Genomic DNA, 115,343 nt, shown 5'->3' on the forward strand with positions numbered 1-115,343 from the left:
TCCTTGTCCTCGCCGGCCATAAGGCCCTTCCCCTGTGTGACCCGGGAGGCCCCTCGTGCCGGGGACGACTCCGTAGCCATGGCCGGGTCCCCTGCACAGCGCTTCGCCCCCGTCCGGGCCGACCCCTGCTGCCGGGAAGGGCCGGCTTGGCAGGGGACGGCCCGGGATTCGTGATCCGTTATTTACCGCTCGGCGAGGACATGGCCTGTGTGGGCTCCAGCTTCACCCACTTCGCAGTGCTCGGCACGCCTCGCTCGTCCAGCAGGAACAGCATGTACCACCCGGGTGGGGCGTCAGCGGCCGTTGCCGGGGTCTGCAGGCTGAGCCTGTTGCCGTCACGGTTGTTGATCTTCACCTGGAGGTGGCGCTGGTTGGAGTTCGTCGAGTGCGTGACGGTCGACGGCGCCACAAGGACGGCGCGGTCGACGCGACCCGGCGTGGAGGTCTGCACCGAGAAGGTGGAGTCGTAGTTCAGCGCATCGGCCGGGACCCTGTTGAGCTGGGGTCGGTTACCGACGTGCATGTACCACGGCTCGAACATCTCGACGCTGCCGTGCATGCCGTCCTTGATGTCCGGGTCATTGGCGATCTGCTGGGCCTCGTCCCCGGTGACCAGGATCCGCCCGTCGGGCATGAGCACCGCGTTGGAGTGGTAGCCGCGCGGAAGCCGCTGGACGGGGCCGAGCCTCCAGTTGCCGTCCGCGTCGCGCGCCTCGGTGTGGCGGTACTTCGGCAGGGCGTTCGGGTTGTACATGCCGTTGCCGTAGTTGCGGATGTGGAAGGAGCCGTTGACCGTGAACAGTTTGCCGTCCGGCAGGATGACGGTGTTGTCGTTCGACCGGCCGAAGGCCCGGGGCTCGCGTTTGACCCAGTCCGCCCCCTTGGACAACTCGTAGGTGTTCGCGTCGTCCCGGTTGCCGCCGAGGATCAGCACCGAGTCCGGGCCCTGGTAGCCGTTGGGCAGCGGCACCGCGGAGCCGTTGATGCGCTCCGGATTGCAGCCCTCGCCGTTGCCGTCCCTCGCGTCCTTGCAGGGGATGTTGGGTCGATCCGGCAGCTTCGCCCGCGACTCCGTCTCCAGGTCGAAGACGTACTGCTCGTTGAGCATCCGGCCCAGGCCGTAGATCTTGCCGTCGCGCAGCGAGAACAGGTGCGGGTAGTCCCTGGTGAAGGGCGCCTGGGCACGGAACTTGTCGACCGGCGCGTTCACCGGCACGTTGTCCTTCTGCCACGGCACCGGGTGCGTCTTGGCGGGGAAGCGCTCGACGATGGGTGTGGGGGTGCCCCAGCCGATCTCCGACTGGCCCGACATGATGAGCAGTCGGCCGTCCGGCCCCTCCACGACACCGGGATACCACCGGCCGACCGACATGTCCTGGTTGCGGTGCCAGGTCTCGGTCCAGGGGTCGAAGACGAGTGACAGCTTGGCGCCACTGCCACCGTTGCCGCCGAGGTTTCCGCCGAACACGCCCACCATGCCGTTGGGCAGGAACGCGTGGCCCGAACAGAAGAACGGTGCCGGGCGCGCCTCGTTCTTGCCGTCCGGCATCACCACCATCGGCGGGGGAACGCTCTTGAACGCGTCGGGTCCCGTGCCCTTGTCCGGGTCCCACAGATACGCGCGGCCGGCGTTCTCCTTACCGATGACGTCGGTGGGGGCGGTCTCCTTCTGGGGGTTGTCCTCGATCGGCTCGAAGGAGAAGAGCAGCACCTTGCCGGTGGGCAGCATGGCGATGTGATCGCCGTAGTCCGGCGAGGGGAAGTACTCCGCGAACCGGCCGAATTGGTCGGGCGCGTACTGCTTGTTGGTCTCCGCCTGGGACTCCGTCAGCTTCTTCAGCCGCTCGGTACGGGTCGTCTGCGGGTACTCGCCCATGGCCTTGGCCGTCACCCGGAGTCGGGCATGGTCCCGGGCGTGAGCCTCGCCCAGGACAGCGGACTCGTCGGCTCTCGTCTCCTTCTTGATCTGCCGCTCGGACACAGGGACCTTGTCGGCCTCGCCCGCGCCCGGCCCATCGTGATGGGCACCGTCATGCGCGTACGCGGAAGGCGCGGCCAGCCCTGCCGTGACGGCCAGCGCGGATACCAGCGCGCACGCCGAAAAGGCAGCAGAAATCTTTCTTGGGGGCATAACTCTCCAGCCACTTGAGGAAATCAGGGATCGAAATTTGGAGAAAGGAAATTCAAGACGGTACCCGCGACGAACACATGCCCCGAGGCGCCCACATCCTTTCCGTCAAATCTGCCGCTGCAACAACAAAAATGAATACCAGGAATCACCCACTTCATGCACGTCAGAACCGGCATCAGTGGCACTTGGCGTACATCACCGGCGCACAATCAGGAAATGTGCGCCCCTCATGCGCTCCACCACCTGGGTGAACATCCATGCCATTTGGATGTTCGGCTCCAGCTCACCTCTCACCTCCATTCCTGCGGGGTACGGGAGACCCGAAAACATGTCGCCGAATTCCCCGGAGGAAGCGCACGTATGTACACGTCCACAGCGCCGACCGACCCCAAAAACCTGTTCCTGCGCGAGGACACCGAGATCCAGGGCGATGTACTCGCCGGGTTCAAGAAAGACCACATGCAGCTGGTGTTCCTGCGGTTCGAGGACCAGCAGATGACGCGCACATGGCTAAAGCAGTTGCGGCCGCTCATCGCCACCACCAGTCAGGTGGCGAAGTTCAACAGGGAGTTCTCCCGGGCCCGCTCGTACTCCGGTGGCGACGATCCGAAGAACCTCAACGCGCTGTGGTACGGCATCAGCTTCACCTTCGAGGGGCTGAAGTTCCTCACCGGCGACAACCCGCTGCCCGGCGTCGACAACAACAGCACCGACGGCCCGCTGAAGGCTTTCGTGGAGGGCCCGGCCAAGCGTGCGGCGGCTCTCGGTGACGCGGGGCAGAACGCCCCCCAGAACTGGCTCTTCGGCAACTTCGGCGAAGGACGCGTCCACGCGGTGCTCACCGTCGCTGCCGACCAGCCGCACGTGCTGCGAGCCACCCTGGGAGACGTCCGCCAGGACCTCGCCCGCGCCGAGATCGTCACCGTCTTCGAGCAGGACGGTGCCACCCTCGAAGGACCCCGCCGAGGGAGGGAGCACTTCGGCTTCAAGGACGGTGTCAGCGAGCCGGCGATCAAGTACCTCGACGAGCCCGAAGAGCCCGGAAAGGGCGAGAAGCCGGTCTACGAGAAGGGCCACCCCGGCACCATCCTCATCAACCCCGGCGAGTTCGTCGTCGGGCTCGAGCGGGAGCGCCCGCATCCCCTGCCATACCCGGAGTGGGCGCAGAAGGGCTCCTTCCAGGTGGTGCGCCGACTGGCCCAGGACGTCCCCGGCTGGTGGGCCGGTGTGGCCGCACAGCTGAAGGTGCTGAAGGAGGCGAAGGCCGTGCCCCCGGAGGCGACCACCGAGTGGCTGGCGGCCCGGCTCGTCGGACGCTGGCGCACCGGGACCCCCGTGGCGAAGTGTCCGCACGCCGACATGTCGTACAACGCGGAGTCGTCGGGCGACAACCTGATCTCGTTCAGGGACGACCCCGACGGAAAGGTCACCCCGCTCTGGTCCCACCTGCGCAAGACCAACCCCAGGGACGGCTTCAAGGACCCGAAGACCGGCCAGTTCGTCGAGGACACGAAGTTCAACCACCGCCGGATCATGCGCCGCGGCATTCCGTACGGTCTGCCGTTCGACCCGGCCGCCTCTGCGCTCAACGGCCCGGACGCGCCCCGCGGCCTGGTCTTCGTCTCCTACCAGGCCGACCTCTACCGGCAGTTCGAGTTCATCCAGCGGGACTGGATGAACGACGAGACGTTCCCCAGGCCCAACCCCAACACCCACCACGAGCAGATCGACCCAGGCCCACACCCCACGGGCGCCGACCCCTTGGCGGGCGAGGAGACCGTGGTCTCCTGGGAGCGCTCGGAAGGTGGCGGCGAGCCGGTCCCGCTGCAGTTCTCCCAGTTCGTACGGACCGAGGGGGCGGTGTACGCCTTCATGCCGTCGATCTCTGTCATCGACCAGCTGGCAGAAGGCCGGATGAACACCAACATGGTCGTCCACGGGAACACGGTCTTCACCTCCGACAGCTTCGACAACACCGAGCGGGACACCGTCGACTCGGGCACGGTGCGGCTCTTCCTGACGGAGGACGGCAACCTTCAGGTCATCGACAGCAAGAACAACAAGGTCCGCTGGTCGGCGAAGACCGCCGCCGGTCCGAAGGCGCAGGCGTGGTTCAAGGACGGGGAACTCTTCGTCATCGACCCGAAGGCCAAGGACAAGAAGCTCTTCAGCTCCGGCACCGAGGGCAACCCGGAGGCCGAACTCGTCGTCCAGGCTGACGGGAACGTGGTGATCTACAACAAGGGCAAGGCGATCTGGCACACCGACACCGCCGGTCGCTGACGTCTTCCGGCACGCCGGTCCCCTGACGTCGCCCGCCCCACGAAGGCGGGCGACGTCAGGCCCTGGGACCGATCAGACAGCAGTGCTGCCGCTCCGGCGCCGCAGGGGGGCGTACCTCGGCGAACGGGAACAGTGACCTTGCGTGGTCCGGGCTCCAGAGCACGTCGTACCGTCCGCACGGGCCGACCGAGGCGCGGGCGTCGAACAGCAGGCTCTGGTCCACGACCGCGCACCAGGGCGCCTCGCGCGCCCGCTCGACGAGGACGTCCAGGTGCGCCGGAACCGGGGGCGGCGCCGCCACGTTCCCCAAGGAGCGGCTGCTGAGCCGCCACCGCACGTTGGGCTGCTGCCCCTCGCCCGGTGGCATCCAGCCCGGGTCGATGAAGGTGAAGGCGAGCATGCCGTCGTCGGTCAGCATCGACCGCAGCGCGTCCACCAGTTCCACGGTCTCGTCGTCCGGGGTGTGGGTGAAGACGGAGTACGCGAGGACGTAGTCGAAGCGCGTTCCCAGGTCGGGCAGCGTGAGCTCGCGGACGCCGCCAGGGTTGAACTGCGGGTTGTACCGGTCGTAGAAGACCCAGTGGGCCTCCGGTTCGCGCCGTTGGCCCTCCTCGATCGCGGGCCGCGACACGTCAAGGCACCAGTAGAGCGACGGCTTGACCCGTCCCGCGGCCCCCTCCAGGAATGCGCCGATGTTCCCGCCGAAGTCCAGCACCCTGCGCCCGGACCAGTCCGGGCGGCCGAGTTGGGTGTCGAAGTAGGCGAACTGGCCCTTCTTGGTGGAATGGAGGCCAAGTGCGCTCACCAGCTGACGGGGAGGGCGGCGAGCGCCTGCAGGCGCTGATGGTCCTTCCAGTCCGCCGACGCCTCGGCGGCGGCCGGGCGCAGTCGGGGAAAGCGGGCCAGGAGCGAGGTGAGGCCGATGCGCAACTCCGCCCGCGCCATATGGGACGCCAGACAGCGGTGGATGCCGTGGCCGAAGGCCACATGTGGATTGGGGTGACGGCCCAGATCGAGGACTTCGGGGTCGGAAAAGACATCCGAGTCGTGGTTGGCGGAGTTGAGGGAGGCCACCACGGACTCTCCGGCGCGGACGGTGACCCCGGCGATGTCCACGTCCTCGGTGGCCACTCGGATCTGACCGTCCCTCAGCACCAGGTGGTAGCGCAGCAGTTCCTCCACCGCGCTCTCCGTCAGCGTGGGGTCGTGCCGCAGCCGGGCGAGGTCGGCGGGCCGGTGCAGCAATGTGCGCAAGGCAGCCGCCAGGGCGGTCGTCACCACCGTGTGGCCCGCGAACAGCAGGCTGACGCCCATCCCGGTCAGCTCGGCGTCGGAGAGCGCGCCCTGTTCGTCGTGTGCCGTGACCAGGGCGCTGAACAGATCGGCGCCGGGCGCCGTGCGCCGGGAGTCCATGAGGGCCGCCAGATAGTCGCACATCTCCCGCTGGGCCGCGGTGATCCGCTCCAGAGGGCCCTTACTGCTCATGGTGTCCGACAGGGCCAGGATCCGGTCGCTCTCCTCGACCGGGATGCCCAGCCACGCGCAGATCACGGCCATGGGCAGGGGCCGTGCGAAGTCCGCGACGACATCGGCGGGCGGCCCGGCGTCGGCCATGGCGTCGAGCAGCCCGTCAGTGATCTTCTGGATCAGCGACAGCGACCGCTCGACCTGCCGCGCTCTGAACTCCGGCATGACCAGCCGACGCAGCCGGGCGTGGTCCGGCGGCTCTGTGTCCCGCAGGATGGAGACGCCGGACGGGAACGGAGTCGTGAACAACCTGGGCGCGTCGGGCGCGGTGTTGGCCGTCACACTGAACCGCCGGTCGCGGAGCACCTGACGTACGTCCTCGTACCGGGTCACCAGCCACACCTCGTGTCCGCTGGCGATGACCACACGGGTCGCGGGCTCGTTCTCGCGCAGCCAGGCCAGCCTCTCGAACACCTCGGAGTGGACACGGGTGTCGAAGGGGAAGGCGACGGGCCGGCGGTTCGGGACGGGCATCGCGGTCCCTCCTCACTCGACTCAGGGTTTGTGGAAGGACGGGTCGTGGTCCTCACCGAGCGCCGCGCGACCGATGGTGGCGAGGATGTGGTCGTCGTTGTCGTGGCGCTGGTAGAAGGTCAGGTCACGCAGGATCCGTTCCACCGGGCTGGGGCGGACCAGACTGCGGGCCCCGCAGGCGCGGATGCAGTGATGCACGGTCTCCTCCGCCAGGTGCTCGACGACGTGCCGGGCCTTGCTGCCGGCGAGCCGGGCCTCGCCCGCCCTGCCCTCGTCCCACAACGCGGCGACATGACGCAGCCAGAGGCGGGCGGTATCCACGTTGACCGCCATGCTGCCGGCCCGCTGCCGTACGTACGGGTCGGCCCCCTTGCCCTGCTTCTTGAGGTACGCCAGCCCGTAGTCGTGCGCTGCCTGGGCGGCGCCCAGGAAGCTGGAGGCGTAGTGGGGGACGAACGCGGCCTGCCAATGCCCGGTGAGATAGGTACCGGGTGCGCCGATGAGATGGTCCCGGGGAATGAACGTGTCGTCGAAGCGCACCAGGTGGCTGACCGTCGCGCGCATGCCCACCGGATCCCACCACGAGCTGTCGACACTCACGGTCGGGTCCGACAGATCGCAGGCGAGCATGAGCAGTCCGCTGCCCGCCGCCCGGCCGTTCCGGGCGGCCGTCGCGTGCCGTGCTCCGCCGGGTCCGGCGGGGTCGACGAACAGGATGGCCCACTGGGCGCCTGTGGCACTGGTGGCGAACGCCTTGGTTCCGCGCACGGTCCAGCCCCCCTCGACAGGGGTGAGCGTCGTGCCGAAGCGGCCGGCCTCCCCGGGCTTGGGTGCCCGGGGCTCGCCGCTCCAGGCCACCCACTTCTCCCCGCGCTCGACCACGCCCGCGAACCAGCACCGCTTCTGCTCGGGCGTTCCCAGGGCGTCGATGAGCACCAGAGAGTTGGCGTGTCCCTCCCAGCAGCGCGCCAGCGAGAGATTCGCCGAGGCCAGGATGGTCGTCAGCTCCCACAGGGGCAGCGTGTTGCGCTGCTGCGGGCCGAAGCCCAGTCCGCCGTACTCGCGTGGCACGGCAGCGGCCAGCAGACCGGCCGCGAAGAGGTCGTCGAAGTCCTCGGCGGGGAAGGCGGCCCTGCGGTCGTAGTCGTCCGCGCGGGCGGAAAACGTCTCCGCGGCCATCTTCTGTGCGCTGTCGAGGGCGGCACGGTGCCCGGGAATGGGGCCGTGCGGCTCCTGAGAGCCGTGCACCAGGTCGGCGGTCATGGGAGAAGAGCCCCTTCCGGGGGTCCGGACGGCTGGGCGAGTCCCGGACGGTAGTAATGGGCGCGGTACATCGTGTTCGGCACCCGCTGGTCGTCGGGGTGGACCGTGTGGACGTCGATGGTCAGCAGTCCGCGGTTGAGATAGCCGCAGAGGATGACGTCCCGGGTTCCGAGCCGCGCTTCGGCGAGGAAGCCCACGGCCGGACCGTCGCCGCCCGCGTCCCCCAGTGGCGTGGCGGTGAGTGCGTTGTGGGCCTCGAGGGCACCGGGGGCGCTCTCCGCGACACTCAGCGCGAGTTGGTCCGCGTCCTCCCGGACGTCGATGGACCGGATGCCGGTGGCGGTGGTGTCGAAGTTGACCCACCCGCCCATGAGCCCGGCCAGGTCGATGTGCGGTGTCGTCATGAGCCCTCCTCCACCCGGTGGAAAAAGGACCGGGTCCACTCACCGGGGCACCCGCTGCCGTCGAGGGAGATCGTGGAGGCAGTGGCCACCAGGATTCCCGTCTTGTGGTAGGCGGAGAGAACCGTACGGAGCCCGCCGAGTTCGTAGACGGCGGAGAACGACCAGGCCACAGATGGCGCGCCGGGCGCGGTATAAACGGCCGCCGGTACCTCACCCCAGTCGTACGGATGCCGGCTCGCCGCGAAGCGCCCGTCCGGTGTGGTGCCGCCCAGGGTCCGGACTGCGAGGCCCGTTCCGCGCGGGGCGACGGTCAGCCGGAGAGGGCCCTTGGACACCACTCCCCGGTCGGTGTTGAGCCAGTCGCCCAACAGGGCCGAGACGTCGGGGCTGTCCGGTGGGGACGGCTCGGCCGATGGTGCCGCACCGGCCACCGAGCGCATGGTCATGAAGTGCTCTCCCTCCCACAGAGGTTCACTGTGATGTCCGGACGGGGTTCATGGATCCCGAAGAAGCTCAACGCCGGCAACCCGGGAAGCCTGATCGGTCACCGGTTGCTCGATGATCGACATACCGTCCGGGCACGGCGTCGGCATGCGTCCGAACACCGTTGGCTCACCCAGCCAGGAGGCCAGGAAGCAGGTCCAGCGACGGCGAGTACCGGCCTCGAACACGGTCACGTCCTCGCGCCGGAGGCCGGTCGGCAGCGATGCCGCCGCCATGACGCCGTGCGCCTGCTGCGGGCCCCCAGCAGCTCCGGCCGGGCCGGACCGTCTGGCCGCTCCAGAGCGATGATGTCGTAGCGGCCCGCCACGCGAAGGAGCCTCGTCAACCGCTGAACCTGCCCCAGGTCGGCTGCTGTGGTCACAGCCAACAACCAGCCCGGCGCGCGGCGCACGGCATCCGGGTGACCGTCGCTTCGTGGGGTCAGCACCACTGAACGAACTCCTCCATGCGGGCCCGCGGTGGGACAAACCGGTTGACCGGTGCCGCTTCGTCGGGGTAGCCGACGGCCAGGGTGCAGACGATGATCCGATGAGTCTCGATGTCCAGCTTCCGACGCAGCGCGTCCGCGTAGCCCGCGACGCTGAACTGCGGGCAGCTGCCCAAGCCCCGGGCGACCAGCCCGAGCATGATGTTCTGCAGGAAGAAGCCCGTCTCCAGGAAGGTTCCGGGCACCGCGTCGCCAGGGATGTGGCAGACAAGGGCTGCCGGAGCGTCGAAGAAGCGCAGATTGTCGCGGAGGTGGGCGCGGGCGGCCGCGGCGTCGTCGGGGGCATGGCCCTTGGCGCGCAGTACGCCCGAGAGGGCCGCGCGGGCACGCTCCGCTGCGGTGTTGTCGAGCGCCGGCGGCCGGTTGGCACAGTCCGGCCGTGGAGGCTCTCCGCGCTCGAAGGCTTCGCGAAGGGTGCGGGTCAGCGCGTCCAGGGTGGGGCCGGTCACCACGGTCACCCGCCACGGCTGGATATTGCGGCTGGAGGGTGCCTGCCCTGCGGCGAGGAGCACCTCCGCGAGGACGTTCCGGGGCACCGGCCGGTCGAGGAAGGCGCGCTTGCAGTGACGGGACGCGATCAGGGACAGGCCGTCGTACACCAGGTCGGTGTGTTCCGTCATGGGCGCCTCACTCCTTCCGACATCTCAACCCACGCCGGCCGGGCGGACGTCGGGGCCGGGGCCGCCGCCGAGGAACTCGTGCAGACGGGTGCGGACCAATTCCTCGATGCGGTGGGCGCACTGGCGGTAGACCTCGGTCGACTGCCCTTCGGGGTTGGGGACGTCGCCATGCGGGTCCAGGCAGAGGGTGCGGTTCTCCGCGTCGGGCGCCAGAGCGACCACGGCGTCGCGGTGCGCGCGCGTCATGCAGTAGATGACGGAGCTGTCCTGGCACAGTTGGGGGGTGACCGGCCTCGCCCGGTGGCGGCGGGGGTGTACGCGGCCCGGCACCCGCCGTACGCCAAGGTCGGCGAGCGCGGTCCGGGCGGCGGGAGCCAGCGGCGCTCCGCTCCGGGCGGGGGAGACTCCCGCGCTGGCGAAGCGCACACGCCGCGCGGAACCCCCTGCCTGCGCCGCGTGGGTCCTGGCGATGACCTCGGCCATGGGCGAACGGGAGGTGTTGCCGCCGCAGACGAACAGCACCCGCCGCGCACGCGTGCCGCGTTCCCGCCACCAGGAGGCCGTCGCGGGGTAGGACAAGGACACGATGGCGACGCCGATGAAGACGAGCGCGAGAAGCTGTGCGTCCCCCGGGACCGGCAGCCCGGCCAGCCCGGCGAGGGCGTACGAGGCGACCAGGCCGGACAGCAGGCTGGCGCACCGGTTGGCCGGTACGCACCAGGTGTACACACGGTGGTCGAGGTAGATCAGCGTGCCGAAGACGAACAGCACCTCGTAGGCCACGCCGATACCGATGGCCCCCCAGGCGGCAGGGGTGCCGAGGAAGGTGGTGAACCCGGAGCGCAACTCCGGCTGTCCCGCCAGGGCCACAGCCGCCAGGATCCCGACCAGGAAAACCGGGGCGGCGGCGTGCTCCTCCACGAAGTAACGGCGATCGATTTCCTTCACTCCGGTCTTGGCCACGCGGCTCATGATCTCGAATCGCCCCACGTACCCGATGAGATAGGTGAGAACGCTCAAAACCGTCGCCAGGGTGAGGTGATAACTGTCCACATCGCCGAGAGCCACCGAAACCGCCAGCAGGCTGAAAGCGAGAGCGGACCAGGCGGAACGAGAGACCTTTCGCTTACGCGCCGAGTCGACCAGCGGAGAAATGATCAGCACGCCCCCACGCATCAGAAGCAACACGAGAAGGATGGAGACACCGGTGAAGGCGAAATTCAGAGTGGTGGTGCCGATGATGAGCGCGGTGAAGAACCCCGCCAGGAGCGTTTCTCTTCCCGGCGCGCGGACGCGCCCCACCCCGGGTATCTCATGTCGCCGGCCGTAACGCCACCACCCGCTGGCCGCCAGGAAAAGCGGCATGACGGCGAGTTGTCCGAGGGCGGCCGCCGGTAGCAGCACCAGACCGTCGACCGGGCTCCCGGCCAGCGGGGAAACCCCACTGGACATCGCTTTCACGAGCATGGCGTAGGGGATGTAGGCGAGAAAGTATCCGAGCGCGAGCCAAGCCATGCGCATGGTCCTCCGGAGTGCCCTGAAGTAAGGGTTCGTCAATTCGCAGCGGAACGTACGGAGTGAACCGTTTCGACGCTCTGCGACACTCGGCCGCCCCATACGTAGATCAATGCACCGACTCATTCGAGTGTGCAGGGATCCAGTGCACCGCGCAAGTGTCTCAAGTCCTCGAATTTCAGCGGGGATTTCATTCCGGATGCCAGTGCGGGACACATTATCGCAGTGTCGCACAGGCGCGCGATTAACGTAATGACGACGTGCGCCCCACGTGCGCCGGGCGAATGCACTTGCCCTCCGCCCATGCGAACTTGCGGGTTCGCGACAGATCCCGTAGCCCGTGAAATTAGAAAACGGTACTCGGGTTGAGATTGTGGTTCCCGATGATCTGATTGGATGGTGATATCCCAGCCTGCAACGCAGACCGCCGTTCGGCGTAGTGACACGCCGTCGGGAGAGTGACCGCAGGGTTCGCCCCACTGCGCGAGAGCCAGATCGTGGGTGATCCGAGCGAGCGCTTTCAGAAGGCGGTGGCAATGGGCCCACGAGTGCGGCAACGACCGAACGCGGTGGGGCCCTTGCTCATCTACTGCGCACTGTCGACCACGATGGTGAGCTCGCTCGGCGCGCTGCTGATCCCCTCCATCGCCCGGGCGCATCACGTGCCGGTGAGTTCGGCCCAGTGGATGCTGACCGTGACCCTGCTCGTGGGGGCGGTGAGCACCCCGGTGCTCGGCCGACTGGCCGACGGGCACCGCAGCCGGCGGGCGCTGCTGGGAGTGCTCGTCCTGACGCTGTCGGGTTCCTTGCTGGCTGCGATCGCCGATACTTTTTCGCAGTTGCTGATCGGACGGGCGCTCCAGGGCCCGGCCTGCGGAATGCTGCCGATGACGATCGCTCTGGCGCACCGTCACCTTGCCCCGGCAAAGGTGACGGACGGCATTACCGCCCTCACCGTCACCGCCGCCACCGGGGCCGGGCTCAGCTTCCCGCTGACCGGCCTGATCGCCGAGTACCTCGACCACCGCTGGGGGTTCTGGTGTGCGGCCGGCTTCGCCGCACCGGCCATCGTGGGGGTCCTGCTGATTCTGCCCAAGGATGAGCGCCCGGCTGCCGGCCCGGGCACCGGCCCGGGCGCGCTGTCCGCCTGCGCACGCGCCGACCTGGCGGGCACCGTTCTCCTGGTGGCCGGGCTGGCGAGTCTGCTCCTCTTACTGAGCCAGGGGTCGCGTTGGGGTTGGACGTCCGCCATCGTGCTGAGCGTGCTGGTGGATGCCGCGCTGCTGCTCACCGCCTGGGCATGGTGGGAGCGGCGCGTCGCTCAGCCGTTGGTCCGGCCCGAGTTGCTCGTCCATCCCGACGTGCTGCTGGCCAATTTCGCCACGGTCGTACTCGGCGCCGCGACGTTCATCGGCGTCTCTGCTCTCGCCACTCTCGTGCAAGCACCCGTGGGCACGGGTTACGGGCTCGGGCTCTCGGTCTTCGCGGCCGGGTGTGTGATGCTCCCGTTCTCGGCCGGGAGCCAGCTCGCGGGTCGGCTGGCACGTCGTCCGGCCGTCCGCACGGAGCTGCGTGCGCTGCTCTCACTCGGCGGAGTTCTGCTCACCGGTACCCATATCGCTCTGGCCGCCCACCACGACGAGCTGTGGCACCTGCTCCTCGCCATACTGACCTTCGGCCTGGGCAGCAGCATCGTCTGGGCCGTCGTGGCCGCCCTGATCCACACCGCGGTTCCGGGCAGCGATCTCGGGTCCACAACCAGCTTCAATCATGTGCTCCGTGTCGTCGGCAGCGCGATCGGCAGCGCCGCGACCGGCGTGATCCTTGCCGCCCACACCGCCCCCGACGGCTTCCCGACGGATGACGGTTATGCGGCTGTCTTCACTGTCTGCGCAATCGGTTGCACCGCCGTTCTGCTCGGCCTGCTGGGGCGGGCGCTCACCGAGCGACGCCGGGCCACAGGTTCGGAAACGTCGGAATGAACCGGCGCGGCAACCCCACCAGTTACCGGTGGCGCGATGAGCGACGTCAACCGGGCGGCACAGTTGATCAATGCTTTTGAGGGATGTCTGCCCACGTAGCCCTCCACTGCGAGCGAGCCTCCTTGATCATGTCGTCCCGTGCGGTCTACTGGCAGGCGTTCGTCTGCCGACCGCTGGCCAATTCACGAGGGTCCGCCTGGAGGAGCACATCCAGTGGCACGCATGAGACAGGGTGGGAGACGGGCACAACTGGTGGCCGTCCTGACCTCTCCCGATGACCTCGACCACGACCGGCTGAGCGGTGTCGATTCCCTCGCCGATGGACTGGAGGTCCGTGCCGACCTGGTGGGTGATCCAGAACCGAGGTGGCTGCGGCGGAACTTCACCGGCTCGCTGACGCACTGCCTGCGCAGCCACCGACACGGCGGTCGTTACCAAGGACGGACCGGCGAGCGGCAGGCCAGGCTGGTGCACGCCGCCGACCAGTACGACGTGGTCGATCTGGAGTGGCCCGACGACCTGACGCCCGACGTGCTGGCCCGCATCCCGCCCCACCGACGACGGATCTCCTGGCACGGCGGGGAGACCGGGCTCGACGGGTTGCTCCGGCTCTTCGACACGATGGCGACCGTCCCCGCGGCGCTGTACCTGCTGTCGGTGAGTCCCAGCGCCGAGGGCAGCACGTCGGCGCCGATGTTCCTCAGCACCCTGGATCGGCCCGACGTAACGGCTTTCGCCTCCGGCCCGGCCGGAATCTGGACCCGGATCCTGGCCCCCTGGCTCGGTGCGCCCGTGGTCTTCGGTCACGTCGGCGCCGAAGGACCGGACGGGATGCCGAGCCTGCGTCAGCTCGTCGCGGACTACGGTCTGCCCGCGTTGCCTCAACTGGACCATCTCTACGGCATCGCCGGTGTCTCTCCCGGCCGCTCGCTCTCTCCCCGCCTGCACAACACAGCCCTGCGCACGCTGGGCCTGCGTGCGCTCTACCTCCCGTTTCCCAGCCGCTCACTGTCCCGCCTCCTGCACACGACGGCTTCCCTGGGGACACACGCGGGGCTCCCGCTGCGCGGCCTCACGGTGACCGCTCCGCACAAGGAGGACGCTCTGGACCTGGCCGGCACGGCCTCCCGGGCCGCGCGTGGCTCCGGCGCGGCGAACGTGCTGTCGCTGGAGAACGGTCGCTGGCACGCCGACACCACCGATCCGGCAGGCGTGCTCGACTCGCTGGCCGCAGCCGGCGTCGATCCGGCCGGGTGCAGTGCAGCCGTCGTGGGATGCGGGGGAGCCGGACGGGCCGTCGCCCTGGCGCTGCGTGAGGCCGGTGCCCGAGTGACCTTGGTGAACCGGAGCCGGGACCGCGGTCTGCGGGCCGCCTCGCTGATGGGGCTGCCGTTCATTCCCCTCCTCGTGTTCTCCGCCCGAGGGCACTCGCTGCTGGTGCATGCCACCCCGCTGGCCGACTGCCCCCCGTTCCAGCTCACGACCGCCGACCCCGGAGCCGTCGTGCTGGAACTCGTCTACCGGGAAGAGCCCACCGCGCTGATGACCGCGGCCCACGCCCACGGGCTGCCCGCCATCGACGGCCGGTCGGTGCTGCTCATAGAGGTACGAGAGCAATTCAGGCTGCTGACCGGGCACACGATGCCGGCAGACACCGTCCGCGCCCTCCCGCAGGACGCCTCGCAGCACAGCACCACGCTCTGCCCCGCGAAGGCGATCCGGTCCTAGGCGTCGTGGCGGTACGTCCGAGGCCGCCACACGCGAACCGCGCCGGGCGGCCTCCCGCACCCCTGGAGTCGTATTGCCCTCCACCAGCATTGGCGTGAAAGGCCGGACCGCCTCCCTCGACCCGTCCCGCAGGGCGATCAGGGCAGGGGCGATCGGCAACCTCATCGAGTACTACGACGCGACGATCTACTCCCTGCTCGCCCCTGTCTTCGCCCAGCAGTTCTTCCCCGCGGAGAACAAGGCGTTCGCGCTGCTCTACACCTACGGTCTCGTAGTGGGCGTCGCCTTCGTCGTGCGCCCTGCGGCCGCGATGCTGCTGTCGCCCTACGGGGACCGGCGGGGCCGCCGCAAACTGCTCTCGCTCAGCCTGTTCCTCATGGGATCGGGTCTGCTGATCATCGGCCTGTCGCCCACCTACCGCAGTATCGGTGTGCTCGCTCCCGTCTGTCTGGTCCTCGGCCGGGCGGTGCAGAACGTCTCCAACTCCGGCGAATTCCAAGCGGCCTGCACATTCATCGTCGAGCACTCCCCGGCCGACCGCCGGGCGACGACCGGCGCCGTCCAGTACATGACCGCCGGTCTCGGAATCCTGTCTGCCACGCTGGTGGCAACCACCCTCACCGCCGTCTTCCCGAAGGAGGTGGTGGCCGACTGGGCATGGCGCATCCCGTTCCTGCTCGGGGCGGCACTCTGTCTCTACGGCTTCCGCCTGCGGCGCACGGTTCCGGAGAGCCCGCTCTTCACCACACTGCAGTCCACAGGCAAGGTCGAGCGAAAGCCGCTGCGGACGGCCGCGAAACGGTACCCGCGAAGCCTCTTTCTGGTGATGGTGATTCAGTTCAGCCAGGTCACGTACTTCACCTGGCAGGTCTTCCTGCCCACGTACGCACACCTGGTGGGGAAGTTCCCGCTGACGACCGGTCTGGCCCTGAACTGCGTCGCTCTGGCGGCCTTCGTGCTCGTGCTACCACTGGTCGGCATGGTCTCGGACCGGAAGACCGGGCGACGTCCGCTGATCATCGCCGAAGCCCTGGGCTTCGCGATCCTCGCGTACCCGATGCTGCGCCTGTTGCAGCATCCGACCCCGCTCACCTACCTGCTGGTGGCGGTGGCCGGCAATGCGCTGCTCGCCCTCACCTACGGCAACGTCGCCGCGGTGTTCTGCGAGCTTTTCCCCACAGGTGTACGAACCTCCGGCGTCGGCCTGGCCTACAACGTCGCCGTCACGGTCTTCGGCGGAAGCGCGCCCATCCTCGCCACCTGGACCATCGCCAACGACCATCCACTCGCTCTCGCCTACTACATCGTCGCACTGGAAATGACGGCTGCGATCATCTTTCTCGCCCTGCTGCCGGAGACCCGTGGGACGAGACTCGAGACCAAGTGACCCTCGCACACGGACCGGCGCGATACAGGTCCGCCGTGGATCCGCGTAGTCAGAGTTGAGGGAGCGACTCCAGGCCCGTGGCCGGGCCGACCACCGGCCTTTCGGTGTGGAGCAACACGTCTGACATCCCATCACAGGGATGGCAACGCACTCCACATGATGAGTCATCGAGAACAAGTCGATCAGAGCCCAGACGATCAATCTGTGACGGCTGTGACGGCCTCGCATTCGCGGCCGTCACGGAAGACGACAGCGAACGGTCGGCGCCGGGCTGAACCGACCCGGCATCCCCGACCACTTCGGCGCACCGCCCGGCCGCCGCGGGGCCCGCCGTTCGTCTCCGTTTCGGAACGCGTCGTCATGTACAGCGCGCTCGACGTTGAGGAATGGCTGCTCGGCCGCCGGACCGTCCCTGGCCGAGAAGCCTGATGGCCGAGAAGGTCATTGTTCCGGTCGGTGTCCGGCTCTCCACCGACATCGAGTATCGGCCCGATCGCCCCGATCCTTACCGAGCGCGGGTCCGCTGGTTCGATCCGGCTACGAAGCGGCGCCTGCCCCTGTCGGAGGGAAAGGCGGATGAGGACGAGGAGACGGTACGGCGCCAGACCACGCCTGCGCCCGGCGGACTCACCGACAAGGGCACCAAGGGCACCAAGGGCAAACGTGCCCGGAAGGTTCCCATCATCGAGGAGATCCGCCCGCTCGTGGCCCAGCGCATCCTCTCGGCCGGCCCCGCCCCTGACGCGCGTCTGTTCACCGGCCCACGCGGAGGACGCATCTCCACCGCGGTCCTGCGCGACGCGACCCACTGGGACGAGGTGGTCACCCAACTCGGCTACGAGCACCCACGCCGGCACGATCTCCGCCACACGGGACTGACCTGGCTCGCGGACGCCGGAGTCCGCATCCACGTCCTGCGCAGGATCGCGGGCCACGGTTCGCCGACGACCACTCAGCGCTACCTGCACCCGGATGTCCACAAGATCACGGCCGCCGGTACGGCACTCTCCGCACACCTCAGCGTGCTGCGCGCTCCGCGTTCCCTTCCCGCGACGGCTGTGCTCACCCGCTGACGCCGGTCAAGGCAGGCTGGTCCCCATCTGGTCCCCAGAAATGATCAAGGGGCGGTTTCGGATTGCTCCGAAACCGCCCCTCACCAGCGACTCTGTCGAGTCGGGACGACAGGATTTGAACCTGTGACCCCTTGACCCCCAGTCAAGTGCGCTACCAAGCTGCGCCACGTCCCGATGCGCTTCGTCGCGGTGAACCGCGTGATCGCGCGAACAGAACCTTACCTCACCACCCGTGGTCGCTTCGAAGGGGATGTGAGGCCAAGGGCAGGTGAGGCGAGGGACAATCGGTGCATGGGCAGCACTTCTGACGGCAGGCGGGACCGGGACTCCGAGGGGCGGGCGCGCAACGCGCGGCCCCGGGACGGGCTCGGGCGGCCCCTGCCGTACGGGGCTGACGGGGTGGAGCGGCAACCCGAAGGGGTGGTGCGTACGCCCGAGGAGACGGTCGTCGAGGCGCAGGCACTGCTGGCGGCGGGCAGGCCGTTCCACGCGCACGAGGTCTTCGAGGACGCGTGGAAGTCGGGTCCCGCGGAGGAACGGGCCCTGTGGCGGGGCCTGGCCCAGCTCGCGGTGGGGCTCACGCATGCGGCTCGGGGGAACGTGACGGGCGGGGCGCGGTTGCTGCGGCGGGGAGCCGGGGCGGTCGAGGAGTGGGCGGCGGGTGCCGACCGGTCGCGGCCGTACGGGCTGGAGTCGGCCGGACTGGCCGCGTGGGCGCGGGAGTTGGCGGACACCGTGGAGAAGGACGGGGCGGCTGTGGACGCGCGGGCGTGGGCGCCGCGGCTGCGTGGCGGCGGGGCCTGAGAGCGGGGAGGAAGACCGGGCCCCGGGCACCTCCCTCGGACGAGCCCGGAGCTCCTCCCCTGGACGCGGTGGCCGGGCTGTCAGTGGCGTGGGGCAGACTCGGGGTGTGCGAAAGATTCATGTCATCGGCATCGGGGCGGGCGATCCCGACCAACTGACCCTGCAGGCGGTCAAGGCGCTGAGGAGCACGGACGTGTTCTTCGTCCTCGACAAGGGCGAGGTGAAGTCGGACCTCGTCCAGCTGCGCCGTGACATTCTCGACGCGCATCTGCCGGAGGGGACGTACCGCCTGGTTGAAGCCCGCGACCCGGAGCGGGATCGGAAAGCGGGCGGTGCCGGCTACTCCCCCGCGGTCGGGGACTGGCGCAGTGCCCGCGCCGACATCTACGAGCGGCTGATCGCCGAGGAGTTGGGCGAGGACGAGAGCGGCGCGTTCCTCGTCTGGGGCGACCCCTCGTTGTACGACAGCACGCTGGGGATTCTGGAGGAGATCCTCGACCGGGGCTCGGTCTCCTTCGAACACGACGTGGTGCCGGGCATCAGCAGCGTCTCGGCGCTCGTCGCCCGCCACCGCACGGGGCTCAACCGCGTGGCCCGTCCCGTCCAGATCACCACGGGCCGCCGGCTCACCGAGGGCTTCCCAGAGGGTGTCGACGACGTGGTGGTCATGCTCGACGCCCACCAGGCGTTCCGGCGGTACGCCGACCAGGACATCGACATCTACTGGGGCGCGTACATAGGCACGCCCGATGAGATCCTCGCCTCCGGCCCCCTCGCGGAGACGGCCCCGCGCATCGCGGAACTGCGTGCGGAGGCGCGCGACCGCAAGGGCTGGATCATGGACACGTACCTGCTGCGCAGGCATCCCCGGGAGTAGGGCCTCGCCGGGGTGCCGGCCGCTGCCCAAACCCCTGCGGCGAGCGGCCCGCACCCATGCGGACAGCCCCGCATGCACACGCCACCACGCAGTGTGAAGCTGACCGGTGTGACGACCACCGACACCGCCGAACCGCCGTTCGCCGCTGAGCCGTCCGCCGCACAGCCTCCCGTGCTGGACAAGCGCCGCCGCAATGTCGTATTCGTGACGATCATGCTCGGCATGCTGCTGGCCGCGCTGGACCAGACGATCGTGGGCACGGCCCTGCCGACGATCGCGTCGGACCTCGGCGGTGCGGAGCACATGTCGTGGGTGGTGACCAGCTATCTGCTGGCGGAGACCGTCGCAACGGTGCTGGTCGGCAAGTTCGGTGACCTGTTCGGCCGCAAGGTGGTCTTCCAGGCGTCGGCGATCATCTTCATCACCGGCTCGTTCCTGTGCGGCCTCGCCTCGAACATGACGCTGCTGATCGTCTGGCGGGGCATGCAGGGCATCGGCGCGGGCGGTCTGATGGTCACCGCGATGGCCCTGATCGCCGACGTGATCCCACTGCGCGAGCGCGGCAAGTACCAGGGCGCCATCGGCGCCGTCTTCGGCGTCGCCACCGTCATCGGCCCGCTGCTCGGCGGCCTCTTCACCGACCACCTCACCTGGCGCTGGGCCTTCTACGTCAACGTCCCGATCGCGATCCTCGTCGTCGTGGCCGCCGCCCGCACGATCCTGGTCGAGGACCTGACCCAGGACGTCCCGACGGAGGCCCGCCCCAAGGCCCTGGCGGCGGCCCCGACGGGAAGCTGACGAGCACTCCGAGCGAGCGGTCCTGTCCCGCCTTCTACCCCGCCCCGAAGCCCAGCCGAGCCAGCGCCGACGCCACGTCCGGTTCGGCTCGTACCCCCTCCGGAAGTGGAGGGCGGTGTACGACCACGACCGGCAGTCCCCGTGCGCGGGCGGCCGTCAGTTTGGCCGAGGTTGCCGAGCCGCCGCTGTCCTTGGTGACCAGCACGTCGATGCGGTGGTCGCGCAGGAGAGCCGTTTCGGACGCCACCGTGAACGGGCCGCGCGCCAGCAGGACTTCCGTGTGGCGCGGCATCGGCGGTTCTGGTGGTTCCACCGAGCGGACGAGGTAGTGCAGTTCGGGCTCCCGTACGAAGGCCGCGAGGCCCAGGCGCCCCGTCGTGAGGAAGACGCGCCGGCCCAGGGGCGGGAGGAGGGCGGCGGCTTCGGTGAGGGATGAGGCCGGGTGCCAGCGGTCTCCGGGGACGGGGGTCCAGCCCGGGCGGCGCAGGACGACGGCCGGGACGCCGGTGACCGAAGCGGCCTGTACGGCGTTCTCGGTGATGCCCGTCGCGAAGGGGTGCGTGGCGTCGACCAGGGCGTCGACGTGCTCGGCGCGCAGCCACTCGGCGAGACCCTCCGCCCCGCCGAACCCCCCGATGCGTACGTCCCCGTCCAGGGCCCCCGGCCGGGACACGCGTCCCGCGAGCGACGTGGTCACCCGCACGCCGGGGCGTACCGCGAGCGACGCGGCCAGCTCACGCGCCTCGGTGGTCCCGCCGAGGACCAGGACATGCGGGGACATGGCACCGAGCGTACGGGGCTGGACGCCATCGCCAGTGCGCCGGTCTGCGCGTCCGCCGCTCTGCCCGCTTGCCCTTCTGTCCGCCCGCCGGGGTGGCCCCGGTCAGCCCAGGGCCCGGTCGAGGTTGAACGCCGCGCTGATCAGGGCGAGATGGGTGAAGGCCTGCGGGAAGTTGCCCTGCTGTTCGCCGGTGTGGCTGATCTCCTCGGCGTACAGGCCGAGGTGGTTCGCGTAGGTGAGCATCTTCTCGAAGGCCAGCCGCGCCTCGTCGAGTCGTCCGGCCCGGGTCAGCGCCTCGACGTACCAGAAGGAGCAGATCGAGAAGGTGCCCTCCTCGCCGCGCAGGCCGTCGGGGCTCGCGTTCGGGTCGTAGCGGTAGACCAGCGAGTCGGAGACCAGGTCCTCGGTGAGCGCGTCGAGCGTGGAGAGCCACTTCGGGTCGGTGGGCGAGATGAACTTGGTCAGCGGCATCATGAGCACCGCGGCGTCGAGGACGTCGTCGTCCTCGTGCTGGACGAACGCCTGCCTCGTCGGTGACCAGCAGCGTTTCATGATCCGTCGGTAGATCGTGTCTCGGGCGCCGCGCCAGCGCACGATGTCGGCGGGCAGGCCCCGGCGGGTGGCCAGCCTCATGGCCCGCTCGATCGCCACCCAGCACATGAGCCTGGAGTAGAGGAAGTTCTTGCGGCCGCCGCGCGTCTCCCAGACGCCCTCGTCGGGCTGGTCCCAGTGGTCGCAGACCCAGTCCACCAGCGCGCAGATGTCGTCCCACTGGTCGCTGGAGATCGGCTGGGCCCACTTGTCGTAGAGGTAGACCGAGTCGATGAGCGCTCCGTAGATGTCGAGCTGGAGCTGGTCGGCTGCCGCGTTGCCGACCCGGACGGGGGCGGAGCCCTGGTATCCCTCCAGGTGGGGCAGTTCCCGCTCGGGCAGGTCGGTGCGCCCGTCGATGCCGTACATGATCTGCAACGGGCCCGCGAGATGGCCGTCACCCGGGCTGATGTGCTTGGCCGCGAAGGCCATGAAGGACTGGGCCTCGCTCGTGAAGCCGAGCCTCAGCAGCGCGTACACGCAGAAGGCGGCGTCGCGCACCCACACATACCGGTAGTCCCAGTTGCGCTCACCGCCGAGCTGTTCGGGCAGGCTGGTCGTGGCCGCGGCCACGATCGCGCCGGTCGGCGCGTAGGTGAGCAGTTTGAGGGTCAGCGCGGAGCGGTGCACCATCTCCCGCCACCGGCCGCGGTATTGGGAGGCGGTCAGCCAGTGCCGCCAGAAGGCCACCGTGGCGGCGAACAGCTCCTGGGCCTCGGCGCGCGGACAGCGGCGGGGCGCGATGTCGCCGCTGACCTGGTCGAGGGCGAACACCGCCGACTCGCCCTCGTGGAGTTTGAAGTCCACCTTCGCGTCGAGCCCGTCGCATTCGAGCGGCTCCGTGGCGGTCAGCGCGAGGTTCAGGTTCGCGGACTCGAAGACCACCATGCCGTCGTACGGCCGTGCCGTGTGCGGCTGGGCCCCGTACTCGAACCGGGGGGCCACGCGCGCGCGGAAGGGGATCGAGCCGCGTACGCAGAGCACGCGGCGGATCAGCCGGTGTCGGTCCGCCTCGATCTCGTCGCCGTCCACCGGCATGAAGTCCTGGATCTCGCCCACGCCGTCCTCGGTGAAGAAGCGGGTGACCAGGACGTTCGTGTCGGGGAAGTAGAACTGCTTGGTCCGGGCCGGTACGGTGGCCGCCAGCTCGAAGGAGCCGCCCCGGTCCGCGTCGAGGATCGACGCGAAGACGCTGGGGGCGTCGAAGGACGGACAGCAGTACCAGTCGATCGTGCCGTTGGTGCCCACCAGGGCCACGCTGCGCAGATCGCCGATCAGGCCGTGCTCGGCGATCGGCAGATAGCGGGCGGATGCCGGTGGATCCTCGTGACCGGATACCGGTGGATCCTCGTGACCGGGCGCCTCGGACATGGCCGCAGCCTCCCTGCCCCGGGAACACACTGTTGACGCTTCCCAGCGTAGGCGCTCCGCTGGATCCGCGGTTGGTTTTGATCTGCGGTTCGTTTGGCGCGAGCCCGGTGGGGGCTGGTCGCGCCCCTCGGCGGAGCCGCGGATTGATACAGCCCCGCGCCCCTTACGGGGCTCGGGGATGCGGCGTCAGCGCAGGAGCAGCTGTGCTCCGCCCACCACCGTCGCCGCGATCACCAGCTGTTCGAACAGTCGCTGGTTGATCCGGTTCACCGCCCATTTCCCGATGAGCGCCCCCGGTACGACGAAGGCGGCGAGGGCGGCGTCCAGCAGCAGCGAGTTGCCGTCGATCAGGCCGAGGCCGACGCTGAAGGGGACCTTGGAGATGTTGACGATCAGGAAGAAGAAGGCCGAGGTCCCAAGGAAGCCGAGCTTCCGGAAACCCGCGGAGAGGAGGTACATCGACATCACCGGGCCGCCCGCGTTGGCGACCATCGTGGTGAAGCCGCCCAGTACGCCGTACGAGCGGGCCTTGATCCGGCCGGCTCGCGTGGCCACCGAGTCGGGTTCCTCCTCCGCCTCGGCCTTGCGGCGGCGCCAGATCGTGACCCCGGCCATCAGCAGCAGGATCGCGCCGATCGACGTCCGTACGACCTGGTCGTCGGCCCACATCAGGAACACCGTGCCGACGATCACTCCCGCCGCGACCGCCGGGAACAGTTTCCACAGTGTCGGCCAGTGCGCGTGCCGCCGGTAGGTGAGCACGGCGAGCACGTCACCGACGATCAGGATCGGCAGCAGGACGCCGGTCGACGCCCGGGCGGGCAGGACGGCCGCGAAGATGGCGAGGCTGACCGTGTTGGCTCCGCTCACGGCTGTCTTGGAGAAGCCGACGAGCAGGGCCGCGGCGGCGAGGGCGGCGAACTCCCACAGGGATATGTGCCAGAGCGTCATCGTGTTCATGCGGGGACCGATGCTATGCGCACGTATCCGATCGCGTCAGGACCGTCTCGACAGGTGGCCCCTGCCGCCACCACAGGCACGCGCCGGCCGCCGCCGCGGGCACGCGCTATGGACCGCTTCCGCGCCCGCTGGAAAGATCGCTCTCGAACCTGCGCCGACGCCGATGGAGGACCCATGGCCGACTCCCGCGAGCACACCCTCACGGGCACCCGGGACACCGTCACCGCACGCGAGTGGCCGCGGGAGCGGCCACGGTACGTGGCGTTGCTGGTGCACGGCTACGGGGAGCACATCGGCCGGTACGAGTACGTGGCCGACGTCCTGCACGCGCACGGCGCGGCCGTGTTCGGCCCCGACCACATGGGGCACGGGAAGTCGGCGGGCGAGCGTGTGCTGATCGAGGACTTCGAGGACGTGGTGAGCGACGTCCACGCGGTGGAGCGGCTGGCCCGGGCCGCCCATCCCGGGGTGCCGGTCGTGCTGATCGGCCACTCCATGGGTGGACTCATCGCCGCGCGTTACGCCCAGCGGTACGGAGTCGGCCTGGCCGCGCTCGTGCTCTCCGGGCCGGTCATCGGCAGCTGGGACCCGCTGCCTCAGCTGCTCGCGCTCGATCCGCTGCCCGACACCCCCATCGACCCGGCCACGCTCTCCCGCGACCCGGCGGTCGGTGCGGCGTACGCGGCGGATCCGCTGGTCTGGCACGGGCCGTTCAAGCGCCCCACCCTGGAGGCCTTCGCGCACACCCTGGAGGACATCTCCAAGAGCGGTGACGTGGGCGCGCTTCCGCTGCTGTGGCTGCACGGGGACGACGACCGGATCGTGCCGCTGCCCGCCAGCCGCGCGGGTATCGAGGAGCTGCGCGGCGCCGAGTGGACCGAGCGCGTGTACGCGGGCGCGCGGCACGAGGTGTTCAACGAGACGAACAAGGACACGGTCCTCGCGGACGTGACGTCCTTCGTGGACAGGGTGCTGGCGGACTGAGTACGCACTGGCACGGAAGCGGGCCCCAGGGCCTCGAAATCGGGTGTTTTCGCTGATCCGCGCTGGGCACTCGGGCCCGCATGGAGTGGTTGTGGAGCGCGGCCTGCGCGGAGGAGGACCCTGAGCTGTTCTTCCCCGTGGGTACGACAGGCCCGGCGCAGCGGGACATCGCCGCCGCCAAGCGCGTCTGTGCCCGTTGCCCGGTGGCGGGCCAGTGCCTGGCGTGGGCACTCGCCACCGAACAGACCTCCGGTGTGTGGGGCGGTACGGCCGAGGAGGAGCGCGCCGCGCTGCTCCGTACGGTCCGTCGTCATCGAACGAGAAGAAGAAGTGCGCCCTGACCGTGGTGAGGAGGTTCTTCGGCCCGAGGGGTCCCGCCAGTTGCTGCGTAAACAGAGACGACGCTGCTGACGACACCTGAGGACCAAGGAGCAGGAGACGACACATGAGATTCCTGGAGCGCGAGCGCGCGGCCCTCACCAAGTTGCTGCCCGGCCTCGACGACGGTCTGCGGGCCGTCCCGCTGATGACGCTGGAAGGGCCGAAGAGCCCGGGGATCCGGTTGTTCCGGGAGAGCGGAGGGCCCGGGCTCCTGGCGCCGGCCTCCCTCCAGGGCAGAGGAGCCACGGCACTTGAGGCCCTGCGGGTGCAGCGCGCGCTGGGCAGCCGTTCGCCCTCACTGGCGGTGGCGACGACCATGCACCACTTCTCGATGGCCACACTGGTGGGGCTGAGCGACTCCGGCGAGGGACTGGAGTGGATGCTCGTCCAGGGCGTGGCGTCCGACAACCGTCTTTTGGCGTCCGGCTTCGCCGAGGGCCGCAGCGGCTCCGGCATCCTGTCGCCGTCGATGTCCGCGACGGTGACCGCGGAGGGCGTACGGATCAGTGGGGTGAAGCGGCCGTGCAGCCTGGCCCGTTCCATGGATCTGCTCACCGCCAGTGTGATGGTGCCGTGCGAGGACGGCGAGGGCCACGAGCTGGCCGTGGCCCTGGTGCCTGCCGACAGCGCGGGGCTGAGCGTCAGCGGCTTCTGGTCGAGCACATTCCTCGCGGGTGCCGAGAGCGATCAGGTCACCCTGGATGACGTCCTCGTACCGCCGGAACTGCTCGTACGGACCGCTTCGCCGGCCGGAGCCCGCCTCGACGAGGTGCAGACCGTCGGGCTGGTCTGGTTCGAGCTGCTGATGACCGGCAGTTATCTCGGCGCGGCGAGCGCGCTGGTGGAGCGGGTGCTGCTCAACGACCGTGTGCCCGAGGCCGAGCGGGTCCGTCTCCTGGTGGAGATCGAGGGCGCGGCGGGGGCGGTCGAGGGGCTCGCCCGGCGGCTGGACGAGTCCGCACCCGACGAGTCGGCGCTCGCCGACTCGCTGTACGCGCGCTACAGCGTGCAGGACGCTCTCGCGCGGATCGTGCCGCGGGCCGTCGAGCTGCTCGGGGGGCTCAACTTCATGACGTCGGACGAGGTGGGGTATCTCGCCGCGTGTTCCAACGGGCTGTCGTTGCATCCGCCTGCGCGGGTGCGGATGTCGGCGGCCTTGGCCGCCTATGTGGCGGATGGGCCGCTGACTGTCGCGTAGCGGTCCGCCAGGGCCTGTTCCTTTCCCCAACCCCGCCCCTTCCCGAAACTGGGGGGCTGCGCCCCCAGGTCCCCCTCCGCCCGGTTCGTCCGGTGCGGGTGAGTGGGGGCTGGGCGCGCAGTTCCCCGCGCCCCTGAAGGGCGGGCTGCGCCGCCCGATCCCGCGCAGCCACACAGCCGCACCCAACACACACCGCTCGCCCTACCGAGGGGAACTTCGCCATGCCTCAGAAACGTTCTGTTCTGCTTCTCACCGGGGGTGCCGGTGTGCTCGGGAGAGCGCTCGTCGACGAGTTGTCGCGGGACTTCGAGATCGTCTGTCTACGGCACCGCACACCGATGAACGACCCCCGGGTACGGGAGATCGGCGCCGACCTGTTGCAGCCCGAACTCGGCCTGCCGCAGGGGGACTTCGAACGGCTGGCGGCCGAGGTCGACCTGGTCGTGCACTGCGCCGCCGCCACCAACTGGAAGACCGAGCCCGACTCGATCCGGCGGGCCAACCTCGGCGGCACCGCCGGGATGCTCGACCTCTGTGTCCGGGCCGGCGCGCCGATGTACCACATGAGCACGGCGTTCGTCGCCAACCCGCTGGCCCCGGAGGAGCGGGAACGCTTCCCCGGTGCCGCCGCGTACCTCGCCTCCAAGACCGAGGCGGAGCAGTTGGTGCGCGACGCACCCGTGCCGGGTGTGATCCTGCGGCCTTCGGTGGTGATGGGCGACTCGGTGACCGGCCGTATCGCCGGGGTGCAGGGACTGACCCGGGTGCTCGCCGCCATCGTCAAGGGTCAGGTGCCGGTCGTACCGGGCTCGCCCGACGTGCGGATCGACATGGTGCCCCAGGACGTCATCGCCGGTGCCGTGGGGGATCTGGTGCGCGGCGGGGTCACGGACGGCGAGTACTGGCTGACGGCCGGAGCGCACTCCCTGTTGCAGCGCGAAGTGGTGGACGCCTGCCTGGAGTTCGCGGAACTGTACGGGCCCAGGCCACATCCGCCCCGGCTCGTTCCGCTGGAGTCCGTGCACCGACTGCTGCTGCCGCTCATCGAGGGACCCACCTTCCCGGAGTCGCTGCGCCGCCGCTTCCACACGTACGCGGAACTGCTGCTGGTCTTCCAGCGTGCCCTCCCCTTCGAGTCCTCCCTGGGGTCCCCGCACTGCGGCTCGGCCCCGTCGAAGGACGCCCTCAGGCAGGCGCTGGTCCGCAACCTGGCCGCCTGGTCCACCGGTCCCGGCGGCATGCGCGGCCGTCACCGCGCGCAGCCGTCCCGGGCCGCGGTCCCGATGCGGTCCGAGACAACGGGGACAACGGAGACAGAGGAGCTGGCCTCGTGACCGCTGCCCCGGCCGATGTCACGGCCAACACCCCGTCCCACGTCGCGGCCGACGTCCCGGTCACCGCGTCCGCCGCCGAGTCCACCGCCGACAGCGGCACCCATCGTGCGGACATCGCCCGGCTCTACCGCGAGCACCTCTCGGTCGGGCGGTCCGTGCTCGGGACCGTGCTCGGCGGCATGCTGGAGACGGCGGCCGACGGTGCCTGGATCTTCACCGACGACGGCCGCCGCTACCTCGACTTCGGCGGGTACGGCGTCTTCATCCTGGGGCACCGGCATCCCGCCGTCACCGCTGCCGTGCACCGCCAGCTGGACAAGCATCCACTGGCAAGCCGGGTCTTCCTGGAGCCGGTCGCCGCCCGCGCGGCACAGGCCCTGGCCGCGCGAACCCCGTACGGCCTCGACCACGTGCACTTCGTCAACTCCGGGGCGGAGGCGACCGAAACGGGTCTGAAGCTGGCCCGGGCCCATGGGCACACCGCGCTCGTCAGCACGGCCGGCGGCTATCACGGCAAGACCCTGGGGGCGCTGAGCGCCACCGCCAACCCGAAGTACCAGTTGCCCTTCCGGCCGCTGCTGCCGGACAGCACGGTGGTTCCCTACGGGGACGCGGACGCCATGGCACCCGTGCTGGCCCGGCTCGGCGACCGGGCCTGCGTGATCGTCGAGCCGGTACAGGGCGAGGGCGGCGTACGCGTTCCGCCGCCCGGCTATCTGGCCGAGGTGGGGCGGCTGTGCCGGACGTACGGGGCCTTCCTGATCGTCGACGAGATCCAGACGGGCCTCGGGCGGCTGGGCACGTGGTGGGGCATGGACGGCGAGCGGGTCTCCCCCGATGTGCTCCTCGTCGGGAAGGGCCTCAGCGGCGGCGTGGTCCCGGTCGCCGCTGCGGTCGCCACCGCGGCCGCCTACCGTCCGTTCTCCCGCGACCCCTACCTGCACACCTCCACCTTCGCCGCCTCCCCGATCGCGTGCGCCGCCGCGCTGGCCGCGGTCGAGACCCTCGACCGGGAGGACATCGTCGGCCGTGCCGCCGCGCTGGGAGACCGGCTGCTCGCGGATGTGCGGGCCGTCTGCGCCCCGTACGCGGGCGGTCTGGTGCGCGAGGTGCGCGGGCGCGGGCTGCTGATCGGCCTGGAGTTCACGGCGGACCAGGCCGTCGGCGAGCTGATCCTCGAACTCGTCGCGCGAGGCGTCCTGGTGAACCACTCCCTCAACGCCACCCGCGTTCTGCGTCTGACACCCCCGGCGATCGCCGGGGAGGAGGAGGTGCGGCTGTTCCTGGCTGCCCTGGCCGAGGCACTGCGCGTCGTGGCGGCGCGTGTCGGCCCAGCACCCGAGTAACCACGGCAGACCACCGAAAGGACCCCTCACATGCGTCGCGTGACCGTACGACTGACCGCCCACGACGTCGACCCCGAGACCGCGTACCAGCGGATCCGTGACTTCCGGCGCTACCCGGACGTCACCGAGACCGTGCGCGAGGTCGTGGTCCATCCGCCTCATGACGACGGCACGGTGGTGTCGGACTGGACCGTCCGCTTCCGGAACGGTCTGATGCGGTGGACCGAGCGCGACGCCTTCTTCCCGGAGAGCCGAAGCATCGGTTTCACCCAGCTCAGCGGCGACTTCGAGGTGTTCGAGGGCACCTGGCGGTGCGAGCCGGGCGAGGCGGACGGCACGACCGTGACCTTCGAGGCCCTGTTCGACCTGGGCATCCCGACGCTCGCCGAGCTCCTCGATCCGGTGGCCGACTCGACCCTGCGCACCAACATCGAGCGGATCCTGCGCGGGCTGCTCGGCAGGGTCACGCCCGCCCCGGCGGAACTCGTCGACACGGCCGCCGCCGCACATGGCTGACCTCGCGGTCGTACCCCAGCAGCCGTCCACCACGACGACGGGATGGGACGCCCTCCGGGACGAGCCCGGACCGGACACCGTCCGCTGTCTCGGGCTCTACGCCAAGCTCTCGGCCGGCGTCTGCGTCGTCACCGCCCTGGACGCCACCGGCCGCCCGACCGGAATGACGGTCTCGGCCCTGACGTCCCTGTCGGCCCGGCCGCCGCTCGTCCTCGCCTGTCTGCGCGGCGGTTCACGCACCCTGACCGCACTGCGTGCCCAAGGTGCCTTCGCCGTCAGCCTGTTGACGGTGGATCAGGAGGCGGTGGCCGAGCGCTTCGCCGACTCCGCGGTACCGCCCGCGCTGCGGTTCGCCGACATCCCCGTACGCCACGTACTCGGGCTGCCGGTGCTCTCCGACGCGCTCGCCTGGTCGGTGTGCCTGGTCGAGGACATCCGCCGGTACGGGGATCATCACGCCGTCGTCGGACGCGTGATGGCGGTCGACGTGAACGGCGGGCGGCCGCTGCTCTGGCACGACCGCGCGTTCCACACCCTCACCGGACCGCACGAGGGCTGACCCTCAAGCGGACCTGCAGCCGACGCCCGGCCGGGACTTCCCGGCCGGGCGTTTTACTCATCATCCGCACTCCCCAGCACGGGAGTTCGCATGAGGGTTCGCATGAGAAGAGGGGGTGGTGCGAGCCCCGAAGGGCCCGCACCACCCCCTCCGTCACGTTCACGCCGTGGCGGTGCTCCCGCGGAGGACCTCGCTCGCGGAACCGAGATGGCGTGCGAGGTCGCGGTACGACTCCAGGACCCCGGTCTCGACGTACGGGATGTCCCGCTCGGCGCAGAACGCCTTGACGAGGGGGTACGCGTGCCGCAGGGCCGAGCGCGGCATGCCGGGGAACAGGTGGTGCTCGATCTGGTAGTTGAGGCCGCCGAAGAAGAAGTCGCCGACCAGGGAGGTGGGCAGGGTGCGGGCGGTGAGGACCTGCCTCTCCAGCCAGCTCCACTCCTTGCCGGCCCGGGTGGGCAGCCCCTTGTGGTTGACGGCGAAGCCCAGCCCGAGCAGATAGCCGAGGAGGATCTGGTGGACCGCCAGGAACAGCAGCGCGCTCGGCCAGGGCAGGAGCAGGAAGAGGGCGCCGAGGAAGAGCACCAGGTGCAGGGCCAGCAGTCCGCCCTCCAGGAGGGGCCGGCGCACGGCCCGCCTGCGCAGCGCGATGACCCCGGCGACGCGCAGGACCACGGCCTCAAGGCCCAGCAGCGGGAAGAACAGATAGCGCTGGTTGGTGGCGAGGAAGCGGGCGAATCCCGTACGGTCCTGCGCCTGTTCGGGCGCGAAGATGGCCTGGCGGCGCAGGATGTCCGGGTCGAGTTCCAGGTGGTTGGGGTGGTTGTGGTGCCGGTTGTGGTGCTGCTCCCACCAGCCGAAGCACACTCCGAGCATGAGGTTGCCGTGGATCAGGCCGAGGGCCCGGATGTACCGTCGGGAGCGGGTGATCTGCCGGTGTCCGGCGTCGTGCAGGAGGAAGGCGAGCTGTTCGTGCCAGACCGCGAGCCAGACCGCGGCCAGGACCATCTGCCACCAGGAGCCGTCGCCGAGCGCGAGAGCCGCCCAGCCGACGGCGTTCATCAGCCAGACCACCGCGATCCCGGTCACGTACTGGCCCTTGCGGGCCCGCATCAGCCCGGCGTCCGTGACGCGCCGGGTCAGTTCACGGAAGTCCTCCTCCATCGAACCGGGTTCGTACGGTGAGGAGTTGACCGCCGGGCTGTCGGACATCGGTGTACCACCGAACCTTTCGTACGGGTAAGTGCTGCGAGCCTTCTCCGCCTTGTGCTGCTGTCGGGGCGTCGGGCGTCACGGGGTCAGGCCCATGTCGGCGAGCCGGGCCTGCTGGGTGGTGCGCGCCCATTCGGCGGCGGTCAGCATCCGCTCCTCGGGGGTGGTGTCGACGAGGCGGCGGCCCGGCCACAGTTCGTAGTCGCCGGCGAGGTCGCGGTGCTGTTCCAGGCCCTGCTGGTAGAGCAGCTCCCGGCGGAAGGTCAACTGCTGCACGGGCAGCCGGGACCACAACTCCATGCCGCGCGCGATCAGTTCGCGGATGCGGTCCGCTTCCTCGGGGTGGCGCCGCAGATGGCGCCGGACGATGGTGCTGCCCACCGACAGATGCCGGATCTCGTCGATGCCGGCCGCGCGCTCGATCTCGGCGGCCGGGGGGTCGAAGGGCCGCCATTTGCGCTCGCTCAGCTCGGCGGTGGGCGCGAGGACGCCTTCGACGAGGACGGTCAGGGTGATCACGCCGCCGATGTAGTCCCGGTCGTTCTCCAGGACGGACAGCCCGAACTCCTCCAGCGGGACCAGGACCGCGTCCCGGTCGGCGCCGGCGAGCGACTCCATCGTGGCTTCCAACTGGTCGTACGGTACGCCCAGTTCGAGCAGGTGCCCGCGGAAGGCGTAGGCGTGCCGGGCCTCGTCCGCCAGCTGGGTGGTGTAGAAGTCCATCCCGGCGAGGTCGGGGGCGTACGCGACGAGGAAGGAGATGGCCCGGGTCGCCTTCTCCTCGGCCATCGAGCGGAAGGCGAGTTCCGCCATGACGGCCTGCCGCAGCGGGCCCTCCGCCAGCATGTGGTCCGGCACGGGTACGTCCGGCGAGCGACCCATCGGATCACCGCCGAGGGTGCCTTCGGGCACGGCCCGGAACCAGTAGCCGAGGTCGCAGTACTCGGGAGTGAGCTCGGTGTGCAGCGCGCCTTCCAGGAGGTTGGGGGCGCGATGGCGGTCGGCTTCCGCCGGGATCTTCGAAGCGAACGTGGTCATGTCGGCCTTTCCGGGGCAGGGGCTTTCGCCCGTCGGGGGGTTGGGTTTCGAATCGGCGTGAACTTTGAGGTCTCGAATGGGCGTGGACCATGGGGTCTCGCATCGGCGTGGACCGCGGATCGGCGTGCTGTCAGACCGACTTGGTGAGGCGCATCAGCCGCCAGACGGCGGCGGGGCTCACGCCGCCCTGGAACGCCAGGTACTCCGGTTCGATGAGCTGCGGCCGCCATTTGAGCTTGAAGGACTCCTGGGCGGCGGCCGGATAGACCGCCTGTCCCTTGGCCGCCAGCAGTTCCACGCAGCGGCGCAGTACGCGGCTGGCCGGACCGGGCTCGGCCGCGTCGGGGCGGAGGTGGACGAACGGGGTGAACCCGAGGTGGAGCCAGCCGCAGCCCTCGTCCTGGAACTGCCGCAGGGCGGTGGCGAACATCAGCTCCACCGTGCCGGGCGGGGCGTCCGGCAAGCGCCGGGTCAGGTCGTAGAGCCGGCCCGCCCGCTCACCGAACACCGGCGAGTACGACACGTACCCGACGGTCCGTCCCTCGTGGAGGGCGGTGAACAGGCGCCGGTGCGGTGCGCCCGGGCCGCCGCGTTCGCCGATGAGGAAGTCGAGCTCCTTGACGTGGCGGCCCTTGGCTCGCAACCATGCGGCGTCCACCGCGTCGAGGGCGGCGCCGACCTCCTCGCCGTCCCGCTCGCCCCCGGGCACCTCGGTGACGGTCACGCCTTCTCTGCGGGCCCGGTTGACCATGTTGCGGACCTTCACCATGCGCTGGCCGCCGAGACTGTAGCCGTCCAGCGCGATACTGAAGGAGGCGCCGAACCGGTTGACGACGAAGCCGTGCCGGGCGTGCAACTCGGCATCGGCGCGGGAGAGTTGGACGGCGGTGACCCGGCGGCCCTCGTCGTCGGCCCGCGCCAGCAGCGCGCCCAGCAGCCGCTCCTGGTCCGGGGCCGCGCAGACGGGACCGCCCAGCTGGAACAGATGCCGCCGCCCGCCCTCCCGGTAGGGAACGAACCCGTCGACGCCGTCCGCGTGGAAGCGCTGATTGCCGCGGTTCATCGCGAGGAACGCGCTGCTGTGGCTGCCGTGCCGACGCAGCATCTCGTAGGCCTCCGTGTCCGCGAGTGCCCGTACGGGGCTCACCGGGCCGCCGCCGTGCGTGCTTCGTGCGTCTCACGCGCTTCGTGCCACGGAACGGTCGCGAAGTCCCGTAACGCGCTCTGGACGGAGGGATGGGGCACGGGCTCGAAGGACACGGTGAACGACTTGGCGAAGTTGCCGAACAGCGCGCGGTCCCCGAAGAGATGGATGGGCAGGACCAGCAGCGCCCACTCCCAGCCGGACACCAGCACCCAGACGCCGAGGACCGCGCCCTGCACGCTCAGGCTGTGCATGGTGTTGTAGAGGACGTAGTAGACGCGGGAGACGCGCAGATCGGGGCTGCGGTGGTAGGCGATCGCCCCGGGGACGTAGCCGATGACGTCGACGTACGCGAAGAGGACGACGGCGACCCACCAGCGCACGTCGTCCAGGTGCGCGAGGAAGAAGCCGGTGGCGACCAGCAGCCCGAGCAGGTACTCCAGGCGCAGCAGCCGGTAGGTGGTGGGGGTCTGGCAGAGGTTGTGTCCGTCCACGGTCACCGCCCGAGGGGCGGGATCGGGGCACCCGGCGCATCGACTGCCGGGCGGGTCGCGGTCACCAGGATCATGCTCTCCTTCTCAAGACCCGGGAACGCCGCCAGATGCGGGGTGAACCGCTCGACCGCGTACGGCAGTGTCAGCAGGTCGGCGACCCGGGCCCGCCAGCCGTGGTCGCCCCACCAGTACTCGGCGTCGGCGAGGTGCCAGACCCAGGGGGTGCCGGAGCCGGACAGGGCCTCCAGCCAGGGCTTGACGAAGGGCGAGTCGGCGGCGTCGGCGTTCAGGCACTCGGCGCCGAGGGTGCTGCCCGGCGCGGACAGCTCGCCGACCGTGCCGACCAGGCGTTCCACGGCTTCCGGGTCGAGGTAGTAGAGCAGTCCCTCGCACAGCCAGGCGGTGGGGCGGCTCGGGTCGAAACCGGCGGTGAGCAGCGCCTCCCGCCAGGCACCGAGCAGGTCGGCGGTGACGGCGGTGCGGCGGGCGGTGCCGGGGGTGCGGCCCGCGAGGACCCGCGCCTTGAAGGCGTGTACGGCCGGCAGGTCGACCTCGAAGACGTGGGTTCCGGCGGGCCAGTCGAGCCGGTACGCGCGGGTGTCCAACCCGGCTCCCAACATGACCACTTGACGGCATCCGGCCCGGGCGGCGGCGAGCAGGTGGTCGTCGAAGAAGCGGGTGCGGACGGCCAGCCAGTCGGGCAGCAGCTTCTGCAGGGCGCCTGATCCGGGAGGCGCGCCGGCCGGTCCGGCGGAGGCCAGGAACTCGGCCGCCAGGGGGTCCTGGAAGAGCGCGTCGGCCCGGCCGGTTTCGTGGGCCCGCATACGGACGGTCCACAGGGCGGTCTCCGAGACTCCGCCCAGCGGTGTGCCGGCGGTGGCGCAGGCCGCGGCGGCGGCACGCGGGGTCGCGTCCTGCGAGGGGTCGTGATGCGGCACGGGCAAGGACGTGGGCACAGGTGTGTCCTTCGTTCGGTGAAGCTGACGGTGACGGTGACGGTGACGGTGACGGTGAATGGCAACGGGCAGTGGTCGGTGCGGAGTTGGGGCGGGCGGGGCGATCTCAGCGGCATGCGCCGAAGTGTCGGCGGGATGCGCGGCGGGGTCGGAGGGATCGGAGGGATACGCGGGGAGGGGCGGCGGGACACGCGGGGACGTCAGCCGGGTGCGCGGCGTCGGGCGTGGTGAGCGGGGGCGTCAGCGGCGTGCGTGGCGTCGGGCGCGGTGCGCTGCGGCATCAGCGAGGTGCGCGGCGGCGTCAGCGGGTGGCGCGGCGGCGGTCGAGCAGCAGGGCTGCCGCGCCCAGTGCCATCAGGCCGCGCGAGGGCGACCAGGATCGGTGCCCGCCCATGGCGGCGGGCGTATGCGGCTCATGGAGCTGGAGCGCGAACTGGCGGTTGGCGGCGTCGGAGAGCAGTCCGCGCCACTGCTCGGGGGCCGACGCGGCGGCGGACAGCAGGTCCATCGTGTTGCGGGCGACCTGGTCCAGGGAGAAGTACTCGCGGATGAGGGCCATGATGATGCCGCGCGCCTCCGCCTTGAACACCTCCGCGAGGGCGATGTCCGGTGCGAGGCAGCGCACCGAACCCTCCAGGTTCGCGAAGGACTTGCCGAGCAGGGAGATGGCGGGCGCCGAGCCGATGCCTCGCCGGGTCGCCTTCTCCAGGACGGTGGTCAGGGACACCCCGAAGTTGATGTCCTCCAGGGAGGCCGTGGCGACCTTCGGGACCAGCGCGGCCATGTCGGCGGCGAACGCCGGCAGGTTCGACCAGGCGGTGACCCGGCCCATGTCGGCCCAGGCATGGGCGAGGCCGTGGCCGTCGTTCTGGGCGATGGCCATGAGGAGCGGCAGCAGTTGCAGGCTCGTGCGGCGGTCGAGGCGGCCGGTCATCCCCCAGTCGATGAGCGTGGCCGGGCCGCCGGGCTGCGCGAAGACGTTGCCCGCGTGCGGGTCGGCGTGGAACATCCGGTCGACGAAGTAGCCCCGGTACATGAACCGCAGCAGGTCCTTGCCGATGTCCGTGCGCTCGCGGTCGCTGAACCGGGCGCGGTCGAGGTGGCGTACGGACGCGCCGGGGGCCAGCGACTGGACGAGTACCTTCGGGGTGGCGTGGAGGACGCGGGGCACGTCCAGGGTCGGGTAGCGGCGGATGTTCTCGCGGGCCTCGTCCATGTTGCGGGCCTCGCCGGTGAAGTCGAGTTCGGGTTCCATCGCGTCGAAGATGGAGCCGAGCATCGCCTCCACGTCGATGACCTCGTTGAAGCGGGGTGCCGTCCGGGCGACGATCCTGGACGCCTTGCGCATCAGGGCCATGTCCGCGTGGACCGTGTCCCGGATGCCGGGCCGCTGGACCTTCACCACGGCGGGCCGACCGCCGGGCAGGGTGACCCGGTACACCTGTGCCAGGGAGGCCGCCCCGAGCGGGCGGGTCGTGTCGATGTCGTCGAAGCGCAGCTTCCAGTCCGCGCCGAGCTCGTCCCGGAGTACGGGTTCGAAGACGGAGAACGGCTGGACGTCGACCTGGTCGTGGAGGTTCTGCAGCTCGGCGATCATGGATGCGGGCACCATGTCGGGCCGGGTCGAGAGGATCTGACCGAGCTTCACATAGAACGGGCCGAGGCTTTCGAGAGCGTGCCGCACCGCCTTGGCGCGGCGCGACCCGTCCCCGGCGGAGGTCTCGCCGTCCACCGGGGACGGGTCGCGCCTGGCCCGCCGACGCTCCCGCGCCACCTGTCCGACCTCGTCGGCGACGAGGCTTCCGAGCACCTTCACCACCAGCCGAAGCCGACTGCCGAGCATGGCACCCATGGATGACAACCTCCTTGTGCCTGACGAGTTCTGACGGTCATGTACGCGGTTCTCCGACGGCGCCTGCCGGTGCCCCGGAGTGGGCGGCGCCCTGGCGCCGGCGGTGCGCGCCTGCTCAGGCGGTGATCAGGTCCCCTTCCTCGCGGCCGGTGCGCGACCGCCGCCGGTCACGGCACCAGTGAGGCCCTGGACGTTCTCCAACACGCCGACCAACGTGCCGACGAGTTCGGAGAGTTGGGCGATCTGACGGGGCAGCGCGGCCAGCCCCTCCGCCATGTCGGCCGCTCCCGAAACGGCGGATGTCGCCCCGCCCGCGACCTGGCCGAGCGCGGCCAGCGGATTGGCTCCACCGACTCCACCGCCCGTGAGGGCCGCGAGCGGGTTGGGCGCCGCGCCGGCGAGCGCGGCGAGTGGATTCGCCGCACCGGACCCCGCCGCCGCGTTGGCGGCGTTCGCGAGGGCGGCCACGGGGTTGGCCACACCGCCCAGCGCCGACATGGCGCTGACCGTCCTCAGCACGTCACCCGGCAGTCCGTTAAGCGCCTGGTACGGATTCCCCGGGGTGAGCCAGTCCACGGAATCGGAATCGCCACCCTTCCGGTCGAGAATGTCGTCGAACGCCTTCTTCGTGCTGTCGGCGATGTCGCCGATGAAATCCTTGATCGTATCCTGGGTGTTGTTGTTCCTGCCCACGGGCATGTTCCTTTCCCTCGCACCTGCCTGAACTCCCGGAACTCGGGAGCCGTTCTGAGGCCCGCATGGGCGAAAACGAGCCACACGCGGGAAGAAGGCGGAAATCCGCTATGCCGCGACGCCGTCCAGGGCTTTGGCGCAGACCAGCCGAAGCCGCGCACGTCCGCGTGTGAACGCGCCCTCGGCCGCCTTGACCGAGATCTGGTGGATGCGGGCGAATTCCAGCGTGGAGATTCCATGGGCACGGGCCAGCACGACCTGTCGCTCCCGGCCCCGCAAGAGGTGCACCTGGCGGAGCAGCCAGCGCCCGAAGTCCTGGTCGCAGACGCCTTCGTCCGGCATCTCGGGCGTCCGCACGTCCGCGGCACGGGGCAGCAGCCGCCGGCTCCGCTCCAGCTCGCGGTAGTGGTCGACGCACAGCCGCAGGGCGACCGAGGTCAGAAAGGGACCGATCCGGTCCCGGTCCAGATCGCCGTACGCGGCGGCCCTCAGCATCGCTTCCTGTACGCAGTCCTCCGCGTCCTGCGCGGTGGGAAGCCGCCGGCGGACCAGCCTCATGAGTCTGTCGCGATGACCGGCGATTTCATCCCAGGATAACTCCCTTCGCATTTCTTCCTGGGACTCATGAATTTCCCGACCGACGATAGCGGACACACCTGAGCTGCCTACCGAATTCCTGTTTTCCATGGCCCCGAGACGATTTCCTGGTGCGACGTCGAATATTCGCACGGCTTATACCCAACCCGACGCGAAGGTTCCTTTCCGAGCCGGGAGAGCAGCAAACCAGGACCATTGCCTTCCACTCATCCGCATGGAGAACGGACGATCATGTTCCGGTGCACTGGGAACCGTGCTACACATTTGTGTGCACGCGCAGGCGGCAGCGAACGCCTGCTGAAACGTCACAGCGACAAAGACGGTGGCTCCTGAGGCCCAGAAAAACCATCTGTATCAGCCATGTGCGTATTGAACAAGCCAAAAAAGACTAGGCTTCCCCGGATCCTCGGTGAGGCACGCGAAATCCGTGATGACGGGCACGAGTCCGCCGCGCAGCCACAACGGAAGCTGATCCCGGTGGTGTGTGCCTCCCGGGACGCCGTTGGCGCCCAGGGGCACGGCCCAGAGGCTGTTCTCGCGGTGGGCGAGGTCCCAGACATACCGGGCGGACGGTCCACGGGAGCTGAGATCGGTCACGCCGGGCGTGCTCGACGTGGCCAGCACACAGTCGTGGTCTCCACCGGGGCCCTCGGCCGCCGCGGCGGGCCCGTCGATGATGACCGGCCCGCGCTCCGTCTCGACCACGTCGATCTCGACCGGGTCGCCGCCCGCGACCAGGATGGTCTCCCGGTGGTGGACGGCCGGCCGCCATCCCGAAGGCCCCAGCGCCTCGACACCGTCGCCCGACGGGCGCAGGCGCTCCCGGTAGAGGTCGTGGTAGTCGGACATGGCGTTGGTGATGGCCCAGGCCACGGTCCCGGTGTGGCCGAAGTGGGCGATGCCGGGCACCCCGGGGACGGCGAAGCCGACGACGTCGTACTCCGGGCAGGAGAGGTGTATCTGCTGATAGAAGCCCGGGTCCTGGATGACTCGGTGGGGGTCGCCCGCGATGAGCGCGGCTCCGGACGCGGTGCGGTCGCCCGACACCAGCCAGCCGTTCGAGCCCGCGGTGCCGGGACCGTCCGCGGCGAAGAGTTCGAGGGCTTCGTCACCGAGTCGGCGTGCCACCTCCTCGCGCCACAGCTTGGTCGGGAACCCCGCGAAGAGGATGTGGTGGGCGAGCCAGACACCGAGGGGTGTCCACCGTTCCCAGGGCTCCGGGACGACCCCGGCGGCGGCGAACTCGGGCGCGCGGGCCGCTCCCCGTTCGAGGCCGGCGTTCACCCCGTCGACGTACGCCGACACCCAGGCCGCCGTCTCCTCCTCCAGCGTGCCGAAGCAGCGCCTGGCCGTGTCGTCGAGCCGGGCCCGGCGGACGAAACGGTCCCAGGGGACGGCGGCCACGCCGAGGAAGGAGGCCGTGGTGCCCCGCGAGCGATGTCTTTCGGCCTCGATCTGCCAGGCCCGGTCGTGCGCCGCGTTCTTCCCCTGGGCGAAGGCCAGTCGCAGCGGATCGGAGGCTCGCAGATGCGGGATGCCCCACGCGTCCCGGTACGTCCCGCTCACCGTGATCCCCGCTCCTCAAGCTCCTGGTACGCGGCCGAATCCGGCCACCTGACGATCCACCAACTCACCCACCCATCAAGTTAGCTTAGGCTAAGCTAACTTCCCTGAATCGGGCTCGGCGCACACGCCATCAGGGAGGAGTCCGCCCATGGGCTTGCCGGTCATCAACTCCTATCCCATGCCTGGCCGTTCCGCGGTCCCGCCCTCGGGTCCGCCCTGGGCGATCGATCCGGCACGGGCCGTCCTGCTGATCCACGACATGCAGAACCACTTCGTCCAGGCCTTCCCGCCGGACTGCTCCCCCGTCGTGGAACTGCTCGACAACATCACCACGCTGCGCGAGCTCGCGGGCTCCCTCGGCATGCCGATCGTGTTCAGCGCCGAGCCGGCCGCCCAACGTCCCGGCCAGCGAGGGCTGATGACCGACATCTGGGGCCCGGGCATCGACCAGGAGCCCGGCGACGACGCGGCGATCACCGCGGAGCTCACGCCCAGAGTGGGGGAACACCTGCTGGTCAACGTCCGCCACAACGCCTTTCTCCGCAGTCACCTGGGGCGGCTGCTGCGCTCCGAGGGGCGCGACCAACTGATCCTGTGCGGGGTGCGGGCGCATCTCGGCATACTGCTGACAGCGGCGGACGCCTTCATGCACGACATCCAGCCGTTCGTCGTGGCCGACGCGGTGGCCGACTTCTCCGCCGAGGACCACTCCCTGGCCCTGCGGTGGATCGGGCGCACCAGCGTCGTGTGCACCACCAACCAGCTGATCCGCCAGCTGCTGCACGGCAGGGCGTCGCAGAGCATTTGACTCCAGCACAGAGCCTGTGACGCCCTAACCGAAGCGGGCGGTTCACGCGCAAGGGCGCCCCGGATAGTCGTCGCTCTCCGGCACGCCCGCCTCGCGCATCCTGCGCACGACCTCGTCCCGCACGGTGTCGTCGTCGATGTCCACGAGGCAGTTGGTGTCCCGGTCGAACACCAGGATGTCTCCGACGGTGTCCCAGAGCACCCACCGGTGCGGGTACGGCGATCCCTGCCACAGGTACGCGTACAGGGCGTTGTCGTGATCCGTCCGCGTACTCACAGTGCGCTCTCCTCGGTCTCCAGGCCGTCGACGAATGTCGCGACCACGTCGATGTCGCCGATGCGCGAGGTGTCGACACTCCTCGGGTCGTCGACCAGGACCACCAGGTCGGCGCGTTTCCCAGGGGTCAGGCTCCCCGCAATGTCCTCCCAGTGGCAGGCGAAGGCACCGGCCACGGTGTACGCGCGCAGGGCCTCGTCGACCGTGACGCCCTCGTCCGGTCCGATCACCCGCCCCGACACGGAGGCGCGCTCGACCATGAACTGGACGGCCCTGAGCGGCGATCCGTCCGTGACGGGCCGGTCGGAGCTGCCCACGAGCGTGACGCCGTGCTCCAGGAAGCCCCTCCCCCGGTACAGCCAGGGCGCCCGCTCCTGCCCCATGATCGCCGCGTAGTCGTCGCCGAAGTACCGCAGGAAGTTCGGCTGGATCACGGCCATCACGCCCAGCCGCGCGAAGCGGTCCAGCTGGTCGGGCCGGATCAGGCCCGCGTGCTCGATGCGGTGCCGGGCGCCCGGGCGCGGCCGGATCCGCTGCGCCCGCTCCAGGGCGTCCAGGGCGACATCGGCCGCACGGTCGCCGATGGCGTGCACGGCGAGCTGCCAGCCCGCCAGATGACCGTCGACGATGGTGTCGGCGAGGGTCTCCGGGTCGTCCTGCAACTGCCCCGCGTGGTCGAGTCCTTGGTACGGGCCGGTCAGCGCGGCGGTGCGGGCCATCATGCCGCCGTCGGTGTAGATCTTCAGCGCGCCCACGGAGAGCCGGTCGTCGCCGAAACCGGTGCGCAGCCCGAGGTCGAGGGCGCGGGGAATGCCGTCGTCCTCGTGCGCGGTGACCGGGCGCAGCCGGTCGGCGGACACCATGAGCTGGACCCTGAGTGGCAACCTGCCCTGTTCCTGGGCGAGTTGATAGGCGCCGAGCTCGACCGGGCTGTGGCCGAACAGTGCGCCACCGATGCCCGCCTCGGCGCAGGCCGTCACTCCCTCGGCCAGACAGGTCCGGGCGGCCAGTCCGATCGCGTCGGCCAACTCCTGCTGGGAGTACGGGAGTCGAAGCGCCCGCGCGGCTCCCATGGCGCCCTCGGCGAGGAAGCCCTCCTCGTGCGGGAGTCCGGCGGGCAGCAGGTCCAGGACGGCCGTGTTGACCATACAGCCGTGTCCGGAGTCGTGCATCATGAACACTTTGCGTCCGGCGCTGACCTTGTCCAGCTCGGCGGCGGTCAGATGGCGTCCGAGACCGCGCTGGTCGTACCCCGCGAGGTCCGCCCAGCCCCCTTCCGGCGTACGCGCCACCGCTTCGGCCACGGCGGCGAGCACGTCCTCGACCGACACGCACGGGGCCACGCTCGGCGTGCCCGCCCTGAAACCGGTCCAGGCCAGGTGCACATGGCTGTCGATGAACCCGGGCAGCACGGTGGCGCCCTGGAGGTCGACGACCCTGCGGGCGGGCAACGAGGTCACCTCCTCGTCCAGGCCCACGATCCGGCCCCGCCAGATGCCCAGGTCATGGGCGACGGGATGGTCCGGATCCATGGTGAGGAAACGGGCGTTCGTCAGTCTGGTGCAGAGCATCAGCGGTGTCCCCCCGGAGTGTCGGCAGGGTCACGCGTCCATGGACGCCGCGAGGGAGCGGGGGCGCAGATCGGTCCAGTGAGCCTCGATGAAGTCCAGGCATGCCTCTCGGGTGTTCTCCTCGAAGGCGATCGTCCACCCCCCGGGCACCTCGGCGAAGGACGGCCAGAGTGAGTGCTGGCCCTCGTCGTTCACCAGGACCAGGAAACGGCCTTCGGTGTCGTCGAAAGGGTTGGTGCTCATGTTCGGTGGCCCTTTCAGGAGGTGCATCGGGGATGGAATCGGAGATGGAGAGGAACGCCATGATTAGGTTAGGCTCGCCTAATTAAAAGCGAGCTTAGCCTTTTCCCCTTCCCTCTCACAAGGAGACGTTCATGTGCCTGGTGATCGAACGGGTCCGGCCATGACCGATCCCGCGACCGGCCTCGCGGCCGACCGGGAGAACGCCTTCGTCGCGTTCGGACTGCCCGGCAAACCCGGCACCGACGAGTTCTGGGCGGCGGCGAGGCCACCTGCGTCGGTCCCTGCCGACAGCGGTGGCTGGGTGACCCTGTTCCTGTGGCGCGGCTCTGAGGCGACCATCGAGTTCGAGAGCTGGTCGGAGCCGGTCCCCCTGCGCCGATGGGGCGACACGGACTGCTGGTACGCCGAGGTGCGCATGCCCGCGCGGCTGCGGGTGACCTACCGGTTCCTCGCCGGCGACGCGGCGTACGCCGACCCGTTCAACCCGGTCGGTGCGGGCGGCGACCGGTCCATCGCCGCGACCCCGGACGCCCCGGCCCAGCCCCACTGGCCCGTCATCGGCGCAGGCACCGACGTCGTACTGCCCCTCCCCCGCACCCGGCTCCGCTGGACCAGTGAACGGCTCGGCGGGCGGCGCACCGTACGGGTCCATCCGGCGGGCGGCGGCGGACCGGTGGTCCTGCTGCTCGACGGGGACGACTGGCTGTACCTGCACCCGGCCATGACCGCGTTCGACTCGGCCGTCGCCAGTGGTGAGATGCCCCCCGTCACCCTCGTCTTCCTTCCGAGCAAGGACAGGGAGGCCGAGTTCGCGTGCAGGCCCGAGCTCTGGGAGGCGGTCCGGAACGAACTGCTGCCGCTGGTGGCGGAGTCCGACGTCTCGTCCGACCCGGACCGGCTGGTGGTCGCCGGGCAGAGCCTCGGCGGGCTGAGCGCGGTGTACGCGGCGCTGGAGTTCCCGGAGCTGGTGTCGCGCGTGGCCTGCCAGTCGGGGTCGTTCTGGTGGACGCCGGACGCCATGGGCCTGGCCGACCCGTTGGGCGGCCCGCTCGGCGGATCCATCGCCGGGCGACTGCGGGACCGTAGGCCCGAACTGTCCGGGCTACGGCTCGCGTTCGACGTGGGGGAACACGAGACGCGGATGGTGCCGCACTGTGAGCCGGTTGAGGCCCTGGCCGCGGAGGCAGGCGCGGCCGTGCGGGTTTCGCGGTCGCCCGCGGGGCACGATCGGGCGGGTTGGCGGCACGCCCTGCTCAGGGATGTGGCCTGGGCCCTCGCGTAAGCGCTCCGCGGGGAGCGGCGTGATTGTCTGCGGGTCCGGTGGGGGCTGGTCGCGCCCACGCGGCGGAGCCGCACATCGACACAGCCCCGCGCCCCTAAAGGACTGCGCCGTTCCCCGCGCCCCTAACGGAGCGCGTCTCGCCCGGGAAGCTCAGCAGCTCACCTCGCCACCGCCGAGCAGTAAGCCTCGTTCTTGGCCAGGAGGTTGCGGTGGGTGTCTTCTGCTGTGATGACGCCGTCGTCCAGTACGAGGACACGGTCGGCGGCGTCCAGGAGTGCCGGGCTGCTGGTGAGCACGACAGTGGTGCGGCCCCGGCGCAGTTTCGCGATGTTGCGGGCGATGAGCTGTTCGGTGACCGCGTCGACGGCTGTCGTCGGATCGTGCAGGACGAGGACGTCGGTGTCGGCGGCCAGCGCGCGGGCCAGCGACAGCCGTTGGCGCTGCCCACCTGAGAGGTTCGCGCCGCGGTCGCGGACGCCGTATTCGAGTCCCTCTCGGTGCAGTGCGACGACGTCGGTCAGCAGGGACGCCTCGACGGCCTCGGGGACTGTCCGGCTGGTGCCCGACGGGTCGATGTTCGTGCGGAGGGTGCCCGCGAAGATCTCCCCGTCGTACGGGTTCACCAGCATGTGCTCACGCACCGCCTCGACCGACAGGTCCGCCAGCTCCTGCCCGCCGACCCGCACCGCTCCCTCGTACGCCCCTGGCGGGACGTTCACGGCCAGGACCGACGCGAGGTCGGCCGCCGAGCGGGGCTGGTAGATGGCGATCGCCACGAACTCGCCTGCGGGCACCTGGAACTTCACCTCGCGCAGGGTCCCGTATCGGACGCAGTCGATCTCAAGGGATCCGTCCGCGGCCGGGCGTTCCGGGCCCGGGGTCGTCACCGGTGGGGCGGTCAGCACCAGCGCCATCCGCTCGGCGGACGCGCGCGCGATCATCACGTACTTCGGCATCTCCGAGAACAGTTTGAGCGGTTCCATGATGAACTGCGCCAGGCCCACGGCCATGACGAGTTCCCCGATGGTGATGCGGCCTTCGAACGCGAGCCAGCCCGCCGTCAGGGTCACGGCGGCGGCGAGGACCGCGTTGAGGGCCAGCGCGGTGCCCGCGTAGACGCCGTTCACCTTGGCGACGGTGATCGCCTGGTGCTTCGCCTCCGTGCTGACCTTCCGGTAGGACCGGAAGGCCGCGTGGTTGCCGCCGAAGCCGTGCAGCGGGCGGAGGCCGATGATGAGGTCGGCGACCTTCGCTCCGGCCCGCGCGACCCGGGCCTGCTGTTCCTGGGTACTGGCGCCGATCCGCTTGGACATCACGCTCAGGATGGACAGGATCGCGACGGTTCCGACGATCACCAGCAGGCCGAGCCGGATGTCGGCCAGGCCCAGCGCGACCGCCGCGACCACCACGGCGACCAGCGAGCTGATCAGCAGCGGGACCACCTCGATGATGTCGGCGGTCTGGTCGGCGTCCTCGGTGGCGATGGTGAGGATCTCGCCGGACTTGAGGTCGACGTCCCTGGCCACCGGCTGGAGCCCGCAGGCCGCGACCCGCACCCGCCAGCGGTGTGCCTCGGTCGTGTTGGCCTTCTGCAGGACGCGCATCCCGAACCGCCACGACAGCGAAACCGTCGTGATGATCACGGCCAGCGCGCCGATCGACAGGCCGAGCGCGCCGAGGCTCCGGTCGCCTTGCATCGTGTGTTCGACGATCAGGCCGAGCGCGATGGGAAAGGCCGTCTCACCCGCTTGGTACAGGCCCATGAGGACGGTGCCCCAGACCATGGCGCCGATGTTGCGACGCAGTGCGGTACGGAGGATGTCGGACCCCGGGCGGGGCCGCTGCGTGTCAGGAGTTGTCATCGAGATGGTGGGCAATCGCTTCCGGGGTTCGCAGGGTGAACAGATCTCGGATGGTGATCACAGGACCGTACTCCCGGCGGAGCAGCCCGATCAGCCGCACCGCCAGCATGGAGTGCCCTCCCAGGGACACGAAGTCGCTCACCGCGCTCACCTCGTCGTCGTCCAGGTCCAGTGCCTCGGCGAAGAACTCGCACACCGTGGTCTCGGTCTCGGTCTCCGGTCCGCGCTCCCCCGCCGTGGTCAGCGCGCCCAGCGGCTTGGCCTCCGGCAGCGCCTTGGTGTCAGCCTTCCCGTTCACCGTCAGCGGGATGCTGTCGACCTCGGCGTAGTGCGTCGGGCGCAGGAAGTCCGGGAGCCCGGCGCCCACTTCGGCGGCGACCGCCGCCAGGTCGGAGCCGTCGAGCACGAGGTAGGCGGCCAGCCGGTACGCCCCGTCGACCTGTGGGTCGGGCTGGGCGACCGCGGCGACGAACCGCACGGCCGGGTGGGCCGCGAACAGGGCCTCGACCTCGCCCAGTTCGACCCGGTGTCCCCGGATCTTGACCTGCTGGTCGGTGCGGCCCAGGTACATGAGGTTGCCGTCGGACCGCCGGACCACCAGGTCCCCGGTGCGGTACATGCGCTCGCCGGGTTCGCCGAACGGGCAGGCGACGAAGCGGTGCGCGGTCTGGGCGGGCTGCCCGAGATAGCCGCGCGCGATGCCGATGCCCGACACGTACAGCTCACCGGGAACTCCGTCCGGCAGCGGGCGCAGCCACGGATCCAGTACGTACACGTCGGTGTTGTCGATCGCCACGCCCACCACCGGGTCCTGGCATTCGAAGGTGCCGACGCCGAGGGTGTTGATCGTGTACTCGGTGGGCCCGTACAGGTTGTAGCCGACGGTCCCCTCGGTCTCGGCGAGCCGCTGCCAAAGCGTCGGGGTGACGGCCTCGCCGCCCAGCAGCACGAGTGCCGGCCGTCGTTCCGGGTTGGCCAACAGGCCCTCGGCGACCAGCTGTTGCGCGTAGGTCGGGGTCACGTTGATGACGTCGATGCCGTATTCGAGGCAGTACTCGACCAACCGGGGCGCGTCGCGCCGCAGTTCCTCGTCGCAGATGTGCACCTCGTGGCCGTCGGCGAGCCACAGCAGCTCCTCCCACGACATGTCGAAGGCGAACGACACGGTGTGCGCGATCCGGAAGACCCGGTGGTCGTGCTCCGCCAACACCGGCTCGAAGATACGGCGCTGATGGTTGATCAGCATGTTGGTGAGCCCGGCGTACTCGGTCACCACGCCCTTGGGCTTCCCGGTCGATCCAGAGGTGTAGATCGTGTACGCGGGGTGCCGCAGGCGGTCCGGGTCGTCCGGGGCGAACGTCAGATACGGCTCGGCCTCGGGCAGGGGTTGGTCCAGTTCGATCAGGTCGCCGGTCAGCCGGGGCGAGACGGCACTCACGGTGAGGATCACGTCCGGTCGGGCGTCCTCGACGATCGCTGCGATCCGCTCGTCCGGGTGGTCCAGTTCCAGCGGCACGTACGCGGCACCGGCGCGCAGCACGGCGAACAGCGCCACGATCGAGTCGAGGGAGCGCGGGACCGCGAGACCCACGGTCGTCTCGGGGCCGATGCCGCGCTGAGCGAGCACACCCGCCACCGCGCGGCTGCGGTCCCGGAGCCCCGCGAAGGTCATGGTCTCGCCATGGGCGACGAGCGCCACCCGCTGCGGGTCGCGGTCCGCCGCCCGGTCGAACCGGTCGACCACGGTGTCCGTGCCGACGTCCGTGCGTTCGGCGGGCTCGGGCTCCGCCCCCAGGCCCCGTAGCGCGCCCACCGGTCCGGTCGACCGGGCCAGGTCTTCGAGCACGCGCAGGTAGTCGTCGAGGAGACGGCGGGCGCTGTCGGCGTCGCCGTAGCGGTGCTCCAGCTTGACCGTGAGCCGGTCGCCGGGCGTGACGACCCAGGTGAACGGATAGTGGGTGGAGTCGTCGGCCTTCACCGAGGTGATGCCGTGCCGGGCGTTCATCTCGGCGAACGCGTCCATGTCCAGGAAGTTCTGGAGCACGAACAGGTTGTCGAACAGGGTGTCGTGCCCGCTGGCCCGCTGGATCTCGCCGAGGCCGAGGTGCTCGTGCTCCATGGCCTCGACCCTGGCTGTCTGTACGGCCGACAGGTACTCGCCGACCGTGTCGTCCGGCCGCGCCCGCGTCCACATGGGCACGGTGTTGAGCAGCACGCCGACGATGTCGGACAGCCCCTCGCCCTCCCGGCCGGAGACGGTCACGCCGAACACGGCGTCACTTCGGCCCGTGTGGGCGCCGAGGAGGAGGCCGAACGCGCCGGTCAGCACCGAGTTCAGCGTGACGCCGTGCGTCCTGGCCGCTTCCCTCAGCAGTTCCGACTGCCCGTCGGACATCTGGTGCACGAGCGCCCGTGGCAGGTCGTCCGAAAGGGACGGTGCGGGTCCGGCGAGCAGCGTCGGGCCCGGGATGCCTGCCAGGTGCTCCGCCCAGAAGCGTTCCGATACGGCGGGGTCCTTGGCGTCGAGCGCCCGGGCGTACTCCTCGAAGCTCGACGTGGCCGGGGCCGTGGCCTCCAACTCGCCCGCGACGGCGGCCTGATAGGCGTCGAACAGGTCCCGCAGCATGATCTCGCGGGACCAGCCGTCCCAGAGCAGCAGGTGGTAGCTCAGCAGCAGGCCGTCGCGGCCGTCGGGCAGCCGCACCACGGTCAGCCGGATCAGCGGCGGCTCACCCGGGTCGAATCCCGTGTCCCGGTCCCGCGCGCGCAGGGCCTCGACCTCCGCGTCCGTCGCCAACTCGACCGTACGGACGTCGACCCGTCGGCCCGCCTTGAGGACCTGCACCGGGTTCCCGTCGTCGTCGGTGGAGAAGCCGGCGCCCACCACCGGGTGGCGCCCGATCACGTACGCCATGGCCTCGGCCAGTGCGTCGGTGTCCAGGCGCCGGTCGAAGGTGAACCAGCTCTGCGCGACGTAGTGTCCGGCCGAGCCCGCCATCTGGGCCTGGAAGAACAGGCCCCGCTGGAGCGGAGTGACCGGTGCCGTGCGCTCGGCCGTCGCGGAGGCGTCCGCGATGTGCTTCAGCGCGCCGAGCCAGTGGTCGGTGATCTCGTCGGGTACGCCCTCGGCGAGGGTGAACTCCGCGTGCAGGCTTCCGGTGGCCTCGTCGATCCAGGCGTTGACCTCGACGGCGTACGGGCTGCCCTGGTCGCCGCCGGTGATGTGCAGCGCCTGGGACTCGCTGCCCCGGCCGAGGTAGTTGAACAGCACCTGCGGGCGGGCGGACAGGAGCGGGGCCGTCTGCGGGTTGAGGTACCTGAGTTGGCCGTAGGCGACGTGCCCATGCTCGTCCGGCTGGCGTTCGGCGAGCTCGCGCGCCGCCGCGACGGGGTCGGTGTGCGCCGTGAGCCGCACGGGCGCGATGGAGGTGAACCAACCGACCGTGCGGGTGTAGTCGTGGTGGTCGAGCGCCGGGACCCGGCCGTGCCGCTCCAGTTCGACCGCGAGGTCGGTGGGTGACGACTGGATGTGTGTCAGCGCGGTGCGCAGGGCGCCGCACAGCATCTCGGTGAGACCGACACCGAGTGCGGCGGGCGCGGTGCGCGTCACGCGGTCGCTCACTTCGGGTGCGAGTACGACCGTGATCTCGCGCAACCTCTCGACCGCGGGCAGCAGTTCGGGCGTCTGGAGCGTGGTGACCCAGTGTCCGAGGCCGTCGATCGCCGAGGTGGCCTGAAGCGTCAGTGCTTCGGCGTACTCGGCGTAGGACGTGGTCGGCGGTGCCAGGGGCGCCCCGCTCAGGGCGGCGGCCAGGTCGTCGAGGACGATCAGCCAGGACACCGAGTCGACGGCGAGGTGGTGCACGGTGACGACCAGGGTCCGGCTCGCCGCCAGCCACGTGAACGCGATGACGTTCCCGGACTCGGGATCGAGTCGTCCGGCGGCTTCGTTCGCCGCGGTCGTCGCGTCGGTCGCGTCCGTCTCCACGACGGTGACCTCGCGGGCGGGTTCGGTACGCAGCGCCCACACCCCGTGCTCGGCGCGCAGCCGCAGGCGGAGGGCCGGGTGCGCGGCGACGACGGCGTTCGCGGCGCGCTCGACATCGGCGAAACCGGTGCCCTCGGGGACCACGAGCGTCCTCGCCTGGGCGAACCGGGCGAGGGATCCGCCCAGTTCCCGCTGGCGCAGGATGATCGGCGTCGGTGTCAGCGGGCCGTCCTCGCGGCGAGCGGGTGTCGAGTCCGTCGCCGTGGCCTGCGGGGGGCGCGTGCCCACGTGCTCGGCGAGCGCGCGCGGTGTCCTGAACAGGAACACGTCCCGGGGTGCGATCTGGAGGCCGAGCGCCCGGGCCCGGTTGATCACGGTGATGGCGACGATGCTGTCGCCTCCGGCCGTGAAGAAGTCGGTGTCGGCGTCCACGGTGTCTGCGGCGGGGCCGGGTAGCGCTTCCGCGAAGATGCCGATCAGCTCGGCGAGCGTGGAATTGCTGTCTGCGAGTGCGTCGTGGCTGGTCGCGCCACGCGGCGGAGCCGCATATCGATGCAGCCCCGCGCCCCTATGGGGCGTACCCGCCCGCTCTGCCAAAGCCTTGCGGTCCAGCTTGCCGTTGACCGTCAACGGCAGCGCGTCGACCGACAGCACCCGCCCCGGCACCATGTGCACGGGCAGCTTCGCGGACAGGAGGCCGGTGAGGTCGCCGGGCACCGAACCCACGACGTGCGCGACCAGGTGGTCGCCGCTGTCCGCCACGGTGACGGCCGCGTCGACCACGCCGCCGAGTTCCCTGATCGCCGACTCCACCTCGGCCAACTCGATCCGGAAGCCCTTGAGTTGGACCTGGTCGTCGGCACGCCCGGTGAACTCCAGCTCGCCGTCGAGCGTGCGGCGGGCGAGGTCGCCCGTGTGGTACATGCGGGAGCCGTCGTCCGCGAACGGGTTCGCCACGAAACGGCCCGCGGTGAGCCCCGGCCTGCCCAGGTAGCCGAGGGACACCTGGTCGCCGGCGACGTAGATGGCACCCACCCGGCCCGGCGGCACCGGACGGAGCCGGTCGTCGAGCAGGTAGGTGGCCAGGCCGGGAATCGGACCGCCGATCGGGCTGACGTCGTCGCCCAGGTCGAAGTCCTCGTCGGTCAGCACCCGGTGGGTGACGTGGACGGTGGTCTCGGTGATGCCGTACATGTTCACCAACTCGGGCGAGCCGGTGCCGTGCCGCTCGACCCAGCCGCGCAGCCGTCCGAGGTCCAGCGCCTCGCCTCCGAAGACGATCCGGCGCAGTGCGGTGACCGGCTCGTCGGCGTGCCGGTCGGCCTCGATGAACTGGTAGAACGCCGATGGGGTCTGGTTGAGCACGGTCACTCCGCGCTCCCGGACCAGCCGGTGGAAGTCGACCGGGGAGCGGGTCAGCCCGTACTCCGGCACCAGCAGCTCACCGCCGTGCGCCAGGGCGCCCCACAACTCCCAGACCGCGAAGTCGAAGGAGAAGGAGTGGAACTGGACCCACACGTCGGACGAGCCGAAGTCCATGTCGGGCCGGGTGTTCGCGAGCAGCGTCACCACGCTGGAGTGCGGGACGACGACTCCCTTGGGCCGGCCGGTCGACCCGGACGTGTAGATCACGTACGCGGGGTCGTGCCAACTGACCGCCGGACCCGGCTCGTTGGGGCCCTGCGCCTGCCCATCTCCCTGCGCCTGCTCATCGCCCCTCGGCAGCTCGTCTCCCTGCACGAGCACGCGGGCCGACACGCCCGCCCGGGTCAGCAGTTCCGTGAAGCGTTCCCGCTGTTCGTGGTCCACGAGAACCACCTGCGGGGCGGCGTCGGTGAGGATGTACTCCAGGCGTTCGTCCGGGTACGCCAGGTCCAGCGGCACGTACGCGCCGCCCGCGCCGACGATCGCGACCAGGGCGACGACCTGCTCAAGGGAACGCGGGACGGCGACGGCGACCCGTTTGCCGGGCCCGACCCCGGCGGCACGCAGCACGGCGGCCAACTCGTTCTTCGCGTCCGCCAGTTCGCCGTACGTCAGTGACCGGGTACCGCCGTCGAGACCGCACTGCGTGACGGCGGTGGCGGCCGGGTCCCGGTGTGCGGCGGCGTCGAACAGTCCGCCCAGGGTGGTCGGAGTGATGCGCGCGGGCTGCCGGGTGTCCTCGGGTGCCAGGTCGTCGACCAGGGCGTCGGGCCGGGAGAGCAGGTCGGTGAGGGTCCGGGTGAACGTGCGAAGAATCGCCTGGGCGCTCGCCTCCCGCATCAGTTCGCCGTCGTAGATCAGGTTGAAGCGCGGACGACCGTCGAGTGCGCGCTCCACCACCAGCGTCAACGGGTAGTGCGGGGCGCCCTCGTTCACGATGTCGGCGATGACCAGATCGTCGTCGGGCCCCCGCAGCGCGTCCACGTCGGTCGCCACGTCGAACACCACCAGGGTGTCGAACAGGGAACCGGCGCCGGCCTGGCGGCCGATCCTCGCCAGCGAGACATGCTGGTGCGGCAGCACCGCGCCCTGGTGTTCGCGCACCGAGGTGAGCAGGTCGCGTGCCGTGGTGGTCTCGGCCCAACGGGCGCGTACGGGGATCGTGTTGATGAACAGACCCACCATGTTCTCGATGCCGGGCACCTCCGCGTCGCGCCCGGACACCGTGGAGCCGAACACGACGTCCCTGCCGTGCAGGATGCCGCCCAGCGTCAGCGCCCAGGCGCTGTGCACGGCCGCGCTCAGCGGCACCCCGGCCGACCGGACGGCCGCGTCGATGTCGTCCGCCGCCTCCACGGCGGTGTCGGCGAACCGGTCGGAGGGGGTGTGCCCCTCGGCGACGAGCGAGGGGCCGGGCAGCTCGGCGAGTTGCTCCTGCCAGACCCGGTCGCTCTCGTCGTCGTCACGTCCGGCGAGCCGGCGCACGTAGTCGGGGAAGCCGCCGATCGCGTACACGGTCCCCGGCGCGTGGTATTCGGCCAGCAACGCGCGGAGCATCGGCGGCACGGACCAGCCGTCGGCGATGATGTGGTGCACGGTCTGCACCAGGACGCTGCGGCCGGAGCCCGCGCGAATGAGTGTGTAGCGCATCAGCGGTCCTGTGGCCAGGTCGAACCCGGCCCGGCGGTCCCGTTCGGCGTGGTCGCGTATCTCGTCGTCGGTGATGCCTGGGCGGTCCAGTGTGGTGAACGGCGCCTCCACACCGCTGTCCAGTACGGAGACCACGCGGCCGTCGGCGAGGGCCACGAACCGTGCGGCCAGGTTCGGGTACAGCGTGAGCAGGCGGGAGGCCGCCGCCGCGAGCCGGTCGGCGTCCACCTCGCCGTCCAGCGTGAGCAGTTGCTGCTCGACGTAGCTGCCCGCCGAGTCGTCGTCGAAGACCGAGTGGAAGTACAGGCCCTCCTGCAAGGGGGTCAGCGGCAGGATGTCCCGCAGCTCCGGGCCGTCCAAGACGTCGACGTCAGCCTGTGTCAGGGGCACCAGGCCGAAGTCGCTGGGGGTGTGGCCGCCCTGGTCGAGCGCGGCCAGTCCGGCCAGGGCCACCCGGAAGTACGCGCCGAGCGTCGTGATGTCCTCGTCGGTGAACATCCCGTCGGGCCAGGAGATGGTGGTGACCAGTTCGTACTCGCCGGTCGAGGCGGCGGGTTCGGCGATCGCGTTGAACTCCAGGGCGCGCGGCAGGCGCATCCTCGGGTCGCGCTTCTCGCCCAACTGGCCCGTGGTGCCCGCGAGTTGCCAGTCGCCGGACGAGCCCGCGTCGAAGCGGCCCAGGTAGTTGAAGAGCACCTGCGGTGCGGGCGCGTCGAACTCGCTCTGGGCCAGGTAGCGCAGGGCGCCATAGGAGACGCCGTTGTCCGGCACCCGGGCGAGGTCCTCCTTGACCGCCTTGAGTGCGGCGGCCAGGTACTCGGGTGCGGTGAGGTCGCTCGCCGCGCCGGGGTCCACGGTCACCGGAAAGAGCGTGGTGAACCAGCCCACGGTCCGGGACAGTTCGGGTTCGAAACCGGCGGTGCCCGCCACGAACTGTCCTTCGCGGCCGTGGCCTTCGAGTTCGATGTGCGCGAACGTCTGGTCCTGCCCGAGGTCGCGGCGCCACCGGGCAAGGGTGACGGCGAGCGCGGTCAGCAGCACGTCGTTGACGCCCGCGTGGAACTTCGCGGGGATCTCGCCCAGCAGCGCGGCCGTGACCTCGGGTCCGACGGAGACGGTCCGGAGCCGTTCGCCTGCGACGGTGTCGGCCTCGGACAGCGGGCGCCTGCCCAGCGGTTCGTCCGCTCCCGGCAGGGGCCGCCGGAAGTAGGCACTGTCCGCGTCGAAGGCCGCGCGCTCCAGCAACTGCGTCCAGCGCCGGAACGACGTGCCTACCGGCGGCAGGTCGATCGGCGCGCCCGAGGAGAACTGCCGCCACGCCGTGGCCAGGTCCTCCATCAGGACCCGCCAGGACACACCGTCGATCACCACGTGATGGGCTACCAGGACCAGTTGGCGTGCCTCGCGCCGCCAGACGACACGCAGCATCGCGCCGCCCGCAGGGTCAAGGCCGTCGGTGGCGAGCGCAACGCACTCGTCGAGCGGCCGGTCGCTCTCCTGCCACCCGGGGGCGGCCCGTTCCGCCTCCGGTATGGCGAAGCTCCAGCGGTCGCCGCGCACCAGCTCGGCGCGCAGCATGTCGTGGCGGCCGACCACGGCGGCGAGGATCTCGTCGAGGGCGTCGGCGGTCAGGTCGGCCGGGGTGTTCAGCACCACCGACTGGACGAAGCCGTCGATCGCGTCCGTGGTCTCGCCGAGCCACTGCACGATGGGCGATCCCACGACGGCACCGGTCGCGGCATCCGCGTGGTCAACGGTGGAGACGTCCTCACGGCTCGCGACCGCCGACAGTGCCCCCACCACGGTGTGGGTGAAGATCTGCCGTGTCGTGACGTAGAGACCCGCGTCGCGCAGCGCGCTCAGCAGCGAGATCGCCAGGATGCTGTCGCCGCCGAGTTGGAAGAAGTCCTGGTCGACACCGACCTCGTCCAGTTGCAGCAGCGCCGCGATCGCCGCGCACACCACGCGCTCGTTCTCGGTGGTGGGCGGGACGATCGAGCCCGTCCCGATGGTGGGCTCCGGCAGCGCGTTCCGGTCGAGCTTGCCGTTCGCGGTGAGCGGGAACTCCTTCAGCACGACGACATGGGCGGGCACCATGTACTCGACCATGTGCTCGGCGGCCCACGCCTTGACCTCGTCCGCCCGCAGGTTCTCGCTGCCGGCGGCCGGGATCACGTACCCCGCGAGGTAGGTGCCGCCCGCCGCGTTCTTCTTCGCGACGACGCAGGTGTGCCGTACGCCGGGGTGTTCGGCGAGACCGACCTCGACGTCCTCGATCTCCAGGCGCATACCGCGGATCTTGATCTGGTTGTCGGCCCGGCCGAGGAAGTCCAGCGATCCGTCCGGGGCGAACCTCGCGAGGTCACCGGTCCGGTACAGCCGGGATCCGTCCCCGGCGAAGGGGTTCGCGACGAACCGGGAGGCCGTCAGGCCGGGCGCGTTGACGTAGCCGCGCCCCAGGAGGAACCCGCCGACGTACAGTTCGCCGCCGACTCCCACCGGGACCGGGCGCAGTTCGTCGTCCAGCACGTACAACTGGGTGTTGGGGTTGGCCTTGCCGATCGACGTCGACAGGCGTTCCGCCGCACCCCGGTAGATGACGTGCGAGACGCCGATCGTCGTCTCGGCCGGGCCGTAGCCGTGGTACATGGGGATGTCGAGCCGGGTGCGGAACCGCTCGTACAGCTCCGGGGTCAGCACCTCACCGCCGCACCACACGTGCCGCAGGCTGTCCAGGTCTCCGGAGTCGCCCGCGATCTCCAGGAGTACGTCCAGCATGGACGACACCAAGTAGGTGAAGGTGACGCGGTGTTCGGCGATGACGCCCAGCAGGTGGTGCGGGTCGCGTTCGCCACCGGGCCGCAGGACCACCAGCCTGCCGCCGGACACCAGCGGCAGGAAGATCTCGTTGATGGAGATGTCGAAGGACAACGGCGCCTTGAACAGCGACGCGTCGTCGTGGCCGAAGCCGAGGATCTCGTCGACCTGCCACAACAGGCGCTCGCTGATGGCTTCGTGACGGATCATCGCGCCCTTGGGCCGTCCGGTCGAACCGGACGTGAAGATCACGTACGCCAGGGCGTCGCCGGGAACGGCGATCCCGGTCCCCCCGGAGGGGTGGGAACCGAACCGCCAGTCGTCGAGGTCGACGGCCACGGCTTCCGGTTCGGCCGGGTCGTGCTCGCCCGAGTCGTTGAGTTGTACGACGACCCGGGCGTCCTCGATGACGACGGCTCGGCGCGCCGCGGGCCACTGCGGATCGAGCGGCACGAACGCGCACCCGGCCTGGAGCACGCCGAGCAGCCCGATCACCATGTCGGCGGAGCGGCCCAGCGAGATGCCGACGACCTGTTCGGCGGTCAGCCCGCGTTCGATCAGCTGGTGGGCCAACTGGCTGGAGAGTTCGGCCGCCTGACGGTAGGTCAGCGACCGGTGCTCGTCGACGATGGCAACGGCGTCCGGCCTGGTACGCGCCTGCTCGCGGAACATCTCCAGCATGGTCGGGCGGACCCGGTCGGCCTCGGTGTCGTTCCACTCGGCCAGGGCCTCGATCCGCGCGGCCACGCCGGACGGGCCGATGGTGCCGATGGGCCGGTCCGGGAAGTCGGCCAGGTCGTCGAGCGCGAGCTGTGCGTCGGACTGCATGGCGCCTGGCGGGACGGCGATGCTCCAGCCCTCTCCACCGGGCCCCGAAGAACCGCCGGGCTCCGCAGAACCGCTAGCGTCCGAACCGCCGACCGAGCCGAGGATCTCCGAACTGCCGGGTCCGTCCCCGCCGTTGTCGACCCACGCGAGGACGTCGGCGAACAGCGTGCCGGGGGTGAGGTCGATGCCTTCGGGACTTTGGCCCGTCGCCCAGTACGACAGCCCGATGGCGCACGCCTCGGCGATGGTCCGGTCGGAGAAGTCGCCGGTCCGCCTGCGTACGTCGGCCAGGCGCGTGGGAGAAAGCAGTACGAGACGAGTGCTCGGTTGCATCATCGAAGACTCAGCGTCCCTTCCAGGTAATGAAAGTTAGCCTAACCTAAATTAGGGTTACCTAACTGCCTTCGCGCCAGGCCCGCCACAGTCGTGCGTAGCGGCCGCCCAGAGCCACCAACTCCGCGTGAGTTCCCTGCTCCACGACGCGTCCCGCGTCCAGCACGGCGATCCGGTCCGCCACCATCGCCTGGGTCAGCCGGTGCGCCACGAACAGCGTGGTCCGGCCCGCGCACGCGGCCAGCACGGCTCGCTCCAGCTCGGCGGCGCCCTCGCTGCCCGCCTCCGCGGTCGACTCGTCGAGCACCACCACCGGTGCCCGGCCCAGCACGAGGCGGGCCAGCGCGATCTGGGCCACCTTGGTGACGTCCAGGCGCTCGCCGCCCTCGCCGACCAGGGTGTTCAGCCCGTCGGACAGCGCGTCGACCCACCCGTCGGCGCCGACCGTGCGCAACGCGTCCATCAGTTCGGCGTCGGTCGCTTCCGGCGCGGCCAGCCGCAGATCGTCGGCGAGCGGACCGGAGAACACATGCGTCTCCTGCGTCAGGATGCTTACCAGGGCCCGTGCCCCGGCCTCGTCCAGACCGGCGAGGTCGGTCGAGCCGACGCGCACCGACCCGGCCTGCGGGGTCCCTATGCCGGCGATCAGCGCGGCCAGGGTCGACTTGCCCGCGCCCGTCGCCCCCACCAGCGCGAGTGAAGCGCCGGCCGGGATCGTCAGGTCGACCTCCCGCAGGACCGGCTCCTCGGTGTCGGGATAGCTGAACGTCAGCCCCTCCACCGTCACTTGATAGGACACGGCGTCCGCCGGCGCGACGGCCTCGTCGCCCACCAGCCGGTCCTCCGCGTCCTCGCCCAGCACCCCGACCAGCCGGGTCAGACTGGCGCCCGACTTCTGCGCCTCGTCGAAGGTGAACATGATGGCGCCCAGCGGGGTGAACAGCCGGTGGAACATCAGCGGGGCCGCCGACACCTCGCCCAGGCTGGCGGCATCGGCCTCCAACAGGGCGTATCCCACCACGATGATCAGGACGAGGCCGATGAACTCGGCGCGGTTCTCCCTGCCGACGAATCGGCCGAAGAACCGGAACACCTCGATGCCGAGCTCGCGCACCCGCCACGACTCGCTGGTGACCTTCTCGCGGACGGCGCCCTCAAGGCGGTACGCCCGGACCGTGTCGATCCCGTTCAGGCCACTGATCAACGCCTGGGCACGGTCGGCCTGGGCAACCCGCTGCTTCCGGTAGAGCGGGGCGGACCGCGGGAGGTACCAGCGCAGGGCGAGCGCGTACGCGGGCAGCGCGCCGGCGCCCGCCAGGCCGAGCCGCCAGTCGAGGCCGAACATGCCGACCGTGGCGATGACGACCAGCACGCCCGCCGAGAACACCGTGGGGATGGCCGTCCGGATGCCCTTGGAGATCACGGCGACGTCGTCACCGACCCGGGACAGCACGTCTCCCCGGCCGACCTGCTCGATCCGTTCGCTCGGCATCCCGAGCACCGCCCGGACGGCGCCTTCGCGCAGCCGCGCGAGCAGATCCGCGCCCAGCCGCCCGATCAGGTAGGTCGACATCGCGGTGGCCGCCGCGCCGAGCAGCGCCGCGGCCACCATCAACACCCCGACCTGGACCAGGACCGAGCGCGACTCACCCTCGACCACCCCGTCGACCACCCGGCCGAGCAGGAGCACCGGGAGCACCTGGAGCGCCGCCCCCGTCACTGTGGTGAGCACGGTGGCGAGGGTCAGCCATGGCACTTCGCGGCAGTGTGCCGCGACCCATCGGGTGGCCTCGCCTCCGGTCGCCGTGCGCAGAGTTGCCGGGGCGACGCGTGTGTCGGTACTGCTCACACCAGGACCAGGTCATGCCGGGGACGGAACACGTTGAGCAGCGACATCTTTAGCCGGCCGCCGACTTGACGAGCTCTTCGACCGCGTACGGCATGGACAGCAGGGTGCCCTGGGAGATGGCCGCGCCGACCGCCGGGCCCTCGCTGTCCAGCAGGTACGTGACCTTGCCGTTCTTCGCTGCGTCCAGGTTGGTGAACAGCTTGAACTTCTTCAGGGCGTCCGTGTCCGCCTTGTCGTTGATGACGAAGACGCGGTCGACGTCGACCAGGTCGATGCGCTCGGGGGACAGCGCGGTGGAGAAGCTGCCGTCCGCGACCTTGTCGATCTCGGTCTGGTACTGGAAGCCGATGCCCGTCAGCAGTTGTCCGCGCACGTCGGTGGAGGTGAAGGGGTTGACCGCGTCCTTGTACCAGGACAGCGCGACAGCCTTCTGGTCCGCGAACTCCGGGTGTTCCTTCTTGGCGGTGTCGAGCTGGGCCTGGATGGACTGCACCATCTTCTCGCCCTCGTCGGCCTTGCCGAGCGCCTTGGCGATCTGGAGTGCGTTGTCCTGCCACGGAGCGCTGAACGGCTCCTTCTCGGCCTTGGTACGGCCCACCGTCGGGGCGATCTGGGAGAGCTTGTCGTAGGCGGCCTTGTCGACCTCGGAGTAGACCGCGATGATCAGGTCCGGCCGCAAGGCGGCGATCTTCTCGTAGTTGGGGCCCGAGTCGCCGTTCTTCATGATGACTTCGGGCTTGGCGTCGCCCCACTTGTCCTTCACCCAGGGCCACTGGGTGTTGATGTCGGGGCTCTGGCCCGCCGGGTTCGGGTACTGGTCGACCATGCCGACCGGCTTGATGCCGAACGCCAGGACGCTCTGGTCGTCCGTGTAGCCGACGGTGACCACGCGCTTGGGAGCCTCGGCGACCTTCGTGGACCCGAACGCGTGCTCCACGGTGACCGGGAAGGCGCCGGCGGCGGCAGCCGGGGCGGTCTCGCTCGACTTGTCCGTGTCCGACGAGTCGGAACCGCATCCCGCGAGGAGGCCGACGCCGAGGGTCGCGGCGGACAACACCGCCGCAAACCGCCGCGAGGGCTTCATAAGCGTCGTTCTATGGATGAGCATCCGAAAATCCCTTGCTTTCGCACCGACCGCTACACCCCTACATAAGGGCAGGCAAACCTTACCCCGAGAAGTGAGGTTAGCCTAGCCTTACTTCTCCAAGTTTATCGGGATGTGGCCGAGTTGGACATGAGTGCGGCCGATCGGCACGATGAGCGGCCGGTCGCCCACCGGGTCGTCGATCACCATGGCGCGCAGTCCGAACGCCTCGTGGAGCAACTCGGCGGTGATCACGTCACGCGGGTGCCCCTGCGCCAGGATCGCCCCCTCCCGCATCACGACGAGGTTGTCGCTGTAGCGCGTGGCGAGGTTGAGGTCGTGCAGCACCATGACGACGGTGCACCCCGACTCGTGCAGGTCGTCCACCAGGTCGAGCACGTCGATCGCGTGCGCGAGGTCCAGGTACGTGGTCGGCTCGTCGAGCAACAGCAGGTCGGTGCCCTGGGCCAGGGTCATCGAGATCCAGACGCGCTGACGCTGTCCGCCGGACAGCGAGTCGACCGGACGGTCGGCGAGGTCGGACACCCCGGTCATGGCCAGCGCACGCTCCACGACCGCGGCGTCGTCCGACGACCACTGCCGCAGCCAACTCTGGTGCGGATGGCGGCCCCTGGCGACCAGGTCGGACACGGTCAGCCCCTCCGGCGCGACCGGGGCCTGCGGCAGCAGGCCGAGTTTCTTCGCCACGTCCCTGGTCCTGAGCTTGACGATGTCGTCGCCGTCAAGGACGACCGTGCCCTTGGCAGGCTTGAGCAGCCGCGACAGGGTCCGCAACAGGGTCGACTTCCCGCAGCCGTTGGGGCCGATGACCGTGGTGATCACCCCTGGCGGTATCGCCACGTCGAGCTCGTCGATGACGATCCGGCCGCCGTACCCGACCGTGACGCCCCTGGCTGCCAGCCGTGAGGCGCCGCCGACTGCGGACTCGACCTCGGCGGTGTCCTGAGCGGCCACGAAACCCCCCTCTACTTAGGTTTACCTAACTCTTTGTACCAGCTATCTGAGGTTCGCCCGCACCAGGAGATAGACGAGGAAGGGGCCGCCGATCGCGGCGGTGACCACACCGACCGGAAGACTGATGGGCAGAGCAGTGCGCGCCACCAGGTCCGCGCCGATCAGGAGCAACGCTCCGACCAGTCCTGAGGCGACCATCGGCGGCGTCGGGCATCTCGCGAGACGCATGGCCACCTGCGGTGCCACCAGCGCGACGAACGGGACCGGGCCCGCCGCGCTCACCGCCGCGGCGGCCAGCAGCACCGCGCACAGCAACAGGACGGCTCGCACCATCGAGTACCGGACGCCGAGGCCCGCGGCGATCTCGTCGCCGAAGTGCATCGGCTTGAACTGGAAGGCGACGCCTGCCACGACGACCATGAGGACGAGCGTGCACCAGAGTGTCACCCGGACCTCGCCCCACGACCGGTTGTCCAACGAGCCGACCAGCCACGCCTGGGCCTTGGCCACGTCCCGGATGTCGGCCGTGACCAGCAGCCAGGTGGTGATCGCCTCCATCACCGCGCTCACCGAGATGCCGATGAGGATGAGCCGGAAGCCGTCGACCCCGCGCCGCCACGCCATGAAGTACACCAGCAGACCCGTGCCGAGCCCGCCCGCGAGCGCCGCCGCGGACAGGCCCACGGAGTTGACGATCGCCGTCGCGGTCCCGCCCGACACCGTCACCAGGAACACCGATACCGCGCTGGCACCCGTGGTGACCCCCAGAATGTCCGGGCTGGCCAGCGGATTGCGCGCGATGGACTGCGTGATCGCTCCGGACACTCCCAGCGCGAACCCCACGACGAGCCCGGCCAGGGCACGCGGCATCCGCAGGTCCATGATCACGAACTCGTCGACCCGCTCGCCCCGGCCGAGGATCGTGGCGATCACCCGGGACAGTCCGATGGGGAAGTCCCCCACGCCGATGGACACGCAGAACACCAGGAAGGCCGACGCCGCCAGAAACAGCGTCACGAACACGAGCCAGGGCCGCCATACGAACGACACCTGGCCGAGCCGCACACCCGGCGCCACCGATGACTTCACGTCTGGCTTCACGTCTGTCCCGTTCATGCGTTCTTGAACTTTCCGCGCCACACCAGAACCGCGAAGAACGGGGCCCCCAGGAGAGCGACGAGGACACCCGCGTCCAACTCGCCCGGCCGCACCACCAGTCGGCCCACGATGTCACAGGCCAGCAGGACGACAGCGCCGAGCAGACCCGCGTACGGCACCAGCCAGCGATAGTCCGGACCGGTCAGGTACCGGGCCACGTGGGCCACCATGAGCCCGAGGAACGCGATGGGGCCGCAGGCCGCCGTCGCCGCGCCCGCGAGCAGGGTGATGGCGACGATGCCGACGGTCCGGCTCAGCGCGATGTTCACTCCGAGGCCCCGCGCCACGTCGTCACCCAGGTTGAGCAGGTTGAGGGAGGGCAGCATGGACAGGGCCAGCAACAGCCCGACCACGATGAACGCGGTCACCGGCCAGATGACGTCGAATCCGACCCCGGCCACGGAGCCCGAGTTCCAGAACCGCAGCGCGTTCAGCGACGCCTTGTCCGTCAGCGCGACCGCCGTGGTCATCGCCGCGAGGAACACCGTGATCCCCTGCCCGGCCAGTGCGAGCGTCAACGGATTGCCGGCGCCCCGGCCGATGCTCGCGAGGCCGAACACGACGACACCGGCGACAGCCGCTCCCAGGAAGGCGAACCAGACGTACTGGAACGGGTTGGAGAACCCGAACAGGGCGATCACCGACACGACCGCGAACGAGGCGCCGGCGTTCACTCCGAGCAGGCCGGTGTCGGCGATCGGGTTGCGCGTGTACCCCTGGATCAGCGCCCCGCCCACCCCCAGCGCGATGCCCGCCACGATCGCGAGCACCGTCCGGGGCACCCGCACGGTCCGCACGATGAGCCTGATCTCGGTGAGCCGCTGGTCGGAGTCCGGCGCCGCGAACAGCCCGTGCCACACCTCGGCAGGACTCAACGCGCGCGCACCGACAGCCAACGACACCACCCCCGCGGCCACGAGGACCGCGACCAGCATGCCCAAACCCACGACCCGCCGCCGACGGGCAGCCTCTGTGCCCCTGGGCGCGGGGCGCTCAACCGCAGTCGTGCTCATGGCGAAGTACGTTATCCCTAGGGGGTGTTTCGAAAGTCCCGTGCGGTGCCCGCGGTGTCCGGTGCGTGCCCTCGGCGTGCCGGACGAAGGCCCTCGTACTGGACGTACTTGGGCCTTCGGCCGGTGCGGCGAAGGGGGTCCCCCCGCCCGAGCCGGGCGAAGCCGGTTCGAGGGTGGGGGCGCGTGCCGGGCGCCGTGGGTGCTGTGCGGGACTTTCGAAACACCCCCTGGTGATCCACCGGGAGCGCACGGCCATGGGGCACCTCACGCTCGGGCACGGCGGACACGGACGCTCCCTTCACGCGGCGACCGTCCGGGCCTCGTCCGAAGGGGACTTGACGCCCCGGTCGAGGAGCGAGTCCAGGATCTCCCCGACCCTGGTCGCGGTGTTGGACAGCAGGGACGACGTGATGCCGTGTGTGTGCTCCGTACCGCCCTGCAGGTAGATGCCGCAGCGCAGTTCGGGGTCCGTCACGATGCGGTAGTCACGCTCGACGCGGACGCGGCCCTCGTCGTCGCGCAGGCAGCGATCCGCGACCTCGCCGAGGAGGCCGAGGGGATCGGCGGGGCTGTAGCCGGTGGCGAAGACCACGACGTCCGCGTCGAGAAGAGTCTCCTCGCCGGTGACGAGGGACGTCACGGTGGCGCGGACCTTGACCGGCGTCTCCTCGACGTCGGTGAGCCGGGACACGTTGAGGAACCGCAGCCGCTTGGTGCCGAGGACCTTCTCCTGGTACGTCTGCCGGTACAGGTCCTCGATCAAGTCGATGTCCACCACGGAGTAGTTGGTGTTGCCGTGGTAGCCCATCAGCCGGCGCTTGACGTTCTCGGGCGCCGCGAAGTACTCGTCGACCGCCGCGGGATCGAAGATCCGGTTGGCGAAGCTGCTGTCGTCGGCGGGGCTGTAGCCATAGCGGGAGAAGACCGCGCAGACCTCGGCCTCGGGGAATCGGCGGTGCAGGTAGGCGACGTTCTCCGCGGCACTCTGGCCGGCGCCCACGACGATGAACCGAGAGGGCGAGGTGCCCTCCAACCGGTCGACCTTCGCGAGCAGTTCGGAGTTGTGCCAGACGCGGTCCCCCGGCTCCACGCCCTCCGGCATGAGAGGACGCATCCCCGTACCTATGACCAGGTTGCGGGCCCGGTGCACCGCGAGACCCTCCCCTGAGCGGACCGTCAGCTCCAGGTACTCCACGGCTCCGTCACGGACCACGGGCGCGACGCCGACGACCTCGTGGCCGTAGGAGACCATGTCCTCGACCTGGGCCGCGGCCCACTCCAGGTAGTCATGGAACTCCACCCGCAGCGGGAAGAGGTTCTTGTGGTTGATGAAGTCGATCAGCCGGCCCTTGCTCTTCAGGTAGCAGAGGAAGCTGAACTCACTGGCCGGGTTCCGGAGCGTCACCAGGTCCTTGAGGAAGGACACCTGCATGGTCGCGTCGTCGATCAGCATGCCCCGGTGCCAGCCGAAGCACGGCTGCTGCTCGAAGAACCGAGCGGTGATCGCCTCCTGCTCTCCGACGCGCGCGTTGTGCTCGCCGAGTGCGATCGCCATGGCCACATTGGACGGTCCGAAACCGATGCCAATGAGGTCGTGGACCAGTGGTGCGTCATCAGGAAGAACCTGTGACATGTCACTCCCATCGTGCGGGGCAGTCGCCTGTCAGGCGTGGGGAAGATACGAGGTACGAAAGGTGGGCATGCCGACGGTCGAGTCCGCCGGGAATTTAGGTAAGCCTAAGCTAATCTCGTACGGCTGTCGACAGGACGGAACGGGCAATCCTGCATCAGTGCTCGCCAACTTGGGCGTCACGCATGCCCGTTGCAAACTAAGGTAAGCCTTGCTTTACTTGCCCCCGGTCCATCCCTGCCTTCGAGGAGGAACCCCATGCGGGTCGTCATGTTCGGTTACCAGACCTGGGGGCACCGCACCCTGCAAGCCCTCCTGGACTCCGAACACGACGTGGTGCTCGTCGTGACACACCCCAAGAGCGAGCACGCCTACGAGAAGATCTGGAGCGACTCCGTCGCCGACCTCGCCGAGGCGCACGGCGTCCCGGTGCTGATCCGCAACCGCCCTGACGACGACGAGTTGTTCGAGCGCCTCAAGGAGGCCGACCCGGACATCCTCGTGGCGAACAACTGGCGGACGTGGATCCCCCCGCGCATCTTCGACCTGCCGCGCCACGGCACGCTGAACGTCCACGACTCGCTGCTGCCGAAGTACGCCGGCTTCTCCCCGCTGATCTGGGCCCTGATCAACGGCGAGACCGAAGTGGGCGTCACCGCGCACATGATGAACGACGAGCTCGACGCGGGCGACATCGTCCGTCAGGAGGCGGTGCCGGTCGGACCGACGGACACCGCCACCGACCTCTTCCACAAGACCGTCGACCTCATCGCCCCGGTCACCGTCGGCGCACTCGACCTCATCTCCGGCGGGCAGACGGAGTTCACCAAGCAGGACCGGTCCCAGGCGAGCTTCTTCCACAAGCGGGCCGCCGAGGACATCCGCATCGACTGGTCCTGGCCGGCACAGGACCTGGAGCGCCTGGTCCGGGCCCAGTCCGAGCCGTACCCCAGCGCCTTCACCTACCACAAGGGCAAGCGACTCGAGGTCCTCGCCGCCGTGGTGTCCCAGGGCCGCTACGGCGGGACGCCCGGCCGTATCTTCTACCGCGAGGGTGAGGGCGTGGTGATCGTCGCCGGAGCCGACGCGCGCACCGGCCGCAACCACGGCCTGGCCGTCACTCGCGTACGGACCGAGGACGGCCGCGAGCTGCCCGCGACGCGGTACTTCACCTCCATGGGCGGATATCTCACCACCCGCCCCTGATACGCCGGCTCCACCACGGTCCCGTGGGCCCGGCCGGACGCCCCCGCCGTGCGGAACTTCCCGTCTCCGCACGGCGGGGGCGCTCCCTTGCGCTGCGGGCCGCCTCACCCGAGGGAGCCGGCCGTTGGAGACCTCAACAGCCTGGCCCTCGGCGACGACGTCGCGGCCTCGGTCGGCCGGCGGCTCGGCCTGGTCCGGCTCGCGGGCGTCGCCGCGGTCACCCTGCCGACCGGGGCCTCGGTCGCGGTCCGCTGGTGATCCCGATAGGACGTCACCACGGCGCCCCGCCGATCGAGACGGCGGTCCCCCGCCCCGTTGGGGGCGCGGGGAACTGCGCGACCAGCCCCCACGCACCCGCAGCCGAATAACCCTGCTCCCAGCGGAGCGTCACGGCACGATCGTCGTCCCGGTACCCACGGCGCCGCTCAGCCCGTCGAGCAGCGCGTGCGGTGCGCGCCCGTCGAGCACCCGGGCCGCGCCCACCCCGGCCTTCACGGCCCTCAGACAGGCCTCCATCTTGGGCCCCATGCCGCCGTTGAGACTCGGCAGCAGCCGCTCCAGTTCTCCCGCGCCGATCCGGTCGACGATGCGGTCACTCTCCGGCCAGTCGGCGTACAGCCCGGGAACATCGGTGAGGACGACCAGGATCCGCGTGCCCAGCGCGGCCGCCAACGCCCCTGCCGCCGTATCGGCGTTGACGTTGTATACCTTTCCGTCCTCGCCCCGGCCGACGGAGGAAACCACTGGGATGTGCCCGCTGTCGAGCAGGACGCCGACGACCGCGGTGTTCACCCGCGCCACATCGCCGACCAGCCCGATGTCGACAAGCTCACCGGCCACTTCGGCATAGCGCTTGACGGCGGTCAGGGTGCGCCCGTCCTCACCGCTGAGGCCGACGGCGTACGGACCGTGTTCGTTGAGCAGTCCGACGAGTTCCTTCTGGACCTTGCCGGACAGCACCATGCGGACGACCTCCATGGTCTCCGGAGTGGTGACCCGGAGCCCGTTCAGGAAGGACGACTTGATGCCCAGCCGGTCCAGGTGGGCGCCGATCTGCGGACCGCCGCCGTGCACCACGACCGGTCGGACACCGGCGCGCCGCAGGGTGAGGACGTCCTGCGCGAAGGCCCTCCGGAGCGTGTCGTCGGTCATCGCGTGACCGCCGTACTTGACGACGACCGTGCGTCCGCGCAGGGGTTCCAGAGCTGTGAGGCGGTCGGCGAGATCTGCAGCGCCGGCCGCGTCATCGGGGGACGAGGCGTCGAAGGGCGCGGCAACGGAGGACATGGCCGCTTCGGCCACGACCGCCCCGTTCACGGACGGGCCGTGAAGTAGCCGCCCCAGGTCTGACAGCCGAACATGACGACCCGCATTGTCGATCCTCTCCTAGGACACACCATTGCAAGGTAAGGCTAACCTTATTTAACATCAGTGGCGCCTAGGGGAAGGAAAGTTGCGGTGAACGCACTGCACGACGAGCCGGACGCCGTCCTTGACGTGCTCGGCATAGGTTTCGGGCCGTCAAATCTCGCACTGGCCATAGCGGTTGAGGAACACAACGCCCACGTCACTCCGGAGCAGCGGATCCGCGCGGGCTTCCTGGAGCGCCAGCCGTCGTTCGGCTGGCACCGGGGCATGCTCATCGAAGACGCCACGATGCAGGTGTCCTTTCTCAAGGACCTGGTCACCATGCGCAACCCGACCAGCGACTTCAGCTTCCTGTGCTTCCTGCGGGAGCGGGGCAGGATGGTGGATTTCCTCAACGCGAAAACGCTGTTCCCGTTGCGGATCGAGTTCCACGAGTACTTCGAGTGGGCCGCCGCCCGGGTCGCCCACCTCGTCGACTACTCCGACGAGGTCGTCTCGGTCGAGCCGGTGACCGGAACCGACGGGGAGGTCCGCTGGCTGGACGTGGTCAGCCGCGTGCCCGGCGCCCCCGGGCGCACCGTCACCCGAAGGGCCCGGAACATCTCGGTGGCCGTCGGCCTGGAGCCGCATCTGCCGCCGGACACGGCCCTGTCGGACCGCATCTGGCACAACAGCCAACTCGTCCCGCGTGTACGGGAGTTGAACGCCTCCGGCACGCCGGTGGGCCGGGTCCTGGTACTCGGCGCGGGCCAGAGCGCGGCCGAGGCCGTGGACTATCTGCACCAGTCCTTCCCCGAGTCGGAGATCTGCGCGATCTTCGCCAAGTACGGGTACACGCCCGCCGACGACAGCCCGTTCGCCAACCGGATCTTCGACCCGGAGGCCGTGGACGTCTACTTCCGCTCCAGACCGGAGGTGAAGCAGTCCCTGGTCGACTACCACCGCAGCACCAACTACTCGGTGGTCGACATGGATCTCATCGAGTCGCTGTACGCGACCATGTACCGCGAGAAGGTCCAGGGCCGTGAGCGGCTGCGCCTGCGCAACGTGTCCCGCATCCGGGACGTACGCAGCCTGGACGACGAACTGCAGGTCACCGTCGAGTATCTCCCCACCGGGGAACGGGAGGTGCTCTCCGCGGACCTGCTGGTCCACGCGACCGGCTATCGCCCCCGGGACCTCGACACCCTCCTCGGCAGGACCGCGAAACTCTGCCTGCGGGACGACAAGGACGCCGTGCGCGTCGGGCGCGACCACCGGGTCGAACTCACACCCGACGTCACGGCAGGCATCTATCTGCAGGGCGCGACCGAGCACACGCACGGACTCACCTCGACTTTGCTGTCCACCACGGCGGTCCGGTCCGGCGAGATCCTCGAATCCCTGCTCGCCCATCGTGCGGACGACCTGATCGCGCGAACCGGCTGAGGGACCTCGGCGGTCGGGTGGGACGGCACGACACGGCTCCACGTGCCGTCCCCACCCAAACGGCCCAAGTCCTGAGGGACCACCGATGCCCGGCTCCTCCAGAAGAGGCGCACGTCTCGTCGCGGCGCTCGGCCACGAAGGTCACCGAGCCGACATCCTGAGGACGCACTGAGGACGTCCTGCCTGGGTAGGTGTTACCAGCCCTGGCTGTGTCGCGCGACACGCTCGCGACAGGAGATGCTGAAAGTATGATCAACCAATGTCTGACATGACCGAAACCACGCCCGGCTGGCTGCCTCACGACGAGCTGGAGCAGGCGCGCGCACGCATGCCGATCCTGTACGTCGAGGCCGTCCCCGTACGCGTCGACGACAGCGGCGAAGTCACCAGCATCGGACTGCTGCTCCGCATCGGCCCGGACGGGACGGTCAGCCGCGCGCTCGTCTCCGGCCGGGTGCTGCACCACGAACGGGTACGGGACGCGCTGCTGCGTCACCTGGAGAAGGACCTCGGCCCGGTCGCACTCCCCCGCGTGCCGGCCGCGCTGCAGCCCTTCACCGTCGCCGAGTACTTCCCGACGCTCGGGGTCACGCCGTTCCACGACCCCCGGCAGCACGCGGTGTCCCTCGCCTACATCGTCCCGGTGGCCGGTGACTGCCGCCCCCGGCAGGACGCTCTCGACCTGGTCTGGTTCAGCCCCGAGGAGGCCGCGTCGCCCATGGTCATCAACGAGATGCCGGGCGGCACCGGAACCCTCCTCAAGCAGGCCCTCGCGCACGTCGGCCACCTGGCCTGAGGCCGGGCACAACCCACCGGTAAGGGAACACAAGGCCGCTCCACAGGCCCTACGGCTTGACCGCGATGCGGCCTTCGTCCATACGCAGGAGGAGAAGCCGGGCACCCGTCTTCTCCAGGAATTCGTCCACCGCGCTTCTCGACCCCTGCCACCAGCCGTAGTCGTCGATAAGGAGAACGCCGCCGCTGACCAGCCGCGGGTAAAGATGCTCCAGTTCATGGCGCGTTGAGGCGTACCAGTCGGTGTCCAGCCGCAGAATCGAAATCCGCTCGGGGGCCTCGGCGGGAATGGTTTCCTCCACGAGCCCCGGGACGAAATGGACCCGGTCCGCGGGATACGGAACCTGTTGAAAGCCCTCTTTGACGTCTTCCAACGTGGCGACGGCCCAGATGGGTCGGCTCCTGTCCTGTCTGGCGAGCAGATCCGCGGCGGATTCGCCGTCCCGCCGCAGGTCCTTTTCGGTCGGCTCCGGCATGCCCTCGAACGTGTCGAAGAGGTACAGGTGCCGCTCGGTGTCACCCACGCTGAGCAGGGTGCGGGCGGCTGCCTGCATGCTGCCGCCCCGCCATACTCCGCACTCGACGATGTCACCGGCGATGTTGTGCCGACTGACGTGGCGGACGGCCAGAATCAGGGCGTTGAGCCGTTCGGGCGAGGTCATCGTGTAGGGAGACACGGCCCGGATGATTTCCTTGGCCGAGTCGTCGTAGTCGGCGGGGAATTTGGGGCCGGCCGCGGGATCCGCCCCTTGCGGGGATTGCTGTGGGGATTGTTGTGCGGATTGCCGTGGAGACCTTTGCGGGGACCCGTTCAGGGACCTGCCTGGGGAGAGCGTGGGCGTCGATCGCCGGAGTTCGTGGCCGGTGAACCGCCTCAGGGTCGCGTTGACATTCTTGCGCCATGCCATGAAGGCAACGTATACAACTTCGTCGGGTCGCGCGTTTCCGAGTCGGGCCCCGCGAGCCGGATCCTGCGCGTCAGGCCCTGCGAGTCGGACGGTGCAGATAGGTGCCCATGGGCTCGCCGGCGATCTTGCCCGCCCGCAGGACGTGATGGCCTCTGAGGAAGGTGTCGGTGACCTGCGCGGTCAGCTCGAAGCCTTCGAACGGGGTGTACTCCTGGGTCGACTCCGACTCCGACTCCGCGGCGCGTACGGTCCAGGTGTGGTCCGGGTCGACCAGGGCGATGTCAGCGTCGAAGCCGGGCGCGAGGGCGCCCTTGGTGCGCAGCCCGTAGCGCCGGGCCGGGTTCCAGGCGGTCAGCGCCGCGATCCGGCCCAGGGGCAGCCCACGCTTGGTGCCCTCGGTGATCAGGCCGGGGAGGAGGTACTCGGCCCCGCCGAACCCCGACCTGGCGAGGAAGACGTCGTCCTCGGGCTCGCCGAACTTCATCTCCTCACGGCAGCACGCGTGATCGCTGACGACCCAGTCGACGGTGCCGTCGAGCACGTACTCCCACAGGGCCTCGACGTCGTCGCGGGGCCGCAGCGGCGGGTTGACCTTGCCGCCGAGGCCGTGGGCGGTGGCGATGTCGGCGAGCAGGTGGCCGACGGTCACCTCGCGGCGGAAGTCGATGTGCGGGAACGCCCGGGCCATCCGCACGGCCGCGTCGACCGCCTTGCGGGACGACAGGTGCAGCAGGTTGATCGTCGGCAGCCCGGTCTCGTGCGCCAGGTAGGCGGCGATGGCGACCGCGAGCCCCTCGGAGTGCGGCGGCCGGGCGGCGCTGTAGGCGGCGAGCCCGCTCAGGTCGCCCGCCTCCTCCACCAGCTTGGTGTACGCGGTCATGATCTCGGCGGTCTCGCAGTGCAGGGAGAGCGAGATCTCGTCGGCGAGTTCGGGGAACCGTTCGCGTGCGGCCTGCACCCCGCGCATGACGAACTCGAAGTGCGCGTAGTCGTACCGCTCGTCCTCCGGGATCATCAGGAACGCGTTCTGGTCGGCCGATCTGCCGTGCAGGCCATGGCTGCCGTAGAACATGAAGACCTTGAACGAGGTGACGCCGAACCGCTCGACCAGATCGGGGATCTCGTCGATGTGACCGCGCGAGATCGGTGCGAGATGGAAGCCGTGGTCGATGTGGGCGCGACCGGAGACGGCTGTCAGCACCTCGGGGAAGAAGTCGGCGTACGGACCGCCCTTGTTGAGGTAGTACCGGCCGGTCCGCAGGTACGTCAGCGCGCTGGTGACGCCGCCCTGCGCACACGCGCGGCTCTCGGTGGCGGCGTCCTCGGCCAACGGGTTGTAGATCCCCCAGTGCTGGTGGGCGTCGACGACGCCGGGGAAGGCCAGCCTGCCGTCGGCGTCGACCACCCGACGGGCGCCCTCGGCCGCGAGGCCGCGGGCCACGGCGGCGATCCGTCCGTCGCCGCCCACGGCGATGTCCGCCGACCGGGCGCCGTCACGGTCGTGGGTGACGACGCGGGCGTTCTTCACGACGAGGTCGTACTCGGTCACGGTGTCCTCCAGGGTCGGCCGGGGTCATGCCCCGATCACCTCGTCCGCGGTCATGCCCCCATCACCCGGTTCTCCTCGGACCAGAAGGTGACGCGCCGCTGGGCGAACCGGACGAGGAAGTGGGCGATCAGGCCCAGTACGGAGAGCACCACCAGGACGGCGAACATCCCGGCGATGTCGAAGTTGTAGTTGGTCTGCAGCAGCAGGTAGCCCAGGCCCTCCTTGGCGCCGATGAACTCGCCGACGACCGCGCCGAGGATCGAGAAGACGATCCCGATGTCGAGACCGGCGAAGATGAAGGGGAGCGCGCTCGGCAGCCGCACCATCCTGAAGACCTGGAACCGGCTCGCGCCGAACACCGTGAGCATCTGGATCCGGTCGGCGTCGGCCGAGCGCAGCCCCTCGATCACGTTGACGAGCACCGGGAAGAACGAGATCACCGCCGCCATCACGACCTTGCTCGTCATGCCGAAGCCGAACCACACGACGAACAGCGGTGCGAGCGCCACCTTGGGCACCGTCTGGAAGGCGACGACGTACGGCATGAAGGTGCGCTCGATCAGGCGCACCTGCGAGATCGCCGTACCCAGCACCAGTGCCGCGCCCACGCCGAGAAGGAAGCCGTACAGCGACTCCAGGACGGTCACCTTGAGATGTCCCCAGAACAACGGGTCGGCCAGCTGTGTCCGGAGAGCGTCGAGGATCTGGGAGGGGCGCGGCAGCACATAGTCGTCGATCCCGAAGGCGGGGACCGCGAACTCCCATGCCAGCACGACGATCACGAAGACGGCGGGAACGAGCAGCAGTTCGGGCCGCTCTCTCAGGTCCACCCGGGGTCTCTTGATCCGGGGTCTCTTCGGCCGAGGTCTCTTGATCCTGAGGGGCCTCAACTGTCGATCACTCCGGCGGTGTTGAAGTGCTTGCGGATCCGCTCGACATGGACCCCGGCACGGTCCGAAGCCATGGCGCTGAGGGCGCGCGGGCGTTCGAGGCCGATGTCGACGATCTCGGCGACGCGGCCGGGCCGGGGACTGAGGACCACCACCCGGTCGGAGAGGAACACCGCCTCGGCCATGGAGTGGGTGACGAACACGATGGTCTGGCCGCTCTCCCGCCAGATCCGCAGCAGTTCGACGTTCATGTACTCGCGGGTCATGGCGTCGAGCGCGCCGAAGGGCTCGTCCATCAGCAGCACGGCCGGATCGTGCACCAGCGCGCGGCAGATTCCGGCGCGCTGCTGCATCCCGCCGCTCAGCTCATGGGGGTACTTGTCCTCGAAGCCGTCGAGGCCGACCATCGCGAGCAGCCTCTCGGCCCGCTCCCGGTACACGTGGGCGTCGAGTTTCCGCACTTCCGCGGGCACCATCACGTTCCGCAGGACGGTGCGCCACGGCAGGAGGGTGGCCGCCTGGAAGACCATGCCCACCTCGGGCAGCGGTCCGGTCACGTCACGGCCCGCGACACGGACCGTGCCCTCGCTCCTGGGGACGATCCCGGCGAGGATCTTCAGGAGCGTGGTCTTGCCGCACCCGGAGGGTCCGACGAACGAGACGAACTCACCGCGCCGGACGGTGAAGGCGATGTCCGAGAGCGCGTGGGTCGGCTCGGACCTGCGGGACCGGTAGGTCTTGTACAGTCCGTCGACCTCGATCCAGCGGGCCTCGTCCACGTCGGGCGCGGGAACCGCCTGACGGCGGCGGCGCCCCGGACTCCTCATGGCCATACAGCCGCCCTCCCTTCCGTCCTGCCGTGGTGGATGTCCCGGTCGCTACTCGGCCGCCTTCGCCTTCTCGATCACGGCCGCGGAGTCGAAGTCGTTCGCGCCCTTGAGCAGGCCGTCGTCCCACAGGTCCGGCAGGCTGACGTCCTTGGTGACCTGGCCGGACGCCTTGGTGTAGGCGACCGTCTTCGTCCACTCCTCGTCGCTGATCGCGCCCCAGTTCCTGAAGCTCTCGGGCTCACCGGTGGCGGGGACGGCGGTCTTGATCCACGCGTCGAGGGACTTGCCGTCGTCGCCGATGCGGTCGTCGGCCTTCTTGCCGGTCAGCAGCTGCGGGAAGACCTTGTAGCCATCGCGCATGGCGGCCTCGGGGTTGACGGCCGAGAAGAGCAGCGCTTTGTAGGAAGCGCGCAGATAGCGCGTCAGTACGTCCTTCTTCTCCCTCAGGGTCTTCTCGGTCACCGCGAACGTCAGGGAGCGGATGCCGTCGAAGGCTTCCGAGTTGTCCAGGTAGTGCAGCTCGATGCCGGTGTTCTCGATCGTGGTGTAGGCCTGCGTGTACAGCGCGAGCACGTCGACCTTGCCGTGCTCCAGGGCGGACCGGGCCTGGACGCCCACACCGACCGGCAGGAGCTCGATGTCCTTGGCCGCGTCCAGACCGGCGTCCTCCGCGTAGGCGCGGGCATAGATGGCCGAGCCGGAGGCGAGGCTGATGACTCCGATCTTCTTGCCCTTGAGGTCGGCAGGGGTTCTGATGTCCTCGTTGAACGGCTGGACCGCCATCCGCCAGGGCCAGTTCTGTACGAGGCCGCCGATGGCCTTGACCGGGACGCCCTTCTCGCGGGCGGCGAGGATGGCTCCCGCGTCGGCCGGTGTGATGTCGGCGCTGCCCGAGGCGACGGCCTGGACCGCGGCGACCGAACCGTCGGTGTTGATCACGTCGACCTTCAGCTTCTCCTCGGCCAAGTAGCCCTCGGCGGTTCCCACCGCGTACGTGGCCACCTCCTCCTTGGGGGCGAACACGGCCGAGGGGATGGCGAGTTCGAGTCTGGCCGTGGCACCTGACGTGCCGTCGGAGGGCGACGAGGAGTCCCCGCCTCCGCAGGCGGAGAGCACCGCGAGGGCGGCAAGGGTGGCGGCACTGACACCGAGCCGCAGGGAACGCTTCATGCTGGGCACCTCGATCCATCCGGTGGGGTGAGGGCTGTCGGTCGGGCGGGACTCGAAGCAGCGCTCACACACCCACTGGGGCACCCGTGCCGCGTAAGTGGTCGCCTTCGTCTCTCATCTCGCTGCTCCGGCTTCGCCTCGGACAGGACCGTGCAAGGACGTGCAGGGATGGTGGCAGACCTCAAGCATGTCTGAGGGAATCAGATCGCGAAAGAACGCAGAAGGGGTCCCGGAGCGACCAACCGCCCCGGAACCCCTCAATACTTTCCGCTCAATACTTTCCGCTCAGTACCCTCCGCTCAATGCCCTCGACCGGAACCGTCAGGAGAGCCAGGGACTTGCGAGAGTCAGGCGATCTCGACGAGCAGATCGCCGCCCTCCACCTGCTGGATCCTGTTGATGGCCAGCCGGGACACCCGCCCGGCCTTCGAGGCGGTGACCGCGGCTTCCATCTTCATGGCCTCGATGGTGGCCACCGTGGCCCCGACCGCCACCTCGTCCCCCTCGGCGACCGCGAGCGTCACCACTCCGGCGAACGGCGCGGCCACGTGGCCGGGGTTGGCACGGTCGGCCTTCTCCGTCACCGGGACGTCGGAGGCGGCGGCGGTGTCACGCACCTGGATGGGCCGCAGCTGGCCGTTCAGGGTGGACATCACCGTACGCATCCCGCGTTCGTCGGCCTCGCCCACGGCCTCCAGCTCGATGAGGAGCCGTACGCCCGGTTCGAGGTCGACGGCGTACTCCTTCCCGGGACGCAGCCCGTAGAAGAAGTCCTTGCTGTCCAGGACGCTGGTGTCGCCGTAGGTCTGGCGGTGGGTCTCGTACTCGCGGGTCGGCCCGGGGAACAGCAGCCGGTTGAGCGTCGCCCGCGGGGACTTCGCGAGGCCCGTACGGTCGTCCGTGGTCAGTTCCTCGACCGGCTTGGGGGCGGCCCGGCCCTCCAGTGCCTTGGTGCGGAAGGGTTCCGGCCAGCCGCCGGGCGGGTTGCCCAGCTCGCCGCGGAGGAAGCCGATGACGGAGTCGGGGATGTCGAACCTGTTCGGCGTCGCCTCGAAGTCCTCCGGCGACACGTCGGCGCCCACCAGGTGGAGCGCGAGGTCACCGACGACCTTCGACGAAGGGGTGACCTTCACCAGCCGGCCGAGGATGCGGTCGGCGGCGGCGTACATCGCCTCGATCTGCTCGAAGCGGTCGCCGAGGCCGAGCGCGACCGCCTGGGTGCGCAGGTTGGAGAGCTGCCCGCCGGGGATCTCGTGGTGGTAGACCCGCCCGGTCGGCGAGGCCAGGCCCGCCTCGAACGGCGCGTAGATCTTGCGGACGCTCTCCCAGTACGGCTCCAGATCGCCCACGGCCTGGAGGCTCAGCCCGGTGGACCGCTCGGAGTAGTCGGTCGCGGCGACGATGCCCGACAGCGACGGCTGCGAGGTGGTGCCCGACATCGACGCCACCGCGCCGTCGACCGCGTCCGCGCCGGCCTGGATCGCGGCGAGGTAGGTGGCGAGCTGACCGCCCGCGGTGTCATGGGTGTGCAGGTGCACCGGCAGGTCGAACTCGCGGCGCAGCGCCGATACGAGGGTCGCGGCGGCCGGGGCGCGGAGCAGGCCCGCCATGTCCTTGACGGCGAGGATGTGGGCGCCCGCGTCGACGATCTGCTCGGCGAGGCGGAGGTAGTAGTCCAGGGTGTAGAGCCGCTCGGACGGGTCGGACAGGTCGGCGGTGTAACAGAGGGCGACCTCGGCGATCGCCGTTCCCGTCTCCCGTACGGCGTCGATGGCGGGCCGCATCTGCCCGACGTCGTTCAGCGCGTCGAAGATCCGGAAGATGTCGATGCCGGTCGCCGCGGCCTCCTGGACGAAGGCGTCGGTCACCTCGGTCGGGTACGGCGTGTAGCCCACGGTGTTGCGGCCGCGCAGCAGCATCTGCAGGCAGATGTTCGGCACGGCCTCGCGGAGTGCGGCCAGGCGTTCCCAGGGGTCCTCGGCGAGGAAGCGGAGCGCGACGTCGTAGGTGGCGCCGCCCCAGCACTCCAGGGACAGCAGCTGGGGCAGCGTCCGTGCCACCACGGGGGCGACGGCGAGCATGTCCTTGGTACGGACCCGGGTGGCGAGCAGCGACTGGTGGGCGTCGCGGAACGTGGTGTCGGTGACGCCGATGGCCGGTGACTCGCGCAGCCATCGGGCGAAGCCCTCGGGGCCGAGTTCGACGAGCCGCTGCCGGGAGCCGGCGGGCGGCTCGCCGGCCGGCAGGGGCGGCATCTTCGTGGACGGGTCGATCAGCTCGGGCCGTTCGCCGTGCGGCTTGTTCACCGTGACGTCGGCGAGGTAGGTGAGCAGCTTGGTACCGCGGTCGGCGGAGTGACGTGCGGTGAGCAGGTGCGGCCGCTGCTCGATGAACGACGTCGTGACCTGCCCGGCCCGGAAGTCCGGGTCGTCCAGCACGGCTTGCAGGAAGGGGATGTTGGTGGCCACGCCGCGGATGCGGAACTCGGCCACCGCGCGCCGGGCCCGGCCGATCGCGGTCCCGAAGTCGCGGCCCCGGCACGTGAGTTTGACCAGCATCGAGTCGAAGTGCGCGCTGATCTCCGTACCGGCGTGGGTGGTGCCGCCGTCCAGCCGGATGCCCGAGCCGCCGGGCGAGCGGTAGAAGCTGATCCTGCCGGTGTCCGGGCGGAAACCGTTGGCCGGGTCCTCGGTGGTGATGCGGCACTGCAGTGCGGCACCGCGCAGGGTGACCGTCTCCTGCGAGAGTCCGAGGTCGGCCAGTGTCTCGCCGGAGGCGATGCGCAGTTGCGCCTGCACGAGGTCGACGTCGGTGACCTCCTCGGTCACCGTGTGCTCGACCTGGATGCGCGGGTTCATCTCGATGAAGACGTGGTTGCCGTCGCGGTCGAGCAGGAACTCCACGGTGCCCGCGTTGCGGTAGCCGATCCGCTCGGCGAACCGTACGGCGTCGGCGCACATCCGCATCCGCAGCGCCGGGTCGAGGTTCGGCGCGGGGGCCAGCTCGATCACCTTCTGGTGGCGGCGCTGCACCGAGCAGTCGCGCTCGAAGAGGTGGATGACGTTGCCCTGCCCGTCGGCGAGGATCTGCACCTCGATGTGGCGCGGTTCGATGACGGCCTTCTCCAGGAAGACCGTGGAGTCGCCGAACGCGGACGCGGCCTCGCGGGCCGCGGCCTCGATGGACTCGCGCAGCAGGGCGGGCTCCTCGACCCGCCGCATTCCGCGCCCGCCACCGCCGGCGACGGCCTTGACGAACACCGGGAAGCCGATGTCCTCGGCGGCGCGGACGAGTTCGTCCACGTCGGTGGAGGGCGCCGAGGAGCCGAGCACCGGTACGCCGGCCTCGCGGGCGGCGGCGACCGCACGCGCCTTGTTGCCGGTCAGCTCCAGCGTGTCCGCGCTGGGCCCGACAAAGGTGATGCCGGCCTCCTCGCAGGCCCGCGCCAGGTCGGGGTTCTCGGACAGGAACCCGTATCCCGGGTACACGGCGTCCGCTCCCGCCCGCTGCGCCGCGCGGACGATCTCCTCCACGGACAGGTAGGCCCGGACGGGGTGTCCCGGCACGCCGATCTCGTATGCCTCGTCGGCCTTCAACCGGTGCAGTGAATTGCGATCCTCGTGCGGGAAGACAGCCACGGTCCTCGCGCCCAGCTCATAGCCGGCGCGAAACGCGCGAATCGCGATCTCACCACGGTTGGCGACCAGCACCTTGCGGAACATCCTGGATCCCTTCAGCCTGCCGGTGACGCGCACCATGGTGTCTGCCCAGCCTCCGGGGCGCCATGTGAGCCGGGCCACTCACATGGAGGTTTCCGGCCGACGGAGCAGCCGCCTGCCCGGCCGCGACGCGCACCGAGTCACCTCGCAGGCCACCGATGAACTTCTTGAGCGGACAAGCGACTACCCAGTCAGGTGGCTACGCAGTCACCCGGTGATGCGGCCAGGCGGCGGCGTCGGGGCGCCGCTCATTGCACCTGGCTCGCGTTCAGACCAGGTCGGCCCGCGCGGGGCTGTCGCCGATGGCGTTGTCGTCGACGGCGTTGTCGTCGAGGAAGCCGCCCGACTGGTGCTGCCACAGCTTCGCGTACGCGCCCTGGGACGCGAGGAGTTCCTGGTGCGTGCCCTGCTCGATGATCCGTCCGCGGTCGAGGACGACGAGCCGGTCCATGGTGGCGACCGTGCTCAGCCGGTGCGCCACCACGAGCGCCGTGCGGCCCTCCATGAGCCGCCACAGCGCCTCCTGCACGAGGATCTCGCTCTCGGAGTCCAGGGCGCTGGTGGCCTCGTCGAGCAGCAGGATCGGCGCGTCGCGCAGGATGGCCCTCGCGAGAGCGACCCGCTGGCGCTGACCGCCGGACAGCTTCACGCCCCGCTCGCCCACCATGGTGTCGAAGCCGTCCGGCAGTGCGTCGGCGAACTCCGTGACGTGCGCCGCCGCGGCCGCGCGGCGGATCTCGGCCTCGGTGGCGTCCGGCCGGGCGAACGCGATGTTCTCCCGCAGCGTGCGGTGGAACATCGCCGGGTCCTGCGGCACGTACGCGATCAGGCTGCGCAGGTCGGCCTGGCGCAGCCTGCTGATGTCCTGGCCCCCGATCAGGATCCGGCCGGCCTCGATGTCCGTCATCCGCAGCAGCAGCCGGGTCAGCGTGGTCTTGCCTCCGCCGGACCGGCCGACGAGGCCGATCTTCGTCCCGCTGGGCACGGCCAGGTCGAGGTCCTCGAAAAGCGGCTCCGCGCCCCCGTGGGCGAAGGTCACCTGCTCGAAGTGGACGTCAGCGGCCCCGGGGAGCGGCTCCGGCGACGCCGGGTCGAGTACGGTCGGCGGCGCCAGCAGCAGATCGGTGAACTGCGCGGCCTCCGTCATCGCGCTCTCCAGGCGGCGGTAGATCTGGTTGAACTCGAACATGATCCGCGTCGCGTTCGTGTAGTACGTGAAGGCGACCACGACCGCCTCCACGCCGAGCCTGCCCCCGCCGAGCTCGACCGCGAGCAGCAGGCCCAGCGCGTTGGTGAGTACGGACATCGGCGCGACCAGTGTGTCGATGCGCAGGTTGCCGTAGTCCCACGACCTGAGGGTGAGCCGCCGCGAGGCCGCGACACGGGACCGGTGCTCGGCGGCCTCGCGCTCCTCGGCCGCGAACGCCCGGACCGTGTCCATGTTCATCAGGCTGTCGGCGACGTGGCCCGCCACGCGGGCGATCGCCTCCTCGCGGTTGTCGACCAGCGACTGACGGCGACGGATGAGGGGTACGACGAACAGCGCCGTCAGCGCGATCATCGCCAACAGGCCTACAACGAGCAGCGGTTCGTAGGTCCACAGCACCACCGACCCGAAGATGAGCGGCACCAGGCTGCCCACGACCTGGAACGTCAGCGTGTCGACGAACTCCTCGAACCGGGAGGCGAAGCTCAGGACCCGCTTGGTCAGCGCCCCGGCGAAGTTGTCGTGGAAGAACGCGGCGTCCTTCGCGAACAGTTCGTCCAGTCCGATCACGTACAGGTGCTCGATACCGCGGGCGGCGAGGCGGTTCAGGCAGTGCAGGCCGATGCGCCACAGTATCTCCGCGAGGAGCAGGACACCGGCGAAGCCCAGGACATAGGGCAGCATCGACCCCATGGTGATACCGGCGTCCGAGGAGATGCGGCCGACGAGCTTGGCGACGATCAGCGGCGCGATGTAGCTGATGCCGATGTTGCCCATGGCGGGCAGCAGCATCGCGGGTGCCGTCAGCAGTCGAAGCCGAGCTAACTCCCTTCCGTAGTAGCGGAGTGCGAGGAGCACCGAGCCCCTGCTCCGCGGAACTGGGCGCGATTCAGGCGATCCCATACCAACCCTGTGGTGTTGAGTGGCGGCCCGCCCCGTGCGGGGGCACGACGACGGAGCCTCCGCGCGAGGCGCGGCGAAGGCTGTGTGTGAGTACGAGCAGGCCAGGAAGCAGAATTGTCCCGCGACGGCTCCCCCGGAGTCCAAGCGTTTTCTCAGCCGGGTCGTCCGCGCCACGACCGCCACGGCACTGGCACTCCGCCCGCCCCGCCACCGCGAACCCTCACGGCCGCGGTACTGCCGTGAGGGTTCGGAAATGGGGACGCGCGTCACGCGAAGGGCGTGAGGAACTCCCGTACGGGCAGAGCCCGGTTCACGATGCGGGTGTCGCCGAGCCACCCGTAGAAGCCCTGCCCGAAGCGTTCGTCGAACTGCGTGGCGCCGATGACGAAGGGCTTGCCGAGGGTGGCGATGCCGGTGGACGGCTGCGTGGGATTGCGGGCGATCTTCGAGCCGTCCACGTACATCACCGTGCGGCGCCCGTCGTTGACGACGGCGATGTGCATCCAGCGGCCCACGGGCACCGCGTGGCTCCACGACGTGGGTCGGCGTCCTGACGCTGCGGATAGACCACGAACTGGAGGAACCTCTCGGGCGAGAGGTTGAGGCTGCACGTGGGCTCCAGCGGGGACCAGCCCGTGGTCTTGCCCGCGTCTGAGTTGCGCCCTTCCCAGCTGAGAATGCCCATCCAGGCGTGGTCGCCCTCGAAGGGCTCGGGCAGCCTGATGAAGGTCTCGATGGTGTAGCCGCGGGTGAACTTCTCGCCGTTCAGGGCCGCTTGGGCGGCCGTCGTCAGGATCGCGCCGCGGTTCGGGTTCTTGCCGCCGTCGAAGCGTCGATGCTCTCGGCCTCCAGGGTCGACCGCTCCCCGGCATCGCGGGCGAGCAGCCACGGCGAGAAGGTCTCGACGTCGATTACGCCACGGGCCAGGTCGAAGCCGTACGTACGGACCATCCCGGCGCCGCCGTAGTAGCGGTCCTGGTAGTTGGTGATGTGGACGTGGACATCGTTGTCGGCGTCGTTGCGCAGAACCGTGCGCCCGGGCGGCCAGTAGTGGCCGCCCAGCGCGAGGAAGATCTGGTCGTTGCCGCGGATGAGGCCGTCCCACAGGCGCTTGCCGTTGTCCGACAGTTGGGCCTCGCCGTCGTCGTCCGACCAGGCGAGGTCGTGCGTGGTGAGGACGGCGGGCAGCGTGGGGTGCGCGTCGAGGATGCCCTGCGCCCATCGCAGTCCCCTGTCCGACGCCCGCCAGTCGAGGGCGATGACCAGCCATGCGCGGCTCGCGGCGGTCAGCACGTGGTAGGTGTTGTATCCGTCGGGCGAGGCGCCGCGGTAGGTCGGCATGGACGCGTAGCGGGCGGGCCCGAACGCCGCGAGGTACGCGGAGTCGCCCCGCTGGTCGTCCCCGGACTTGATGTCGTGGTTGCCCGCCAGGACGCTGTAGGGCACCTTGCCGTGGATGGTCCGGAAGGTGTCGGCGGCGCGGGCGATCTCGTCCTCGGTACCGTGCTCGGTGACGTCACCGAGGTGAGTCATGAAGGCGATGTTCGCCTCGGCCCGCTCGGCGACGAGGTGGCGGAACGTCTCACGCAGCGGGGCGGGGTCGGCACTGTCGGCGTCGAAGAGGTACTGCGTGTCGGGGAGGACGGCCAGCACGAAGCGCGGGCTCTCCGGGTCGAAGGGGCCGGAGTGAGCCGCAGAAGCGGACGCAGCGGCGGAGTTGGGGGCGGAGGTGGAGGTGGAGGCAGAGGCGGAAGCCGCCTGTGCCGACGTCTCGAAGGCGGCGGCCGCCGCGCCGGCCGCGGGCAGGGCGACCGCGGCTCGCAGCAGCGCGCGTCTTTGCAGGGAGTTTTGCTGTTCTGCCGCAGTCATGAACACTCCGTGGGACGGGGCCAGTTGGCAGGCCGTACGCTGCTCACCTGCCACAGCCGTGCGGTGGCGGGGAGTTGAACGTCCGCTGCCGGTCGCCCGACGTTTGGCAGAGCCGCCCCCGTCCGGGCCTCACGGGAATCAGGGAGAGACGGCTCGTCCGACCGCACGAACGCGATCAGCGGGCCTGCCGTGGTCGGCAGACCCGCTGATCGACGGCCCGGAGCCCGTCAGTAGACGGTCAGGCCGTAGGTGTTCAGCACTTCTTGGATCGGCTGGTAGAAGGTGGTCCCTCCCGAGGTGCAGTTCCCGGAGCCGCCGGAGAGGATGCCGATGACCTTGTCACCCGCGTAGAGCGGGCCGCCGCTGTCGCCGGGCTCGGCACAGATGTTGGTCTGGATCAGCCCGTAGACGACGTCTCCGCTCCCGTAGTTGACGGTCGCGTTCAGCGCGGTGACCCTGCCGCAGTGGACACCGGTGGTCGATCCCCGATGGCAGACGCTCTGGCCGACATAGGCCGTCGCGGTCCCGGTGACGTCGACGGTTCCGATGGTGCCGGGGTGCGGCACGGCCAGGTTGGAGTACCGGACGACACCGAAGTCATTGCCGGGGAAGCTGGTACCGGTGGTGGGACCGACCGCCGTGGTCATGGCGGAACTCGTATACCAGGTGGACGTACCGGCGGTGCAGTGGCCGGCGGTGACGAAGTAGTACGTGGAACCGCTCTGCACGTTGACCCCCGCCGTGCAGCGCCAGCCGGAAGCGTAGATGCCGTCGCCGCCCGACAGCAGAGTGCGCAACTGTCCGTCGACCCGTTCGAGGGTCAGGGCACCTGCGAAACGGCCCGTGGCCCGACGGAGTACGGCCAGGTCGGCGTCCGCGACCGTGGAGTCCGCGAGAACCCGCAGCTTCCCGGTCCGCTCGTCCACGACCCAGCTCGTCCCGGCGATCCCCAGGGTTTCGACGGCCGAGGCCGCGCTGGACAGCGAGGCGGCGCTGGACACCGAGGCGGCGGATGGCGCGGCGTCGCCTGTGGGCGCCGCGGCCGCGCTGGTGCCGGACACCGCCAGGGCGGCCACGACGAACAGGCTCAACACCGAGGCGATCAGCCGGGAACGTCTGATGGTGGTACGGCGTGCTCTCATCACCCAAATCTCCCCGAAGACGGTCGGTCAGGTCCGCCACGCCCGACTGGTCTCGGGGCGTGCCGTGAATCCGTGCAGAGGTTCCATACCGGGGTTCCATGCCGTGATTCCGTGCAGAGATTCCGTGCCGTGATACTGGTGCGTTCGCGGTGACGAAGGGCGCCTCCGTGCCCCCGACACCGGCGCCCGGTGTACATCCCTTCGGGGACACGTGATGGCGCGCGGCTGCTGCGGGATGCGGCCACGAAGTGGCCGACGAGGCCCGGTGGAAGCCGGCCAACGCCTCATTGTCCCGGGCCGCACCCGACGCGGGTAGGCCATCTCCGGCCGCAAGGCGCACGCACCATCAACGCGGCCACACACGGTGGCGAATGGCACTGGTGAGGCTTCCGTGAAAAAAGGGCCCCCGCAAGCTCTCGCCTGCGAAGACCCTTCACACTGTCGGGACGACAGGATTTGAACCTGCGACCCCTTGACCCCCAGTCAAGTGCGCTACCAAGCTGCGCCACGTCCCGTTGCCCGTTGCGACCTGGGGTTTCCCCTGGTTGAACGCGCACGGAAAGAATACCGCACTCGGGTCGGTGGTCGCGCACTCCTTTTGTCCCGACGAGCACCGCTTGACCTCAACCTTGCTTCAGGTCGCACGATCGTCCGTATGACGACGACAACGGTGAAACGCGGCTACGGATACGCGGACCTGCCAGGCCTGATGGGGCTGATGAGCGGCGACGAGAAGCACGGTCCGGCGGCGACATCCACGCTCGACGCACTCTGGGTGCTTTATGACCGGGTGCTAAGGGTGACGCCGGAGCGGGCGGACGATCCGGAACGGGACCGGTTCCTGCTGTCCAAGGGGCACGGGCCAATGGCGTACTACGCGGTGCTCGCCGCGAAGGGCTTCGTCCCGGTGGACTGGCTTCCGGGTTTCGGCTCGTACGACTCGCCGCTCGGTCATCATCCGGACCGTGTGCTCGTGCCTGGTGCCGAGATCGGCAGCGGTTCGCTCGGGCACGGGCTTCCGATCGCGGTCGGTACGACGCTGGGCCTGCGCGCCCAAGGGCGGCACGACCCTCGGGTGTGGGTACTGGTCGGGGACGCCGAACTGGACGAGGGCAGCAACCACGAGGCGATCGCGTACGCCGGTCCGGCCGGGCTCGACCGGCTCCACACCGTCGTGATCGACAACTCCTCCGCCAACTACGCGCTGCCCGGAGGGATCGCCGCACGCTTCGAGGCCGCGGGCTGGTCCACCGCGACCGTCGACGGACGGGACCACGACGCTCTGTACGCCGCCTTCACCGCGCCTCACCCGGGACGTCCGCGCGTCGTCGTCGCCCGGGTGGAGCCGAAAGACGTCTGAGCCGGTCAGTCCCACATCCACTCCGAGAACCGTCCCCGCAATCCAAACCAATCCGCCCCAATCTCATCCAATCCAACTCAGTCTCAGCCAGTCCCACCACGGAGGAATTTCCCGATGGACACCATGCGTGACCGCTTCGCCCCCGTCGTCTCGCGGCTGCTCGAAGAGGATCCGCGCGTCGCGGTCGTCCTCGCCGAGATCGGCCTGGCCGGGTTCGAGGAGGCGCTGCAACGGCATCCGGACCGCGTGATCAACGTCGGTATCCGGGAGCAGCTGCTGGTCGGGGCGGCAGCGGGGCTTGCGCTGACCGGGCTGCGGCCCGTGGTGCACACCTTCGCCAGCTTCCTCGTCGAGCGGCCCTTCGAACAGGTCAAGCTGGATCTCGGGCACCAGGACGCGGGCGCGGTACTGGTCAGCGCCGCCGCGTCCTTCGACTGGCCCTCGGGCGGCTACACGCACATGGCACCCGGCGACGTCGCCCTGCTCGACACGCTCGACGGCTGGACGGTGCACGTCCCGGGCCACCCGGACGAGGCCGAGACGCTGCTGCGGCACGCCGTCGCGGCGGGCGACGACAAGGTCTACGTACGACTGTCCGTGCAGTCGAACACCGAGGCCCTGGCCGTCGACGGCGCACGATTCCGCACGGTCCGCGAGGGGCGGACCGGGGTGGTCGTCGCGGTCGGGCCGATGCTCGACGAGGTACTCGCCGCCACCGAGGGTCTCGACGTCACCGTGCTGTACGGGACGACCGTGCGCCCCTTCGACTCGGCCGCGCTGCGCCGGGCCACTGAGGCGGCCGGCACCGATGTCGTCCTCGTCGAGCCCTACCTGGCCGGCACGTCGACGGCAGCCGCGAACGACGCCCTCACGGACCTGCCGCACCGCGTGCTCGGCCTCGGCGTCGGCCGCCGCGAACTGCGCCGCTACGGACAGATCGAGGAACATGTAGCCGCGCACGGATTGGACGCGGGGTCGCTGCGGGAGCGGATCGGTGAGTTCCTGGGGAGGACGCGGGTCAGCGTGTAGCGGGTCAATTCTTTCCGCCGGTGCCAGTGCCGGTGCCAGTGCACGTCTGTCTGTCCCTTGGGCTGCTCCTTTGGCTGGTCCCTTGGCCGTTCTGTTGGCTGTTCTGTTGGCTGTTCTGTCGGCCGGCCCCTTGGAATTTCCCTCCGCCGGCACCCGTGGGTCGGCGTATCCCCGCCGCCCCGTGGGACAGCGACGCCGGTGCCTCGGCCCGTACCAGCCCCCGTATCGCGGGCACCGACAGCAGCGCCATCGCCACGACGAGGGTCATGGCGCCCGCCACGAGGAGGACGTGGTCCGCGCCGAGGGCCTCCGCGGCCTGGCCGGCGAGGGCCTGGCCGACCGGCATCATCGCCAGGGAGCCGGCGATGTCGTAGGCGTGGATGCGGTTGAGGGCATCGGGCGGGACCTGGGTCTGCACGCTGGTCGCCCACATGACGCCCCAGAACGACAGGCCCGCGCCCGCTGTCACCGCACCGGCCGCCATCACCGCCACTCCGAAGCCCGCTCCGACGGCGGCCGGGAAGCAGGCGAAGGAGGCCCATAGCCACGTGCGGGATCTGAACTCCCGCCAGCCCTGGACGAGATCGGCACCGAAGCCGTTGCCACGGGCCCTGCCGTCGGCGCCGGCCGGAGGCAGCCGGAGCAGCAGGAGGCACAGGGCGCTCAGGGCGTATGTCGCGACGTGGGCCGCGAAGACGCCGCCGGGTGAGGCGAAGGCCACCAGCAGACCGGCGAGCGCGGGGCCCGCGAGCTGGGCCGTGGACTCGGCGACCCGTATGGCACCGTTGGCCGCCTGGACATCGGTGGCGAGACGAGGCACCGTGCCGGCGACGCCGGGCTCGAAGATCGCGGTCGCCGCGCCATGGACCGCGCCGATCACACAGATCTGCCAGAGCACCACGTGGCCGGTGAAGAACAACGCGGCGGCCACGGACTGGGTGCCCAGCCGGACCACATCGGCGCCGATCATCAGCAGCCGTGTGCTGAACCGGTCGGCGAAGACCCCACCGAAGATCACCAGACCCGCGAAGCAGGCGGCCGACGCGGCCATGGCCAGGCCGACCGCCCCCACCCCATAGCCGTGCTGCAGCAGTCCCGCCGCCGGCGCCACCGGCAACATCGTGTCGCCCAGCTTGGCGACGGCCCGAGCGGTGAAGAACAGCCCGAAATCCCGCGACCAGGTCTTCCGGGTGCCGACGTCCGCGCTCACATCACGGCGACCGGTCTCACCACCAGTTGCCTGGCGACCCGTCCCGCCGCCACCGAGGTCACGGCCACCGGCGTCCGCTTCCTCTTTCCCCGGCGGCTCCCCGCCCGAGGAGAACCCGGCCCCGCCCATCCCCCTCATACCCTTCCCCCACCGATCGAGCCCTCGACGGGACCCCGGCGCCCCTCCGCACCGAGCTCCCCACCCGCCTTCGGAGCATGCCACGCGGCACTGACAACGCCCCTCAGCCGTCAGTGTCAGCCATCAGCCGGAAGACCCAATTCCGGGTAGGACTCCAGCAGTCGGGTCGGTGCCGCCTGCCGCCAGGAGTCCGCGAGGATGTCCCGCAACTCGTCCGCGTCCTCAAGGGCCGCGAGCCGCACACGCACCCAGGCGAAGCCTGCCTCATGGTCGGCGATCCAGAACTTCCCGGGCTCCGCCAGCACCAACTCGTCGCGCTCCTCCTTCGGGCAGCGCACGGCGATGGAGGTCTCGTCCTCGGGCAGCGTGGCGAACATCTTCTCCGCGACCCGGAAGGTGGGCATGCTCCAGGCGATCTTCTCCGTCGTGTCCGGCAGAGAGAGGCAGATTCGGCGTACGTCTTCGGCATCCTGCATGGAACGCACGGTAGCCAATGCCACTGACAATCACCTGCTTGGAGCAGGTTCGGTCAGCTGCTGAGGCCGCTTCAGTCAGCTACTGAGAGCAGGTTCGGACAGCTGCTGACAAACAAGTCGGTCAGCCGTTGAGAGCCGGCTCCGAACCCTCGGCCGCCCCCACGTACTTGTAGAAGATCGTCGTCGGACGAAGCACCCCGGCAGGCGTCCGCGCATAGTCGGGTATCACGCCCGCCCGGGTCCAGCCCGCCGACCGGTAGAGGGCCTCGGCCGGGCTGTCCGTCTCGGTGTCCAGGTTGAGTAGGGTCACGCCCGCCTCGACGGCCGCCCGTTCGGCCGTCGCGAGCAGCGAACGTCCGACTCCCCGTCCTCGCCCCTCCCGGTGCACCATCAGTTTCACCACCTCGGCGCGGTGCCGGCTGTTGGGCTTGTCCGGAAAGGCCAGGCTGACGGTGCCGACGACCCGGCCCTCCGCGTACGCGGCCCACACGGCGAGACCGCCCTCCGACAGTGCGGCGGCCCGCTCCCGCCACCAGTCGACGGCGGCGGCGCGATCGAGCGGGGCAAGGAAGCCGACCGACGCGCCCCCGTTGACGGTGTCGGCCAGCAGATCCGCCAACTCCTCGACGGATCGGAGCAGTCGATCGACCGTCAGCCGCACGACGGCGGTCATGGCAGTACCACCGCCAGCGCATAACGCGCGTCCTGGGGGCCGGTGCACCGGAATCGCGTCGGCCCCCACACCCGCAACCGCAGACAGTCGCCCGCGTCGAGCGGATGAGCGGCGTCCTGGGCCGTGACTTCCAGCTGCCCGTCGAGCACCCAGATGTGCTGTTCGAGACCGGGCACGGGCGGCCGGTCGTATGCGATGTCGGCGCCCGGCGTGAGCCGCCCCTCGACGAGTTCACCGCGCAGCCCGGCATGCGGCGGGGACACGGAGCGGCGTACGAAACCGGAGGCCCTGTCCTCCCATACGACCTGGTCGGCGGCCCGTACCAACAGGGCGGGCGCCGCCTCGACCTCGCTGAGCAGCTGCGACATGGAGCGGCCGTAGACGGCGCACAGGCGGTTCAGGAGCGAGGCCGTGGGGCTGATCTCCGCGCGTTCGGCCCGGGACAGGGTCGACCGGCTCACTCCGCTGCGCTCCGCCAACTCGCCCAAGGACCAGCCTCGTTCGGCCCGTAGCTCGGCCAGCCGCATCCCGAGCCGGACGTCGACGGGGTCGGGTCCGGTGCTACCCGCGTCAGCATCGCCACTTTCACCGCGTCTCATATTCGGGATGCTATCCCATATAAGAAACGCACCCGCCGCTGCCGACGCCCCGAGAGGTCAGCCCGCCAACCCGCGAGGTCAGCCCACCGGCGCGGCCTCCCCCAGCGCGTCCAGTACTGGCCGGATCAGTGGATGTTCCTCGGCGCCCCGGCGCACGGCGGCGAAGACCCGGCGCGTGGGTGCGACCCCGTCGACGGGGCGCACGACCACGCCCGCGAGATCCATGCCATGCAGGGCGGAGCGCGGCACCAGGGCGACCCCCGCGTCCGCCGAAGCGAGCGCGACGACCGCTCGGAAGTCGTCCGAGGAGTGCTCCAGCCTGGGCTGGAATCCCGCGTGCTCGCAGGCCAGGACCACCACGTCGTGGCAGGGGTTTCCGGGGTACGGGCCGATCCACGGGTCCTTGGCCAGCTCGGCGAGCGGCACGTCCGTACGGTCGGCGAGGCGGTGGGTCACCGGCACGACGGCGTCGAACGGCTCGGCGTACAACGGGATGTGCGCGAGGCGGGGGTCGTCGGCGTCCGGGGCACCCCGGTACTCGACGGCGACCGCAACGTCGACCTGCCGGTCGAGCACCATCGGCAGGCTCGCGTCGCCCTCCGCGTCCTGGACGCGGAGACGGATGCCGGGCGCCGTCCGCGCGAGCCGGGCCACGGCGGGCGCGACGACCAGGCCGATACCGGTCGCGAAGGAGGCGACGGTGACCGTGCCCGCCGAACCCGAGTCGTACGCGGCGAGCTCCGCCTCGGCCCGCTCCAGCTGGGCGAGGACGGCGTTGGTGTGGCTGAGCAGGATCTCGCCGGCCGGAGTCAGACGCACGCCCCTGGCGCTGCGCTCCACCAGGCGATGACCCGTCTCCTGCTCAAGGGCCGTCAGCTGCTGCGAGACCGCGGAGGGCGTGAGGTAGAGCGCGGCGGCAGCGGCCGTCACCGTGCGATGGTCCGCCACCGCACGGAGGATGTGAAGCCGCCGCGCCTCGATCATGTGACCGATTCTCTCAGAGGTTCACTTTTCGCCCTGCCGTATCTCCCGCTCGCGCTCGATGGCGACTGCGCTCCGGCGCACAACCCCTTCACACACCGGCGCGCACGCCGTGCACCATCAGCCCCCAGACACCCGCTCGTTCGCGCTCAGGCCTCCGCCTTCGATTCCGCCTCCAGCTCCGCCCGCGCCGCCACGAAGGCGTCCACGGCCCGGTTCACATCCTCCGTGGAGTGCGCGGCGGACAGCTGTACGCGGATCCGGGCCCGGTCCTGCGGTACCACGGGGTACGAGAAGCCGATCACGTACACACCACGCTCCAGGAGCAGCTCCGCCATGCGTCCGGCGACAGCGGCGTCACCGATCATGACCGGGGCGATGGCGTGGTCGCCGGGGAGGATGTCGAAGCCCTCCTCGGTCATCCGGGACCGGAACAGCGCGGTGTTCGCGGCGAGCCGCTCGCGCAGGTCGCCCGCCGACTCCAGCAGGTCGAGGACCTTGAGCGAGGCGGCGGCGATGACCGGGGCCAGGGTGTTCGAGAAGAGATACGGGCGTGAGCGCTGGCGCAGCAGGGCGACGATCTCCGCGCGGGCGGCGACGTAGCCGCCGGACGCGCCGCCGAGTGCCTTGCCGAGGGTGCCGGTGATGATGTCGACGCGGTCCATGACGCCGTGCAGCTCGGGGGTGCCGCGACCGCCGGGACCGACGAAGCCGACGGCGTGCGAGTCGTCGACCATGACCATGGCGTCGTAGCGGTCCGCGAGGTCGCAGATCTCGCGCAGCGGGGCCACGTAACCGTCCATGGAGAAGACGCCGTCGGTGACGACGAGCCTGCGACGGGCGCCCGCGGCCTCCTTCAACTGCCGTTCCAGATCCCCGAGGTCGCGGTTGGCGTAGCGGAGGCGGCGGGCCTTCGAGAGGCGGATGCCGTCGATGATCGACGCGTGGTTGAGGGCGTCGGAGATCACCGCGTCCTCCTCGCCGAGGAGGGTTTCGAAGACTCCGCCGTTGGCGTCGAAGCAGGAGGAGTAGAGGATCGTGTCCTCTTGGCCGAGGAAGGCTGAGAGGCGCTGTTCGAGCTCCTTGTGCACCTCCTGCGTACCGCAGATGAAGCGCACGGAGGCCATGCCGTAGCCCCAGCGGTCGAGGGCCTCGTGGGCGGCGGCGATGACCTCGGGGTGGTCGGCGAGACCGAGGTAGTTGTTCGCGCAGAAGTTGAGGACCTCACCGGGGCGGCCGCCCGCGGTGACGCTCACGGTCGCGGACTGCGGGGTGCCGATGACCCGCTCGGGCTTGTGCAGTCCGGCGGCGCGGATCTCGTCGAGGGTGACGCGGAGGTCATCGCGTACGGAGTCGAACATCATCAGTCCTTAGTGGGTCCAGTCGAGGATGACCTTGCCGCCGCGGCCGCTCGCCGCGTCGGCGAACGCCGCTTCGTAGTCGCGGTGGCCGTAGCGCCCGGTGATCACGGGGGCGAGGTCGAGGCCGCCTTCGAGGAGGACCGACATCGCGTACCACGTCTCGAACATCTCACGGCCGTAGATGCCCTTGATCGTGATCATGGAGGTGACGATCCTGGACCAGTCGACGGCGAACTCCTCGGACGGCAGTCCGAGCATGGCGATCTTTCCGCCGTGCGTCATGTTGGCCAGCATGTCGCGCATCGCGACGGGGTTGCCGGACATCTCCAAGCCCACGTCGAAGCCCTCGCGGAGCCCGAGCGCGCGCTGCCCGTCGGTGATGGTCGACTCGGCGACGTTGAGGGCGAGGCTGACGCCGACCTTGCGGGCCAGTTCCAGGCGCTCTTCGCTGACGTCGGTGACGACGACGTGCCGGGCGCCGGCGTGCTTGGCTACGGCGGCGGCCATCAGGCCGATGGGACCCGCGCCGGTGATCAGTACGTCCTCTCCGACCAGCGGGAACGACAGCGCGGTGTGCACGGCGTTGCCGAACGGGTCGAAGATCGCGGCGACGTCGAGGTCGACGGGGACGCGGTGCACCCACACGTTGGACGCGGGCAGCGCGACGTACTCGGCGAACGCGCCGTCGCGGCCGACGCCGAGCCCCACCGTGGCGCGGCACAGATGGCGCCGCCCGGCCTGGCAGTTGCGGCACTTCCCGCAGACGAGGTGGCCCTCGCCGCTGACCCGGTCGCCCACGGCGATGTCGCCGACGTCCCGGCCCGTCTCCACGACCTCTCCCACGAACTCGTGGCCGACCACGAGCGGCGTCCTGATCGCCTGCTGCGCCCAGCCGTCCCAGCTGCGGATGTGCAGGTCGGTTCCGCATATCCCGGTCCTGAGGACCTTGATCAGCACGTCACCGGGGCCGACGACCGGCTCCGGTACGTCCATGAGCCGGAGTCCCGGTTCAGCCTTCTCCTTGACCAGCGCCTTCAACTCGGCTCCCGGGTACGAGGGTTCCGGGCCGGGGCATGCCGAAGCAGGCCCTGGCCCGGAGTGAGGGGTGACGCACGGCAGGGCATGGCGGGGGGAGCCATGTGGGAGCGCCTCTCAGCGGCTGCGGCGCTCCCCTGCCGACGCGGAGAAATCTGCCGTACGGCGGCGCTCCGGTCCATCGAGGTTTTCTTAAGCTCCGCCGCAGCTTTCCTTCACACCTCGCTCCCCGTCCGCCCACTCCAGGAACTCATTGGCGTGCCTGGCCTCTCCAATTCCCTCGCCCCCGTCAGCCTGTCTGGCCCCTCTCGAAGTACGCGACCAGCTCCGCGTCCAGCGGTGGCACCTCGTACGGAACGCCGCCCCCGCGCAGCGACTCGGTGGCCCGGAATCCCGCCGCCACCGCCATCCGCGCGGCCACCGGAGACGTGTCGGTACGCCCTCCCTCGCGGGCGAACCGCACGAACTCGTCGATCAGCAGCGGGTCCGCGCCCCCGTGCTCGACGTCTTCTTCCACGTCGGGCACCGGATACTCGGCGTCCGCCTCGGCCCGGTACCCGGAGCGGCGGGAGTTCCACACCCTCACCACTCCCCCGGGCCCGTCCCCGAAGTTCTCCAGGCGGCCCGCGTCGCCGATGACCGTGTAGTTGCGCCAGTAGTCGGGGGTGAAGTGGCACTGCTGGTAGGCGGCCAACACCCCGTTGTCCAGGCGCATGTTGACGACCGACACGTCCTCGACGTCGATCACCGGGTTGAGGGCCCGCTGGGTGTGCGGGGGCCAGTGGCCGTCCTCCGTGTACCAGTCGTCGGTCTTCGGCTCGCCCGGCGACCGGCGGTGCGGATTGCCGCCGTACACCATCAGGTCGCCGAACGCCTGTACCTGGCGCGTGTACCCGCCCGCGAGCCAGTGCAGTACGTCGAGGTCGTGGGCGCCCTTCTGGAGCAACAGGCTGGTGGTACACCGGCGTTCGGCGTGCCAGTCCTTGAAGTACCAGTCGCCTCCGTAGCCCACGAAGTGCCGTACCCACACCGTTTTGACCGTGCCTATGGCGCCGCGCACCACGAGGTCGCGCATCAGCCGGATCATCGGCATGTGGCGCATGTTGTGGCCCACGTACAGCCGGGTGCCTGTCTCGTGGGCGGTGCGCAGGATGAGGTCGCACCGCTCGATGGTGATGTCCAGGGGCTTCTCGACGAAGACGGGCTTGCCCGCGCGCAGGGCCTCGCAGGCGATCTCGGCGTGGGTGTGGTCCGGGGTGAGGACGAGCACGGCGTCGACGTCCGGGGCGTCGATGACCTTGCGGTGGTCCTCGACGGTTCGGGCGCCGGGGATGCGGTCGGCGGCGCGCTCCCGCAGTGCCGGGTCGTGTTCGGCGACGACGGTCACGCGGGAGCCCCGGCCGGGGCGGTGGGCGATGCGGGCGAGCGAACCGCGCAGGCCGAAGCCGAGGGCGCCGAGACGCAGGTCGGTCATGAGGTGCCTTCCCGTTCGGTGACGAGGAGTCGGATCCGGCAGAGGGCAGTCCGGAGGCGTCCTTCCGAGGAGGCCGCCGGACCGTCCTCTGCCGAGGTCAACTTCCCATCGGGCGGCGCGTTCCGCGAGAGCGCCTGGGGCTCAGGGCCCGGGGCCCGGCAACCGGGGCCGCAGACGGACGCGGTCGCGGGCCGCCGCCGGTCGGGCGGCAGGCACCCTGGCCCAGCACCCCGGCACCCGCACCCGCACCCGCACCCGCACCCGCACCCGCACCCGCACATACGAGCAGGGTCGACCGCATGCGAACAGGTCTCACTCCGTACACACAGGACACCTGGCATACGCACACCGCTCAATTGATCTGTCGGCCCCCACCAGCCGTATCCCTCTTCGGACCGGGAACCGCACCCGGGAGCAGAGGAGTCGAAACCCCGTCATGCCCTCACCGCACGTGTCCCTGCCGCCCACCGACCACGTCCTGTCGCCGCACACCGGCTGGACGCGGGCGCACTGGGAGGCGCTCGCCGACCGGCAGCTCGAAGCCCTCGTCCCCTACGCGACGCCGGGCCTCGCGCAGTACCGGCTGCCCGGGCGGACCTCGTCGTCGGGTGTCGTGTCGGACGGCCTCGAAGGGTTCGCGCGGTCATTCCTGCTGGCCTCCTTCCGGATCGCCGGGGCGCGGGGCAGCGTCGATCCCCGTCTCATAGAACGCTACGCGCGGGGTCTGACAACGGGCACCGACCGCGACAGCGGCGAGGCCTGGCCCGAACTCACGGACTGCTCCCGGCAGATGGCGGAGGCCGCCTCGGTCGCCGTCGCGCTGCACGAGTCACGCCCCTGGATCTGGGACCGGCTGCACACCGAGGCGCGGGAGCGGATCGTGGACTGGCTGTGGGGTTTCGTGGGCCGCCGCACCTGGGACAACCACTGGCGGCTCTACCAGGTGGTGGCCGAACAGTTCCTGGCCTCGGTCGGCGCGCCCTACCGTCAGGACGACATCGACGCCGGGCTCGACCGCCTCGACGACTGGTACGCCGGCGACGGCTGGTACAGCGACGGCGAGGGCCGGACCTTCGACCACTACAACGGCTGGGCGATGCACTTGTACCCGCTGCTGTGGTGCCGGATGACCGGCGGCGACGGAGGCGGCCGCGGCCACGTCTACCGGGAGCGGCTCGCCCGGTTCCTCGACGACTACCCGCGGTTCTTCGGCGCGGACGGCTCCCCCGTGCACCACGGCCGCTCCCTGACGTACCGTTTCGCCACCACGGCTCCGGTGTGGCTGGGCGCCCTCGTCGGCGGTACGCCGCTGGCGCCGGGCCTCACCCGACGGCTGGCGTCCGGCACGGTACGGCACTTCGTGGAGCGCGGGGTGCCCGACGAGCGGGGGCTGCTGCCGCTCGGCTGGTACGAAACGTTCCTGCCGATGACCCAGCCGTACTCGGGGCCCGCGTCCCCGTACCGGGCGAGCATGGGTTTCCTCGGGCTGCTGCTGCCTCCGGAGCACCCGGTGTGGACGGCACGCGAACTGCCGCTGCCCGTCGAAGAGTCGGACCAGTACACCGCGCTCCCGGCCCCCGGCTGGCTGTTGCACGGCACGAAGCACGACGGCATCGTCCGCCTGGTCAACCACGGCAGCGACCGCAACTCCCCGTCCGGGCCCGCCGAGGACGATCCGCACCACGCGAAGTTCGGCTACTCGACGGCGACGGCGCCCGAGGCGGCGGCCCACGCCTGGGAGCGGACGGTGGACGGGCATCTCGCCCTGGTGGCCCCGGACGGCACCGCGTCACGCCGACGCGGCATCGTTCCGCTGCACTGCTCCGGTCGGACGGCGGCCTCCCGCCACAGCGCTCAACTGCCCGGAGATGAACAGGAGTTCCCGATCGAGACGACGAGCGTGCTGCGCGGGCCCTGGGAGATACGCGTACATCGGGTGCTCGCGCCGTCCGGCCTGACCGTCCGGGAGGGCGGTTACGCGGTCGCGGCCGAGTCCCGGCCCACCGCCGAGCGGGGCCACGGCTGGGCTCTGGCGCGCACGGACAACGGGCTGACCAGTGTCGTCGTCGCGCTGCACGGCTGGGACGAGGACACCGGCATCGCGCGCGCGGTCGAGGCCAACGCCTTCGGCCCCCACTCCGCGACGCCGTACCTCCGGTGCGCGGCGGGGCATCCGGGCGGCAGCGGTGTGTACGCCACCCTGCACGCGCTGACGCGGGATTCCGTGCACCCCCAGGCGTTACGGGAGTCCGTGTCCTGCGAGGTAGAGGGGCACGAGGTCCGGATCACGTTCCCCGAAGGGGACACCGTCTCCGTATGAGAGGGCCACGCCGCCGTAGGCGGGAGCGGGGCGGGGGCGGGAAGGACGCGGATCAGAACCCGCCTTCCCTCAGCTCGATCCGCTCGACCAGCTCCGCCGCCATCGACTTGATGGTGTCGAGGCCCGCCCGCCCCCACGGCCGGGGCTCGACATCGGTGACGCACACCGTGCCGAGCACGGTGCCCGTGCGGTCGATGAGCGGGGCGCCGAGGTAGGAGCGGATGCCGAACTCGTCGACGACCGGATTGCCGGCGAAGCGCGGATAGTCGCGGACGTCCTCCAGGACCAGCGCCTTGTGGCGGACGACCACATGGGGGCAGAAGCCATGGTCTCTGGCCATATAGCGGCCGATCCTCGGTCGCGCGGCGCCCGCCTGATCCGTACGGACCTCGTTCGGAACCTCTGCCGGAACGTTGCCTTCGGGAGTGTGCAGGCCCGCGAAGAACTGCCGCTCCTCGTCGATGAAGTTGACCATCGCGTACGGCGCCCCGGCGAGCTCGGCGAGCCGGTTCGCGAACGCGTCGAGGGCCGGCTCCGTGTGCTGCCCCAGACCGAGCACCCGCAGCCGCCGTGTTCTGGCGGGGGCCTCCTTGTCCTCGGGAGTGAGCAGCAGCCGACCGGCCGGGCGCGGCGGGTCGTACGTCATGTGTGGGCTCCGTGGCTGGGGGCGTGCGAGGGCGTGTGAGCGAGGAGGTGGCGGACGAGGGTGAGCAAGGTCTGCACACCCGAGCTGGAGATCCGGGCGTCGCAGCGCACGACGGGTACCTCGGGGTCGAGGTCGATGGCCGCCCGCACCTCCTCCGGGTCGTAGCGGAAGCCTCCGTCGAACTCGTTGACGGCGACGATGAATCCCAGGCCACGCTGCTCGAAGAAGTCGACCGCCGCGAAGCAGTCCTCCAGACGGCGGGTGTCGGCGAGGATGACCGCGCCGAGCGCGCCTTCGGAGAGCTCGTCCCACATGAACCAGAACCGCTCCTGCCCGGGCGTGCCGAACAGATAGAGCACGTGCTCCGGATCGAGGGTGATGCGCCCGAAGTCCATCGCGACGGTCGTCTCGACCTTGTTCTCGATGCCGTCGAGGTTGTCGGTCGCGGCGCTGACCGTGGTCAGCAGTTCCTCCGTGCTGAGCGGCGCGATCTCGCTCACCGCGCCGACGAAGGTGGTCTTTCCTACCCCGAACCCGCCCGCCACGAGAATCTTCAACGCGGTGGGGAAGGGGTCAGAGCTGTCGTCGTAGTCCATCGAGCACTGCCTCCAGAAGAGACCGGTCAGTGGGGTTGTGGTGGAAGGTCGGGGGCTTCGTGGAGAGCGCCCCGCAGTCGACGAGATCGGACAGCAGCACCTTCGTCACCGCTGCGGGCAGTTTCAGATGCGCGGCGACCTCGGCGACCGAGACGGGGTCCCGGCACAGTTCGAGTGCCTGGGTGTGCTCGGGGCCGAGGTAGCCGAGAGGGGTGACACCGGTGGCCATCACCTGTGACAGAAGGTCGAGCGCGGTGCTCGGCCGGGTCCGGCCGTTGCTGACCTGGTAAGGACGCACAAGGCGTCCGGCCGCATCATCGAGCCAGGGCCCGTCGCCGGCCGAGGCCACGCTCAAGGCCTCATCGCCGACGGTTCGACGGTCTGCTGCCTCGGCGCGGTCATCAGGTACGGGCGGACACTCTTGACCAGCATCGCCATCTCATAGCCGAGTACGGCCGCGTCGGCGTCGCGTCCGGCGAGCACGGCGAGACACGTACCGGAGCCCGCGGTGGTCACGAACAGCAGGGTGGAGTCCAGTTCGACGACGACCTGGCGTACGTCACCGCCGTCCCCGAAGCGGACGCCCGCGCTGCGCCCCAGGGAGTAGAGGCTGGAGGCCAGGGCCGCCATGTGGTCGGCGCTGTCGGGATCGAGCCCGTGCACCGATTTCACGAGGCCGTCGCAGGAGAGCAGCACCGCGCTTCTGGTGTGCGGAACGCGCTGCACCAGGCCGCTCATCAGCCAGTCGAGATCGGACGAGTGCCCGGTCGGCATATCGCTCGCCATGGGGGATCGACTCCTTGAAGTACGAAGGTCTGCGGGAGCGGAAGCGTGGGTGGAGATGGGGGCAGAAGTGGGTGTGGGGGTGACGTGGTTCATCCGGCTGGTGTGCTCCCGTCGTGCCGGGCGGTGAGGTCGTGACCTGGCACGGGCGCCGTCTTGAACGCCGCGTGTGCCTCGGGTGGTTCGTGCGCTGGGTGCGCTGGGTGCGCTTCCCCTATGGGGGTTCCGTCCATGGGGGCCGGGCCCACGTGTGCCTGGCCCATGTGTCCCGCATCCCCATGCCCCGCATCCCCGTGTGCCGCGTCCGGGAACTGGGCCTCGGCAAGCCCGATACCGCGCTGGAACGCCGCCATCAGACCGGGGTCGTGACCGACGAGGAACTCGGAGTCCGGCCGCGGCGCGGGTCCGTCGCGCAGCTCGGGCACGAGGTGCTCCTGGGCCCGCCGTTTGGGCAGTTGAGGCTTGCTCATGGTGCCGCGCACCGCGCCACCGCGCGGGGTTGGGAGCGTGACCGTGTTCTCCGCGACAAGCCGCCGATCACCGGGGCGGATACCGGGCACGGCCTCTGCCGGGTTGGGCCGCGCCTCCGCACCGCGCACCGGCAGCGGGGCCGGAGCACCGCCGTTCACGACCGACGCTCCGCCGGGCGCGCTGTCCCGCCGCGGCTGCACCGGCACGGCGGCCCTCGCACCGTGGACGCCGTAGACGCCTTGGGCATCGTGGGCGTCATGGACATCGTGGGACGGATACGACGTGGGTTCCTGACCCGCCGCACGCGGTACGTCGCCGGAGGCGCCCGGGACCGCTCCCTGCACGGGGATCGACGTCCCCTGACCGGGAGTCCCGTAAGCCGGGCTCCCATGGACGGGAGACGCCTGGACAGGAGACCCGTGGACGGGAGACCCGTGAGCAGGCGTCCCCTGGGCAGGTGTCCCGTGGACCGAGCTGCTGTGTGCGGGGGTGCCATGTGGTGGCGTGCCATGCAGCGGCGCGTCCTGGCCTGGCACGCCATGGAGAGGCGTGCTGCTCCTCAGAGGCGGCTCCTGTGCCGACATGACATGAGAAGCCGCTGCCCCACGTGTCGAAGAGCTATGTGCTGCGACCCCATGTGCCGGAGTCCCGTGTGCCGACGTCCCCTGTGCCGAAGCCTCGTACGCCACAGCGCCATGTGCCTGAGCCCCATGTGCCTGTGCATGAGGTGCGTGAGCCCCATGTGCCAGACCACCATGAGTCTCCGCCTCAAGCCCCGAAGAGCCTTGGCCCAACGCCCCGGCCCCCGCAGCACCCTCTACCGAAACCTCCCGCAGACGCCCAGCCCCAGCCCCGGCCCCAATCCCGGCCCCTCCAGCCCCGGCCACAGACCGAGCCCCAACAGCGGCATCGCCCCCACCCCCAGCCTGCTGCACCGCCTGCTGCACCGCCCGCCGCGGCTCGTCCTCAGCCCCCAGCAACGCCTGCGGCACGACCAGTACGGCCTGCACGCCGCCGTAGATATTGGTCTGGAGCCGCACCACGATCCCGTGGCGACGCGCGAGCTGCGAGACCACGAACAACCCGATGCGGCCGTCCTGCAGCAGACTCGCGACGTTCACCTGATCCGGATCGGCCAGCAACGCGTTCATCTTGTGCTGCTCGGCCAGCGGCATGCCGAGCCCTCGATCCTCGACCTCGACGGCGAGCCCGGACGTGACCACGTTGGCCCGCAGCAGCACTTGGGTGTGCGGCGCCGAGAACACCGTGGCGTTCTCGACGAGTTCGGCCAGCAGATGGATCACGTCGGCGACTGCGTGCCCGCGCACGGTGCCGTCGATCGGCGGTACCAGCTTGACCCGCGAGTACTGCTCGACCTCGGCGGTCGCGGAGCGCAGCACCTCGGTCATGGAGACCGGGTTGCTCCACTGCCGGCGCGAGACGGCCCCGCCGAGGACGGCGAGGTTCTCGGCATGCCGCCGGATCCGGGTGGCGAGGTGGTCGACGTGGAACAGACCCTTGAGCAGGTCCGGGTCCTCGATCTCGTTCTCCAGCTCGTCGAGGATCGAGATCTCGCGGTGCACGAGAGACTGCAGACGCCGCGCCAGATTGACGAAGACCTCGACCTTCTGCTCGCTGTCCGCATGACTGGAGAGCTGCGCGGCCGCCACGACCGCGCTGACGGCACCGTCGTGGGCACGCGCCATGTCGTCGGCGAGCAGATCGAACTCGTCGGCGTCCGGGACGGGTTGGCTGCGCGGACTGCGCTCGGGCGGCCCGTCGCCCCGGCGCAGCGTCTCGACGAGGGCACGCAGATCGGCCTGGCCGCGGGCGCTGGTGCGGCGCAGGGTGCCGATGCGGTCGCGTACGGACCTGGCGGCGCGGTCGGCGGCCACGGCGGCGATCACGATGCCCACGAGAGCGACCGCGACGGCTCCGCCGAGCACGATCCACAGGGTGAGGCCGGGCCGTGCGGCGGTCGTGCGGACGGTGAAGAGCACGGCGGCGCTGGCGCTGAGGGCCACCGCGATGGGCGGCAGGACCGCGAGGCGGAGGAGCTGGGGCCGTATGTGGGTCTCGGGCAGCGTGGAGGCGGTGCGGGCGACCGGTCGCCCGTGCCGCCCGCCCTCGCGGCGGTCTGCGCGTGCGGCCGGTGCGCGAAGGTGAGACATCGACGTCCTCGTACTGGTGTGTCGGGGCTGTGGGGGCTCCCGCGGGTTCTGCGACCAAGGCATGCGCCGACTGGGACATGCGCCATCGCTGCGCCGGTCGAGAGAGCCGAAGAATTCGGCCCTGTGTCGCTCAGCGGACACTCACAGTAGTCGCCTGCGCATCATGTGCGGTGGGCAGTTGACAATTCCCGGCGGTCAGCGTCCCGCTCTGGTATGAGGGTTCGTACGACAGGCCGATAACCACCTCGCACGCCCGTTCCCATGCATCAGTGAACCGATCAGACCTGGTCAGAAGCGGTCAGCAAGAAAACGGCGAGGGCCGAGGAGCAGGATGCTCCTCGGCCCTCGCCGAACGCCTTCGCGCGCTGCTTCGTCACCCCGCGGGGACGGTTTCCGGGTCTCCGGTGTCCTCCGTCGCGTCACGCGGAGTGTCACGGACCGTTTCCTCGACGGCGGGCCAGCCACCTTCCGGGGTGACGGCCACGCCGCGCCACCAGGGCTCGGACGGGACGGTCTCCGCGGTCGGCTCGAAGGGCTCACCGGGCCGGGGCAGCGCGATCCGGGCACCGGCCGCCCGGGCGGCGGTGACGGTCCCTTCGCCGGGCTCGGCCCAGGGGTGCGCCGCGAGGTTGAACGTCCCCCAGTGGATCGGCAGCATCACACCGCTGGGCCGACCGCCCTGGAGATCGAGATGGGCACGCATGCCCTCCTCGGGCGTCATGTGGATGTCGGGCCAGAACTCGCTGTACGCGCCGATCTGGATCATCGTGGCGTCGAACGGGCCGTGCGCGGCGCCGATGTCCTTGAAGCCCGCGAAGTACCCGGTGTCACCGCTGTGATAGATCCGGTGCTCGTCCCCTGCCACGGCCCAGGAGGCCCAGAGGGTGTGCTGCGTGTTGCGCAGGCCGCGGCCGCAGAAGTGGCGGGCGGGCGTGGCGGTCAGGGAGATTCCGCCGACCTTCGTCGTCTCGTGCCAGTCGAGCTCGCGCAGCCTGTCCGTCGAGACACCCCAGTGCTCCAGGTGGGCGCCGACGCCGAGGGGCACCGCGAACACCGTGTCCGTACCGGCCAGGGCCTTGATCGTGGGGAGGTCCAGGTGGTCGTAGTGGTCGTGCGAGATGACGACGACATCGACCGGGCCGAGCGCTTCCAGCGGCAGGGGCACGGGGTGCAGCCGCTTGGGCCCGGCGAAGGCGAACGGGGAGCAGCGCTCACCCCAGACGGGGTCGAAGAGCACCCGGTGCCCGTCGATCTCGGCGAGCACACTGGAGTGCCCCATCCACGTCAACCGCAGGCCCTGGGCCGGTGGCCGGGCCAGGTCGGCGAGGGTCGTGGCATGGACCGGCACCACGCCCGCCGGGGCGCGGCGCACGCGCTCCTCCTTACGGAAGAAGGACCGCGCGAATTCGAGCATGGCGCCGTCGGGCCGGGGAGCGCCCTCGGGGTTCCGGAAAACGCCGTCCGCGAAGTTCGGCGATCTGCGGATGCGCTCCATACGCTCACCACTGGGATCAGCGCCGAAGGCGGCGGGCCGCAGAGAACGGAGCCCGGAGCTCAGGGAACGGGAACCGGTCACGGCACCTCCAGGTGGAGTCGGTCTGACTTTCCATTATGGTCGCCGCCTCTGACAGCGCCGGGTCGGGCGTACGACAGGGCGGTGTCCGCGCGGGCCATGGCGGGATCCATCGGGTAGGACATCACGTTCTACTGAAGATCCATTCAGTATGTTGACAGATACATGCAGCACTTTCGATACTGACCGACCATTCAGTAATGGTGTAGGTCGGCACCAGAACCGGGATGCGGTACGCACCCGGCCCCACGCCGGTCAAACGCTCTGAACCTGTCCTCTGTTCCCCCCGATGTCCCCCGATCCCCGACCGTTCCCCCCAGCCTTTCCCCTCGATCGTTCCCCCGATCCCCTGTCCCCGCCCCCGAGGAGCCCCTATGAACGTCCCGGACAGCAGCCCGTTGATGACGCTCACCTGGACCGACCACGTCACCGGCCGCCAGGGGCACCTGGTCGTGGACCGGCTGGTGCGCGGCGTCTCCAGCGGCGGGCTGCGCATGCGGGCGGGCTGCACGCTGGAGGAGGTCGCCGGGCTCGCCCGTGGCATGACCATGAAGGAGGCCCTGCACTACGACCCGGAGAGCCGCTACGTACCGCTCGGCGGCGCGAAGGGCGGCATCGACTGCGATCCCCAGGCCCCGGAGGCGTACGGCCTGCTCGTACGCTATCTGCGCGCCATGCGCCCGTACATCGAGAGCCTCTGGACCACCGGGGAGGATCTCGGCCTCAGCCAGGACCTCGTCGACCGGGCCGCGGCGGAGGCGGGGCTCGTGTCGTCGATCCAGGCCGTCTATCCGCTGCTCGACGACGAGGCGACGGCCCGGCGGCGGCTGGCGGACGCGTTCGCCGTCGAGGTGGACGGTATGGGGCTCGACGAGCTGGTCGGCGGCTGCGGGGTGGCCGAGTCGGTCCTCGCGGCCCTGGACCGGGCCAAGGTGGCGTACGACGGGACCCGGGTCGCCGTGCAGGGGCTGGGCACGATGGGCGGGGCCACGGCCCGCTTCCTCACGCGCGCGGGGCTGACGATCGTGGCCGTCGCCGACGTGAAGGGCACGATCGCCAACCCCGCGGGACTGGACGTCGACGCGCTGCTCGCCGCCCGTGACACGTACGGAACGATCGACCGCGCGGCGCTGCGTCCGGCCGACCGCGAACTGCCCGGCGACGCCTGGCTGTCCATCGAGGCCGACGTACTGGTGCCGGCGGCGGTCTCGTACGCGATCGACGCCACCAATCAGGGGCGGATCAGAGCCCGTTGGATCGTCGAGGCCGCCAACATGCCCGTCCTGCCGGGCGCGGAGCATCTGCTCGCCGGCCGCGGTGTCACCGTCCTGCCGGACGTCGTGGTCAACTCCGGGACCAACGCCTGGTGGTGGTGGACGCTGTTCGGCGACATCGGGGCCGACGCGGAGGAGGCGTTCGCGTACACGCGGCGCTCGATGCGTGCTCTGATCGACCAAATGCTCGCGCGCGCGGAGGCCGACGGGACGACACCGCGGGCTGCCGCGCACGCGATCGTCGCGGACCGGTTGCCGGTCATCGCGGAGCGGTTCGGCTGGTACCGCTGACGCCGCCGCCCCTCCACCGGTGCACTCCAGGGAGACCGCATAGGGTTGCCCGGTGGCAAGAGTGCGGTTGAGCGTGGCGGAGCGGCGTGAGGAACTGCTGCGGGCCGCCATCCAGCAGATCGAGGAGCGCGGGGTGTCCGCGGTGCGGATCGCCGATGTGGCGACCGCGCTCGGGGTGAGCAACGCCCTGGTGCTCTACCACTTCTCGACGAAGGAGAAACTGGTCGCCGCCGCGTTCACGTACGCGGCCGAGGACGACCTCGCCCGCCTGCGCAAGCTGCTCGGCCGCCGGACGACCGCGCTGCGCCGGCTGCGGGCGGCGGTCCGCTGGTACGCGCCGACCGGGCAGGCCAAGGGCTGGCGGCTGTGGATCGAGGGCTGGGCGGTCGCGCTGCGCGAGCCGGCGCTGCGGGACGTCACCCGTGACCTCGACCTGCAGTGGAAGGCGGCGATCACGGAGGTCATCGCGGATGGTGTGGCGGCCGGCGAGTTCCACTGCCCGGACCCCACGAGTACGGCGCTGCGCCTCACCGCCCTGCTGGACGGGCTCGCGGTCCAGATGACGGCGTACCCGGGCGCGGTCTCACGCACCCGCACCCAGGAGTGGGTGGACGAGGCGCTGGCCCGGGAACTGGGGCTGGCGCGCGAGGCGTTGACGACTCCGAGCGCCTGAGGCCGCGTGCCGACGTACCCCCGGTTCGCGAGCGAGTGACGGACGGCGGGCCTGGTCGACGTCCACCGGCTGAAAGCCGACGGGGCTCCTCGACATCACCCACCGAGGGACAGCCGGGCCTCCTCGACGTCCACCGGGCGAAGAACCGCCCCCATGCCGACAGTTCGGGCCACCAGCCGCACCCTGCACCCTCCCAGCGGCCTTCAGGCCCTGGCAGAGCCAGTCCGCCGGGCCTTCAAGCCACCGACTCGATCCGCATCTTGATGTCGTCGGGTGACAGGCTCCCCTTCGCCACCACGCGGTCCCCGGAGGACTCCCCGCGCAGTCGTCGCCCGATCCACGGCACCAGGTATTCGCGCGCCCAGTGGATGTTGTCCCGCCGCATCTCCAGGGTGCCGCGGGGCGGCAGCGGCGGCCATGCCTGGTCGGGGTCCGCGGGGACCTCCAGGCCGAGGACCTGGCCGGCGCGCAGGGCGACCCGGGTGTGCCCCTCGGGCGACAGATGAAGCCGGTCGCCGTCCCAGGCCCGCCGGTCCTGGATGGTCTTGAGGGACCACAGGTCGAGCACGGGACAGCCGTACCGGTCGGCGATGGCCCGGAGATGGAGGTTGTACGTGGCGATCTTGCCGCGCATGTGCTTGAGCACGGGTACGCCACGGGTGTCGAAGCCGGTGGCCACCAGGACCGTGCCGACGACCGACGTGAGGTCCGCGACAGCGCGCTCATAGCGCTCCGCGACCTCGTCGGGGTCGGTGCCCAGCCGGATGATGTCGTTGCCGCCCGCGCAGAAAGAGACCAGGTCCGGCGCGAGTTCCTTGGCGCGCGTCAACTGGTCCTCGACGATCTGGTCGAGAAGTCTCCCGCGGACCGCGAGGTTGGAGTAGTCGAAGTCGCCCTCGGGTTGTCGGTCCGCGAGAAGCATCGCGAACCGGTCGGCCCAGCCGACGAACTCCCCGTCCGGACCGGGGTCGCCGACGCCCTCGGTGAAGCTGTCCCCCACCGCCACGTACGACCCGATCACTGATCTGTTGTCATTCTTCGAATCGTCTGCCACATCGACCCATGATTCACCTTCAAGTGTGAGCTACGCGACCGTAGGAAAGGGTTGACGGGCGGTGACATAAGCCACGCGTAAAGGATCGGTCAACCCGGAATAAGGCACCGAAGGCCGGCCCCCGGGGATCACAGGGTCCGGCCTTCGGAGACGAGCGGAGTGGTACGCCCCTGCGGGGCGAGCCCGGCGTCGGGTCAGATGGAGACGCCCTTGCCACGCAGGTACGCCAGCGGGTCCACGTCCGAGCCGTAGTCCGGGGTGGTGCGGATCTCGAAGTGCAGGTGCGGGCCGGTGACGTTGCCCGTCGCACCGGAGAGGCCGATCTCCTGGCCCCCGGTCACGGTCTGTCCGGCCGAGACACCGAGGGAGGACAGGTGGGCGTACTGGGCATAGTAGCCGTCGTCGAGCTTGATGACGACCTGGTTGCCGTACGCGCCGCCCCAGCCGGCGGAGACGACCGTGCCCGCACCGACGGACTTGAGCGAAGTACCGGTCGGAACCACGAAGTCGACGCCCGTGTGGTACCCGCTGGACCACATGCTGCCCGACATCTTGTACGGGGTGCCGACGGTGGCGCCCGCGACCGGGAGGCTGAAGCCGGCGGCACTGGCGGCGTCCGCGGCCTTGGCGGCCTCAGCCGTGGGGGCCTTGGCCTTCGGGGCGGCAGCCTTCTTCGCGGACGACTGGGTCGCCTTGGACGCGCCGGAGCCGGAGTTCGAGGCGGCGGCCTCGCCGATCGTCAGCTTCAGGCCCGGGTGGATGAGCGCCGGGTTACCGCCGATCGCCTTGCGGTTGTCCGCGTACAGCTTCTTCCAGCCGCCGCTGACGTTCTGCGCGTCGGCGATCCCCGAAAGGGAGTCGCCCGCACGCACGGTGTACGTCTTGGTCGCGGCCTTCTTGGCCTCGGCCTTCTTGTCGGCTGCGGCGGGCGCGGATTCCGCGGCCTTGTTCGCGATATTCGAGACACTCGCCACGGACTCGGCTGCGGACTGAGGAGTCGCGGCATGCGCTCCGGTCGCGCCGAGCAGCGGAAGGGCGAGCGCCGCGCCGCCGGTTCCGGCGACGGCTATGGAGCGGGTGAAACGCTGGGACTTGGGACGGCGGTGCTTACCCTTCGCGGGCATGACGAATTCCTCTCCGGCGCCTGCGAGGTGAGCTGTCGGGTGCGAGCTGGAGATGCCCGGCCGTGATTGCGCACGACTTAACCCCAAGCCGTTCCGGAGACCGGAACAGGCGTTCTACCTGTGGGTCCCCCGCTCCTGCCGTGTACGGGTGAGTGTGCGGATTCCGGGCGGCGGCAGGATTGGGCGTCCGTCCGGATTGGAGGCGAACGTAAGCGAGATGAAGACGCCGAAACAACCTTTGGGGTTCCCTGTGTGTCCCGTTCTCTTGATCCTTGACCGAAATGACGGTCACCCTGCGTAAATCAGGAATCTCGCCGTTTACTAAATCCCCGAAAACACGGCTGAATTACGTGAACATGGCGACAGCAGACCGTCACGAATATGACGCTGCTCACGCAACGGCCCCCAGGAACCTTTATTCCAGAGCGAGTTGGAATTAATGCCCTATTACGGGCACAACAGTCACATGCGACGCAAGCGGAAAACTGCCGCATCGAGGTCGCCACGCAGCCCCGTCCGCAACCCGTGATGCAACAGCACCGCACCCCGGTGAACTTCACCCGTTTCGAGGCATTTGTACGCAACTGTCGGGTCGAGTCCACGCAGCCGCACCGGAGCGACCGGCTCTCCGTAGTGCTGGGCCTGGAGCCAGACGAGGACGACGACGTCCGCGTCGCGCGTGTACTGCACGGCGCTCAGCCCGCCCTCGGGCGCGCGCAGCCGATGGAGGTCCCCGCCCTGCACAACGGGCCGGATCTCCTTGTAGAGCTCCACCCACGTCCGCGCCTCGGCCAGTTCCTCGTCGTCCCACCGGGTGAGGTCGCCGCCGACGCCCAGCACTCCGGCCATCGCGCTCACGAAGCGGAAGCGCAACGAGCTGGCGCGCCCGTTGAGCTGGACGTTCGGACTGTCGGTGACCCAGGCGGCCATGGCCCGCGCGGGGTGCACCTGACTGAAGCCGTGCTGGATGGCGAGCCGGTCGAGCGGGTCGGTGTTGTCCGAGGTCCACACCTGGTCCGTACGCGCCATGATCCCGAGGTCGATCCGGCCACCACCACCCGAGCACGACTCGAACGCGACGCCCGGGTGGGCCGCCCGCAGCCGGTCCAACAGGGCGTACAGCGCGTGCACGTGGTCCACCCAGAGCCGCTGCGGGTAGGCCTCTCCGGGCCACCCCGCATCGGTGAAGCAGCGGTTGAAGTCCCACTTCACGTAGTCGATCGGGGCGCTGGAGAGCAGCGCGTCGAGCTGCTCCCACAGGTACTCCTGAACGTCCTTCCGGGCGAGGTTCAGTACGAGCTGATTGCGTAGCTCCGTCCGCTTTCGTCCCGGTTGGAACTGCACCCAGTCGGGATGGGCGCGGTACAGCTCGCTGTCCGGATTGACCATCTCGGGCTCGACCCAGATCCCGAACTGCATCCCGAGCCCGTGCACCTCGTCGGCGAGCGGCTTGAGGCCGGCCGGGAAGCGGTCGGGGTTGGGCGTCCAGTCGCCGAGCCCGGCCCGGTCGCTGGTGCGCGCCCCGAACCAGCCGTCGTCGACCACGAAGAGTTCGACCCCCATCGCGGCGGCCCGTCGCGCGAGCGCCCCCTGCTGCTCCTCGGAGATGTCGAACTCCGTGGCCTCCCAGGAGTTGTAGAGCACCGGCCGGTGCCGGTCCGCGTCCGGGATCACATGCGCGCGCTGGTAGGCGTGCCAGGCACGGCTGGCCCCGCCGAATCCGCCGTCGCTCCACAGTCCGGCGAAGACGGGGGTGACGAAGCTCTCCCCCGGTTCCAGTCGCAGCAGCCCCGATTCGTCGTACCCGGCCCCGCCGGTGATCTGCACGCGCGCGTCCGGGAGTTGGGCCACGGCGATCCGCCAGGTGCCCGACCAGGCGAGGGCGCATCCGTAGACCTCGCCCCGCTCCTCGGTGGCCGCTCCGTCGACATCCAGGGCGACCCAGGGCAGGTGCTGGTGCGAGGTGTGCCCGCGCCGGCTGCCGATGACCTTCTCACCGTAGGTGAGTTCGGAGCGTACGAGCCGGGACTCGGCCGCCCACCGGCCGTGCAGCTGGGACAGCCGCCAGCCGTCGCGGTGCGGCAGCGTCCAGGCCGCCGAGTCGGCGCGCAGCACCTCCAGGACGGGCCCTTCGTTGGCGAGGGTCACCCAGCGCTCGACGACGTCGGTTCCGGCCCGCATGCGGTAGTGCAGCGTGATCCCGAGCCCGGAGTCGGAGAACCGCAGCCGCAGCTCGTCACCCTCGGCCTCGGACGCCTCGAAGCGCCATTCGGTGCCGCGCCGCTCCTGGGTACGCACGGACAGCGCGGGCCGTACGAACCGGGGGCCGCCCTCCACCGGGTACTCCTCGTGTCCGTCGAGGGTGGCCTCGAAGGCCCAGTACTCGGGTCCGGGGCCGGCCGCGAGTGCCTCGGCGTCGGCGAGCGCGATGCGCGGACCCCAGTGCAGGTGCAGCAGCGCGTCGTCCTCGCCGAGGCGCAGGGCATAGCTGCTCGCCGGGCCCGAAAGAAGCCACGTACGACCGTCTTCGCCGATCTCCAACATCAAACCCTCACAGATCCGAACAGGCACGCTCAAGCATCAACATCATTATGGTTCGAGCACCTCCCCGGCAACGCCTGTGGACAACTCATTGGCCTACGAATCGATGTCGTATCGTCGAGAGCGCGCACTTCGCCGACGAGCCGCGTCGGCAGCCGAAGGGGAGGAGCCCCCGTGACGCAGCAGGTCCCGTCGACCGAGCCCGAGCTGGCTGGAGTGCGCAACTTCCGTGATGTGGGCGGCCTGCCGACGGCGGACGGCCGACGGGTGGCGTACGGACGGCTGTTCCGCAGCGGCCATCTCGCGCACGCGACGGAGTCGGACGCCGCGTTCCTCTCCTCCCTGGGGCTGCACACGATCTTCGACTTCCGCAATGCCGCGGACCAGAAGCTCGAAGGACCCGACATCGAGCTGCCGGGCGTTCAGAACGTGAATCTGCCGCTGACCGACCCGGCACACGGCGCCGAGTTCTGGATGTTGGTCCGCGACGGCGATGTGGACCAGTTGCGCTCGATCCTCGCGGACCGCAAGGCCGCGAACCGGATGATCGATTCCTATCGCTCGATCATCAAGGAGCGCACGGCCGAGCACCGCCAGGTACTGCGCGCGCTGGCCGACGACAGCGTCCCCGCCCTCATGCACTGCGCGGCGGGCAAGGACCGCGCCGGCCTCTCCATCGCCGTGACCCTGCTCGCCCTCGACGTCGAGCGCGAGGCCATCGTCGCGGACTACCTGGAGTCGAACGCGACGCACCGCCGCTACAAGGTCCACCGCAGCACCTCCTCCGCCTCGGCGTACTCGCCCGAGGTGATGGAACTGCTGAGCCCCCTGTTCGACGCCCGCGCCGAGTATCTGGAGGCGGCGTTCGACACGATCGAGGAGACGTGGGGCGGGGTGGACGCATATCTGGAGAAGGGTCTGGACGTGACTCCCGAGCTCCGGGAGCGACTGCGGGAGCGGTTCCTCGACTGACCGACTGACCGACTGCCCGTCGACCCGCCCAGCACGCGACCGACTCGGCCTCCCGCCCCTCAGGGACCTCTACTGCCCTTGCGCTCCGAGCGAGAACAGCAGGTAGATGAAGGCGGCGAAGATGTGTCCGACCGCCACGTAGATGATGAGCCGCACCCACAGGGCGCGCGGGAACTTCTCCTCCATGTCCTTCATGACGCCTCTCCAGGGGTCGTCGGCCCGAGGCACAGGGTGGCCGTGGGGCTCTGCAGCAGGGTGTGTACGAAGAGGAGTTCGACCCCGTCCCGGCCCTCGGCGGCGATCCGGTGCGGGGTCAGCGAGTCGAAGTGCGCGCTGTCACCGGGCGCGAGGAGGTGTGCGGTGTCCCCGAGGCGCAGCCGCAGCCGCCCTTCAAGGACGTACAGCCACTCCTCACCGGGGTGGACCCGCACGATGTCGCCCTGGGTCCCGTGGGGGACGTGCACGCGCAGAGATTGCATGCCCCGGCCCGCCGCGCCGGCCTGCCAGTACGTCCAGCCACCGGCCCGGGTGGGCTCCATGTCGGCGGCGCGTACGACGGCGTCCCGCTCGGCGAGCGTCTCGCCGAGCAGCTCGGAGACGGTCGTACCGTAGATGCGGGCCAGCGCGAGCAGCATCGGCAATGAGGGCTGGCGCTGCCCGGTCTCCAGCCGGGACAGGTGCGCGGGCGAGAGAGCGGCGGCGCGGGCCGCGGACTCCAGGGTGAGGGAGGCACGGCGCCGCAGCGCACGCAGCTGGGGTGCGACAGCGGGCAGCTCTTCGGCCGCCCTCGGCTCGGAAGGGCTCGTACCCTTGGCAGGGTTCATGTCCTCCATTGAGCCGCAGGCTTGTCTCAGAGACAAATTTCTTGCCTCTGAGACAAAAGACGAGGGGCGGTCCGCGGCGGCGCCCGACCTCGTCCTCCCCGACAGGGCCTAGCGGTTGGCGACCGCCTGCTTCACCAGCGTCTTCCCGAAGTCCCACATCAGACCGCCCCCGCTGTGCGCGTCGTCCATCACGGCGGTGAACGCGTCCACGAACCGGTCGACGTCCCGCTCGCCGACGACCAGCGGCGGAATCAGCTTGATCACCTCCAGATGATCGCCGGAGACCTGGGTGAGGATCCGGTGCCGTTGCAGCAGCGGCACGACCACCATCTGGGCGAACAGCCCCTTCCGCGCGGCCTGCAGCATCGTCCAACGGCTGCGCAGCTTCAGTGACTTGGGCCGCCCGAACTCGATGCCGATCATCAGCCCACGGCCGCGGACATCGCTCAGCAGCTCGTACTTGTCGACGAGTGCCGCGAGCCGGGACTTCAACTGCTCCCCCGTGGCCCGGGCATTGGCGACGATCTGCTCGTTCTCCATGACCGAAAGGACGGCGAGGCCCGCCGCCATCGCCTGCGCGTTGGCCCCGAAGCTCGCGGAGTGCACGAGGACGCGGTCCATGGTCGAGTAGACCTTCTTGAAGATCCAGTCCTTGCCGAGCGTCGCCCCGACCGGCACATAGCCGCCGGACAGCGCCTTGGCCACACAGACCAGATCCGGCTCCACACCCTCCTCGTGCTGGTACGCGTAGAAGTCCCCGGTCCGGCCGAGGCCCGTCTGCACCTCGTCGGCGATGAGCAGCGCCTTGTGCTTGCGCAGCAACTCCTGTGCGCCACGCAGATATCCGGGCGGCGACTCGTGCACGCCCTTGCCCTGGATCGGCTCGACGATCAGCGCGGCGACATCGCCTTTCTTCAACTCCCTTGCCAGGGCGTCGAGATCACCGAGCGGCACCGCCGTGTCGGGCAGCAGCGGGGCGAAGCCGTCCCGGAAGCCGTCCTCGCCGTTGACGGACAGGGACCCGGTCGTCAGGCCGTGGAAGGCGTGCGAGCAGTACAGGACCCTCGGTTTCCCGGTCGCGTACCGGGCGAACTTCAGCGCGGTCTCGACCGCCTCCGTACCGCTGTTGCCGAAGAACACCCGGTCCAGGTGCGGACTGTGTGTGAGCAGTTTCTCCGCCAGCAGCCCCGGCAGCGGCTGGCAGTCGAAGCGGGTGAGGTCGGCGAGCTGGGCGTCGAGGACGTCGTGCAGCGCCTTGCGGACGACGGGGTGATGGCGGCCGAGGCCCATCACCCCGAACCCGGCGAGCATGTCCAGGTACTCGTTGCCGTCCGCGTCCCAGAAGTACGCGCCCTCGGCCCGCTCGTAGACCTTGTCGAAGCCGATCGTGTGCAGCATGCGCGGCAACTGGTGGTTCAGGTGCTTGGCGTGCAGCTCGTAGCGTTCGGCTCCGCGCTCGGCGAGAAGGGCGGCGAGGTCGAACTCCTGGGGCTTGCTGGTGGTCATTCCTGTTTCTCCTTGGACGCGAGCTCCTTGCCCGCCGGCTTCTTGGCGGCCTGCCTCTTCACAGCGCGCGGCTTGGCGGGCCGCGCCTTCGAAGCACTCTGCCCGGCGGGCCGCGCCTTCGGGACGACGCCCGCCTCGGCGAGCGTGGAGCTCTCCCCCACGGGGGTCTGCCCTTCTGGGACCTGCCCCTCGACCGCGGGCTCGGCCTCCGTGAAGGTCGAGCGCGCCTCCCGAGTGGCCAGGCTCGCGCTGATCCGCCCGGCGATCTCGACGGGCGTGAGACCGATGTCGGCGAGCACCTCACCGCGTTTGGCGTGTGCCAGGAACTGCTCGGGGATCCCGAACCTCCGTACGGGCACGTCGACTTCGGCGTCCCCGAGGGCGAGCGCGACCGCCGCGCCCACGCCGGCCGCCCGGCTGTTGTCCTCGACGACGGCGACCAAGCGGTGTTCGGCGGCGAGCCCGGGCAGCGCGGGATCGACGGGCTTGACCCAACGCGGGTCCACGACTGTGCAGTTGATGCCCCGGGCTTCCAGCAGTTCGGCGGCCTGGAGGCACACGGGCGCCATCACGCCGACGGCCACGAGGAGCACCTCGGGCCGCTCGCCGCGATGCAGGACGTCCAGGCCGCCCACCCGGTCGACCGCCGGAACGACCGGCCCCACCGACTCCTTGGGGAACCGGATCAGCGTCGGGGCGTCGTCCACCGCGACCGCCTCGCGCAGCTGCGCGCACAGTTGGTCGGCGTCACGCGGCGCGGCGATCCTGAGCCCCGGCACGACCTGGAGGATGGACATGTCCCACATGCCGTTGTGTGACGCTCCGTCAACTCCCGTGACCCCGGCGCGGTCCAGCACGAAGGTGACCCCGCAGCGATGCAGAGCGACATCCATCAGCAGCTGGTCGAAGGCACGGTTCAGGAAGGTCGCGTACACCGCGACGACCGGATGCAGTCCGCCCGTCGCGAGCCCGGCCGCGGACACCGCGGCGTGCTGCTCGGCGATACCGACGTCCCACACCCGGTCGGGGAACCTCTCCGCGAACTTCGCGAGGCCCACCGGGTGCAGCATGGCCGCCGTGATCGCGACGACATCCTCGCGCGCCTCACCGATCCGTACGATCTCGTCGCCGAACACCGAGGTCCAGGAAGGGCCGTTGGACGGCGCGAGGGGCTCGCAGGTGAACGGGTCCATCACGCCGACGGTGTGGAAGTGGTCCTCCTCATTGGCGATCGCGGGCTCGTAACCGCGCCCCTTCTCCGTCAGACAGTGGATGAGCACGGGCCCGTGGAAGCGCTTCGCGCGCCGCAGCGCCGACTCCACCGCGCCCACGTCGTGTCCGTCGATCGGACCGACGTACTTCAGTCCCAGGTCCTCGAACATGCCCTGCGGCGCGAACGCGTCCTTGAACCCCTTCTTCGCGCCGTGCAGCGATTCGTAGAGGGTCCCGCCGATGACGGGCGTGCGCAGCAGTACGTCCTTGCCCCAGGCCAGGACCTTCTCGTAGCTGTCGGTGGTCCGCAGGGTCGCCAGATGGTTCGCGAGGCCGCCGATGGTCGGCGAGTAGGAGCGTTCGTTGTCGTTGACGACGATGATCAGCGGCCGGTCCTTGGCAGCCGCGATGTTGTTCAGCGCCTCCCACGCCATACCGCCGGTAAGCGCGCCGTCGCCGATGACCGCGACGACGTGTCCCTTCTCCCCCTGCACCTGGCGGGCCTTGGCGAGCCCGTCGGCCCAGCCGAGCGCGGTGGACGCGTGGCTGTTCTCGATGATGTCGTGCTCGGACTCCTCGCGCGACGGGTAGCCGGACAGGCCGCCCTTGCCGCGCAGCTTGGAGAAGTCCTGACGCCCTGTCAGCAGCTTGTGTACGTAGCTCTGATGGCCGGTGTCCCACAGAATGCGGTCGACCGGCGACTCGAAGACCCGGTGGAGCGCGATGGAGAGTTCCACCACCCCCAGGTTGGGTCCCAGATGACCGCCGGTCCTGGCCACCGCGTGCACCAGGAACTCCCGGATCTCGTCGCCCAGTTGACCTATCTCCGCCTCGGACAGCGCCTTCAGGTCGCGTGGTCCCCGGATGTTCTCCAGAATCGTCACGCTCGGCCCCCTCTCGGTCCGTGCTGTAGCTAACTCACCGTGCCGGAGGGTTCCCCGACGCTGTGACCTGCGGCTCGCCTGACGCGACGCCGTCCGCCTCCATCTGCTCGGCGATCTTCATCGCCTCGTCGATGAGGGTCTCGACGATCTTCGACTCGGGGACGGTCTTGATGACCTCGCCCTTGACGAAGATCTGCCCCTTGCCGTTGCCGGAGGCGACCCCCAGGTCCGCCTCCCGTGCCTCGCCCGGTCCGTTGACGACGCAGCCCATCACCGCGACGCGCAGCGGGACCTCCATGCCCTCCAGACCGGCCGTGACCTCGTCGGCCAGCTTGTAGACGTCGACCTGGGCACGGCCGCAGGAGGGACAGGACACGATCTCCAGACGCCGCTGCCTGAGATTCAGCGACTCGAGGATCTGGATGCCGACCTTGCACTCCTCGGCGGGCGGCGCACTCAGGGAGACCCGGATGGTGTCCCCGATGCCTTCGCTGAGCAGCGCCCCGAAGGCCACCGCGGACTTGATGGTGCCCTGGAAGGCCGGTCCCGCCTCGGTCACGCCGAGGTGCAGCGGGTAGTCGCACTGGGCCGCCAGCTGCCGGTAGGCGTTGACCATCACGACCGGGTCGTTGTGCTTGACCGAGATCTTGATGTCCCGGAAGCCGTGCTCCTCGAAGAGCGAGGCCTCCCACAGCGCCGACTCGACCAGCGCCTCGGGGGTGGCCTTGCCGTACTTCTGGAACAGCCGCCGGTCCAGTGAGCCCGCGTTGACGCCGATCCGGATCGGGGTGCCGTGGTCCTTCGCGGCGCGCGCGATCTCCTTCACCTTGTCGTCGAACTGCTTGATGTTGCCGGGGTTCACGCGCACCGCCGCACAGCCCGCCTC

Annotated in this window: 91 protein-coding genes, 2 tRNA genes, 1 pseudogene and 1 riboswitch (1 of these 95 only partly in view); of the genes and pseudogenes, 27 read left to right on the forward strand and 67 right to left on the reverse strand. The window is 70.1% G+C overall.

Annotation, left to right across the window (positions count from 1 at the left end; all coding sequences use genetic code 11):
• Positions 1–178 precede the first annotated feature (178 nt).
• Complete coding sequence (locus OHA11_RS04135) at positions 179–2,131, reverse strand: galactose oxidase early set domain-containing protein (RefSeq protein ID WP_266492022.1); 1,953 nt, start codon at positions 2,129–2,131, stop codon at positions 179–181.
• Positions 2,132–2,491: 360 nt separating this feature from the next.
• Between OHA11_RS04135 and OHA11_RS04140 the strand changes: the two genes are divergently transcribed.
• Positions 2,492–4,414, forward strand: a complete 1,923-nt coding sequence (locus OHA11_RS04140; RefSeq protein ID WP_266492023.1) for a Dyp-type peroxidase — start codon at positions 2,492–2,494, stop codon at positions 4,412–4,414.
• 55 nt (positions 4,415–4,469) lie between these two features.
• Here OHA11_RS04140 and OHA11_RS04145 read toward each other — a convergent pair whose 3' ends face one another.
• The 8 genes from OHA11_RS04145 to OHA11_RS04180 all read right to left on the reverse strand — a co-directional run bounded on the left by OHA11_RS04145 (position 4,470) and on the right by OHA11_RS04180 (position 11,208).
• A complete protein-coding gene (locus OHA11_RS04145) occupies positions 4,470–5,219 on the reverse strand; it encodes a bifunctional 2-polyprenyl-6-hydroxyphenol methylase/3-demethylubiquinol 3-O-methyltransferase UbiG (protein WP_266492025.1) in 750 nt (249 codons plus the stop codon).
• A complete protein-coding gene (locus tag OHA11_RS04150) occupies positions 5,216–6,415 on the reverse strand; it encodes a cytochrome P450 (protein WP_266492027.1) in 1,200 nt (399 codons plus the stop codon). Before OHA11_RS04150 ends, OHA11_RS04145 begins: the two co-directional genes overlap by 4 nt.
• Positions 6,416–6,436: 21 nt before the next feature.
• The gene (locus OHA11_RS04155) at positions 6,437–7,678 is read right to left on the reverse strand and encodes an acyl-CoA dehydrogenase family protein (protein WP_266492028.1); all 1,242 of its coding nucleotides are present in this window, start codon (positions 7,676–7,678) and stop codon (positions 6,437–6,439) included.
• Positions 7,675–8,082: a hypothetical protein gene (locus OHA11_RS04160; protein WP_266492030.1), complete on the reverse strand. Its 408-nt coding sequence runs from the start codon at positions 8,080–8,082 to the stop codon at positions 7,675–7,677. The genes OHA11_RS04155 and OHA11_RS04160 overlap by 4 nt, the downstream gene beginning before the upstream one ends.
• Complete coding sequence (locus tag OHA11_RS04165; protein WP_266492033.1) at positions 8,079–8,528, reverse strand: hypothetical protein; 450 nt, start codon at positions 8,526–8,528, stop codon at positions 8,079–8,081. Before OHA11_RS04165 ends, OHA11_RS04160 begins: the two co-directional genes overlap by 4 nt.
• Positions 8,529–8,576: 48 nt before the next feature.
• A complete protein-coding gene (locus OHA11_RS04170) occupies positions 8,577–8,801 on the reverse strand; it encodes a hypothetical protein (protein ID WP_266492037.1) in 225 nt (74 codons plus the stop codon).
• 205 nt (positions 8,802–9,006) lie between these two features.
• A complete protein-coding gene (locus OHA11_RS04175; RefSeq protein ID WP_266492040.1) occupies positions 9,007–9,693 on the reverse strand; it encodes a nitroreductase in 687 nt (228 codons plus the stop codon).
• 24 nt (positions 9,694–9,717) lie between these two features.
• Complete coding sequence (locus tag OHA11_RS04180) at positions 9,718–11,208, reverse strand: hypothetical protein (protein ID WP_266492043.1); 1,491 nt, start codon at positions 11,206–11,208, stop codon at positions 9,718–9,720.
• Positions 11,209–11,786: 578 nt separating this feature from the next.
• Here OHA11_RS04180 and OHA11_RS04185 point away from each other — a divergent pair.
• The 4 genes from OHA11_RS04185 (at position 11,787) to OHA11_RS04200 (ending at position 17,378) form a co-directional block, all read left to right on the forward strand.
• On the forward strand, positions 11,787–13,190 hold the full coding sequence (locus OHA11_RS04185; protein WP_266492045.1) for an MFS transporter: 1,404 nt from the start codon (positions 11,787–11,789) through the stop codon (positions 13,188–13,190).
• A 222-nt stretch (positions 13,191–13,412) separates the two neighbouring features.
• Positions 13,413–14,918, forward strand: a complete 1,506-nt coding sequence (locus OHA11_RS04190; RefSeq protein ID WP_266506928.1) for a type I 3-dehydroquinate dehydratase — start codon at positions 13,413–13,415, stop codon at positions 14,916–14,918.
• A gap of 94 nt (positions 14,919–15,012) precedes the next feature.
• Positions 15,013–16,305, forward strand: coding sequence for an MFS transporter (locus OHA11_RS04195; RefSeq protein ID WP_266492048.1), 1,293 nt, complete (start codon positions 15,013–15,015; stop codon positions 16,303–16,305).
• A gap of 428 nt (positions 16,306–16,733) precedes the next feature.
• A complete protein-coding gene (locus OHA11_RS04200) occupies positions 16,734–17,378 on the forward strand; it encodes a tyrosine-type recombinase/integrase (protein WP_266492050.1) in 645 nt (214 codons plus the stop codon).
• A 100-nt stretch (positions 17,379–17,478) separates the two neighbouring features.
• Here the strand turns inward: OHA11_RS04200 and OHA11_RS04205 are convergent.
• Positions 17,479–17,552, reverse strand: a tRNA-Pro gene (locus OHA11_RS04205).
• A 117-nt stretch (positions 17,553–17,669) separates the two neighbouring features.
• Between OHA11_RS04205 and OHA11_RS04210 the strand changes: the two genes are divergently transcribed.
• The 3 genes from OHA11_RS04210 to OHA11_RS04220 all read left to right on the forward strand — a co-directional run bounded on the left by OHA11_RS04210 (position 17,670) and on the right by OHA11_RS04220 (position 19,857).
• Entirely contained in the window at positions 17,670–18,182 is a 513-nt protein-coding gene (locus tag OHA11_RS04210; RefSeq protein WP_266492051.1) for a DUF309 domain-containing protein, read from the forward strand.
• Between the two features lie 106 nt (positions 18,183–18,288).
• Positions 18,289–19,059, forward strand: a complete 771-nt coding sequence (cobF, locus tag OHA11_RS04215; RefSeq protein ID WP_266492052.1) for a precorrin-6A synthase (deacetylating) — start codon at positions 18,289–18,291, stop codon at positions 19,057–19,059.
• A 72-nt stretch (positions 19,060–19,131) separates the two neighbouring features.
• The gene (locus tag OHA11_RS04220) at positions 19,132–19,857 is read left to right on the forward strand and encodes an MFS transporter (protein ID WP_266492055.1); all 726 of its coding nucleotides are present in this window, start codon (positions 19,132–19,134) and stop codon (positions 19,855–19,857) included.
• Between the two features lie 34 nt (positions 19,858–19,891).
• Here OHA11_RS04220 and OHA11_RS04225 read toward each other — a convergent pair whose 3' ends face one another.
• The 3 genes from OHA11_RS04225 to OHA11_RS04235 form a co-directional block, all read right to left on the reverse strand.
• Positions 19,892–20,638: a cobalt-precorrin-6A reductase gene (locus OHA11_RS04225; RefSeq protein ID WP_266492057.1), complete on the reverse strand. Its 747-nt coding sequence runs from the start codon at positions 20,636–20,638 to the stop codon at positions 19,892–19,894.
• A 102-nt stretch (positions 20,639–20,740) separates the two neighbouring features.
• Positions 20,741–22,600 (reverse strand): glycoside hydrolase family 15 protein, encoded by a 1,860-nt coding sequence (locus OHA11_RS04230; protein WP_266492059.1) that lies wholly within the window; start codon positions 22,598–22,600, stop codon positions 20,741–20,743.
• 186 nt (positions 22,601–22,786) lie between these two features.
• Positions 22,787–23,560 (reverse strand): sulfite exporter TauE/SafE family protein, encoded by a 774-nt coding sequence (locus OHA11_RS04235; RefSeq protein ID WP_266492062.1) that lies wholly within the window; start codon positions 23,558–23,560, stop codon positions 22,787–22,789.
• A gap of 174 nt (positions 23,561–23,734) precedes the next feature.
• Here OHA11_RS04235 and OHA11_RS04240 point away from each other — a divergent pair, with 174 nt between their 5' ends.
• The 7 genes from OHA11_RS04240 to OHA11_RS04270 all read left to right on the forward strand — a co-directional run bounded on the left by OHA11_RS04240 (position 23,735) and on the right by OHA11_RS04270 (position 29,878).
• Positions 23,735–24,544 carry an alpha/beta hydrolase gene (locus OHA11_RS04240; protein ID WP_266492065.1) on the forward strand — a complete coding sequence of 270 codons (810 nt, stop codon included), beginning with the start codon at positions 23,735–23,737 and terminating at the stop codon, positions 24,542–24,544.
• 80 nt (positions 24,545–24,624) lie between these two features.
• Positions 24,625–24,885 carry a WhiB family transcriptional regulator gene (locus OHA11_RS04245; protein WP_266492068.1) on the forward strand — a complete coding sequence of 87 codons (261 nt, stop codon included), beginning with the start codon at positions 24,625–24,627 and terminating at the stop codon, positions 24,883–24,885.
• 104 nt (positions 24,886–24,989) lie between these two features.
• Positions 24,990–26,123, forward strand: coding sequence for an acyl-CoA dehydrogenase family protein (locus tag OHA11_RS04250; protein ID WP_266492070.1), 1,134 nt, complete (start codon positions 24,990–24,992; stop codon positions 26,121–26,123).
• A gap of 221 nt (positions 26,124–26,344) precedes the next feature.
• Complete coding sequence (locus OHA11_RS04255) at positions 26,345–27,457, forward strand: SDR family oxidoreductase (RefSeq protein ID WP_266492071.1); 1,113 nt, start codon at positions 26,345–26,347, stop codon at positions 27,455–27,457.
• Positions 27,458–27,570: 113 nt separating this feature from the next.
• Positions 27,571–28,803 (forward strand): aspartate aminotransferase family protein, encoded by a 1,233-nt coding sequence (locus OHA11_RS04260; RefSeq protein ID WP_266506930.1) that lies wholly within the window; start codon positions 27,571–27,573, stop codon positions 28,801–28,803.
• Positions 28,804–28,833: 30 nt separating this feature from the next.
• On the forward strand, positions 28,834–29,319 hold the full coding sequence (locus OHA11_RS04265) for a type II toxin-antitoxin system RatA family toxin (protein ID WP_266492073.1): 486 nt from the start codon (positions 28,834–28,836) through the stop codon (positions 29,317–29,319).
• Positions 29,312–29,878 (forward strand): flavin reductase family protein, encoded by a 567-nt coding sequence (locus OHA11_RS04270; protein ID WP_266492075.1) that lies wholly within the window; start codon positions 29,312–29,314, stop codon positions 29,876–29,878. The genes OHA11_RS04265 and OHA11_RS04270 overlap by 8 nt, the downstream gene beginning before the upstream one ends.
• A gap of 159 nt (positions 29,879–30,037) precedes the next feature.
• On the opposite strand, the gene OHA11_RS04275 is transcribed toward OHA11_RS04270, so the two are convergent.
• From OHA11_RS04275 to OHA11_RS04315, 9 genes are all read right to left on the reverse strand, one after another.
• Complete coding sequence (locus tag OHA11_RS04275; RefSeq protein ID WP_266492078.1) at positions 30,038–31,090, reverse strand: acyl-CoA desaturase; 1,053 nt, start codon at positions 31,088–31,090, stop codon at positions 30,038–30,040.
• Between the two features lie 78 nt (positions 31,091–31,168).
• Entirely contained in the window at positions 31,169–32,128 is a 960-nt protein-coding gene (locus OHA11_RS04280; protein WP_266492081.1) for a VlmB-like protein, read from the reverse strand.
• 130 nt (positions 32,129–32,258) lie between these two features.
• On the reverse strand, positions 32,259–33,275 hold the full coding sequence (locus tag OHA11_RS04285) for a DUF2156 domain-containing protein (RefSeq protein ID WP_323186515.1): 1,017 nt from the start codon (positions 33,273–33,275) through the stop codon (positions 32,259–32,261).
• The gene (locus tag OHA11_RS04290; protein ID WP_266492084.1) at positions 33,272–33,772 is read right to left on the reverse strand and encodes a hypothetical protein; all 501 of its coding nucleotides are present in this window, start codon (positions 33,770–33,772) and stop codon (positions 33,272–33,274) included. The genes OHA11_RS04285 and OHA11_RS04290 overlap by 4 nt, the downstream gene beginning before the upstream one ends.
• Positions 33,769–34,722, reverse strand: a complete 954-nt coding sequence (locus OHA11_RS04295; RefSeq protein ID WP_323186516.1) for an SAM-dependent methyltransferase — start codon at positions 34,720–34,722, stop codon at positions 33,769–33,771. The genes OHA11_RS04290 and OHA11_RS04295 overlap by 4 nt, the downstream gene beginning before the upstream one ends.
• A gap of 301 nt (positions 34,723–35,023) precedes the next feature.
• The gene (locus OHA11_RS04300; RefSeq protein ID WP_266492086.1) at positions 35,024–36,574 is read right to left on the reverse strand and encodes an AarF/ABC1/UbiB kinase family protein; all 1,551 of its coding nucleotides are present in this window, start codon (positions 36,572–36,574) and stop codon (positions 35,024–35,026) included.
• 126 nt (positions 36,575–36,700) lie between these two features.
• The gene (locus OHA11_RS04305; RefSeq protein ID WP_266492089.1) at positions 36,701–37,273 is read right to left on the reverse strand and encodes a hypothetical protein; all 573 of its coding nucleotides are present in this window, start codon (positions 37,271–37,273) and stop codon (positions 36,701–36,703) included.
• Positions 37,274–37,375: 102 nt separating this feature from the next.
• The gene (locus OHA11_RS04310; RefSeq protein ID WP_266492090.1) at positions 37,376–37,876 is read right to left on the reverse strand and encodes an RNA polymerase sigma factor; all 501 of its coding nucleotides are present in this window, start codon (positions 37,874–37,876) and stop codon (positions 37,376–37,378) included.
• A gap of 342 nt (positions 37,877–38,218) precedes the next feature.
• Positions 38,219–39,436: a penicillin acylase family protein gene (locus OHA11_RS04315; RefSeq protein WP_266506936.1), complete on the reverse strand. Its 1,218-nt coding sequence runs from the start codon at positions 39,434–39,436 to the stop codon at positions 38,219–38,221.
• A 142-nt stretch (positions 39,437–39,578) separates the two neighbouring features.
• Here OHA11_RS04315 and OHA11_RS04320 point away from each other — a divergent pair, with 142 nt between their 5' ends.
• Positions 39,579–40,238 (forward strand): isochorismatase family protein, encoded by a 660-nt coding sequence (locus OHA11_RS04320; RefSeq protein ID WP_266492093.1) that lies wholly within the window; start codon positions 39,579–39,581, stop codon positions 40,236–40,238.
• A 42-nt stretch (positions 40,239–40,280) separates the two neighbouring features.
• Here the strand turns inward: OHA11_RS04320 and OHA11_RS04325 are convergent, their stop codons facing one another.
• From OHA11_RS04325 to OHA11_RS04335, 3 genes are read right to left on the reverse strand one after another with little or no spacing between them, the layout of a single operon-like run.
• A complete protein-coding gene (locus OHA11_RS04325) occupies positions 40,281–40,514 on the reverse strand; it encodes a hypothetical protein (protein ID WP_266492094.1) in 234 nt (77 codons plus the stop codon).
• Positions 40,511–42,085, reverse strand: coding sequence for an amidohydrolase (locus OHA11_RS04330; RefSeq protein WP_266492096.1), 1,575 nt, complete (start codon positions 42,083–42,085; stop codon positions 40,511–40,513). The genes OHA11_RS04325 and OHA11_RS04330 overlap by 4 nt, the downstream gene beginning before the upstream one ends.
• Before the next feature lie 30 nt (positions 42,086–42,115).
• Positions 42,116–42,328, reverse strand: coding sequence for an MbtH family protein (locus OHA11_RS04335; RefSeq protein ID WP_266492099.1), 213 nt, complete (start codon positions 42,326–42,328; stop codon positions 42,116–42,118).
• Positions 42,329–42,488: 160 nt separating this feature from the next.
• On the opposite strand from OHA11_RS04335, the gene OHA11_RS04340 reads away from it, so the two are divergent.
• A complete protein-coding gene (locus OHA11_RS04340) occupies positions 42,489–43,610 on the forward strand; it encodes an alpha/beta hydrolase-fold protein (RefSeq protein WP_266492103.1) in 1,122 nt (373 codons plus the stop codon).
• A 158-nt stretch (positions 43,611–43,768) separates the two neighbouring features.
• Here OHA11_RS04340 and OHA11_RS04345 read toward each other — a convergent pair whose 3' ends face one another.
• The 8 genes from OHA11_RS04345 to OHA11_RS04380 all read right to left on the reverse strand — a co-directional run bounded on the left by OHA11_RS04345 (position 43,769) and on the right by OHA11_RS04380 (position 64,225).
• Positions 43,769–45,472: an ABC transporter ATP-binding protein gene (locus tag OHA11_RS04345; RefSeq protein ID WP_266492106.1), complete on the reverse strand. Its 1,704-nt coding sequence runs from the start codon at positions 45,470–45,472 to the stop codon at positions 43,769–43,771.
• The gene (locus tag OHA11_RS04350; protein ID WP_266492107.1) at positions 45,459–56,516 is read right to left on the reverse strand and encodes a non-ribosomal peptide synthetase; all 11,058 of its coding nucleotides are present in this window, start codon (positions 56,514–56,516) and stop codon (positions 45,459–45,461) included. Before OHA11_RS04350 ends, OHA11_RS04345 begins: the two co-directional genes overlap by 14 nt.
• A 58-nt stretch (positions 56,517–56,574) precedes the next feature.
• Entirely contained in the window at positions 56,575–58,362 is a 1,788-nt protein-coding gene (locus OHA11_RS04355) for an ABC transporter ATP-binding protein (RefSeq protein WP_266492110.1), read from the reverse strand.
• 49 nt (positions 58,363–58,411) lie between these two features.
• The gene (locus OHA11_RS04360; protein ID WP_266492112.1) at positions 58,412–59,470 is read right to left on the reverse strand and encodes an iron-siderophore ABC transporter substrate-binding protein; all 1,059 of its coding nucleotides are present in this window, start codon (positions 59,468–59,470) and stop codon (positions 58,412–58,414) included.
• An 87-nt stretch (positions 59,471–59,557) separates the two neighbouring features.
• Positions 59,558–60,421 carry an ABC transporter ATP-binding protein gene (locus OHA11_RS04365; RefSeq protein WP_266492114.1) on the reverse strand — a complete coding sequence of 288 codons (864 nt, stop codon included), beginning with the start codon at positions 60,419–60,421 and terminating at the stop codon, positions 59,558–59,560.
• 42 nt (positions 60,422–60,463) lie between these two features.
• Positions 60,464–61,537, reverse strand: coding sequence for an iron chelate uptake ABC transporter family permease subunit (locus tag OHA11_RS04370; RefSeq protein WP_266492117.1), 1,074 nt, complete (start codon positions 61,535–61,537; stop codon positions 60,464–60,466).
• Positions 61,534–62,592 carry an iron ABC transporter permease gene (locus OHA11_RS04375; protein WP_266492120.1) on the reverse strand — a complete coding sequence of 353 codons (1,059 nt, stop codon included), beginning with the start codon at positions 62,590–62,592 and terminating at the stop codon, positions 61,534–61,536. The genes OHA11_RS04370 and OHA11_RS04375 overlap by 4 nt, the downstream gene beginning before the upstream one ends.
• Before the next feature lie 298 nt (positions 62,593–62,890).
• The gene (locus tag OHA11_RS04380) at positions 62,891–64,225 is read right to left on the reverse strand and encodes a lysine N(6)-hydroxylase/L-ornithine N(5)-oxygenase family protein (RefSeq protein WP_266492122.1); all 1,335 of its coding nucleotides are present in this window, start codon (positions 64,223–64,225) and stop codon (positions 62,891–62,893) included.
• A 255-nt stretch (positions 64,226–64,480) separates the two neighbouring features.
• On the opposite strand from OHA11_RS04380, the gene OHA11_RS04385 reads away from it, so the two are divergent.
• Together OHA11_RS04385 and OHA11_RS48275 are read left to right on the forward strand one after the other, a co-directional pair.
• Positions 64,481–65,428, forward strand: coding sequence for a methionyl-tRNA formyltransferase (locus OHA11_RS04385; RefSeq protein ID WP_266492124.1), 948 nt, complete (start codon positions 64,481–64,483; stop codon positions 65,426–65,428).
• Between the two features lie 132 nt (positions 65,429–65,560).
• Positions 65,561–65,677 (forward strand): annotated as a pseudogene (locus OHA11_RS48275) (iron ABC transporter permease); the annotation flags it as partial.
• 138 nt (positions 65,678–65,815) lie between these two features.
• Here the strand turns inward: OHA11_RS48275 and argB are convergent.
• Complete coding sequence (gene argB / locus OHA11_RS04395) at positions 65,816–66,745, reverse strand: acetylglutamate kinase (RefSeq protein ID WP_266492129.1); 930 nt, start codon at positions 66,743–66,745, stop codon at positions 65,816–65,818.
• Between the two features lie 141 nt (positions 66,746–66,886).
• Between argB and OHA11_RS04400 the strand changes: the two genes are divergently transcribed.
• Together OHA11_RS04400 and OHA11_RS04405 are read left to right on the forward strand one after the other, a co-directional pair.
• Complete coding sequence (locus OHA11_RS04400) at positions 66,887–68,224, forward strand: lysine N(6)-hydroxylase/L-ornithine N(5)-oxygenase family protein (protein WP_266492131.1); 1,338 nt, start codon at positions 66,887–66,889, stop codon at positions 68,222–68,224.
• A 268-nt stretch (positions 68,225–68,492) separates the two neighbouring features.
• The gene (locus OHA11_RS04405; RefSeq protein WP_266506937.1) at positions 68,493–69,020 is read left to right on the forward strand and encodes an NUDIX hydrolase family protein; all 528 of its coding nucleotides are present in this window, start codon (positions 68,493–68,495) and stop codon (positions 69,018–69,020) included.
• 49 nt (positions 69,021–69,069) lie between these two features.
• On the opposite strand, the gene OHA11_RS04410 is transcribed toward OHA11_RS04405, so the two are convergent.
• The 11 genes from OHA11_RS04410 to OHA11_RS04460 form a co-directional block, all read right to left on the reverse strand.
• Positions 69,070–69,927: a TylF/MycF/NovP-related O-methyltransferase gene (locus tag OHA11_RS04410; RefSeq protein ID WP_266492134.1), complete on the reverse strand. Its 858-nt coding sequence runs from the start codon at positions 69,925–69,927 to the stop codon at positions 69,070–69,072.
• Between the two features lie 70 nt (positions 69,928–69,997).
• On the reverse strand, positions 69,998–71,476 hold the full coding sequence (locus tag OHA11_RS04415) for a dihydroorotase family protein (RefSeq protein WP_266492136.1): 1,479 nt from the start codon (positions 71,474–71,476) through the stop codon (positions 69,998–70,000).
• A 50-nt stretch (positions 71,477–71,526) separates the two neighbouring features.
• A complete protein-coding gene (locus OHA11_RS04420; protein ID WP_266492138.1) occupies positions 71,527–72,306 on the reverse strand; it encodes an ABC transporter permease in 780 nt (259 codons plus the stop codon).
• 56 nt (positions 72,307–72,362) lie between these two features.
• Positions 72,363–73,145, reverse strand: a complete 783-nt coding sequence (locus OHA11_RS04425; protein WP_323186752.1) for an ABC transporter ATP-binding protein — start codon at positions 73,143–73,145, stop codon at positions 72,363–72,365.
• A 99-nt stretch (positions 73,146–73,244) separates the two neighbouring features.
• On the reverse strand, positions 73,245–74,366 hold the full coding sequence (locus OHA11_RS04430) for an ABC transporter substrate-binding protein (RefSeq protein ID WP_266492142.1): 1,122 nt from the start codon (positions 74,364–74,366) through the stop codon (positions 73,245–73,247).
• A 347-nt stretch (positions 74,367–74,713) separates the two neighbouring features.
• Complete coding sequence (locus tag OHA11_RS04435; RefSeq protein WP_266492144.1) at positions 74,714–78,088, reverse strand: pyruvate carboxylase; 3,375 nt, start codon at positions 78,086–78,088, stop codon at positions 74,714–74,716.
• A gap of 265 nt (positions 78,089–78,353) precedes the next feature.
• Entirely contained in the window at positions 78,354–80,195 is a 1,842-nt protein-coding gene (locus OHA11_RS04440; protein WP_266492146.1) for an ABC transporter ATP-binding protein, read from the reverse strand.
• A 266-nt stretch (positions 80,196–80,461) separates the two neighbouring features.
• Complete coding sequence (locus OHA11_RS04445; protein ID WP_266492148.1) at positions 80,462–80,716, reverse strand: LamG-like jellyroll fold domain-containing protein; 255 nt, start codon at positions 80,714–80,716, stop codon at positions 80,462–80,464.
• A 268-nt stretch (positions 80,717–80,984) separates the two neighbouring features.
• Complete coding sequence (locus tag OHA11_RS04450) at positions 80,985–82,064, reverse strand: metallophosphoesterase (protein ID WP_266492151.1); 1,080 nt, start codon at positions 82,062–82,064, stop codon at positions 80,985–80,987.
• 227 nt (positions 82,065–82,291) lie between these two features.
• On the reverse strand, positions 82,292–83,206 hold the full coding sequence (locus tag OHA11_RS04455; RefSeq protein ID WP_266492154.1) for a S1 family peptidase: 915 nt from the start codon (positions 83,204–83,206) through the stop codon (positions 82,292–82,294).
• Positions 83,207–83,647: 441 nt separating this feature from the next.
• Positions 83,648–83,721: transfer RNA gene (locus OHA11_RS04460), tRNA-Pro, on the reverse strand.
• A gap of 140 nt (positions 83,722–83,861) precedes the next feature.
• Here OHA11_RS04460 and OHA11_RS04465 point away from each other — a divergent pair.
• Positions 83,862–84,566, forward strand: a complete 705-nt coding sequence (locus tag OHA11_RS04465) for a transketolase (protein WP_266492155.1) — start codon at positions 83,862–83,864, stop codon at positions 84,564–84,566.
• A gap of 114 nt (positions 84,567–84,680) precedes the next feature.
• Positions 84,681–85,595 carry a transketolase family protein gene (locus OHA11_RS04470; protein ID WP_266492156.1) on the forward strand — a complete coding sequence of 305 codons (915 nt, stop codon included), beginning with the start codon at positions 84,681–84,683 and terminating at the stop codon, positions 85,593–85,595.
• Positions 85,596–85,599: 4 nt separating this feature from the next.
• On the opposite strand, the gene OHA11_RS04475 is transcribed toward OHA11_RS04470, so the two are convergent.
• The 8 genes from OHA11_RS04475 to OHA11_RS04510 all read right to left on the reverse strand — a co-directional run bounded on the left by OHA11_RS04475 (position 85,600) and on the right by OHA11_RS04510 (position 93,542).
• Positions 85,600–86,805, reverse strand: coding sequence for an MFS transporter (locus OHA11_RS04475; RefSeq protein WP_266492158.1), 1,206 nt, complete (start codon positions 86,803–86,805; stop codon positions 85,600–85,602).
• 254 nt (positions 86,806–87,059) lie between these two features.
• Positions 87,060–87,419 (reverse strand): MmcQ/YjbR family DNA-binding protein, encoded by a 360-nt coding sequence (locus OHA11_RS04480; protein ID WP_266492159.1) that lies wholly within the window; start codon positions 87,417–87,419, stop codon positions 87,060–87,062.
• A gap of 121 nt (positions 87,420–87,540) precedes the next feature.
• The gene (locus OHA11_RS04485) at positions 87,541–88,092 is read right to left on the reverse strand and encodes a GNAT family N-acetyltransferase (protein ID WP_266492161.1); all 552 of its coding nucleotides are present in this window, start codon (positions 88,090–88,092) and stop codon (positions 87,541–87,543) included.
• Entirely contained in the window at positions 88,089–88,691 is a 603-nt protein-coding gene (locus tag OHA11_RS04490; RefSeq protein WP_266492163.1) for a helix-turn-helix domain-containing protein, read from the reverse strand. The genes OHA11_RS04485 and OHA11_RS04490 overlap by 4 nt, the downstream gene beginning before the upstream one ends.
• A gap of 78 nt (positions 88,692–88,769) precedes the next feature.
• Positions 88,770–89,675: a LysR family transcriptional regulator gene (locus OHA11_RS04495; protein ID WP_266492164.1), complete on the reverse strand. Its 906-nt coding sequence runs from the start codon at positions 89,673–89,675 to the stop codon at positions 88,770–88,772.
• A gap of 146 nt (positions 89,676–89,821) precedes the next feature.
• Positions 89,822–91,033, reverse strand: a complete 1,212-nt coding sequence (locus OHA11_RS04500) for a glycine C-acetyltransferase (RefSeq protein WP_266506939.1) — start codon at positions 91,031–91,033, stop codon at positions 89,822–89,824.
• 9 nt (positions 91,034–91,042) lie between these two features.
• Positions 91,043–92,071 carry an L-threonine 3-dehydrogenase gene (tdh, locus tag OHA11_RS04505; protein ID WP_266492166.1) on the reverse strand — a complete coding sequence of 343 codons (1,029 nt, stop codon included), beginning with the start codon at positions 92,069–92,071 and terminating at the stop codon, positions 91,043–91,045.
• Positions 92,072–92,357: 286 nt separating this feature from the next.
• Positions 92,358–93,542, reverse strand: a complete 1,185-nt coding sequence (locus OHA11_RS04510; protein ID WP_266492167.1) for a Gfo/Idh/MocA family protein — start codon at positions 93,540–93,542, stop codon at positions 92,358–92,360.
• 436 nt (positions 93,543–93,978) lie between these two features.
• On the opposite strand from OHA11_RS04510, the gene OHA11_RS04515 reads away from it, so the two are divergent.
• Positions 93,979–95,862, forward strand: coding sequence for a DUF2264 domain-containing protein (locus OHA11_RS04515; RefSeq protein ID WP_266492169.1), 1,884 nt, complete (start codon positions 93,979–93,981; stop codon positions 95,860–95,862).
• A gap of 52 nt (positions 95,863–95,914) precedes the next feature.
• Here the strand turns inward: OHA11_RS04515 and OHA11_RS04520 are convergent, their stop codons facing one another.
• The 6 genes from OHA11_RS04520 to OHA11_RS04545 all read right to left on the reverse strand — a co-directional run bounded on the left by OHA11_RS04520 (position 95,915) and on the right by OHA11_RS04545 (position 102,105).
• Positions 95,915–96,508 (reverse strand): GAF domain-containing protein, encoded by a 594-nt coding sequence (locus OHA11_RS04520; protein WP_266492172.1) that lies wholly within the window; start codon positions 96,506–96,508, stop codon positions 95,915–95,917.
• Entirely contained in the window at positions 96,505–97,104 is a 600-nt protein-coding gene (locus OHA11_RS04525; RefSeq protein WP_266492174.1) for an ATP/GTP-binding protein, read from the reverse strand. The genes OHA11_RS04520 and OHA11_RS04525 overlap by 4 nt, the downstream gene beginning before the upstream one ends.
• Positions 97,082–97,453: a DUF742 domain-containing protein gene (locus OHA11_RS04530; RefSeq protein ID WP_266506940.1), complete on the reverse strand. Its 372-nt coding sequence runs from the start codon at positions 97,451–97,453 to the stop codon at positions 97,082–97,084. Before OHA11_RS04530 ends, OHA11_RS04525 begins: the two co-directional genes overlap by 23 nt.
• A gap of 2 nt (positions 97,454–97,455) precedes the next feature.
• Positions 97,456–97,890: a roadblock/LC7 domain-containing protein gene (locus tag OHA11_RS04535; protein ID WP_266492176.1), complete on the reverse strand. Its 435-nt coding sequence runs from the start codon at positions 97,888–97,890 to the stop codon at positions 97,456–97,458.
• An 89-nt stretch (positions 97,891–97,979) separates the two neighbouring features.
• Complete coding sequence (locus tag OHA11_RS04540) at positions 97,980–100,529, reverse strand: ATP-binding protein (RefSeq protein ID WP_266492178.1); 2,550 nt, start codon at positions 100,527–100,529, stop codon at positions 97,980–97,982.
• Between the two features lie 373 nt (positions 100,530–100,902).
• Positions 100,903–102,105: an MBL fold metallo-hydrolase gene (locus OHA11_RS04545; protein ID WP_266492179.1), complete on the reverse strand. Its 1,203-nt coding sequence runs from the start codon at positions 102,103–102,105 to the stop codon at positions 100,903–100,905.
• Between the two features lie 371 nt (positions 102,106–102,476).
• Here OHA11_RS04545 and OHA11_RS04550 point away from each other — a divergent pair, with 371 nt between their 5' ends.
• Both OHA11_RS04550 and OHA11_RS04555 read left to right on the forward strand, forming a co-directional pair.
• Positions 102,477–103,667 (forward strand): Glu/Leu/Phe/Val dehydrogenase dimerization domain-containing protein, encoded by a 1,191-nt coding sequence (locus OHA11_RS04550; protein WP_266492180.1) that lies wholly within the window; start codon positions 102,477–102,479, stop codon positions 103,665–103,667.
• Between the two features lie 52 nt (positions 103,668–103,719).
• Positions 103,720–104,340 (forward strand): TetR/AcrR family transcriptional regulator, encoded by a 621-nt coding sequence (locus OHA11_RS04555; protein ID WP_266492181.1) that lies wholly within the window; start codon positions 103,720–103,722, stop codon positions 104,338–104,340.
• Positions 104,341–104,575: 235 nt separating this feature from the next.
• Here OHA11_RS04555 and OHA11_RS04560 read toward each other — a convergent pair whose 3' ends face one another.
• The 3 genes from OHA11_RS04560 to OHA11_RS04570 form a co-directional block, all read right to left on the reverse strand.
• Positions 104,576–105,361, reverse strand: coding sequence for an SGNH/GDSL hydrolase family protein (locus tag OHA11_RS04560; RefSeq protein ID WP_266506942.1), 786 nt, complete (start codon positions 105,359–105,361; stop codon positions 104,576–104,578).
• 227 nt (positions 105,362–105,588) lie between these two features.
• Positions 105,589–106,518, reverse strand: a complete 930-nt coding sequence (locus OHA11_RS04565; protein ID WP_266492182.1) for a LysM peptidoglycan-binding domain-containing M23 family metallopeptidase — start codon at positions 106,516–106,518, stop codon at positions 105,589–105,591.
• Between the two features lie 4 nt (positions 106,519–106,522).
• Positions 106,523–106,698: riboswitch (cyclic di-AMP (ydaO/yuaA leader) on the reverse strand.
• A gap of 282 nt (positions 106,699–106,980) precedes the next feature.
• Positions 106,981–109,062, reverse strand: a complete 2,082-nt coding sequence (locus OHA11_RS04570; protein WP_266492184.1) for an alpha-galactosidase — start codon at positions 109,060–109,062, stop codon at positions 106,981–106,983.
• Between the two features lie 171 nt (positions 109,063–109,233).
• On the opposite strand from OHA11_RS04570, the gene OHA11_RS04575 reads away from it, so the two are divergent.
• On the forward strand, positions 109,234–110,031 hold the full coding sequence (locus OHA11_RS04575) for a tyrosine-protein phosphatase (RefSeq protein ID WP_266492185.1): 798 nt from the start codon (positions 109,234–109,236) through the stop codon (positions 110,029–110,031).
• A gap of 69 nt (positions 110,032–110,100) precedes the next feature.
• Here the strand turns inward: OHA11_RS04575 and OHA11_RS04580 are convergent, their stop codons facing one another.
• The 5 genes from OHA11_RS04580 to ispG form a co-directional block, all read right to left on the reverse strand.
• Positions 110,101–110,226 (reverse strand): DUF6126 family protein, encoded by a 126-nt coding sequence (locus OHA11_RS04580; protein WP_055616152.1) that lies wholly within the window; start codon positions 110,224–110,226, stop codon positions 110,101–110,103.
• Entirely contained in the window at positions 110,223–110,855 is a 633-nt protein-coding gene (locus OHA11_RS04585; protein WP_266492189.1) for a helix-turn-helix domain-containing protein, read from the reverse strand. Before OHA11_RS04585 ends, OHA11_RS04580 begins: the two co-directional genes overlap by 4 nt.
• A gap of 108 nt (positions 110,856–110,963) precedes the next feature.
• Positions 110,964–112,361 carry an aspartate aminotransferase family protein gene (locus OHA11_RS04590; RefSeq protein ID WP_266492191.1) on the reverse strand — a complete coding sequence of 466 codons (1,398 nt, stop codon included), beginning with the start codon at positions 112,359–112,361 and terminating at the stop codon, positions 110,964–110,966.
• Positions 112,358–114,457 (reverse strand): 1-deoxy-D-xylulose-5-phosphate synthase, encoded by a 2,100-nt coding sequence (gene dxs, locus OHA11_RS04595; RefSeq protein ID WP_266492193.1) that lies wholly within the window; start codon positions 114,455–114,457, stop codon positions 112,358–112,360. Before dxs ends, OHA11_RS04590 begins: the two co-directional genes overlap by 4 nt.
• 34 nt (positions 114,458–114,491) lie before the next feature.
• A protein-coding gene (ispG, locus tag OHA11_RS04600) for a flavodoxin-dependent (E)-4-hydroxy-3-methylbut-2-enyl-diphosphate synthase (protein ID WP_266492195.1) crosses the window boundary here: on the reverse strand, positions 114,492–115,343 show its 3' portion. Its footprint extends 324 nt past the window's final position; the window shows 852 of its 1,176 coding nt (coding positions 325–1,176); its start codon lies beyond the right edge, outside the window; it ends in the stop codon at positions 114,492–114,494.

Source organism: Streptomyces sp. NBC_00878 (genome assembly GCF_026341515.1).
Taxonomy (GTDB): Bacteria; Actinomycetota; Actinomycetes; order Streptomycetales; family Streptomycetaceae; genus Streptomyces.

Bases quoted from the DNA above. Each gene is read 5' to 3' on its own strand.
- OHA11_RS04135 (WP_266492022.1), bottom strand. From the start codon at position 2,131: ATGCCCCCAAGAAAGATTTCTGCTGCCTTTTCGGCGTGCGCGCTGGTA.
- OHA11_RS04510 (WP_266492167.1), bottom strand. From the start codon at position 93,542: ATGACCGACCTGCGTCTCGGCGCCCTCGGCTTCGGCCTGCGCGGTTCG.
- OHA11_RS04585 (WP_266492189.1), bottom strand. From the start codon at position 110,855: ATGAACCCTGCCAAGGGTACGAGCCCTTCCGAGCCGAGGGCGGCCGAA.
- OHA11_RS04190 (WP_266506928.1), top strand. From the start codon at position 13,413: ATGAGACAGGGTGGGAGACGGGCACAACTGGTGGCCGTCCTGACCTCT.
- OHA11_RS04435 (WP_266492144.1), bottom strand. From the start codon at position 78,088: ATGTTCCGCAAGGTGCTGGTCGCCAACCGTGGTGAGATCGCGATTCGC.
- OHA11_RS04370 (WP_266492117.1), bottom strand. From the start codon at position 61,537: ATGAACGGGACAGACGTGAAGCCAGACGTGAAGTCATCGGTGGCGCCG.
- OHA11_RS04150 (WP_266492027.1), bottom strand. From the start codon at position 6,415: ATGCCCGTCCCGAACCGCCGGCCCGTCGCCTTCCCCTTCGACACCCGT.
- OHA11_RS04245 (WP_266492068.1), top strand. From the start codon at position 24,625: ATGGAGTGGTTGTGGAGCGCGGCCTGCGCGGAGGAGGACCCTGAGCTG.
- OHA11_RS04275 (WP_266492078.1), bottom strand. From the start codon at position 31,090: ATGTCCGACAGCCCGGCGGTCAACTCCTCACCGTACGAACCCGGTTCG.
- OHA11_RS04165 (WP_266492033.1), bottom strand. From the start codon at position 8,528: ATGACCATGCGCTCGGTGGCCGGTGCGGCACCATCGGCCGAGCCGTCC.
- OHA11_RS04230 (WP_266492059.1), bottom strand. From the start codon at position 22,600: ATGTCCGAGGCGCCCGGTCACGAGGATCCACCGGTATCCGGTCACGAG.
- OHA11_RS04340 (WP_266492103.1), top strand. From the start codon at position 42,489: ATGACCGATCCCGCGACCGGCCTCGCGGCCGACCGGGAGAACGCCTTC.
- OHA11_RS04490 (WP_266492163.1), bottom strand. From the start codon at position 88,691: ATGAGACGCGGTGAAAGTGGCGATGCTGACGCGGGTAGCACCGGACCC.
- OHA11_RS04255 (WP_266492071.1), top strand. From the start codon at position 26,345: ATGCCTCAGAAACGTTCTGTTCTGCTTCTCACCGGGGGTGCCGGTGTG.
- OHA11_RS04580 (WP_055616152.1), bottom strand. From the start codon at position 110,226: ATGAAGGACATGGAGGAGAAGTTCCCGCGCGCCCTGTGGGTGCGGCTC.
- OHA11_RS04170 (WP_266492037.1), bottom strand. From the start codon at position 8,801: ATGGCGGCGGCATCGCTGCCGACCGGCCTCCGGCGCGAGGACGTGACC.
- OHA11_RS04500 (WP_266506939.1), bottom strand. From the start codon at position 91,033: ATGTTCGACTCCGTACGCGATGACCTCCGCGTCACCCTCGACGAGATC.
- OHA11_RS04280 (WP_266492081.1), bottom strand. From the start codon at position 32,128: ATGACCACGTTCGCTTCGAAGATCCCGGCGGAAGCCGACCGCCATCGC.
- OHA11_RS04455 (WP_266492154.1), bottom strand. From the start codon at position 83,206: ATGAGAGCACGCCGTACCACCATCAGACGTTCCCGGCTGATCGCCTCG.
- OHA11_RS04385 (WP_266492124.1), top strand. From the start codon at position 64,481: ATGCGGGTCGTCATGTTCGGTTACCAGACCTGGGGGCACCGCACCCTG.
- OHA11_RS04470 (WP_266492156.1), top strand. From the start codon at position 84,681: ATGGACACCATGCGTGACCGCTTCGCCCCCGTCGTCTCGCGGCTGCTC.
- OHA11_RS04330 (WP_266492096.1), bottom strand. From the start codon at position 42,085: ATGCTCTGCACCAGACTGACGAACGCCCGTTTCCTCACCATGGATCCG.
- OHA11_RS04225 (WP_266492057.1), bottom strand. From the start codon at position 20,638: ATGTCCCCGCATGTCCTGGTCCTCGGCGGGACCACCGAGGCGCGTGAG.
- OHA11_RS04520 (WP_266492172.1), bottom strand. From the start codon at position 96,508: ATGACGTACGACCCGCCGCGCCCGGCCGGTCGGCTGCTGCTCACTCCC.
- OHA11_RS04175 (WP_266492040.1), bottom strand. From the start codon at position 9,693: ATGACGGAACACACCGACCTGGTGTACGACGGCCTGTCCCTGATCGCG.
- OHA11_RS04570 (WP_266492184.1), bottom strand. From the start codon at position 109,062: ATGTTGGAGATCGGCGAAGACGGTCGTACGTGGCTTCTTTCGGGCCCG.
- OHA11_RS04200 (WP_266492050.1), top strand. From the start codon at position 16,734: ATGGCCGAGAAGGTCATTGTTCCGGTCGGTGTCCGGCTCTCCACCGAC.
- OHA11_RS04155 (WP_266492028.1), bottom strand. From the start codon at position 7,678: ATGACCGCCGACCTGGTGCACGGCTCTCAGGAGCCGCACGGCCCCATT.
- OHA11_RS04335 (WP_266492099.1), bottom strand. From the start codon at position 42,328: ATGAGCACCAACCCTTTCGACGACACCGAAGGCCGTTTCCTGGTCCTG.
- OHA11_RS04430 (WP_266492142.1), bottom strand. From the start codon at position 74,366: ATGAAGCGTTCCCTGCGGCTCGGTGTCAGTGCCGCCACCCTTGCCGCC.
- OHA11_RS04540 (WP_266492178.1), bottom strand. From the start codon at position 100,529: ATGTCTCACCTTCGCGCACCGGCCGCACGCGCAGACCGCCGCGAGGGC.
- OHA11_RS04210 (WP_266492051.1), top strand. From the start codon at position 17,670: ATGGGCAGCACTTCTGACGGCAGGCGGGACCGGGACTCCGAGGGGCGG.
- OHA11_RS04495 (WP_266492164.1), bottom strand. From the start codon at position 89,675: ATGATCGAGGCGCGGCGGCTTCACATCCTCCGTGCGGTGGCGGACCAT.
- OHA11_RS04180 (WP_266492043.1), bottom strand. From the start codon at position 11,208: ATGGCTTGGCTCGCGCTCGGATACTTTCTCGCCTACATCCCCTACGCC.
- OHA11_RS04380 (WP_266492122.1), bottom strand. From the start codon at position 64,225: ATGTCACAGGTTCTTCCTGATGACGCACCACTGGTCCACGACCTCATT.
- OHA11_RS04350 (WP_266492107.1), bottom strand. From the start codon at position 56,516: ATGATGCAACCGAGCACTCGTCTCGTACTGCTTTCTCCCACGCGCCTG.
- OHA11_RS04270 (WP_266492075.1), top strand. From the start codon at position 29,312: ATGGCTGACCTCGCGGTCGTACCCCAGCAGCCGTCCACCACGACGACG.
- OHA11_RS04590 (WP_266492191.1), bottom strand. From the start codon at position 112,361: ATGACCACCAGCAAGCCCCAGGAGTTCGACCTCGCCGCCCTTCTCGCC.
- OHA11_RS04550 (WP_266492180.1), top strand. From the start codon at position 102,477: ATGAACGTCCCGGACAGCAGCCCGTTGATGACGCTCACCTGGACCGAC.
- OHA11_RS04440 (WP_266492146.1), bottom strand. From the start codon at position 80,195: ATGGGATCGCCTGAATCGCGCCCAGTTCCGCGGAGCAGGGGCTCGGTG.
- OHA11_RS04410 (WP_266492134.1), bottom strand. From the start codon at position 69,927: ATGGCATGGCGCAAGAATGTCAACGCGACCCTGAGGCGGTTCACCGGC.
- OHA11_RS04320 (WP_266492093.1), top strand. From the start codon at position 39,579: ATGGGCTTGCCGGTCATCAACTCCTATCCCATGCCTGGCCGTTCCGCG.
- OHA11_RS04160 (WP_266492030.1), bottom strand. From the start codon at position 8,082: ATGACGACACCGCACATCGACCTGGCCGGGCTCATGGGCGGGTGGGTC.
- OHA11_RS04465 (WP_266492155.1), top strand. From the start codon at position 83,862: ATGACGACGACAACGGTGAAACGCGGCTACGGATACGCGGACCTGCCA.
- OHA11_RS04565 (WP_266492182.1), bottom strand. From the start codon at position 106,518: ATGCCCGCGAAGGGTAAGCACCGCCGTCCCAAGTCCCAGCGTTTCACC.
- OHA11_RS04235 (WP_266492062.1), bottom strand. From the start codon at position 23,560: ATGAACACGATGACGCTCTGGCACATATCCCTGTGGGAGTTCGCCGCC.
- OHA11_RS04300 (WP_266492086.1), bottom strand. From the start codon at position 36,574: ATGGGTGCCATGCTCGGCAGTCGGCTTCGGCTGGTGGTGAAGGTGCTC.
- OHA11_RS04305 (WP_266492089.1), bottom strand. From the start codon at position 37,273: ATGCCCGTGGGCAGGAACAACAACACCCAGGATACGATCAAGGATTTC.
- OHA11_RS04310 (WP_266492090.1), bottom strand. From the start codon at position 37,876: ATGCGAAGGGAGTTATCCTGGGATGAAATCGCCGGTCATCGCGACAGA.
- OHA11_RS04265 (WP_266492073.1), top strand. From the start codon at position 28,834: ATGCGTCGCGTGACCGTACGACTGACCGCCCACGACGTCGACCCCGAG.
- OHA11_RS04345 (WP_266492106.1), bottom strand. From the start codon at position 45,472: ATGACAACTCCTGACACGCAGCGGCCCCGCCCGGGGTCCGACATCCTC.
- OHA11_RS04220 (WP_266492055.1), top strand. From the start codon at position 19,132: ATGCACACGCCACCACGCAGTGTGAAGCTGACCGGTGTGACGACCACC.
- OHA11_RS04515 (WP_266492169.1), top strand. From the start codon at position 93,979: ATGCCCTCACCGCACGTGTCCCTGCCGCCCACCGACCACGTCCTGTCG.
- OHA11_RS04405 (WP_266506937.1), top strand. From the start codon at position 68,493: ATGACCGAAACCACGCCCGGCTGGCTGCCTCACGACGAGCTGGAGCAG.
- OHA11_RS04525 (WP_266492174.1), bottom strand. From the start codon at position 97,104: ATGGACTACGACGACAGCTCTGACCCCTTCCCCACCGCGTTGAAGATT.
- OHA11_RS04535 (WP_266492176.1), bottom strand. From the start codon at position 97,890: ATGGCGAGCGATATGCCGACCGGGCACTCGTCCGATCTCGACTGGCTG.
- OHA11_RS04480 (WP_266492159.1), bottom strand. From the start codon at position 87,419: ATGCAGGATGCCGAAGACGTACGCCGAATCTGCCTCTCTCTGCCGGAC.
- OHA11_RS04140 (WP_266492023.1), top strand. From the start codon at position 2,492: ATGTACACGTCCACAGCGCCGACCGACCCCAAAAACCTGTTCCTGCGC.
- OHA11_RS04360 (WP_266492112.1), bottom strand. From the start codon at position 59,470: ATGCTCATCCATAGAACGACGCTTATGAAGCCCTCGCGGCGGTTTGCG.
- OHA11_RS04485 (WP_266492161.1), bottom strand. From the start codon at position 88,092: ATGACCGCCGTCGTGCGGCTGACGGTCGATCGACTGCTCCGATCCGTC.
- OHA11_RS04240 (WP_266492065.1), top strand. From the start codon at position 23,735: ATGGCCGACTCCCGCGAGCACACCCTCACGGGCACCCGGGACACCGTC.
- OHA11_RS04375 (WP_266492120.1), bottom strand. From the start codon at position 62,592: ATGAGCACGACTGCGGTTGAGCGCCCCGCGCCCAGGGGCACAGAGGCT.
- OHA11_RS04250 (WP_266492070.1), top strand. From the start codon at position 24,990: ATGAGATTCCTGGAGCGCGAGCGCGCGGCCCTCACCAAGTTGCTGCCC.
- OHA11_RS04450 (WP_266492151.1), bottom strand. From the start codon at position 82,064: ATGACTGCGGCAGAACAGCAAAACTCCCTGCAAAGACGCGCGCTGCTG.